Source organism: Streptomyces sp. NPDC003038, from assembly GCF_040611115.1.
Taxonomy (GTDB): domain Bacteria; phylum Actinomycetota; class Actinomycetes; order Streptomycetales; family Streptomycetaceae; genus Streptomyces.
Map to the genome: position 1 here is coordinate 140,447 of NZ_JBEXNN010000005.1, position 112,160 is coordinate 252,606.

Sequence of the window (112,160 nt, forward strand, 5' to 3'; positions counted from 1 at the left end):
GCCGAGCGCGGAGTCGACGTAGACCTCGGCTCTGTTCGATTTATGTTTCACGTGGAACAGTCGTCGGATCCCGTCGACTTCGAGGGCGACAAGCGTGCGCTCGGCGGACAGGACGCGGATGCCCGGGTGGTCCAGGAGCTCCGGCGGGCCGCTGCGGGCGGGGTGGTAGCGGACCTCGTAGGCGGTACCGGCCGCGCTGTAGCGGCGGGTCTGCGGCTGGGAGCGGACATTGCGCCAGCCGCCGAGGCGGAGGGTGAGCGGGGCGTCCGGGTCCGGGGCCGCCTCCGCGAGGGCGGCGGCGACGGCCGACAGGGTGGCGTCCGGAGCGCCCTCGGTGAGGTCGGCGAGGTGGCGGTCGTAGAAGCCGGTGTCGAGCTGTCCCGCCGTGAAGTCCGGGTGGCGCAGGGACCGTACGAGGAGCTCGCGGTTGGACGTGAGCCCGTGGATGCGTGCACCGGCCAGGGCGTGGGCGAGGACCCGTACGGCCTCGGCGCGGGTGGGGGCGTGGGCGACGACCTTGGCCAGCATGGGGTCGTAGTGGATGCCGACCGTGTCCCCGTCGGCGAAACCGGTGTCGACACGGACCGTGCCGGGGACGGCGAGGGTGTGCAGGACGCCGGTCTGCGGGCGCCAGTCCTGGGCCGGGTCCTCGGCGTAGAGGCGGGCCTCGACGGCGTGGCCCGTGGGCTCGGGAGGCGTCGGCGGCAAGGCCTCGCCCTCGGCGATGCGCAGCTGGAGGGCGACGAGGTCGAGACCGAAGACGGCTTCGGTGACGGGGTGTTCCACCTGGAGCCGGGTGTTCATCTCCAGGAAGTACGGGCGGCCGTCGGCGGCGACGAGGAACTCGACGGTGCCGGCGCCCCGGTAGGAAACGGCCCGGGCGGCGGCGACCGCCGAGGCGTGCAGGGCGGCGCGCAGGGACGCGGGGAGTCCGGGCGCCGGGGCCTCCTCGATGACCTTCTGGTGGCGCCGCTGGAGGGAGCAGTCGCGGGTGCCGAGCGCCCAGACGGTGCCGTGGGCGTCGGCCAGGATCTGCACCTCGACGTGGCGGCCGCGCTCGACGTAGGGCTCCGCGAAGACCTCGCCGTCGCCGAAGGCCGCGCGCGCCTCGGCGGAGGCGGCGTCGAACGCCTCCTTGAGACCGGCGAGGTCGCGGACCACGCGCATCCCGCGCCCGCCGCCGCCCGCGGCGGCCTTGAGCAGCAGGGGCAGATCGGCGGCGGTGGCGCGGGCCGGGTCGACGGGATCGAGGAGCGGCACACCGGCGGCGCGCATCAGTTCCTTGGCCCGGGTCTTGGAGGCCATGGCCTCGATGGCCTCGGGGGGCGGGCCGATCCAGGTCAGGCCGGCGGCCAGGACCTCTCGGGCGAAGCCCGCGTTCTCGGAGAGGAAACCGTAGCCGGGGTGGACGGCGTCGGCCCCGGCGGCGAGCGCGGCTTTGATGATCAGATCGCCGCGCAGGTAGGTGTCGGCGGGAGCCGCGCCGGGGAGGCGTACGGCCGCGTCGGCGTCCCGGACGTGCAGGGCGTGGGCGTCGGGATCGGAGTGGACGGCAACGGTGGCCAGGCCCAGGGCTCGGGCCGTGCGGAAGATCCGGACGGCGATCTCGCCGCGGTTGGCCACCAGTACGGCGGACAGGAGTGTGCGGGGCAGGGTCATGTGCGGGCTCACATCCGGAAGACGCCGAAGCCGCCGCGGGCGCCCTCGACGGGGGCGTTGTGGACGGCCGACAGGCACAGGCCGAGGATGGTGCGGGTGTCGCGCGGGTCGATGACCCCGTCGTCGTACAGCCGCCCGGACAGGAACATCGGCAGGGACTCCGACTCGATCTGCGCCTCCACGAAGGCCCTCATCCCGGCGTCGGCCTCCTCGTCGTACGCCTGCCCCTTCGCGGCGGCGGACTGCCGCGACACGATGGAGAGCACGCCGGCGAGCTGCTGGGGTCCCATGACGGCGGACTTGGCGCCGGGCCAGGCGAAGAGGAAGCGGGGCTCGAAGGCGCGGCCGCACATGCCGTAGTGGCCGGCTCCGTAGGAGGCTCCGATGAGGACGGAGAGGTGGGGGACGCGGGAGTTGGAGACCGCGTTGATCATCATCGAGCCGTGCTTGATGATGCCGCCCTGCTCGTACTCCTTGCCCACCATGTAGCCGGTGGTGTTGTGAAGGAAGAGGAGCGGGATGTCCCGCTGGTTGGCGAGCTGGATGAACTGCGCGGCCTTCTGCGACTCGGCGCTGAACAGCACGCCCTGGGCGTTGGCGAGGATGCCCACCGGGTAGCCGTGGAGCGTGGCCCAGCCGGTGACCAGGCTGGTGCCGTAGAGGGGCTTGAACTCGTCGAAGTCGGAGGCGTCGACGATGCGGGCGATGATCTCGCGAGGATCGAAGGGCGTCTTGAGGTCGGCCGGGACGATGCCGAGGAGCTCCTCGGGGTCGTACGTCGGCTCCTCGGCCCGGGGTGGATGTGGCTGCGCCCTTCGGTGGCCCAGGCGGGCCACGACGCGGCGGGCCCGGCGGATCGCGTCGGGCTCGTCGAGGGCGTAGTAGTCGGCGAGCCCGGAGGTACGGGCGTGCATGTCGGCACCGCCGAGGGACTCGTCGTCGCTCTCCTCGCCCGTGGCCATCTTGACGAGGGGCGGACCGCCGAGGAACACCTTGGAACGGTCCTTGATCATGATGGTGTGGTCGGACATGCCGGGGATGTACGCGCCTCCGGCGGTGGAGTTGCCGAAGACGACGGCGATGGTCGGGATGCCGTCGGCCGAGAGCCGGGTGATGTCGCGGAAGATCGCGCCGCCCGGGATGAAGATCTCCTTCTGGGAGGGGAGGTCGGCGCCGCCGGACTCGACGAGGCTGATGCAGGGCAGGCGGTTCTGCCGGGCGATCTCGTTGGCCCGCAGGGCCTTCTTCAGGGTCCAGGGGTTGCTGGCGCCGCCGCGGACGGTGGGGTCGTTGGCGGTGACGAGGCATTCGACGCCCTCGACCGTGCCGATGCCGGTGACCATCGAGGCGCCGACGGGGTAGTCGCTGCCCCAGGCCGCGAGCGGGGACAGCTCCAGGAAGGGGGTGTCCGGGTCGAGGAGCAGCTCGATGCGTTCGCGGGCCAGGAGTTTGCCGCGGGTGCGGTGGCGGGCGGTGTACTTCTCGCCGCCGCCTTCGAGGGCCTTGGCGTGCTCGGCGTCGAGGGCGGCGAGGCGTTCGAGGGCGGCGGCGCGGGCGGCGAGGTGGTCCGGGGCGAGGGGGTCGACGGTGGTGGCGAGGCGGGTCATGGGCGGGTCACCTCCGGTGGGGTTGCGGTCGTGGGGGCCGGCGCCGGCGCCTCGGCGGCGGGCGGAACCGGGGCCGGGCCTGGGCCCCAGGGGCGGGCCTCGACCTGGGCCGCCACAGCGGGCGGCGGAGCCGGGGCCGGGCCAGTGCCCGAGGGACGGGGCGGGGGTGGGAGGAGGTCGGCCGGGATGTCGAGGTGGCGGGCGCGCAGCCACTCGCCGAGGGCCTTGGCCTGGGGATCGAAGCGGTGGCCGGAGGCCACGCCGTCGCCGAGGATGCCGGTGACGGTGAAGTTCAGGGCGCGGAGGTTGGGCAGGACGTGCCGGACCACCGCGTGCGGCCGGGTCTCCGGGAGCAGTGCCTTGAACACGTCCACGGTGAGGACGTCCTGGAGCCAGTACCAGGCGGCGTCGGACTCGGCCCAGACTCCGACATTCGCGTCACCGCCCTTGTCCCCGCTGCGGGCCCCGACCAGTGCGCCCAAGGGGGCGCGTGTGGTGGGCCTTGCGGGGCGCTCCCCCGCCCCGCCCCTGCCCCCGGTACCCCCGTGCGGCTCCGCCGCGGGGGCCGGCTCCGCCCCGGACCGCCTCGTCTCGCGCTCCCCCGCACTCCGCCCGGGGGTGCCTCCTGGCGAGGCTGGAGGCGCGCCGGGCCCCGCCGGCGGGAACGAGTGGGTGGCGGGCCGGGCCAGTGGGGCCGGGGGCGGCGGAGGGGAAGGGGGCCGGGTGGGGGCGGTGGGCGGGGGGATCGGGAGGCGGGAGGAGTCCGGGAGGACTGCCGTGTGGGGGGCCGAGCGGGAGGGGACGGAGGCCGGGGTGAAGATTCCGTACGGCTGGGCCGGGGCGGGTGGGGAGGTGACGTGGAAGCCCGGGTAGCTGCCCAGGGCCAGTTCGATGGCCGCCGAGGTCAGGGCGCGGCCGACGGGTTCCGGGGACGGGTCGCGGACCACCAGGCGCAGGAGGGCACTGGCCGTCTCCTCCGTCGGGGCGTCCTCGTGGTCGGTGCGCGACAGGGTCCAGGCGGACTCGGCCACCCCCGCCAGGACGTCGGCCAGTTGGGCCCGGACCAGATCCGCCTTCGCCTCGATGTCCAGGCCGGGCAGGACGAAGACCACCTCGTTGCGCCAGCCGCCGATGCGGGTGATGCCGACCTTGAGGGTGGACGGCGGGGGCTCGCCCTCGACTCCCGTGATGCGCACGCGATCGGGGCCCGACTCCTCCAGGCGGATCGTGTCGAGGCGGGCGGTCACGTCCGGGCCGAGGTAGCGCACGCCCTGGGTCTCGTAGAGGAGTTGGGCGGTGACGGTGCCGGTGGTGACGGCTCCGCCCGTGCCCGGGTGCTTCGTGATCACGGATGATCCGTCCTCGGAGACCTCGGCGAGGGGGAAGCCCGGGCGGCGGACGTCGTGCGCGGTGAAGAAGGCGTAGTTGCCTCCGGTGGCCTGCGTGCCGCATTCCAGGACGTGGCCGGCGACCACCGCTCCCGCCAGCCGGTCGTAGTCGTCGGGCGCCCAGTCGAACCACCAGGCGGCCGGGCCGCTGACCAGCGCCGCGTCCGTGACCCGCCCGGTCACGACCACGTCCGCGCCCGCCCGCAGGCAGGCGGTGATCCCGGCGCCGCCGAGGTAGGCGTTGGCCGTCAGGGCATCGTCCCCGTACGGCATCAGGTCGTCGCCCTCGACGTGGGCGACGGAGACCGGGATGCCCACCTCGCCCGCCAGGGCGCGGACGGCGGCGGCGAGTCCGGCCGGGTTGAGGCCGCCCGCGTTGGCGACGATCCGTACGCCCCGCTCGTGCGCGAGCCCGAGCCCGTCCTCCAGCTGGCGCAGGAAGGTCTTGGCGTAGCCGAGGTCCGGGTTCTTCAGGCGGTCGCGGCCGAGGATCAGCATGGTCAGCTCGGCCAGGTAGTCCCCGGTCACCACGTCCAGCGGGCCGCCGGTCAGCATCTCGCGCAGGGCGCTGAAGCGGTCCCCGTAGAAGCCGGAGGCATTGCCGATGCGCAGGGGGCGGCGGCGGCCGGGCACCGGGGACCGGCTCATCGGCCGGTCTCCGCCGCCGGATTCGGCGTCGGATTCGGCGTCGGTGGCGGCTCAGGTGTCGCCTCAGGCGCCGCCTCAGGCGCCGCCTCAGGCCTCGGCGCGCGGCCCGGGCCGGCCGGGCCCGCGAAGGCCTGGGCGATGTCCAGCCAGCGGTCCGCATCGGGGCCGGTGGCGCTCAGGGCCAGGTCCGCCCGGTGGGCCCGCTGCGTCACCAGGAGGCAGAAGTCGAGCGCCGGGCCCGTGATCCGCTGCGGAGCCTGCGCGGGACCGTACGTCCATGCGTCCGCACCGTCGGGCGCGGTCAGTTCGACCCGGAACTCCTCGGCCGGGGCGGGCAGTCCGCGTACGGCGTAGGCGTAGTCGCGGGCCCGTACGCCGATCCGGGCCACGTGCCGCAGCCGCGCGGTCGGCGTGCGGCGTACGCCGAGCGCGTCGGCGACGTCCTGGCCGTGCGCCCAGGTCTCCATGAGGCGGGCGCTCGCCATCGAGGCGGCCTTCATCGGCGGCCCGTACCAGGGGAAGCGGGTGTCGGGCGAGGCCCCGGCGAGCGCCTCGTCGAGAGCGGCCCGCCCGGCGCGCCAGCGGTCCAGCAGCTCGGCGGGCGCCAGCGCCGCGCCCTCCTCCGCGCCCTCGTCGACGAAGGAGTCGGGCGCCTTCAGAGCCTCCTCGACCATGCGGCCGAAGCCGGTGGCGTCGGTGAGCGAGAGCAGCGTGGCCCGGTCGGTCCAGTGCAGGTGGGCGATCTGGTGGGCGACCGTCCAACCGGGCGCGGGGGTGGCCAGGGCCCAAGTCGGCGCGGGCAATTCCCGTACCAGGGCATCGAGTTCCTGCCCCTCCTCACGCAGATCGGCGAAGACGGAGACAGCGGACGGATCGAGCACGGTACGGCTCCCCTCTCGGCGTGAGGGGAAGAGTGGCAGCCTCCGGTAAAACAATCAAGCACGCTTGCATGGTTCAAAGGGCAGGCGGCGCGTTCCCGCCACCAGCGTCAACCATCCCTCCCGGTAAGGGATTTCACGGACCCGCTGACGGCCGCCGGTACGGGACCGCCCGGAGCACCGGACACCGAGGGGCGATTCAGGCCGTAAGCCGGAAACTCGCGATACGTCACCGATGTCCCGTCGATACTGAGTACTCGGCTGAGCATGCCGCTGAACACTCCGCTGAACATTCCACGACATTCCGCTCCGGGCCCGGACGCGGCGCGCACCACGTCCACACCCCCTGTCTCGACCACGCCGACGACGAAGAGGTTGAACCGACGTGACTCCAGCTGCCGACCGCCCCTCCACCTCCACCTCGCCCTCCGCCGCTCCCCCCTTCTCCCTCTACCCCGAGCTCGACGCGAACGCCCTCACCGCCTTCGTCACCGCCCTGGAGAGCGGCGACGTCACCGGCCTCGCCCCCGCCCGCGCCGCCGAGGTCGCCGAGGCCCGCTCCGTCGCCGTCTTCAGCCGCCTCAAGGTGACCGGCGACGGCGGGGACCTGCTCGCCGCCGCGCTCTGGCGGCACACCGGGGCCGAGCCGCGGCCGGCCATCGTGATGCCCTCGCCGTGGACCAACCTCGGCTGGCTCGCGTACGCCGTCCAGGCCACCCTCTTCGCGGCCCGCGGCTACAACGTCCTCGCCTACACGACCCGCGGCTTCGCCGGCTCCCAAGGCCAGGTCGACGTGGCGGGCCCGCTCGACGTCGCCGACGCCCGCCTGGCCCTGGATCACCTCATCGAGCGCACCGCCGGCCCGGTGACGAAGATCGGCTTCCTCGGGGACTCGTACGGCTCCGGCATCAGCCAGCTAGCGGCCGCGCACGACCCCCGCGTCGACGCCGTGGTCGCCCTCAGCAGCTGGGGCGACCTCGGGGAGGCCTTCTACGAGAACTCCACCCGCCACGTCGCGGCCGTACGGGCGCTGCTGAAAGCGGCCGAGAAGGCGCGGCTGAGCGAGCAGACCCAGGGCATCTTCGACAACGTGCTCGCCAACCGCGACATCGCGGAGACCCTGCGCTGGGCGGAGGCGCGCTCGCCCTTCACCCACATCAAGGAGCTCAACGGCCGCCAGGTGCCGGTCTTCTTCTCGCACGCCTGGCACGAGACGCTCTTCCCGGGCAACCAGACCCTGAAGATGTTCAACGAACTCACCGGTCCCAAGCGGCTCGCCTTCTCCATCGGCGACCACTCCGGCCCCGAGGCAGCCGGCATGGTGGGCCTGCCCAACCGGATCTGGACGGACGCCCACCGCTGGTTCGACCACCACCTCAAGGGGATCGACAACGGCATCGGCGCCGAGGGGCAGGTGGTCAGCGAGGTCATGTGGAGCAAGACCTTGGAACCCCGTCCCACCTGGCCCTCCCTCACGGAGGAGGTACGCCGGCTGCACCTCGCGAGCGGCGGCGAGCTGACCGAGGAGCCGGAGGCCGGCTGGACGTCGAACGTGCTGTGCGGGGTGGACACCCCGGCGACCGTCGCCGACGCGGTCGTCACCTCCGGCTACCAGGAGATCGCCGGCCGCCCGAAGATCTACCCGACCGACGACATCGACCGCACCGTCGCCGCCGTCTGGACGGCGGCCCCGGCGCAGGAGGTCACCCGGCTGCGGGGCACGCCCAGGCTCCGCGTCACCTACCGGGCCCCTAACCCGGGCTCGGCCTTCGTGGCGTACCTCCTCGACGCGGCGCCCGACGGCACGGCCCACCTCGTCACGCACGCCCCGTACACCGACCTCGACTCGCCGCCCGACAGCTTGATCAGCGCGGACATCGAACTCCAGGCCGCGGCGTACGACGTGCCGCGCGGGCACCGGCTGATGCTGGTGATCGACGCCCGCGACCCGTTCTACGGGGACGCCAACCTGCCGCGCGCCACGCTGGCCTTCACCTCGCCGGAGCCGACGCCGTCGTATCTGGACCTGCCCCTGGGATAGGGACGGGACGGGTACGCCCGCACCGGCCGGCCCCCCGTGGCCGGCCGGTGCGGGCGTACCTACCCGTCCCAGGTCCTGTCCGGGCGGACAGGCGGACAGGACCTAGTGCTGTGGACGACAGGTGAAGTCCATCGTCCAGTTGTGGAGCCAGCTCCCGCCCTCGTCCAGTGAGAAGAACTGCTCCCAGCGCGGAGACCGGGTCTGCGTCCCCGACCACACGTAGCGCACGCGCACCGCCTTCCCGTCGTGCGTGTCCTCGCCCTCGAAGACACCCCGGCCGCCCTCGAAGCGGCCGACGACGGGCGGGAAGAGGGTGCCGGTACGGCGGCTCGCCCAGGAGAGCGACCACTGCTCGCGCTCACGGTCGTACAGGCGCAGGGTGAGCCCGGCGAAGCCCTTCGTCGGGAACTCCACCTCGTCGAAGCTGGCGCCGCCGTCGAAGTGCCGGGAGGCGCACGACACCGCCGGAAACTCCTCCCACTCGCTCTCGGCGTCGAGGAAGTCGGTGCGCCAGCGGTTGGCGACGTCCCAACTGCCGACGAGGAAGTCGAAGTCGTTCATGCGGTGTGCTCCCTTGGCCGTGTGGCGATACGAGGGAACCGTAGGGGCGCCTCACTGACATCCTGTGTCAGTGAAGTCCAGCCGACTGCTCTCGATCCTCCTGCTGCTCCAGACCCGGGGGCGGATGACCGCCGCCGAGCTCGCGCAAGAGCTGGAGGTGTCCGTACGCACCGTCTACCGCGATGCGGAGGCGCTGACCGCGGCGGGCGTGCCGCTGTACGGGGACGCCGGGCACAGCGGGGGCTACCAGCTGCTCGCCGGGTACCGGACCCGGCTCACCGGGCTCAGCTCGGGTGAGGCGGAGGCGCTGTTCCTGACCGGCATGCCGGGACCGGCGGCGGAACTCGGCCTCGGCCGGGCCCTGTCGACGGCCCAGCTGAAGCTGCGCGCCGCCCTGCCCGCGGAACTGCGGGCACAGGCGGACCGGATGCGGCTGCGCTTCCACCTGGACGCGCCCGGGTGGTACGCGGAGCACGAGGAGACCCCGTACCTCGCGCAGGTCGCCGACGCGGTGTGGCGGGGGCGGGTGATCGAGATCGGCTACCGGCGGTGGAAGGAACCGCGGGAGGTGGAACGGCGCCTCGCTCCGTACGGCCTCGTCCTGAAGGCCGGGCGCTGGTACCTGGTGGCGGGCCCCGCCGGGTCGGCCGGGGCCGCCGGGGAGACCGGAGCCGCCGGGGAGACCGGAGCCGCCGGGGAGACCGGAGCCGCCGGGTCGGCCGGAGCCGCCGGGCCGCTGACGTACCGGGTGGACCAGATCCTCGGAGTCACGGAGACCACCGAGGAGTTCGAGCTGCCGGACGGCTTCGACCTGGGCGCGCACTGGCGGCGGACGCAGGCCGACTTCCATGCGCGGCTCCACCCGGAGGAGGCGGTGGTACGCCTCTCCGCGCGGGGCGCGGCCCGGCTGACGGGCGTCCAGGCCCGCGCCCTGACGGCCACCGGCACACCGGACGCCGAGCTCCCGGGATGGACGCGGGCCGTGCTGCCGATCGAGTCGGCGCAGCACGCGCAGGCCCAGTTCCTCGCCCTGGGCCCGGAGGCGGAGGTGCTGGCCCCGCCGGCCCTGCGGGCCGCCATCAGGACCGCGCTGACGGCCATGACGGCCCGCTACGCCTGAGCCCGGCCGGCCTCCCCGTTGCCACGGCCCGGGCGCCGACGGGCGAGCCGCGCTCCCCGCGGACGCTCCCCAAGACCTGGACCGCCGCCCCCGGCGTCAGGCGGGCTGCTTCCGGATCTGGGAGCGGACCGCACCCATGCTGGCCGCGATCACCAAGGCGATGGCCAGCGCGTCCAGGGCGGACAGGGCCTGGTTGAGGACGAGGAAGCCCGCGGTGGCCGCGATGGCGGGTTCGAGGCTCATCAGGATCGCGAAGGTCGGGGCGGGAAGCCGGCGCAGCGCCAGCAGCTCCAGGGTGTACGGGAGCACGGAGGACAGTACGGCCACGCCCACGCCCAGCGCGAGGGTGCTCGGGACCAGCAGGTCGGAGCCGGCTTCGACGATGCCCAGCGGGAGGGAGAGGACCGCGGCCACCGCCATCGCCAGCGCCAGGCCGTCCGCCTGCGGGAAGCGGCGGCCCGTACGCGCGCTGTACACGATGTACGCGGCCCACATCACGCCCGCTCCGAGCGCGAAGGCGGCGCCCGCCGGGTCGAGGGAGCCGAAGCCGGAACCACCGCCGTGGCCGGACAGCAGGACCACGCCGGCCAGGGCGAGCCCCGCCCAGAGCAGGTTCACCAGGCGCCGCGAGACGATCACCGACAAGGCGAGCGGTCCGAGGACCTCCAGGGTGACGGCCGGCCCGAGCGGGATCCGGTCCACGGCCTGGTAGAAGAGGCCGTTCATCCCGGCCATGGTCACGCCGAAAACGAGCACCGTGCCCCAGTCCGCGCGGGAGTAGCCCCGCACCTTCGGGCGGCACAGGAGCAGCAGCACGATCGCGGCGGCCGCGAGGCGCAGGGTGACGACGCCCGCCGCGCCCGCTCGCGGCATGATCACGACCGCGAGGGCGGCACCGAACTGCACCGAGATCCCCGCCGAGATCACCAGTGCGACGGGACCGAACCGCCCGGCCCCGAACCGCCCGGCACCGGACCGCACCGCACCGAACCGCCCCGCACCGCGCCCCTCAGTGCCGGGGATCGGAGCGGTGGACGACGCGGCGGACGGAGCGGTGGACGACGGCACGGTGGCCGAAGGAAGCGAGGTGGGCGAGGAGGGCGAGGGGGCGGTCATTTATCCAGACTAAGCGCACGTAAGGAGTGCCGATGCGTGTCCTGCCTTACACGCCGCACAGACCGTGTCTCATCCGGTGGACGCGCCACCGTTCCCCCCACCTGGAACCGATACGCTCCGCCCGTGGCTGAGATCCAGATTCCCGCTGACATCAAGCCCGCCGACGGACGCTTCGGCGCGGGCCCCTCCAAGGTGCGGACCGAGGCGCTGGACGCCCTCGCCGCCACCGGAACCTCCCTGCTCGGAACCTCACACCGCCAGGCCCCGGTCAAGAACCTGGTCGGCTCGGTGCGTCAGGGCATCCGGGACCTCTTCTCCCTTCCCGAGGGCTACGAGGTGATCCTGGGCAACGGCGGCTCCACCGCCTTCTGGGACATCGCGACCCACGGACTGATCGAGCGGAAGTCCCAGCACCTCGCCTTCGGCGAGTTCTCCTCCAAGTTCGCCACGGCCGCGAAGCTCGCGCCGTGGCTGGACGCACCGACCGTGATCTCCTCCGAGCCGGGCACGCACCCGGAGCCGCGGGCCGAGGCGGGCGTGGACGTGTACGCGTACACCCACAACGAGACCTCGACGGGTGTCGCGGCGCCGCTGAAGCGCGTCGCGGGCGCCGACGCCGGGTCCCTCGTCCTGGTGGACGCGACCTCGGGCGCCGGCGGCCTGCCGGTGGACATCACCGAGACGGACGTCTACTACTTCGCTCCGCAGAAGTCCTTCGCCTCGGACGGCGGCCTGTGGCTGGCCGCGTTCTCCCCGGCCGCCCTGGAGCGTGCGCAGCGCGTGCACGCCTCCGGCCGGCACGTCCCGGAGTTCTTCTCGCTGCCGACGGCGATCGACAACTCGCTCAAGAACCAGACGTACAACACCCCGGCGCTGGCCACCCTCTTCCTGCTGAACGAGCAGCTCCAGTGGATGAACAGCCAGGGCGGGCTGGAGTTCACGACCGGCCGTACGTCGGCCAGCGCGCGCAACCTGTACGGCTGGGCCGAGGCGTCGAAGTACGCCAGCCCGTTCGTCGTGGACGCCGACAAGCGCTCCGCCGTCATCGGCACGATCGACTTCTCGGACGACATCGACGCGGCGGCCGTCGCCAAGGTGCTGCGCGCCAACGGCATCGTGGACACGGAGCCGTACCGCAAGCTCGGCCGCAACCAGCTCCGTGTCGCGATGTTCCCGGCGATCGACCCGGCGGACGTGCAGGCGCTGACCGCGTGCATCGACTACGTGATCGGCGAGCTCTAGGACCCGGCGGACGAAGCCCCCGGCGACCTCGGGTCGCCGGGGGCTTCGCCGTCGCCTCCCCGGCCGGGAAGGCGACGGGGAAGGCGACGGGGACACGGGCGGAACGGGTGGTCCCCGCCTGATCACCCGCGGTGGCGACCTCACCGCGGACCACCACCCGGATGCCGACCCCGTGGTGTTCGCCCACCGCACGGGCAAGCGGTAGGGGGTGTACGCGATACCTTCATGGCCTAGGCAAGAAATCTTGGAGGCAGCGGCGTGAGCGTGCGAGTGACGGCGGCCGAGAGCGGCGTGGACCCCTTCGGCACGGCCCGGCTGCGACGCGGGGTGCTCGACGCCTGGGGCGCGGGCCCCGCCCGTTTCCGCGAGGACGCCAACGCCGAGGAGGACCTGGCGCTCGGCGGCTACCGGGACCGGCTCGTCGTCGAACTGGCGCAGAACGCCGCCGACGCCGCGGCCCGGGCCGGCGTGCCGGGCCGGTTGCGGCTGACGCTGCACCCGGGCGAGGGCGGGCACGGGGTACTGGCCGTCGCGAACACCGGCGCCCCGCTGGATGCGACGGGCGTGGAGTCGCTGAGCACCCTGCGCGCCTCCGCGAAGCGCGGCGACGCGACGGCCGGAGCCGCAGCGGGAGCGGGAGCGGGAGCGGGTTTTGAAGCCGGAGCGCCCGGAACCGGAGCCGGAGTCGGAGTCGGAGCAGCCTCGGGGCAGCCCGCCTGGGAGAGCGTCGGCCGCTTCGGCGTCGGCTTCGCGGCCGTCCTCGCCGTGTCCGACGAGCCCGCCGTACTGGGCCGCCACGGCGGGGTGCGCTGGTCCCTCGCCGAGGCCCGCGAGCTCGCCCGGGGCGCCGCGGTCGGCAGCCCCGGCCTCGGCGACGAACTGCGCCGCCGCGACGGCCACGTCCCGCTGCTGCGCCTGCCCCTGCCCGCCGAGGGCTCCGCGCCCGAGGGCTACGACACCGTCGTCGTGCTCCCGCTGCGCGACGCCCTCGCCGAGGACCTGGTCGAGCGGCTGCTGGCCGGCATCGACGACGCCCTGCTCCTCACCCTCCCCGGGCTGCACGAGGTCGTGGTGGACACCCCGGCCGGCGCCACCCGCACCCTGCGCCGCCACGACGAGGGCTCGTACACCGTCATCGAGGACTCCCTGACGGGGACCAAGCGCTGGCGCACCGTCCGCCACGGCGGCGCCATCGAGCGGGCGCTGCTCGCCGACCGGCCCGTCGAGGAACGGCTGCGGCCCTTCTGGTCGGTGTCCTGGGCCGTGCCCGTCGACATCGAGGGCGCCCCGCTCTACCCGGCCACCGCGCCCGTCGTGCACGCGCCGACCCCCACCGACGAGCCGCTGGGCATCCCCGCGCTGCTCATCGCGACCCTGCCGCTGGACACCACCCGCCGGCACCCCGCGCCCGGACCGCTGACCGACTTCCTCGTGGAGCGCGCGGCCGACGCGTACGCCGAACTCCTCGGCGCCTGGGACCCGGTGAGCACCGCGCTCGTGGACCTGGTGCCCGGACCGCTCGGCAAGGGCGAGCTGGACGGCGCCCTGCGCGCGGCCGTGCTGCGGCGGCTGCCCCGTACGGCCTTCCTCGCCCCCGCCGCGCCCCCCGAGCACGCCGAGGAGCGTGCCGCCCTGCGCCCCTTCGAGGCCGAGGTGGTGGAGGGCGCGGGCGCCGAGACCGTACAGGTCCTCGCCGAAGTCCTGCCCACCCTCCTCCCGGCGGGCCTGGAGCGCCGCCCCGAGCTGCGCACGCTGGGCGTCGGCCGGCTCCCGCTGGGCGATGCCATCGAGCGGATCGCCGGCATCGAACGGACCCCCGACTGGTGGCACCGCCTCTACGACAGCCTGGCCGGGGTGGACCCCGACCGGCTGTCCGGGCTGCCCGTGCCGCTGGCCGACGGCCGCACCGCCATCGGCCCCCGCCACCTGCTGCTGCCGGACGCGGACACCCCGACCGACCTGGCCCGGCTCGGCCTGAAGGTGGCCCATCCCGACGCGGCGCACCCGCTGCTGGAGAAGCTCGGAGCCCTGCCCGCCACACCGCGTGCCGTGCTGACGACCCCGCAGGTGCGGGCGGCCGTCGCGGCCTCCCTGGACGCCGGGGAGATCTGGGACGAGGACGCGCTCGACGCCGACGAGCTGGCGGATGTGGTCCTGGGCCTGGTCCGGGACGCCGATCTGGCCCCTGGTGACGAGCCCTGGCTGGGCGCGCTGGCCCTCCCGGACGAGGACGGCGAGCCGACCCCGGCGGGCGAACTGCTCCTGCCGGGATCGCCGCTCGCCTCGGTCATCCGCGAGGACGAAGTCCCGTACTGCGACGCGCGGCTGGTGGAGAAGTGGGGTGCGGGCCCGCTGACGGCCTGCGGGGTCCTGGCCGCCTTCCAGCTCGTCCGCGCCACGGACGTCGTCCTGGACCCGGACGAACTGGAGCCCCGCGAAGGGGACTTCGCCGAGCCGGACGACGTGGGCCTGCTGGACGCGGTGGACGTGTGGTGCGAAGACCTCCTCGACCAGCTGCCGCACACCCCCGTCCCGCCGGTGGCGACCGAGATCGTCGCCGTCCGCGACCTCGACCTGGTCGACGACGACTGCTGGCCGCAGGCGCTGGCCATGCTGGCGCAGCCGCCGCTGCGCGACGCGCTGACCCAGCCCGTACGCGTCCTCCTCCCGGACGGCACCACCCGGTCGGTGCGCCCCTACACCGCCTGGTGGCTGCGCGATCACCCGGTCCTCGACGGCCGCCGCCCGGCGGGCCTGCGCGCGGCGGGCGGAGACCCGCTGCTGGAGGGCCTCTACACCTCGGCGGACGCCACGGGCTTCGAGGACGAGCAGGTCCTGCGGGCCCTGGGCGTACGGACCACCGTGCGGGCCCTGCTGGACGAGCCCGGCGGCGCCGCCGAGCTCCTGGCCCGCCTCGCCGACCCGGACCGCGAGGTGACCGACCGCCAGCTGCACGGCCTGTACGGCGCCCTGGCGGACCTGGATCCCGAGCAGGTCACCCTCCCGGACGACCTGCGCGCGGTGGTGGACGGCGAGGTCCGCGTGGTGGACGCGGCCGACGCGGTCATCGCCGACGCCCCGGACCTGCTCCCCCTCACCGAGGGCCTGCCCCTGCTGCCGGTCACGCCGTTCCGCGCGGCGGACCTCGCGGAGCTGCTCCAGGTCCGCCGGCTCTCGGAGACGGTCCCGGCGGAGGTCACCACGCCGGGCGAGGAGCACGAGGTCCCGGAATCCGTGCTCCTGCTGCTCGGCCCCGCGACCCCGACCGTGTACATCGAGCACGAGGAACTGATCGCCGGCGGCACCGAACTGGACTGGCGCCGCACCCCCGACGGCACGCTCCACGCGTCCACCCTGGAGGGCGTGGCGGCGGGCCTGGCCTGGTCGGCGGGCCAGTGGCCCCGCCGCTTCGAGGTGGCGGCCCTCCTGGAGGACCCGTCCCGTACGGCGGAACTGGCCCGGGACCGCTGGTTCGACTGACAGTCCGGCAGCCGCCCCGGATACCGACGTCGCCTCGGCGGCCGGGCCAGCAGCAACGGAGCCATGCGTTCCCACAGGTCATCAGGGTCAGTGATCCATGGCAGCATCCACACCATGAGCGCCCAAAGCGACTTCAGGTGACGTTCGCGACCGGGGGCGTCGGGCCAGTCGGGCGTGGTCGTGGGCGAGGTCGCCCATGGAACGGGCGGCTTCCGCCAGGGCGTTGAGAGACTCGGCCTTGGGAACGGGCGGCTTCCGCCAGGGCGTTGAGAGACTCGGCCTCGTCGCCGGGGAAGTCGTAGCTGCGGCTCAGCTCCAGGGCATCGTGATGACGGTGCCGGGCCTCGTCATAGCGGCCCTGCTGTTGGTACAGCAGCCCGATGTTGTTCAGGACGACGATCTCGCCGATGCGCGATCCGGTCTCGCGGTGCAGCTGGAGCGCCTGGCGGTGGTGGTCGTGGGCGTCCTCGAATTGTCCCCGGCGCCCGTGGACGATGCCGAGTTCGGACAGTGATCTGGCTTCCCCGGCGCGGTCGCCGAGCTCACGATTGATGACACCGGCTAGAAATGAGCATTGTGATGATTGACGTGATCGTGGTCGGCGCAGGACCGACCGGCCTGATGCTGGCCGGCGAGCTGCGGCTGCACGGGGTGCGGGTGCTCGTGCTGGACAAGGAGGCGGAGCCGACCCGGCAGTCCCGCGCGCAGGGCCTGCATGTGCGCAGCATCGAGGTCATGGAGCAGCGTGGTCTGCTGGAGCGGTTTCTGCCGCTCGGCCGGCAGATCACGGTCGGTGGTTTCTTCGCCGGTCTCGGCAAGGCGTGGCCGGAGCAGATGGATACGGCCCATTCGTACGTCCTGGCGATCCCGCAGCAGGTCACCGAGCGTCTGCTGACCGAGCACGCCACCGAGGTCGGTACCGAGATCCGGCGCGGCTGCGAGGTGGTCGGGCTGAGCCAGGACGACCAAGGGGTGAACGTCGAGCTGGCCGACGGCAGCGAGCTGCGTGCGCGCTTCGTCGTCGGCTGTGACGGTGGGCGCAGTACGGTGCGCAAGCTGCTCGGTGTCGACTTCCCCGGTGAGCCCTCCAGGGTCGAGACGCTGCTGGGCGAGATGGAGCTGACCACACCGCCGGACGAACTGGCCGCCGTGATGGCGGAAGTCCGCAAGACCCAGCAGCGGTTCGGCACCATGCCCCTCGGGGACGGTGTGTACCGAGTCGTCGTGCCCGCCGAGGGAGTGGCCGAGGACCGTACCGCCACGCCGACCCTGGAGGAGTTCATGCAGCAGCTCCAAACGGTTGCCGGCACGGACTTCGGCGCGCACTCACCGCGCTGGCTGTCCCGCTTCGGCGACGCCACCCGGCAGGCCGAGCGCTACCGCGTCGACCGGGTGTTCCTCGCCGGCGACGCGGCGCACATCCACCCGCCGACCGGAGGGCAGGGACTCAACCTCGGCATCCAGGACGCCTTCAACCTCGGCTGGAAACTGGCCGCCGAGGTCGCCGGCTGGGCCCCGGAAGGACTGCTCGACAGCTACCACGCCGAACGGCACCCGGTCGCCGCCGACGTGCTGGACAACACCCGCGCGCAGATCCAGCTGATGTCGACCGAGCCGGGCCCCCAGTCGGTGCGCCGCCTGCTGGCGGAACTGATGGACATCGAGGAGGTGAACCGGTACCTGATCGAGAAGATCACCGCCATCGGGGTCCGCTACGACTTCGGCGAGGGCCACGAACTGCTCGGCCGACGGATGCGCGACATGCAACTGAAGCACGGTCGCCTCTACGAACGGATGCACACCGGCCGAGGTCTCCTGCTCGACCAGACCGGCCGTCTCTCGGTCGCCGGCTGGGAGGACCGGGTCCACCACGTCATCGACGTCAGCGAGGAACTCGACGTGCCCGCCGTACTACTGCGGCCCGACGGCCACGTGGCATGGGTCGGCGAGGACCAACAGGAACTCCTCGGGCGCTTGTCCGAGTGGTTCGGCACCGCAGTCGGCTGAGCACGCGGATCTGGATCGCAGAAGAGTTGTCGAAGCAGGACGTCATTGCCTAAGAGGTCCCTTACGGGCGGGGGCGGACCTTCCGCCGCCCCCGCCCGGTCATCACGCCGGGAACTTGCGGTCGACCCAGCGGAAGGTGAACTCGATCAGGGCCGCGGCGCCCGCCGCGATGCCCACGGCGATCCAGGGCATCGTGGTGCCCGCCAGCTTGAGCTGGAAGAAGTCCTGCAGCCACGGCACGACGAGGACGACGAGGAAGGCCGCTCCCATCGCGCCGACCAGACCCACCCGCCACCACGTGTAGGGGCGGGCGATGATCGCCAGGACCCACATCGAGGTCAGGAACAGCGCGAGCGTCGCGGCGCTGGTCTCCGACTTGAGGGCGTCCGCGCCGGTGTAGTGGTGTCGGGCGACCAGGTAGGTCACGAAGGTGGCCGTGGCCGCGATCACGCCGCCCGGGATCGCGTACCGCATCACCCGCTTCACGAAGTGCGGCCTGGCGCGTTCCTTGTTGGGGGCCAGGGCCAGGAAGAAGGCCGGGATGCCGATGGTGAGGGTGGACAGCAGCGTCAGGTGGCGCGGCAGGAAGGGGTACTCGACCTGCGAGCAGACCACCAGGATGGCCAGCAGCACCGAGTAGACCGTCTTCGTGAGGAAGAGGGTGGCGACGCGGGTGATGTTGCCGATGACCCGGCGCCCCTCGGCGACCACCGAGGGGAGGGTCGAGAAGCTGTTGTTGAGGAGGACGATCTGGGCGACGGCCCGGGTGGCCTCCGAGCCGGAGCCCATGCTCACGCCGATGTCCGCGTCCTTCAGCGCGAGCACGTCGTTGACGCCGTCGCCGGTCATCGCGACCGTGTGGCCCGTCGACTGCAGCGCCCCGACCATGTCCCGCTTCTGCTGCGGGGTGACGCGTCCGAAGACGGAGTTCTCTTCGAGGACCTTCGCCATGCCGGTCTGCTCGGCCGGGAGGGCGCGGGCGTCCACGGTGTTCTCCGCGCCCGGCAGCCCCAGCTTGCCCGCGACCGCGCCGACGGAGACCGCGTTGTCACCGGAGATGACCTTGGCGCTGACGTCCTGGTCTTCGAAGTAGCGCAGCGTGTCGGCGGCGTCCGGGCGCAGCCGCTGCTCCAGCACGACCAGGGCGGTCGGCCGGGCCCCGGTGGCCACGGCCGCGTCGTCCAGTTCGCGGCCGGACCTGGCCAGGAGCAGGACCCGTAGGCCCTGTTCGTTGAGGTCGTTGATCTCGTCGAGCGCCGGGTCACCGGCCGGCAGGAGCACGTCGGGGGCGCCGAGCAGCCAGGTGTTGTTCTCGCCGTCGCCCTCGCTGAAGCTGGCGCCGCTGTACTTGCGGGCGGAGGAGAACGGCAGGGACTCGGTACAGCGCCATTCCGCGCTGACGGGGTAGGCGTCGATGATCGCCTGGAGGCTGGCGTTGGGCCGCGGGTCGGACTCGCCGAGCGCGCCGAGCACCTTCTGGACGTACGCCGTGTCCGCGCCGCCGAGCGGACGGAGCTCGGTGACGTCCATGCCGCCCTCGGTGAGGGTGCCGGTCTTGTCCAGGCAGACCACGTCGACGCGGGCGAGGCCCTCGATGGCGGGGAGCTCCTGGACCAGGCACTGCTTGCGGCCGAGCCGGATGACGCCGATCGCGAAGGCCACGGAGGTGAGGAGCACGAGCCCCTCGGGGATCATCGGGACGATGCCGCCGACGGTCCGGGCGATGGAGTCCTTGAGATTGGAGTCCTTGACGATCAGCTGGCTGATGATGAGGCCGATGGAGGTCGGGATCATCATCCAGGTGACGTACTTGAGGATGGTGGAGATGCCGGAGCGCAGCTCGGAGTGGACGAGCGTGAAGCGGGAGGCCTCTTCGGCCAGCTGCGCGGCGTAGGCCTCGCGGCCGACTTTGGTGGCGGTGAAGGCGCCGCCGCCGGCGACGACGAAGGAGCCGGACATCACCTGGTCGCCGGGCTTCTTCAGGACCGGGTCGGCCTCGCCGGTGAGCAGCGACTCGTCGATCTCCAGGTTGTCGGCCTCGCCGACGGCGCCGTCGACGACGACCTTGTCGCCGGGGCCGAGTTCGATGACGTCGCCGAGGACGATCTCGGAGGTGGAGATCTCGGCCGTCCTGCCGTCGCGGCGGACGCTGGGTTTGGCCTCGCCGATGACGGCGAGGCCGTCCAGGGTCTTCTTGGCGCGCAGCTCCTGGATGATGCCGATGCCGGTGTTCGCGATGATGACGAAGCCGAAGAGGCTGTCCTGGATGGGCGCGACGAACAGCATGATCACCCAGAGCACGCCGATGATCGCGTTGAACCGGGTGAAGACGTTCGCACGGATGATCTCGGTGGTGGAGCGCGAGGAGCGTACGGGGACGTCGTTGACGTCTCCGCGGGCGACGCGTTCGGCGACTTCCGCGGTGCTCAGGCCGCCGGGCTTGAATCTGGGGGCCGGCGGCTCCACGGGGTGTACCGGGTCGAGCTCGACCCCTGCGGCGATGACGGTGCCACTGCCGGCGGCCCCGCCGGCACCCGGCTCCGGTCCATCGGATTCGATCTTCGCCCGCTGCGTCATGCATTCGACGGTAAAGGGCGCGGCTACGGTTCACCCCCCGAGTGGTACGAAGATCCGACTTCCGGATGAGGGAAATCGTCCTCGGGTCGCGCGGCGGGCGGAGTCGGGGTCCGGCTCGGGACCGGGCTCGGGGCTCGGGGCCGGCGGGTGGGCTCGGCCCGCCAGGCGCCGCCGCGCCGACGCCGTGGAGCTACGAAGCGCCGCCGCCCCGCGGGCCCGGCTCCCCGCGCTCCGCCCGCGCCGCGGAGTCCGCGTCGGCCTCCGCCTGGCGCTGGCGCTTGAGCGCCGCCTCGCGCCCCCGGACGTACCAGATGCCGATCAGTCCGAGGAATCCTCCGGCGGCACAGGTCCACACCCACCACAGCTGACCGCGATCGGCGAACCACCCGTAGAAGGGCAGCTGGACGAGGAAGAGGGCGAACCAGAGGATCGTGCCTCCGGTCACGGTCGCGACGACCGGGCCCTCCAGGGGCTCGGGCGCCTCGTGCTTCGCAGTCCATTTCGCCATGCGGCAAGTCTAGGCGTGGCGATCCGGCATCTACGCGCGGAGATGGACGCCCCTTCGTTCATGTGTTCATACTGAAACGGTGTGGGCGTGGCCCATTTTCTTCGTATAAACCACCCAATGAGGACGGTATGACCACCCCCGCCCCCGCCCCCGCGTCCACCACCCCGGAGCCTTCCCCCCGGCGCACGACCGGGCTGGATGGCTACTTCAAGATCTCCGAGCGCGGCTCGACCGTGGCCCGCGAGGTCCGCGGCGGCTTCGCGACCTTCTTCGCGATGGCATACATCATCGTGCTCAACCCGATCATCCTGGGCAGCGCGAAGGACATGTACGGCCACCAGCTCGACGGTGGCCAGCTGGTCACGGCGACCGTGCTGACGGCCGCCTTCTCCACGCTCGTCATGGGTGTCATCGGCAACGTCCCGATCGCCCTCGCCGCCGGTCTCGGCGTGAACACCGTCGTCGCCCTCCAGCTCGCGCCCCGCATGAGCTGGGCCGACGCCATGGGCATGGTGGTCCTGGCCGGCTTCGTGGTGATGCTGCTGGTCGCCACCGGCCTGCGCGAGCGGGTCATGAACGCCGTGCCCCTGGGCCTGCGCAAGGGCATCGCCATCGGCATCGGCCTCTTCATCATGCTGATCGGCCTGGTCGACTCGGGCTTCGTCTCCCGCATCCCGGACGCCGCGCACACCACGGTCCCGCTCCAGCTCGGCTCGGGCGGCCACCTGCACGGTTGGCCCGTCCTGATCTTCGTCATCGGCGTACTGCTGACCCTCGCCCTGCTGATCCGCAAGACGCCCGGCGCGATCCTGATCTCCATCGTGGTCATGACCGTCGTCGCGGTCGCCGTGCAGCTGATCGCGGAGCTGCCCGCCACGGCGTGGGGCCTCACCGTCCCCGAGTGGCCGGGCAACCCGGTCGCCGCGCCCGACTTCGGGCTGGTCGGCGAGGTCAGCCTGTTCGGCGGCTTCGGGAAGGTGGGGCTGCTGACGGGCGTCCTCTTCGTCTTCACCGTGCTGCTGTCCTGCTTCTTCGACGCCATGGGCACCATCCTCGGCGTCGGCGACGAGGCGAAGCTGATCGACAAGAGCGGCAACTTCCCCGGCATCAACCGGGTCCTGCTGGTGGACGGCCTGGCCGTCGCCTCGGGCGGCGCGACCTCGTCCTCGGCCACCACCTGCTTCGTGGAGTCCACGGCCGGAGTCGGCGAGGGCGCCCGCACGGGTCTGGCGAACGTCGTGACGGGCGGTCTCTTCGCGGTGGCGCTGTTCCTCACCCCGCTCGCCACGATGGTCCCGTCCCAGGCCGCCACTCCCGCCCTCGTGGCGGTGGGCTTCCTCATCCTGGCGGGCTCGGTGAAGGACATCGACTGGGGCGACTTCACCATCGCCGTCCCGGCCTTCCTGGCCATGGTGATGATGCCCTTCACCTACTCGATCACCAACGGCATCGGCATCGGCTTCGTGAGCTTCTGCGCGCTGCGCCTGGCGACGGGCCGGGGCCGCGATGTGCCGACGGCGATGTACGTCGTGTCGGCGGTGTTCGTCTTCGCCTACGCGATGCCGGCCCTCGGCCTCACGTAAGACCGTAGAACTTCTCCGTCTCGTCGACGGCCGCCTTGAAGCGCTCGTCGAAGTCATCGCGAATGAGCGTCCGGACCACATAGTCCTGGACGCTCATTCCGCGTTTGGCGGCATGGATCCGGAGCCTGTCGAGGAGCTCCCCGTCTATGCGCATGCTGAGCACATGTGTCCCCATGCCGAAAGACTCGGGGCAGAGGCCGCGTACGCGTGTCACTTTCCGCGCCGGACTCACCCGTACGAGTGACGGGATATAGCGGTGGTCTTTAGGGAGAGTAATGAGTTATTCTAAGGACATGCCTGACCTCACCCATGGCGGCGATGCTGCCGCCGTGAACGACCTCCGCTCCGCCGTCATGCGACTGGGCCGGCGCCTGAAGCACCAGCGCGTCGACGAGTCGCTGAGCCCGACCGAGATGTCGGTCCTCGGCACCCTCGCCCGCTGCGGCCAGGCCACCCCCGGTGAGCTGGCCCGCCGCGAGCACGTCCAGCCGCCGTCGATGACACGCATCGTCGCGCTGCTGGAGGCCAAGGGGCTGGTCAGGCTGGAGCCGCACCCCGACGACCGCCGCCAGAAGGTGGTCAGCCAGACGGAGGAAGCCGAGGCGATGCTCGAAGAGAGCCGCCGCAAGCGCAACGCCTTCCTGGCCGGGCTCGCGGCCGAGCTGACCGAGGACGAGTGGGCCAAGCTGCGCGAGGCCGCACCCGTCCTGGAAAAGCTCGCGCACCTATAGGAACGACGCCAGGAGGCGAACGCTTTTGAGTACGGGAACCGGAGCAGACTCCGCACCCGGCCACATATCCACCCCCTCTACCGCTGCAACCGCGGGTACCGCAGGCCCGGGTACCGCCCCCGCGGGCAAGAACTCGATGTTCAGTTCGCTGAAGATCCGCAACTACCGGCTCTTCGCGACGGGCCAGGTCGTCTCCAACACCGGCACCTGGATGCAGCGCATCGCCCAGGACTGGCTGGTCCTCTCCCTGACCGGCTCGGCCTCCGCCGTCGGCATCACCATCGCCCTGCAGTTCCTGCCGATGCTGATGTTCGGCCTCTACGGAGGCGTCCTCGCCGACCGGCTGCCCAAGCGGCCGCTGCTGATCGGCACCCAGAGCGCGATGGGCCTGACCGGCATCGCACTCGCCGCGCTCACCCTGGCCGGACACGTCCAGGTGTGGCACGTCTACCTCGCCGCCTTCCTGCTCGGCCTCGTCACCGTCGTGGACAACCCGGCCCGGCAGACGTTCGTCTCCGAGATGGTCGGCAAGGACCAGGTGGCCAACGCCGTCAGTCTCAACTCGGCCAACTTCCAGTCCGCGCGGCTGGTCGGCCCGGCGCTCGCCGGTGTACTGATCACCGCCGTCGGCTCCGGCTGGGCCTTCCTGCTGAACGGGCTGTCGTTCGCCGCGCCCATCGCCGGCCTGCTGATGATGCGCGTGCACGAACTGCACCCGGTCGAGCCGCGGCCCCGCGCCAAGGGCCAGCTCCGCGAAGGCCTGCGCTACGTCGCCGGCCGCCCGGAGCTGATCTGGCCGATCGCGCTCGTGGGCTTCATCGGCACCTTCGGGTTCAACTTCCCGATCTGGCTGTCGGCGTTCGTGAGCGACGTCTTCCACGGCGACGCGGGCACCTACGGGCTCTTCAACACGCTGATCGCGGCCGGCTCCCTGGCGGGCGCCCTGCTCGCGGCCCGTCGTGGGCACTCGCGCCTGCGCCTGCTGGTGGCGGCCGCCGTGCTCTTCTCGGCCCTCCTGCTCGTGACGGCGTTCGCGCCCGGCTTCTGGCTGTTCGCCGCGCTGCTCGTGCCCATCGGGATCTTCGGCCTGACGGTCAACGTCACGGCCAACTCCAGCGTCCAGATGGCGACGGACCCCGAGATGCGCGGCCGCGTCATGGCCCTGTTCATGATGGTGTTCACCGGCGGCACCCCCCTCGGTGCCCCGCTGGTGGGCTGGATCACGGACACCTACGGCGCACGGATCGGCATGGCCGCGGGCGGCGTCGTCTCCCTGGCCGCGTCCGTGACCATCGCGGTGGTCCTGGCCCGGATCGGCAACCTCCGCCTGCGGGTGGACCGCCGCGGCGTGGCCTTCGTCCCCTCCCCGCGCCGCGAGCTGGTGACGGCGGCGTGATGCGGTCGATGCCGTAAGCCCGGCGGACGCCGTCAACCGCAGGCGGCGCCGCCGGCGGCCGAGACCCCGCCGGCCGCCGAGGCGCGGAAGCCCGGAGGCCGCGCGGACAGCACTAGTCTCGCGGCATGAGACTCTTCGCCGCTGTGCTGCCGCCCACGGCAGCTGTCGCCGAACTGACCGAGGCCGTCAAGGACTTGCCCCGCGATCCCGCCCTGCGGTGGACCGGGGAGACGGGGTGGCACTTCACGCTCGCCTTCATGGGAGAGGTACGGGACGAGGTGCTGCCGGAGCTGTCCGCACGGCTGGCCCGGGCCGCCGCCCGCAGTACGCCGTTCTCGCTGCGGCTGCACGGCTCCGGCCACTTCGGGGAGCGCACCCTGTGGGTCGGCGCCGCCGGGGGCATCGACGCGATGCGGATGCTCGCCGAGCGGGCCGACGCCGCCGCCCGCCGGGCCGGCGTACCGATGGAGCAACACCGCAGGTACTCGCCCCATCTCACCCTGGCCCGGTCCCGCGGCGGGGCCGATCTGCGGCCGTACGCGGAGGGGCTCGCGGCCTTCGAGGGCACCCCCTGGCAGGTGTCCGAACTGAGCCTGGTGCGAAGCCGGTTGCCCGCGGACGGAGTCCCCGGGGAGCAGCCCCGCTACGAGGTCGTCGAAGCCTGGCCACTGGGCCACTGACCGCTCGCCCACGCCTCCCCGGACACCAGGGACACCAGGGACGGCGGCGCCGGAATCGACGCCCGCGCCGTCAGCCTCTACGAGTACGGCAAGGCTCACGGCCCCTGGCACACCACCGGCCCCGAGGTCGGCGACACCGTGATCTACGACACGGACGGCAGCGCCACCGACGGCCGCGTCGACCACGTCAGCCTCGTCGTGGCCGTCTGTGCCGACGGCAAGCGGATCCAGACCGTCGGCGGCAACGGGAGCCGACAGGTGCGGCGCGGTGGCTGGTTCAACCGGGACACCGCCTCCAGCCCCGTGGGCGCCGGCCCGGTCCTCGGCCACATCTCCCCCAAGGACTGATCCCTGGGACCACCCCGGCCGGGCCCGCCCCTCTGTACGAGGAGCGGGCCCGGCCGCGTTAGTCTCGACGGGTGGATCCCAAGACCAGAAACCGTGTCATGGCGGGTGTGCTCGCGCTGATGTTCCTCGTCGTGGCCGTGGCGGCGGCCGTCGGCCAGTAGTAGTCCCGCCGGCCCCTCCCGCCAGCCCCTCCCGCTACCAGGCGAAGGCCTCCGGCGACGGTCCCGGCCCCGGGAAGATCTCGTCCAGGCCCGCCAGGAGCTCCTCCGAGAGCTCCAGCTCCACGGCCCGCAACGCCGACGCGAGCTGCTCCGGCGTACGCGGGCCGACGATCGGGCCCGTGACCCCGGGGCGGGTCAGCAGCCAGGCCAGCGCGACCTCGCCCGGCTCCAGGCCGTGCTTGTCGAGCAGGTCCTCGTACGCCTGCACCTGCGCGCGCACCGTACTGCTGGACAGGGCGTCCGCCGAGCGGCCGGTGGCCGTGCGACCCGACTCGGCGGACTTGCGGATGGCGCCGCCCAGCAGGCCGCCGTGGAGCGGGGACCACGGGATGACCCCGAGCCCGTACGCCTCGGCGGCCGGGATGACCTCCATCTCCGCCCGCCGCTCGGCGAGGTTGTACAGGCACTGCTCGCTGACCAGTCCGAGCGTCCCGCGCCGCGCGGCCGTCTCGTTGGCCTGGGCGATCTTCCAGCCGGGGAAGTTCGAGGAGCCGGCGTAGAGGATCTTCCCCTGCTGGATCAGCACGTCGACGGCCTGCCAGATCTCCTCGAAGGGAGTCCGCCGGTCGATGTGGTGGAACTGGTAGACGTCGATGTGGTCGGTCTTCAGCCGCTTGAGACTCGCCTCGACGGCTCGCCGGATGTTCAGCGCCGACAGGCGGTCGTAGTTGGGCCACGCCTCGCCCTCGGGGGCCATGCTGCCGTAGACCTTGGTGGCGAGGACCGTCTTCTCGCGGCGGCCGCCGCCCTGGGCGAACCAGGTGCCGATGATCTCCTCGGTGCGGCCCTTGTTCTCGCCCCAGCCGTAGACGTTGGCGGTGTCGAAGAAGTTGATGCCGGCGTCGAGCGCCGCGTCCATGATGACGTGACTCTGGCCCTCCCCGGTCTGGGGGCCGAAGTTCATGGTGCCGAGTATGAGTCGGCTGACCTTGAGGCCGGTACGTCCGAGCTGCGTGTACTTCATGGGGTACTAGCCAACTGCTTGGAGTGCGCTCAAGGCAAGACCCCGTCGTAAAAGGCCCGTTACGGACCCGGCCGCGGGTGGTAGGCGCCGCCGATGCCCCAGGCCTGGTGGAGGACCGCCGCGAACTCGCCCGCCAGGCGGTGTTCGCCGGAGGCGTTGGGGTGCGTGCCGTCGTAGGTGTCGTGGTGGATCTCGTACGAGGACGGGCGCGCGGCCAGCAGGATCGGCGAGGCGGCGGTCGACAGGTCGGCCACCGCCTTCGCCAGAAGCTCGTTGAACCGAGCGACCTCGGCCGCGAAGGGCAGGTCCTCCTCGGCCCGGACGTTCGGGATCACCGGCATCAACACCATCCGGATGCCGGGGCGGGCGGCGCGGGCCGCGGCGATGAAACGGCGGGCGTTGGCGGCGGTCTCGTCGGCGCGGGTGTAGAAGCCGAGGTCGATCAGGCCGAGGGAGACGAGCAGGACGTCGGCCTCGGCGGCGCGCGCGGCCGGCCCTATGAGGGGGGCCATGTGCTGCCAGCCCTCGCCCCAGCCGGCCAGGTGGCGGCGGGCGTGGTCCGGGAAGCCGGGATCGGCGTACTCGTGGCTCGTCGGCGCGTCCGCGAAGGTGTCGTACAGCTCGCAGCGCGGGCCGACGATCTTGTAGGGGCCGCCGAAGGTCGCGTTGAGGTGCTGCCACATCCGGTAGCGCCAGGTGTAGTCGCCGGCGCGTCCGATGGTCATGGAGTCGCCGACGAACATGAAACGCATCCGGTCATCATCCCGGATGGTGCGGCGGCCGGTCCGCGGCCCCCCTGTGATGCCCGACACGCGCGGCGGCCTGGCAGGCTGGGGGGATGCGCCTGCTCCCGCCGACCGTCCTCGCCGCCGCCGTCGTCGCCGCGCTCGCCCTGCCGCCGGGTGCGGCCTTCGCGGCCGAGGCCCCCGGGGTCTCCTCCTTCACCATCGCCGATCCGCGCATCAAGGAGTCGAGCGGGCTGACGGCGAGCCGGATCCACCCGGGCGTGTACTGGACGCACAACGACAGCGACGACGGGCCGTACATCTACGCGGTGGACTCGGCGACCGGGAAGACCGTGGCCCGGGTGACGCTCACCGGGATCGGAAGGCCGCGCGACGTCGAGGCCGTCTCGCTGGGCCCGGACGGGCAGCTGTACGTCGGCGACATCGGCGACAACAAGGACGGAACCTGGGACCACGTGTGGATCTACCGGTTCCAGGAGCCCAAGGAGCTCGGCGATGTCACCGTCAAGGCCACGCAGTTCACGGTGCGGTACGCGGACGGGCCCCGGAACGCGGAGGCGCTGATGGTGCATCCGGTGACCGGCCGGGTGTACATCGCGAGCAAGAGCGAGGACAAGGGCGGGCTGTACGAGGGCCCGGCGCAGCTGTCGGCGGGCGGGCCGAACGTCTTCCGGCGGATCGCGGACCTGCCGTGGGTGACGGACGGGGCGTTCTCGCCGGACGGCGGACGCCTGGCCCTGCGCGGGTACTTCTTCGCGAAGACCTACGCCTGGAAGGACGGGCGCCCGGAGGGGGAGGGCGAGCGGGTGGACGCGCCGTGGCAGGGGCAGGCGGAGTCCGTGACGTACACGGCGGACGGCTCGGCGCTGATGTTCGGCGCGGAGGGGGCGGGCAGCCGGGTCGTCGCGGTCCCGGTGGCCCCGGCCTCCACCGGGCCCGGCGGCCCCGCCGCCCCCGGGGCCTCCGCGAAGCCGGGCTCGCCGCCGCAGCAGGAGGAGGAGGACGGCAGCTTCACGAAGGGTGCGCTGGTCCTGGCCGGGGGCATGGCGCTGGTCTTCGGCGCGAAGCGGCTGTTCCGCCGCCGCGGGAACGACTGAGCCCCCGGCAGCGGCGGCGCGCCCGGTCAGTCCCGGTCACAGCACTAGCTGTGGCCGAGGTCCTCGGCCGGGAGGTCCGAGAGCGGGACGGAGCCGCTGTCCGGGGCCGGGGCGGGCCGCAGGGGGAAGTCGTCCGAGGCCATCGAGTCGAGCACCGGCGGCGCCGGACGCGGTGGCGCCGGCATGACCGCGGCCTCCGAGTGGCCGCCGCAGCCGTACGACAGGGACACCATGTGGCCGTCCGCCGGGCTGAACTCGTTCGCGCAGACGCCGAAGGCCTGGCCGAGCGAGCCGCCGATCGCGACGAGGAAGCCGCAGGACACGCACGGGGCGGGCGCGGCCTGCGCCATCGGGGTCTTCGCGCCGAACGCCTCGTCCCAGCGGTCGGCCGCGGTGTGCAGTCCGTACCGCGACAGGACCCGGGCGCGCCGCATTCCGAGTTCCTCGGCGACGGAGGTGATGGAGCCGCGTACGGGGACGACCGCGCGGTCGGTGACGTCGGCGTCCTCCGCCTCGACCAGTTCGGCCATTTCGGGGGAGACGACCGAGTTCGGCGGCGGGGCGTCCTCGCCCGACCAGCCGGGCTCCAGGCGCAGGTCCTCGGCGTCGGTGGGCAGCAGGTCGCCGGGGCCCATGTCGCCGGGGCGCAGCCGTTCGCTCCACGGCACCCACTCGGGGGCCAGAAGGGCGTCGTCGCCGGGGAGGAGCACCGTTTCGTCGAGGGTGACGTTCTTCGCGCGGGAGGCGCGGGTCACGGTGACGGCCCAGCGCCAGCCCCGGTAGCCCGGTTCCTTGCACTCGAAGAAGTGGGTGACGACCCGGTCGCCCTCCGCCACGGCCGAGAGGTGGGCGCCCACCACGCCGGGGAAGGCGGCCTCCTCGGCCGCCGAACGGGCGAGTTCTACCGCCTCGGCGCACAGGCGGTCGGGGGTACGCGGGGTACGGCTTCGCGTCGTCGCAGCACTCACTGGTCTCGTTCTCTCCTACGCCGTCTCACGTGTGCGCCGTCCGTACTGTCGTCCACAACGACCCGTCGGTGCTGTCCGTACGTGGCGCGGGCGGAGCGGACCAGAGGGCCGCGTCGACGTCCGCACCCGACCGGACTCCGGGCGCACCTCACTGGATCCATTCTGCGGGATCGCGAAGAGGCGCGCGGCCAGGAGCAACCGCCGGTGGCGCGCTACGCACGCTACCTCCTCCGAAGCCTTGGGCCCACATGCAAGGTCCGATTCGCGGACAACGCGACGGCTCCCGGCGCCCCCGACGCGCCGGTAGGGGTCCCGACGGGCCGCGTGGGGCACTATGACCAGGTGGCACCCGTACGGTCGTCCGCCGGCGGCTCGGGACCGGCCAGGCGGGCCGGCCGAGCCCTGGGGCGTGCCCTGCACCTGCCCATCACCGGTACGGCGCGCGGGATCCGGCGCGCCACGCACGCGCACGGGGCCGGGGAGTCGGGCCTCGGCAAGCTGATCGAACTGCACGCCATCAACGGCGCCGGCGATGTGATGATCACGGTGGCGCTGGCCTCGACGGTGTTCTTCTCCGTACCCACGGACGAGGCACGCGGCCGGGTGGCCCTGTACCTGGCCATCACCATGGCCCCCTTCACCCTGCTGGCCCCCGTCATCGGACCGCTGCTGGACCGGCTGCCGCACGGGCGGCGGGCCGCGATGGCGGCCGCCATGCTGGCCCGGGCCCTGCTGGCGGTGACGATGTCGGGCGCCGTGGCGACGGGCGGACTGGAGCTCTATCCCGCCGCGCTGGGCGTCCTGGTCGCGTCCAAGGCGTACGGGGTGGTCCGCAGCGCGGTCGTGCCCCGGCTCCTGCCGCCGAGCTTCTCACTCGTCAAGGCGAACTCCCGGGTCACGCTGGCCGGACTGCTCGCCACGGGCGCGGCGGCGCCGGTGGCGGCCGGACTGCACACGATCGGCGCGGAGTGGCCGCTGTACGGCGCCTGCGCGATCTTCGTCTGCGGCACCTTCGCGGCCTTCACGCTGCCGCACAAGGTCGACGAGGCGAAGGGCGAACGCCGGGCCCGGCTCTCCACGCACGAACCGCACTCCCGGCGGCCCGGCCTGCGCACGGTGAGCCCCTCGGTGCTGTGCGGCCTGCTGGCGAACGCCTCGATGCGCGGGCTGTCCGGGTTCCTGATCTTCTTCCTGGCGTTCCTGCTGCGCGAGCATCCCCTGGCCGGGCAGAGCGCGGCGGTGTCCCTGGGCATCGTGGGCGTCTCGGCGGGCGTCGGCAACGCCTGCGGCACGGCGGTGGGCGCGTGGCTGCGGGCACGGGCGCCGGAGGCGATCATCGCGGCGGTGCTGGCGGTGACCCTCGGCGTCGCGATCCTGGCGGCGGTCGTCTTCAGCGGCGTGTTCATGGCCGTGCTCGCCGGCACGGCGGGCTTCTGCCAGGCGCTGGCGAAGCTCTCGCTGGACGCGATGATCCAGCGGGACGTTCCGGAGACCGTACGGACCTCCGCGTTCGCCCGTTCGGAGACGCTGCTCCAGGTGGCGTGGGTGCTGGGCGGCGCGATCGGCATCGCCCTGCCGCTGAACGGCGTCGTGGGCATGTCCGTCGCCGCGGCCGTGGTCGCCCTGGGCACGACGATGGCCGTCCGCGGCCTCCTCTCCTCCCCCCGCCACCACCCGAGCCCCTCCCGCCCCCGCGTGGCATAGCACCCGCCCAACGGGCGGAGCCCCGGCAGCGGCACTTCAGCCCCGCCGGCGTTTGAGGGCGCCCACATCCAGCCCCGCCGGCGTTTGAGGCGCGGGGTCCGGGGCGGAGCCCCGGCAGCGGCGCCGCACCCGACGGCGGACCCGCACCGCCCGGCACCGCACGCACCACCCGGCACCGCACCGCCCGGCACGGCACCGCACCACGCCGCGCCGCAGGCCCCGGCAGGGACCCCGTGCGGCGGCGCGGCCCACCGGCCCGATAGCCTTCGGCTCATGACCGCACCGCTTTCCTCGGGTAGGGGCCGCCGCAGCGTCGCGGCCCTCGGAGCCGTGTCCGCCGGCCTCCTCCTCCTTTCCGCCTGCGACAAGCCGACGCCCCTGGCGACCGTGACGGTCGGCACCTCGTCGGTGACCGCCGAGGCCGCCTGCCGCGACGGCGGGCAGCCGCTCTCCATGGACAAGGTCCAGGAGTGCCTCACCGAACTGAAGGACTCCAAGACCATCGAGTACGGCCGCGGCGACACCCTGCGCCTCGGCGTCGAGCCGGAGGTCGTGGAGGACGGCAAGAAGTGGCAGGCGGTCCTGGACGGCCAGCCCATCACCGAGCCCTCCGAGAACACCTACCGCAGCTTCGCGGGCGCCGACGTCTTCGCGACCGGCGGCCAGGGCGAGGCCCCCGCCTCCAAGAAGCTGGCCTTCCTCCAGCTCGGCGAGGACGGGAAGCCGCTCTCCGTCTGGACCTTCAACCTCAAGCTCAAGTAACCGGGCCGAACCGGTGCGCGTGCTCGTCGTGACCTCGGTGGCGGCGGAGGCAGACTCCGTCGTCAGTGCCCTGACCGGGCCGACCCCTCATCCGGACATTCCCGGTCCCGAGCCGCGCACCCTTCCCGGTGGTTACCCCGTCCTGCGCCGCGACCTCCCCGGCATCGCCTTCGACGTGCTCGTCGGGGGCGTCGGACCGGCGGCGGCCGCCGCCGGCACCGCCACCGCCCTGGCCCTGGCCCCCGCCCTCGGCGGCTACTCGCTGGTCGTCTGCGCGGGCATCGGCGGCGGGTTCGCGCCCGCCGCACCGCCGGGCTCCCTCGTGGTCGCCGACGCGATCGTCGCCGCCGACCTGGGGGCCGAGACGCCCGAGGGGTTCCTGGACGTACGGGCGCTGGGCTTCGGGCACAGCGTGCACCTGCCTCCCGCGGAACTCGCCGCCCGGGCCGCCGAGGCGACCGGGGCGCTGCTCGCGCCCGTGCTGACCGTGTCCACCGTCACCGGCACCGCCGCCCGGGCCGCCGAACTCGCCGCCCGGCATCCGCTCGCCGGCGCCGAGGCCATGGAGGGCTTCGGGGTCGCGGAGGCGGCCGCCGGGTACGGGCTGCCCGTACTGGAGGTCCGCGCCGTGTCCAACGCCGTGGGCCCGCGGGACCGTGCGGCCTGGCGGATCGGGGAGGCGTTCGCCGCCCTCACGGAGGGCTTCCGCGCGCTGGGGCCCGTACTCGCGAACTGGGGAGAACGCCATGAGCACCGCTGAGACCGCGCAGCCGCTGCGGATCGCCTACTCGCCCTGCCCCAACGACACCTTCGTCTTCGACGCCTGGGCGCACGGCCGCGTGCCGGGCGCGCCCGCCCTCGACGTCACCTTCGCGGACATCGACATCACCAACGGCATGGCCGAGCGGGGCGAGCTGGACGTGCTGAAGGTGTCGTACGCCGTCCTGCCCTGGGTGCTGGAGGAGTACGCGCTACTGCCCTGCGGCGGGGCGCTGGGGCGCGGCTGCGGGCCGTTGGTGCTGGTGAAGGACGACCCCGGGACGCGCGGGCCGGGGGTGGACCTGGCCGGCAAGACGGTCGCCGTGCCGAGTGAACGCTCCACCGCCTACCTGCTGTTCCGGCTGTGGGCGGCGGACGTGCTGCCGGCCGGGGTCGGCAAGGTGGTCGTGCTGCCGTTCCACGAGATCATGCCCGCCGTGCGGGACGGGCGGGTGGACGCCGGACTGGTCATCCACGAGGCCCGGTTCACCTATCAGGACTACGGGTTGCACTGCCTGGCCGACATGGGCGCGCACTGGGAGTCCACGACGGGCCTGCCGATCCCGCTCGGCGCGATCATCGCCAAGCGCTCCCTGGGCGCGGACCGGCTGCACGCGCTGGCCGAGGCCGCCCGTACGTCGGTCCGGATGGCCTGGGACGACCCGGAGGCGTCGCGCCCGTACGTGCGCGCCCACGCGCAGGAGCTCGACCCGGCCGTGGCCGACCAGCACATCGGGCTCTACGTCAACGAGTTCACCGCGGACCTCGGCGACGACGGTTACGCGGCGGTCCGCGGGCTGCTGACCCGGGCGGCGGCCGAGGGTCTGGTACCGGCCATCGCGCCCGGCGCGCTGGCCTTCCCGTAGTCCGCTCACGGCCGTGCCCCGCCGCTCTCGCGAGGGGCGGGGCACGGTCGTGGGCGGTACTCAGACGTCGAGCTGGTCGGCCACCGCGCGCAGCAGCCCGGCGATCTTCGTGCCGTGCACCTTGTCGGGGTAACGGCCGCGCTCCAGCATCGGAGTGATGTTCTCCAGCAGGGTCGTGAGGTCCTGCACGATCGAGGCGAGTTCGTCGGGCTTACGGCGCTGCGCCGCCGCGACGGACGGCGCCGGGTCCAGTACCGTCACCGAAAGTGCCTGGTCACCGCGTTGCCCGGCGACGACGCCGAACTCGACGCGCTGGCCGGGCTTGAGCGCATCGACCCCGGCAGGGAGCACCGACGAGTGGACGAAGACGTCGCCGCCGTCGTCACGGGAGAGAAAGCCGAAGCCCTTCTCACTGTTGAACCACTTGACCTTGCCGGTAGGCACGTCCGTCCTCTGTCCTTGTACTCGTCGGGTCCGGTAACCGCGCAACGGCTCCGGATAACAGCGCAGCGGGTCATGTATGACCCGCCACCTCAAGGCTAATGGTCGACGGCCGGGTGACAAGACGTTCCCCGGTCCTTCGCTGTGGCTGCTTGAGCCAGGGAACTACCCTGGTCGGGTGACGGTTACTCCTCTCCCCGACGAAGCGCGGCCCGGCGACACCCTGGTCAAGGCCGGCGGCATCGTGTTCATCGCCGGCGCCCTGGCCACGGTGGCCACGATGGCTCCGCTGTTCCTGGGCACCGACCCGTTCCCGCCGTACGCGTGGGCCGTGTGCATGCTCATGGGCGTCGGCTTCGCCATCTCCGCGGCGGGCGTGCTGCGCTCGGCCGCCGCGCAGCGCCGGGCGGCCCGGGCCTCACAGGCGTCCCAGGCGTCCCAGGCGTCACGGGCGTGAGCGCGGTCTAGGTCTGCCTAGGCGGCCTGCCCGGCGACGTACCGCGCGAGCCACTCCGGCAGCGCGGTGAGGTCCGCAAGCACCACGTCCGCGCCCGCCGCCCGCAGCTCCGGCTCCGGGCAGGGGCCCGTGGGCACCACCACCGACAGCGCGCCGGCCGTCCGGGCCCCGCGTACGTCGCCCACGTGGTCGCCGACGTAGACCTGCGCCCCGTACTCGCGCAGGGCACCCGCCTTGGCCTCCGCCCACAGCCAGCCGACGACCGCGTCCGGTTCGATGCCCAGGTGCTTCAGGTGCAGCCGGGCGTTGGGCTCGTGCTTGGCCGTGACGACGATCGCGCGGCCGCCGAGGGCCTGGACGGCCGCGATCGCCTCGCGCGCGCCGGGCATCGCGGGAGTCGGCTCGATGGCGTAGGTGGGATAGATCTCCCGGTAGCGGTCCGCCATGGCCGGGACGTCGGCTTCCGCGAACCAGTACGCGAGCTCCTCGTCCAGCGGCGGACCGAGCCGCGTGACGGCCTCGTCGGCGTCGATGTACGTGCCCGTTTCGGCCGAGAGGGCCTGGTAGGCGGCCTTGATCCCCGGGCGCGAATCGATGAGGGTCATGTCGAGGTCGAAGCCGACGGTCAGCAGCGGGGCGGCCGGCGCCGTGGCCACGGTGGGCGCGGTGGGGGCGGCGGGCGCCGTGGCCACGGTGGGGGCGGCGGGCACGGTGGGGGCGGCGGGCGCCGTGGCCACGGTGGGGGCGGCGGGCACGGTGGGTGCGGTGGGGCTCTCGGACGTCATACCGGCCATTGTGCCGAGGCGGGGCGGATCACCGGGAACGCCCCGGGGCATCACCCGCGACCCGACCACCGACCCCGGCATCCTCGGTCAGCGCCTGCGTGCCCGCCACACCAGGTACACCGCGGAGGCGATGCCCGCGCCCCGGATCACCCACGGCCACATGCCGTGCAGGGCGCCGCTCAGCTGGTCGTCGGCCAGTTCCTCGCCCCAACGGCCGTCCATGCGGCCCCACACCCACACCGCCGCCCCCGCGAGCACCGCGCCGGGCGGGCCGAAGACGGCCCACTTGCGTTCGGCGGGCCGCAGCACACGGGAGGCGTAGGGCAGGAGCCAGCCGACGGCGAGCAGCAGCCAGTAGCCGCTGACCACACCGACGACGAGGACGGCGGCGGCCAGCAGGAGCAAGGCGTTCGGCCGGGGGCGCGGCGCGGGCGCCGCCTCGGCCGCCGGTTCGGGCTCCTTCTCCGCCCGCGCCGCCTTCTTCGCGCGCCGCCGCTCGCGCAGGAAGCGTACGAGGGTCTGCGTGCGCTCCTTGGCCGCCCCGGGCGGTGGGCCCGGCGGCTCGGCGGTCTTCTCCGCCTCGGGCCCCGCCTCGAACCAATCCGGGAACTCGATGCCGCCCGCGAAGCCGTCGACCTGCGGGCCCGCGCCGTACGGGCCCGGGGTGACGCGCCACCAGTCGGGTTCGAGCCCGTCGGAGCCGCCGAGTTCGTCGAGCCCGGCCAGGTGCGGCGGCACGTTCTCCGGCTCCGCCACCGGGCGGGGCGGGGGCACGCTCTTGCGCCGCGGGCGGCCCGGGCCGCGCTGGGTGGGGACCGCCGGGGCCGGGTCCGCGGGGGCCGCCCGGGCGGGCTCCGACGCCGGTCCCGACGGGGTGGCGAGCGTGTCGAGGACCTCCTCGGGCGTGCCGATCCGCTGCAGGATCCGGCGTACGGCGGCCGGGGTCTCCGGCTCGTACTTGGCGCGCCGACGGTCGATCTCGTCCCGCAGCCCCGCCACCAGCCGCATCCGGTCGCCGGAGGACAGCTGCCTCCGCTGCGCCAAGTCCCCGACGCGGCTCAGATATTCGTAGACCAGATGGTCGCTTTCGATCCCCATGACCCGGCTCCTCCCGTACCGCCTGCCGGAAAGGTAGCGCGTGCGTCCGTGGAGCGGCCGTGGGCGCAGCGGATACCGTTGGCCGGATGGGGACCGGCCGACTGACCGGCCGACGCGACCAGGAGGCGACTGTGCCTGAGGCAAGCACTGCTGCGGGAGGCGCCGGGGGAGGCGCTGCGGGAAGCTCCGGAGGGAACGCCCCGCGTTCTCTCGCCGAGGCGCTGCGCGCCCGCGACGACGCGGCGCTCACCGCCCTGCTGCACGCGCGCCCGGACCTCGTCAGCCCGGTGCCGGGCGACATGACCCAGCTGGCCGGCCGGGCCGGGACCCGGGCCTCGGTGGTGCGGGCGCTGGAGCGCCTCGACCGGTTCACGCTCCAGACCGCGGAGGCCTTGGCGGTGGGCCCGGAGCCGTGCCCGTACCCGGTGCTGGAGTCGCTGCTGACCGGCCACCGCGGCACGGACGGCGGCGACGGCGCGGCCCGCGCCGCGCTCCCCCGGGCGCTGGGGACCCTGCGCGACCAGGCCCTGGTGTGGGGCGACGAGGACCGGCTGCGCCTGGTCCGCACGGCCCGCGAACTGCTCGCCCCGTCGCCCGGGCGGCCCTCCCCTACGGGCCTGGGGCCGACGGTCGCCGAGGCCACGGCGGGGATGTCGCCGACCCGCATCCAGGAGATCGTGGCGGCCGCCGGGCTGCCCGCCACCCACGACGCGGTCTCCGCGGTGACCGCGCTGACCGAGCTGTTCACCGACACGGACCGGATGTCCGCCCTGCTGGACGAGGCTCCGGCGGAGGTGCACCAGGTGCTGGGGCGGCTCGTGTGGGGGCCGCCGTACGGGGAGGTGACCGCGAACCCGACGCCGCCGGTGCGCTGGCTGCGCGACCGGGGTCTGCTGCTGCCCGCCACGGCGCGGACCGTCGTCCTGCCGCGCGAGGTGGCCCTGCACCTGCGCGGCGGTCTCGCGCACCGGGACACCCAGCCGGTCGCTCCGCCGGTGCTCGCGCACCGCGAGCACCGTCCACAGCTTGTGGACGCGAACGCGGCCGGGCAGGCGCTGGCCGCGCTGTCGACCGTCGAGGACCTGGTGAAGTCCTGGGAGCACGCCGGTCCGGCGGTGCTGCGGGCCGGCGGGCTCTCCGTACGGGACCTGAAGCGGGCGGCGGCGACCCTGGACACCACCGAGTCCTCGGCGGCGTTCTGGATCGAACTCGCCTACGCCGCCGGCCTGGTGGCCAGTGACGGCGAGGCGGACGAGCGGTACGCGCCCACCCCCGCCTTCGACGACTGGTGCGAGCTGCCGCCCGCCGAAAGGTGGTCGGTGCTCGTCACCGCCTGGCTGCCGGCCACCCGCACGGCCGGCCTCGCCGGCGAGCAGGACGCCAAGGGCCGCACGCTCTCCGTGCTCGGCCCGGACCTCGACCGCTCCGCCGCCCCCGAGGTGCGCCGCCGCATCCTGGAACTCCTCGCCGACCTGCCCGAAGGCGCCTCCCCCGACCCGGACACCCTCCTGGACCGGCTCGCCTGGGAGCGTCCCGTACGTGGTACGAGCGACCTGCGCGCCCGCCTCGCGCACTGGACCATGACCGAGGCGGAGGTCCTCGGCGTCACGGGCCGGGGCGCGCTGTCCGGGCCGGGCCGCGCCCTGCTCGAACACCGCGACCCGGCGCCGCTGATGGCCCCGCTGCTCCCGGAGCCCGTGGACCACGTCCTGCTCCAGGCCGACCTCACGGCGGTGGCCCCCGGGCCGCTGCGCAGGCCGCTCGGCGACACCCTGGCCGTGCTCGCGGACGTGGAGTCCAAGGGCGGGGCCACGGTGTACCGCTTCACGCCCGGCTCGGTGCGCCGGGCCCTGGACGCCGGGCACGCCGCCGCCGACCTGCACGCCTTCCTCGCGGAGCACAGCCGCACCCCGGTCCCGCAGCCGCTGGCGTACCTCATCGACGACGTGGCGCGGCGGCACGGGCATCTGCGGGTCGGCGCGGCCTCCTCGTACGTCCGCTGCGACGACGACGCGATGCTCGGCGAGATCCTGGCCGACAAGCGCTCCGCGGGGATGGGGCTGCGCCGCCTCGCGCCGACCGTGCTGGCCGCGCAGGCCGAACCGGGCGCGCTGCTCGACGGGTTGCGGGCGATGGGGTACGCGCCGGCCGCGGAGTCCCGTACCGGCGATGTCCTGGTGTCCCGGGCCCGCGCGCACCGCACCCCGCCCCGCTCGGCGCCCGTACCGGTGCCGGACGGGCCTCCGGTGCCGGACGAGACGCTGCTGGGAGCTGCCGTACGGGCGATCCGGGCGGGGGACATGGCGGCGACGGTCGTACGCAAGGAGCCCGCCCCGTCCGCTCCGCCGAGCGCGCCGGGAGGGCTTCCGCGCACGAGCGCGGCGGAGACCCTGGCGACCGTGCAGGCGGCCGCGCTGACCGGGTCGGCGGTGTGGATCGGGTACGTGAACGCCGAGGGCGCGGCGAGCCAGCGGGTCATCGCCCCGGTGCGGGTGGAGGGCGGCTTCGTCACCGGCTACGACCACACGGCGGACGAGGTACGGACGTACGCGCTGCACCGGATCACGGGGGTCGCGGAGCTGGCGGAGGACCAGGTCTAGGGCGGTGCCCCGGTGCGTTGCGGCGTGCAGGGGGCGGCGGCGCGGCGGCGTGCAGGGGGCGGCGGCGGAAAACGTCTGGCCGCGGCGGTGCGGTGTGCCCCATCCTGACGGCATGTCCGACCCGCACGCCTCGTCTCTCCCGTGGCCCCGGCGGATACGAGTGGTCGGCAAGCCTCAGGGACTCGGCGCGGTCAGGTACCGCTGGATCGTCGGTGCCAGCCATACCACGATCTCCGCCCGCGCCAGCCCCACCGCGGGCGGCATCCGCAGCACGTACCGCGTGAGCGCCAGCCCCAGCAGCTGCGACGCCATGAGTGCCGCCCGTGCCGGGACCTGCTGTGGGTCGGGGCACACCTGCCGGGCGACCGGCAGCAGCTGGTCCCGCAGGATGCCCTGCATGCGCTCCGCCCCGGCCTGGTTGGTCACGCCGACGCGCAGCAGGGCGGTGAGGACCTCGTTGTTCTCCCACATGTCGAGGAAGTGCTCGACGAGGATCCGCCCCGCGTCCTGCCGGCGGTCCGCCCCGCTCACGTCCGGCAGCCGCAGGTCGATGGCGACGGCCGCCGCGAAGAGGCCCTCCTTGTTGCGGTAGTACCGCATCACCATCGACGGATCGATGTTCGCGTCCTTGGCGATGGCGCGGATGGTGGCTCGCTCGTAGCCGTCGGTCGCGAAGCGCTCGCGGGCCGCCGCGAGGATCGCGCCGCGAGTGGCGTCGGAGCGGCGGGGGGCGCCGGAGCCGGGAACCGTGGAGGTGCTGCCGCTGCCGTTCATGCCAACAAGCGTAGGCCAACAGGCGTAGGTCAACAAGCGTTTGTCAACGGTTGTTTGCCAACGACTGTTGACAGCCTCCTCGGCGCCTCGCTATCTTCGTCAACGAGCGTTGGCCAACAACCGTTGGCGAAGATGATGGCAAGCAAGTGTTGGCACCAGGAGGCCACCATGAACGGCACCGCCACCCATCGCACCGTGATCGTCGTCGGCTCCGGCCCCACCGGCCTCCTCCTCGCCGGTGACCTCGCCACAGCCGGCGTCACCGTGACCCTCGTCGAGAAGCGGCCGCGCAAGATCAGCAACCTCTCCCGCGCCTTCGGCGTGCACGCCCGCACCCTGGAGCAGCTCGACGCCCGCGGCCTCGCCGACGAACTCCTCACCACCGGGGACACCATCACCGGCCTGCGGCTCTTCCGCCGCCTCTCCCTCGATCTGAGCACGCTGCCCTCGCGTTTCCCGTTCCTGCTCATCACCCCGCAGTACGAGGTCGAGCGGCTCCTGGAGCGGCGGGCCCGGGAGGCTGGGGTCGAGTTCGCGTACGAGAGCGAGGTGGTGGGGCTGCGGCAGGACGACGAGGGGGTCGACATCGACGTGCGCGGCGCGGACGGGGCGGTCGTCACCCGCCGGGCGGCCTATGTCGTCGGCGCCGACGGTCACCGGAGCGCCGTGCGGGAGGCGATCGGCCTGGACTTCCCCGGTGTCTCCGTCATCAAGTCGCTGATCCTGGCCGATGTCCGGCTGGCCGAGAAGCCCGAGGGCGTCCTCACCGTCAACGGCCGCGGCGACGCCTTCGCGATGATCGCCTCCTTCGGCGACGGCTGGTACCGGGTCATGGGCTGGAACCGCCGCAACGAGGTCTCCGACGACGCCCCGCTCGACCTCGACGAGGTCAAGGAGACCACCCGCCGTGCCCTGGGCACCGACTATGGCATGCACGACGCCCGCTGGCTCTCCCGTTTCCACAGTGACGAGCGCCAGGCACCGCACTACCGGGTCGGGCGGGTCTTCCTCGCCGGGGACGCCGCGCACATCCACTCCCCGGCCGGCGGGCAGGGCATGAACACCGGCCTCCAGGACGCCGCCAACCTGAGCTGGAAGCTCGCCGCGGCCGTCCAGGGCCGGGCGGCTGAAGGGCTCCTCGACAGCTACGAGGCCGAGCGCCACCCGGTCGGCAGGGCGGTGCTGCGCAGCAGTGGCGGACTGGTCCGGCTGGCCCGCGCGCGCAATCCGCTGCTGCGTGCCGCCCGCGCCCTTGTCTCCGCGTTCGTCGACATGGCCCCGCCCGTCCAGCGCAAGGCCCTGGGTCAGATCACCGGGATCGGCTACGCCTACCCCGCCCCCCGCGGCGCCCACCGCCTCACCGGCACCCGCGTCCCCGACGTCGCCCTGAAGGACGGCCGGCTCTACGAGGCGCTGCGCGGCGGCCGGTTCGTGGTGATCACGCCCGGGACGTACGAAGGCCCCCGTGTCCGTGAGGGGTGGCTGACCGTGGAGCGCTGGGCGGGCGACCGCCGGACGACCGTCCTGGTACGGCCCGACGGATACGTGGCCTGGGCGGCGGAGGGTGCTGACGCGGCGGGGATCGAGGAGGCGGTGGCCCGGTATCTGGGCTAGGCCCTCTCGGCCGGTTCATCCCGGCGTCGCGGGGTCAAGGCGGTCGAGAGGCGCCGCACTTCACGGCCGGGCGAGGCCCTGGACGGCCTCGGCCGCTCCGCCGAGGTCGACGCCCGCCTCGCCGGCCGTGCGGGTTCGCCGTCTCGGCGATCACGCGCGCGTTCTTCGATCGCCGGTGGCCGGTCAGGTGGCTCCTGGAGCACTGCGGCTCGAAGGGGTTCGCGGAGCTGAAGGCAATTCCTCGCCCGCCGCCGGGCCGAGCGGCCGGACGGTGGTGGTGGACATGCCGCGCTGGGTGCCGCCGTGGAAGTTCCGGAAGAGGTAGGGCTACGCACGGGCGGCCAGGGCGAGCAGCTCGTCCACCGGCCACTGGTCGTAGACGTGCTCGCCGTACTTGCGCGCCACCACCCGTCCGTCGGAGGCGATCAGGAAGTCGGCGGGCAGCCCGAGGCGCCCGCCGCGCGGGTGCCGGTCCGGCAGCCGCTCCCGGCCGCGCGCCACGGTCACCGCCGACCGGGCCACCGCGCGCAGCACCGGCCCCCAGGCGCGCGGATCCAGCAGGGCGCGCGGGGCGGACTCGACGCCGAACTCGCGGTAGAGCCGCCGGTCGGGGTCGGCGATCACCGCGAAGGGCAGGTCGCCGATGTGCGGGCGCAGTTCCTCGGCCGGGGAGTGGAAGACCACGACCTCCCGTATCCCGGCGGCCTCGATCTCCGCATGGCGCCGGACCACCGAACGCAGGTGGAGATTGCAGACGGGGCAGCCGGCGAAGCGCCGGAACTGGAGGTGGGTCAGCCGCCCTGGATCGGGGACGGCGGCCGCGCCTCCCGACGCGGTCACGAGGAGTCGGGCGGAGACAACAGAACCGGCATCGAACACGGGGTCCCCCGTCGTAAGCGGTGTGGGCAGCGCAAGGCGACGCGACTGCTTAGGTGTATGCCGTACACCTACCAGCGTAGGCGTATGGCGTACGCTGTCAACCGTCATGCCCCGCCCCCGCTCGCTCACCCCGGACCAACTGGCCGCCGCAGCCCTCGTCGTGATCGACCGCCAAGGGCTCGCCGCCCTGTCCATGCGCGCCGTCGCCGCCGAGATCGGCATCAGCACCATGGCCCTGTACCGGTACGTCCGGGACCGCGAGGAGCTCGAAGCCCTCGTCGTCGAGCTCGTCCTCAGCGCGGCGGACAGCACCCCTCCCCCGGCCGCCGCCCCCTGGCGCGAGCGGATCACCGTCCTGGTGGACCGGCTGCGCGCCGCGGTCGCAGCACACCCTGCCGTCCTTCCCCTGACCCTCACCCACCGCCACCGCTCCCCGAGCGTGCTGCGCTGGTCCGAGACGGTGCTCGGGGTGCTCACCGGCGCCGGGATCGAGGCCGAGGACCGCGTCGTCGCCCTGCGCGCCCTGCTCGCGTACGTGATCGGCGCGATCCAGCAGGAACACCTCGGGCCCCTCGAAGGCGCCGGCACCGCCGCCATCGCCGCGCTCCCGGCGGAGCAGTACCCGTACATGAGCGAGACCGCGCGCGGAGCCCGCTCGCTCACCCGGGACCGGGAGTTCCACGGCGGCCTCGACCTGCTGCTGGGCGGACTGGGCCGGTAGCCCGGCAGGCCCCGCGCCCCGGCCCCGCCCGCCCCGCCCCGCTCGCTCCCCTTATCCGCTCCCCTCATCCGCCCACCAGAACCGGTTACCGCTGCGCGGACTCGCACTCCGCGATGGCCGCCCGGCACGCCTTCACGAACCTGCTGAAGTCCGCGTTGCGCGTCTCGCCCCGCCGCGTGGCGCTGCTCGCGTCGCCGAAGAAGCTGTCCCGCAGCTCCCGGGTGAGCTCCAGCTGCGCGCCGCCCGCACCGTGCAGGGTCCGGTTGCAGATGTTCCGCTCGTCGTTGCCGTTCACCGCGGTGGTGCCGGGGAAGATCTGGAAGCCCGCGCCCCGCAGGTGCCGGTCCAGCGCGCCCCGAAGAATCTCGCTCCGCCCGCCGACGATGACGCCCCGCCGGTCCGCGAGGTCCGGCCGGGTCGCCTCCGGATAGGCGTCGTCCCAGGTGCATCCGTGCAGGCTGACCGTGTTGCGGCTGCCCGCCACCATCGACTCCGCGACCGGGTCGTCGCAGTGGATGGAGGTCACGTGCAGCTCGCTGTTCGGCGGCTTCGGCGTCCCGTCGGGGTTCGTGCCCTTCGTGCGCAGCCCCTCGAACATCCAGAAGTCGTACACCGGCTCGCCCGGGAACATGATCCGCGGGAAGGGGACCGGACTGCCGTCCGGCGCCGTCGGCTTCGGATGCGGGTCGTAGCCGGCGATCCCCAGGCACAGCTCGCTCGTACCGGGCTCGATCCCGCCGCCGTGGATGGCGAGGACCGTCGTCAGGCCATAGGGGTGGGCCTCGCTCTTGGAGAGGTCGGTCATCTCGTGCCGCTTGTAGCGGCGGGCGAAGTCGTACCCCTCGCCGTCCGTCTCCTCCGGCGAGGCCAGGAACTCCTGGTACATGGCGGTGTTCGACGGGTACTTGTCGTTCGCCGACCCCGCGTACGCCGTTCCGGCCGACAGCCCGCTCAGCACCGGCGCCCCCGCCGCGGCGGCGACCAGACCCGTCAGCAGCGTACGGCGACTGGCACCCGGCACGCCCCGCATGCCCCGCACGTCCCGCACACCCCTCATATCCCTCATATCCCGATGCTCGTGCCCGGCCATGCGACCCCCCTCGTTCAAGATCTTTGAAGTACCGGGCGCCAGTCTCACACCCGGCCTCCGCCCGGCGCGCGGCGCGGTCCCGAGCGTCTGGTACCCACCCACCGGGGGCGTACGGCACACTGGAGGTTTGGCCTGAGAGAAACGGGGCGCCGCGCGTGAATGGTCCACTGATCGTCCAGAGCGACAAAACCCTCCTGCTGGAGGTCGACCACGAGCTCGCCGGAGCCGCGCGGCGCGCCATCGCCCCCTTCGCCGAGCTGGAGCGGGCTCCCGAGCACATCCACACCTACCGCATCACCCCGCTCGGCCTGTGGAACGCCCGGGCCGCCGGGCACGACGCCGAGCAGGTCGTCGACGCGCTCGTCGAGTTCTCCCGCTACCCGGTTCCGCACGCGCTGCTCGTCGACGTCGCCGAGACCATGGCGCGCTACGGCCGCCTCACCCTCTCCAAGCACCCCGTGCACGGGCTGGTCCTGACCAGCACCGACCGGCCCGTCCTGGAGGAGATCCTGCGGTCCAAGCGGGTCACCCCGCTCGTCGGAGCGCGGCTCGACCCCGACACCGTGGTCGTGCACCCCTCCGAGCGCGGGCAGATCAAGCAGACGCTGCTCAAGCTGGGCTGGCCGGCCGAGGACCTCGCCGGGTACGTGGACGGCGAGGCGCACCAGATCGACCTGGCCGAGGACGGCTGGGCGCTGCGGCCGTACCAGCAGCAGGCCGTCGAGGGCTTCTGGCACGGCGGCTCCGGTGTGGTCGTACTGCCCTGTGGCGCCGGCAAGACGCTGGTCGGCGCCGGAGCCATGGCGATGGCCAAGGCGACCACGCTGATCCTGGTCACGAACACCGTCTCGGCCCGCCAGTGGAAGCACGAGCTGGTCAAGCGGACCTCGCTGACGGAGGAGGAGATCGGCGAGTACTCCGGCACCCGCAAGGAGATCCGGCCCGTCACGATCGCCACGTACCAGGTCCTGACGACGAAGCGGAAGGGTGTCTACCCGCACCTGGAGCTCTTCGACTCCCGCGACTGGGGCCTGATCGTCTACGACGAGGTACACCTGCTGCCCGCGCCGGTCTTCAAGTTCACCGCCGACCTCCAGGCGCGGCGCCGGCTCGGCCTGACCGCGACGCTGGTGCGCGAGGACGGCCGCGAGTCGGACGTCTTCTCGCTCATCGGGCCGAAGCGGTTCGACGCGCCGTGGAAGGAGATCGAGGCGCAGGGCTACATCGCGCCCGCCGACTGCGTCGAGGTCCGCGTCAATCTCACCGAGACGGAGCGGCTCGCGTACGCGACCGCCGAGACGGAGGAGAAGTACCGGTACTGCGCGACCACCGCGACCAAGCGGAAGGTCGCCGAGGCGCTCGTCGCCAAGCACCGGGGCGAGCAGACCCTCGTCATCGGGCAGTACATCGACCAGCTCGACGAACTCGGCGAGCACCTGGACGCCCCCGTCATCAAGGGCGAGACCTCCAACGCGCAGCGCGAGAAGCTCTTCAACGCCTTCCGGGAGGGCGAGATCAGCGTGCTGGTCGTCTCGAAGGTCGCGAACTTCTCCATCGACCTGCCCGAGGCCACGGTCGCCATCCAGGTCTCCGGCACCTTCGGCTCCCGCCAGGAGGAGGCCCAGCGCCTGGGCCGCGTGCTGCGGCCGAAGGCGGACGGCCACGAGGCGCGGTTCTACTCGGTCGTCGCACGCGACACGATCGACCAGGACTTCGCGGCACACCGTCAGCGCTTCCTCGCGGAGCAGGGCTACGCCTACCGGATCATGGACGCCGACGAGCTCCTGACGAACGACTGACCGCCAGGTCCCCGAGGACGCGGGTGCCCTCCGGCGGGAGGGGATGCCGCGGGGCCAAAGCGGCGTGATCGCGCGGGCTTACGGGACCGGCGGGGCCGGCCGGTGGGCGCACCGCGGCGAGCAGGGCCGTGAGCAGCGGGACGCACCAGACCCACAGGTGCGGCCAGCTCTCCAGCAGCGCCCGGGCGGTGGCGGGCAGGTGCCGGGCCCAGTAGACGGCCGAGGCCTGCGGGAGGACCAGCAGGCCCAGCAGCGCCGTACCGGTGAAGGCGGCCAGCGCCGTCAGCCCGGCCCGGGCGCGGCCGGTCAGCAGCAGGTACGGGATGAAGGCCACCGCGACCGGGGAGATCCCGGCGGCGGTGCCCAGCGCAAAGCCCTTGCCGAGCGCCGCGCCGGGCCGGCCGAGGTCCCACAGGACCAGGCACGCCAGGGCCAGGTTGATCTGGCCGGGCAACGGCGCCTGGAACAGGGGCTCCAGCCACAGCCCGGCGATGGTGGCGGCCAGGACGGGCCGGGGCCGCGCCCGCAGCCCGGCGAGACGGCAGGACAGCAGGACCAGCAGGGCGAACAGCCCGGCATCGCCGAGGACGAGGACGGCTTTCAGCGCGCCGGTCGGCAGCCAGGCGGCCGGCGTGAAGAGGATCGCCGCGAACGGCGGATACGCGGCGGACGGGCGCCACTCGGCGGCGGCCAGACCGTGGACGAGGGCATCGGCCACCGGGATGCGCAAGGCGACGCAGAGGACGCCGAGCGCGAGCAGCGAGCCCGTGACCAGCACGCCGGCGAGGGGCGACGGCGAGCGGCGGCTGGGGTCGGGGCTCCGGGTCACGCGCGTGACCCTAGTGGATCATCCCCCCGGCCCCACCGAATCAAGCCACGCCCTACGCCCCCACACCGCCTGAACGGCCCCCACCCCCACCCGACCCGCCGACCCGTGGCGCGACCCAGCAGTCCGGCGATGCGGCGTTCCCGCATTCCGATGGCCCAGCGTTCCGGTGCTCCAGCAGTCCGGCGATGCGGCGTTCCGGCGGCCCAGCGTTCCGGCGATGCGGCGTTCGGGCGTTCCAGCGGCTCAGCGCTCCGACGGCCCAGCGGCCCGGCGGTCCGGCGGCGGTCAGCAGCGTATGACGCCCGCGTCCTCGCCGTATTCGCCCAGGACGACGACGCTCACCGCGGCCGCGGCGAAGACCTTCGCGGCGCGCAGGATGCTGCCGAGGCTGTGGCGGGGGCGGAAGTCGGAGGTGGCGGTGGCGCCGCTCGGGCGGCCGCCCTGGATCGGGGTGAAGGTTGCGGTGCTCATGAATCCATGGTGCGTTTCCGCGCCGCCGCGCACATCGCTCTGGGGACGGAATCCCGGGGCCCCCCGCATCCTCCTCGCGACCCATGCCGCCCCCTAGTGGCCCTCCCTCAGGTCTGACACTCCCCCGTACGACACCCGTCCGGAGGTCCCGGCCCCCAGCGCTTCCGGCACCCCAAAACCATTCGCGCCGCCCCGCCGCGATGGCTAGAATCTCCGCTCTTGCCCGCCTCCCGCCGCGTCATCGGGGAGAGCCGCCCGCCGGACAGAAACCGGCGGGCATCTGTTCCGTACCGATCACCGCAGACGCTCACGCAGCTCCGCGATCCGCAGCTGGAGGCAGTTCCGTGCCCGCGCACGCCCCCGAGTCCGACACCCCGCCCACCGCCGTTCCCGCACGCGCGGCCACCGCGACCGCGACCGCGACGGAGACCGTGCCCGCGACCGCGGCCGGCCCCCTGGCCCGCGAGCGCGCGCACCTCGCCGCCTCCCGCTCCGCGCTCCGCGCCATGCGCGCGGACGTCGAGGCCCTCGACATCCGCGACGTCACCGCGAATTGGGTCAACGCGATCGTCCTGCAGGCCCAGATCGACGACCGCATCAAGGCGCTCGCCGACCTCGCCCACACGCCCCTCTTCTTCGGCCGCCTCGACTACCTGCACGCACCCGGCGCGAAACTCGCCGAGGGCGCGGGCGGCGAGCAGTTCTACATCGGCCGCCGCCACGTCCACGACGCCGACGGCGACCCGATGGTCATCGACTGGCGCGCGCCCGTCTCCCAACCCTTCTACCGCGCCTCCAAGACCGACCCGCAGGACGTCTCCCTGCGCCGCCGCTTCGGCTACACCGGCGGCGAACTCACGGCGTACGAGGACGAGCACCTGTCCGACCCGGACCCGTCCGGGCCCACGGCCGCCGCCACCGTCAGCAAGCTGCTCCAGCAGGAGATCGAGCGCCCGCGCGTCGGCCCCATGCGGGACATCGTCGCGACGATCCAGCCCGAGCAGGACGAGATCGTCCGCTCCGGCCTGTCCGGTTCCGTCTGCGTCCAGGGCGGCCCCGGCACCGGGAAGACGGCGGTCGGCCTGCACCGCGTCGCGTACCTGCTGTACGCCCACCGCGACCGCCTGGCCCGCACCGGCACGCTGGTCATCGGGCCGAACCGTTCCTTCCTGCACTACATCGAGCAGGTCCTCCCCGCCCTCGGCGAGCTGGAGGTCAAGCAGGCCACCGTCGACGACCTGGTCGCCCGCGACGGCCTGGAGGTACGCGGCTCCGACGCGGCCGAGACCGCCGTCGTCAAGGGCGACGCCCGGATGGCGGAGGTCCTGAACCGCGCGGTCCGCTCGCACGTCACCCTGCCCACCGAGGTGCTGATGGTGGTCCGCGGATCGCGCCGCTGGCGCGTGCCGGCGTACGAGCTGTGCGAGATGGTCGAGGAGTTGCGCAGCCGCGACATCCGCTACGGCGCGGCCCGCGACGCACTCCCGCAGCGGATCTCGCACGCGGTGCTCGTACGGATGGAGCAGGCGGGCGAGGCGCCGGACGACCGCGTCCAGGACGCGGTGGCGCGCAACGCGGCGGTGAAGGCGGCGGTGAAGGAGATCTGGCCGCCGGTGGAACCGGCGAAGCTGGTGCTGCGGCTGCTGTCGGACCCGGAGTTCCTCGCTGCGCACGCGCAGGGCGTCCTCACGGCCGACGAGCAGAAGCTCCTCCTGTGGCCGAAGCCGTACCGGAGCGTGAAGTCGGCGAAGTGGTCGGCGGCGGACCTGGTCCTGATCGACGAGGCGGCGGATCTGGTGGAGCGGACGTCTTCGCTGGGCCATGTCGTGCTCGACGAGGCGCAGGACCTCTCGCCGATGCAGTACCGGGCGGTGGGCCGGCGCTGCACGACGGGTTCGGCGACGGTACTCGGCGACCTCGCCCAGGGCACGACCCCGTGGGCGACGCGCAGTTGGGACGAGGCGCTGACCCACCTCGGCAAGCCGCAGGCGGTGCTGGAGGAGCTGACGGCGGGCTTCCGCGTGCCGCGCGAGGTGATCGCGTATGCCTCCCGCCTGCTGCCCTCGATCTCACCGGGCCTGGCCCCGGTCTCCTCGGTCCGTGAGGCGCCGGGCTCCCTGCGGATCACACGGACCGGGGAGCCGTCGGAGCTGACGGCGACGGTGATCGAGGCCTGCCGCGCCTCCCTGGAGCAGGAGGGATCGGTCGGCCTGATCGCGGCGGACGCCCGTGTTCCGGCCCTGGCGGAGGCCCTGCGGGCGGCGGACCTTCCGTATCTGTCGCCGGGCGAGGAGACCACGGCGCGCTCGCGGCTGACGCTGGTGCCGGCGTCGCTGGCGAAGGGTCTGGAGTACGACTACGTGGTTCTGGACGAGCCCGCGGCGATCGTGGACGGCGAACCGGACGAACGGACCGGCCTGCGGCGGCTGTACGTGTGCCTCACCCGCGCCGTCTCGGGCCTGACCCTCCTCCACGCGGCCCCCCTCCCGGCGGCCTTGACCTGACCCCGCCGGTGCGCGTGCCTCTGCCCGGAGCCGGCCCGGTCCTGACGCCGGCCCCACAGCGGGACCGGCGGACCCGGCCGGCGGGCGGAAAAGCGGAGGTTCAGGACAGCGCCGTCCGCCACTGCGCCACCGCCGCCGCCGACACCGGCCGGCCCCATCCGTCGGGCCGCGCCGCGCCGCCGATGTGGAAGGCGTCGATGCCGCCCGCGCGCAGCACCGGCAGGTGCGACAGGGCCAGCCCGCCGCCGACGAGGATCCGCGGCCCGTAGCCCGGCTCGCCGCCGCGCGCCGCCTCCGCCAGCAGCACCGGCAGGCCGGCGTCGACCCCCGCCGCCGCGCCCGCCGTCAGGTACGTGTCCAGCCCGGGCAGCTCCGTGAGCGCCTTGCGCAGCTGGTCCCGGTCCGCCGCGCGGTCGATCGCCCGGTGGAAGGTCCAGCGGCAGCCGTCGAGCTCGGCCAGGATCGCCTCCACGGCGGCCAGGTCGGGGCTGCCGTCGGGGTTCAGGAAGCCGAGGACGAACTCCTGCGCCCCCTCGGCCCGCAGCGCCCGCGCCTCCGCGACGAGCGCGGCGACGTCGCCCGCCGCGAAGCCGTCCGTCGTGCGGAGCATCACGCGCAGCGGGATGTCGACGGCCGCCCTGATCGCCGCGAAGGTCTCGCGCGGCGGGGTGAGCCCGTCGGCGGCCATCTCGGTGACCAGTTCGAGTCGGTCCGCCCCACCGGCCTGGGCCGCGATCGCGTCCTGCGCGTCGAGGGCGATCACCTCCAGGAGCGCACGGTTGCTCATTCGATCCCATCCTTCGGAAAGCTGCTCGTGTGACCCGCGCCGGGGCAGCCCGCCGGGGGCGGTCGGCCGGCGGGCGAGTCCGGGCCAGTACGGAAAATAGGTCTAGTCCAATATCCAGAGTACGGGCCCGCCCCCGCGCTTCACCAGCACCAGCACCCTCACCATCACGCCACCCCCACAATGTGCGCATGGACTCAGGCACCCCGCACACCGACACCCAGGCCGGCACCGGCGACCGGGCCGCGGCCGGCACCGCAGCCCTCCACGCCCGGTGGCTGGCGACGGCCTCCGCCGCCGGGGCCCCCGCCGACCGCGATCCCGCCCCCTACGCCGAGCGGCTCCTCGCCGCCTGGTCGGAGCCGCAGCGCCGGTACCACACCACCGCGCACCTGGCCGACGTACTCGCACGGATCGACGTACTGGCGCCGCACGCCGCGGATCCCGCCGCCGTACAGCTCGCCGCCTGGTTCCACGACGCCGTCTACCGCCCCGACCGCTCCGAGAACGAGGAGCGCAGCGCCGCCCTGGCCGAGCGCGCCCTCGCCGAGCTCGGCGTCGACGCCGCCCGCACCGCCGAGGTCGCCCGGCTGGTCCGCCTCACCGTCACCCACGACCCCGCACCCGGCGACACCAACGGCGAGGTGCTCTGCGACGCGGACCTCGCCGTACTGGCGGGCGCCCCGGACGCGTACGACGCGTACGTCGCCGCCGTCCGCGCCGAGTACGCCTTCGTCCCGGACGACGCCTTCCGCACCGGCCGCGCCGCCGTACTCCGCCAGTTGCTCGGCCTGCCGCGGCTCTTCCGTACGCCCTACGGCAGCGAGCGGTGGGAGGCCCCGGCCCGCGCGAACCTCGCCGCGGAGCTCGCCGCCCTCACGTCACGACCCTGATGCCGCACGGGCGGCCGGGGACGCACCCGATGTCACGGCCCCCGATGTCATCCGGCTGACATACGGCGCAGGACGGTGCCGGGAATGCGATCCCCTCCGCCACGGTTGATCAGTGGCATGCCCGCAGCCGCCGCACGCCCCCGCATGCCCGTCGCCGTGTACATCCTCGGCCTGTCCGTCTTCGCCCTCGGCACCAGCGAATTCATGCTCTCCGGGCTGCTGCCACCCATCGCCGACGACATGGGCGTCACCATCCCGCAGGCGGGCCTGCTGATCTCCGCCTTCGCGATCGGCATGGTCGTCGGCGCACCGCTGCTGGCCGTGGCCACCCTGCGCCTGCCGCGCCGCACCACCCTCATCTCCCTGATCTCCCTCTTCGGCCTCGGACAGGTCGCGGGCGCGCTGGCTCCCTCGTACGAGCTCCTCTTCGCTTCCCGCGTCATCTCCGCCCTCGCCTGCGCGGGCTTCTGGGCCGTCGGCGCGGCCGTCGCCATCGCCATGGTCGAGCAGAACCAGCGGGCCCGCGCCATGGCCGTCATGATCGGCGGCCTGTCCATCGCCAACGTCCTCGGCGTCCCCGCCGGCGCCTTCCTCGGCGAGCACCTGGGCTGGCGCTCGGCGTTCTGGTCGGTCGGCGCCGCCTCCGCCATCGCCCTCATCGGCATCCTGGCGCTGATCCGGAAGATCCCGCTGCCCGCCGAGAAGCCCAGCCTCGGCCGCGAGCTGCGCATCTACCGCGACCGCCAGGTGTGGTTGTCCATCGTCATCACGGCGCTGGCCGCGGGCGGCGTCTTCTGCGCCTTCAGCTATCTGTCGCCGCTGCTCACGGACGTGGCGGGGCTGGACTCGCACTGGGTCCCCTGGATCCTCGGCCTCTTCGGCATCGGCGCGCTGGCCGGCACCACCCTCGGCGGCCGGGTCGCCGACGCGCACCTGTTCGGCGTGATGATCTGGGGCATCACCGCCTCGACCGTCTTCCTGGCCGCGCTCGCCCTGCTGGCCCCGGTCCAGATCGCGGCGATCGCCCTCTCCTTCCTCATCGGCTTCTCGGCCTTCTTCACCGCCCCCGCGCTCAACGCCCGCATGTTCAACGTCGCGGGCGCCGCCCCCACCCTGGCCGGAGCCACCACCACGGCCGCGTTCAACCTCGGCAACACGGGCGGCCCCTGGCTCGGCGGCGCCGTCATCGACGCCGGCCTCGGCTTCTCCGCCACCGCCTGGGCGGGCGCCGCCATGACCGTCACCGCGATCGCCCTCGCCGTCGTCGCCTTCCGCCTGGACCGCCGTACGCCGCCGCGCGCGACCCGCGTGGTCACCTCCGGCTCGGCCACCCGGGCGACGGCGGCCCTGGACGCGGCGCCCGCGGACCGGGCCGCCCGCGCGTAACCCGGAAGGACGCGGGGCCAGGCCCGGAACAGCCTCGGCGGCCTCGGCTACGCCGGGCGCCCCTTCGGACGGCGCAGGCCGGCCCCGCTCAGGCGGCGGACGAGTTCCTTGCTGCCGATCTCCACCGCGCCCGCGGCGACCGCGGCCGCGTACCGGTACGAGGGCACGTCGTAGTGGTCCCGCTCGAAGGCCCTGGGCGGGCAGCCGATGGCCGCAGCGAAGGCGTGCAGCTCCTCGTACGAGACGTCGCTGACCAGGTGCGACCACATGCGGCCATGACCCGGCCAGGTGGGCGGGTCGATGTACACCGTCACCGGCGGCTCACCGGCCCACACGGAAGACGGGGCCCAGGCCGCCGACCGAGGCCACCTTCACTCCCGCCTCCGAACACACCCAGTGCGGGTCCGGCCCCAGTTCCGGCTCCACCTCCAGCGCGTGCGGTTCGCCGTGGGTACAGACCGGGCACAGCGGCCAGCGCCCGTACTTCTCCAGCAGCGCGTCCTGTACGTCCTGGGCGACCAGTCCGGCCAGGTTGTCCACTCCCTCCGGCCACTGCTCCACCCACCACCGGCGGTGCGTGACCGAGTCCTCGACGAGGGAGACGACATCGGCATCGGCGACCTGGCCGGCGGCGAGGTCGGCGAGAACGAGGGCGCGGGCGACGTGCAGCGCCTGCTCGAGGGGGATCGCGTGGTCCATGCGGCCATTGTGAACCAGCTCGGGCCGAGTGGCGACGGTCGTTTCTTCCCCCTATGGCGCCTTGACGCCCCCACGGGCTGAAAATAGGTTTCACGCGTGAGCATGAACGCGAAGGAAACTTCCAGCGGCTCGGGCGCTCAGTCCCCCGCCCCCACGTCCCCCACAGCCCTCCCGCCCCAGCCGGCCGCTCCGGGCCTCCCGGCCACGCGGGCGACTCCGGCCACCCAGGCGACCGCGGCCACGCAGACCTCCCCTGACACCCCGCCCGTCCAGGCCGCCCCTGACACCCCGCTCGCGCAGACCTCCCCGGCCTCCCCGCCGGCGCATGCGCTCCGCGCCCGGATCCGCAGCCTCGGCCCCTCCATGACCCGCTCCATGCAGGCCGTCGCCGAAGCCGTCGCCTCCGACCCGGCCGGCTGCGCCCAGCTCACCGTCTCCGCCCTCGCCGCACACACCGGCACCAGCGAAGCCACCGTCGTGCGCACCGCCCGCCTCCTCGGCTACCCGGGCTACCGCGACCTGCGCCTCGCGCTCGCCGCCCTCGCCGCCCAACAGGAATCCGGCGCCGCCCCCGCCGTCACCGTCGACATAGCCGTCGACGACCCGATCGCGGAGGTCGTCGCCAAACTGGCCCACGAGGAGGCGCAGACCCTCGCCGACACCGCCGCCGGACTCGACCTGACCCAGTTGGCCGCCGCCGTCACCGCCCTCGCGACGGCCCGCCGGATCGACATCTACGGCGTCGGCGCGTCCGGCCTCGTCGGCCAGGACCTCGCCCAGAAGCTGCTCCGCATCGGTCTCGTCGCCCACGCCCACAGCGATCCCCACCTGGCCGTCACCAACGCCGTCCAGCTGCGCCCCGGCGACGTGGCCGTCGCGATCACCCACTCGGGCTCCACGGGCGACGTGATCGAACCCCTCCGTACCGCCTTCGAACGCGGCGCCACCACCGTCGCCCTCACCGGCCGCGCCAACAGCCCGGTCGCCCACTACGCCGACCTGGTCCTGGCCACCTCCGCCCCCCGCGAGACCCAGCTGCGCCCCGCCGCCATGTCCAGCCGGACCAGCCAGCTCCTCGTCGTCGACTGCCTGTTCGTCGGCGTGGCGCAGCAGACGTACGAGACGGCCGCGCCCGCCCTCGCCGCCTCCTACGAGGCCCTCGCCCCCCGCCACCACATCCCCGTACCGACCGGCAGCAAGCGCAGCACCACCGGCACCACCGGCACCACCCGCTAGGAGCACGCCACCCATGACCGCGTACGCCGACCTGCGCGCCCAGCTGGAGACGCTGACCACCGAGGCCTTCCGTCCCGAACTGGCCGAGATCGACCAGCTGCCCACCCTCGACATCGCCCGCACCATGAACGCCGAGGACGCCACCGTCCCGGCCTCCGTCGCCGGCCAGCTGCCGCGGATCGCCGCCGCGATCGACGCGATCGCGCCGCGGATGGCCCGCGGCGGACGGCTGGTCTACGCGGGCGCCGGCACGGCCGGCCGGATGGGGGTCCTCGACGCCAGCGAGTGCCCGCCCACCTTCAACACCGACCCGTCCGAGGTCGTCGGCCTGATCGCGGGCGGCCCCTCCGCCATGGTCAAGGCCGTCGAAGGCGCCGAGGACTCCAAGGAGCTGGCCGCCCAGGACCTCACCGCGCTCGCGCTGACCGCCGACGACACGGTCGTCGGCATCTCCGCCTCCGGCCGCACCCCGTACGCGATCGGCGCCGTCGAGTTCGCCCGTACGCGCGGCGCGCTCACCGTCGGGCTCTCCTGCAACGCCGGCTCCGCACTCGCCGCCGCCGCCGAACACGGCATCGAGGTCGTCGTCGGGCCCGAGCTGCTCACCGGTTCCACCCGGCTGAAGGCCGGCACCGCGCAGAAGCTGGTCCTCAACCTCATCTCGACGATCACGATGATCCGGCTCGGGAAGACGTACGGAAACCTGATGGTCGACATGCGCTCCTCCAACGAGAAGCTGCGCGCCCGCGCCCGCCGCATCGTGGCGCTGGCCACCGGCGCACCCGACGAGGAGATCGAGGCCGCCCTGACCGCCACCGGCGGCGAGGTCAAGCACGCCGTCCTGGTCATCCTCGGCGGCGTCGACGGCCCGAAGGCGGCCGAACTGCTCGCCGCCTCGCAGGGCCACCTCCGCGCGGCCCTCACCCTCGCCCTCGCGGACGCCCAGCCCCGCACCGTCTGACCACCCGGCCCCGACAGCAAGGCGACAACCACCATGCCCACGGACAAGAACCGCGCCACGGCCGCCGCGATCCTCCCCCTGGTCGGCGGCCCGGACAACATCACCTCGATCGCGCACTGCATGACGCGCCTGCGCATCGGGCTGCGGGACCGCGGCCTGGTCCGGGAGGAGGCGCTGCGGGCCGTCCCCGGCGTCATGGGCGTGGTCGAGGACGACACCTACCAGATCGTGCTGGGGCCGGGCACCGTGGCCCGGGTGACCCCGGAGTTCGAGGCGCTCGTTCAGGAGGGCCGCTCGGCGGCGGCCGACCGGCCCGTCACGGCGGAGGAACTCAAGGCGCAGGGCGCGGCGATGAAGGAGGCTCAGAAGGCGAAGAACTCCACGCCCTTCAAAATGTTCCTGCGCCGCATCGCGAACATCTTCGTGCCGCTGATCCCGGCGCTGATCGGCTGCGGCATCATCGCGGGCCTGGGCGGCGTCCTCACCAACACGGGCTGGCTGCCGGGGGTCGTGCCCGCGCTCACCGCGATGGCCTCCGGCTTCATGTCACTGATCGCCGTCTTCGTCGGCTACAACACGGCCAAGGAGTTCGGGGGCACGGCCATCCTCGGCGGCGCGGTCGCCGCGATCATCGTCTTCCCGGGCGTCGCCAAGATCGACGCCTTCGGCCAGCAGCTCTCCCCGGGCCAGGGCGGCGTACTGGGCGCCCTGGCGGCCGCCCTGCTCGCCGTCCACGTGGAGAAGTGGTGCCGCCGCTGGGTACCGGAGACCTTGGACGTACTGGTCACCCCGACCCTGACCGTTCTCGTCTCCGGCCTGGCCACGCTCTTCGGCCTGATGTTCCTCGCCGGCGAGGTCTCCACCGCCATCGGCGCCTTCGCCAACTGGCTCCTCGCCACCGGCGGCGCCTTCGCCGGCCTGGTTCTGGGCGGCCTCTTCCTCCCGCTGGTGATGCTGGGCCTGCACCAGGCCCTGATCCCCCTCCACACCACCCTGATCGGCCAGTCCGGCTACACCGTGCTGCTGCCCATCCTCGCCATGGCGGGCGCGGGCCAGGTCGGCGCCGCCATCGCCGTCTACTACCGCCTCCCCCGCAACGGCTCGCTCCGCGCCACCATCAAGTCCGCCCTCCCGGCCGGATTCCTCGGCGTAGGGGAACCGCTGATCTACGGCGTCTCCCTCCCCTTGGGCCGCCCCTTCGTCACCGCGTGCATCGGCGGCGCGGCCGGCGGCGCCTTCGTCGGCCTCTGCCACCAGCTCGGCGTCGCCTTCGGCTCCACCGCCATCGGCCCCTCCGGCTGGGCCCTCTTCCCGCTGCTGGACGGCACGTCGGGCATGGGCCTCACCCTCGCGATCTACGCGGGCGGCCTGGCGGTGGGCTACCTGGTGGGCTTCGCCGCCACCTACTTCTTCGGCTTCACGCACCGGATGCTGACCGACCTGAACACCGACCCGGCCCCGGCCGCCGCCTCCTCCGGCCCGGGCACGACAAAGGAACCGGCCCTGTCCCCCTGAGTCCCAACCCCACCCCGTCCGGCCCCGCGCGGCGGCCCCGCACCCGCTCAGCCCGCCCGCGGAGTTGCCTCCGCCTTCGGTTCCGCGCAGCGGGCCCCGCATGATGGGGCCATGATCGACGCCATACCTCCCGTCGTCCCGGCCGGCCGGATGCGCGCCCTCCCCCAGCCGGTGTTTCCCCTGGGCCACGTGCGTCTGCGCCCCTGGGAACCGTACGACGCACCCGTGCTGGTGGAGTCCTGCCTCGACCCGCAGATCCGGCACTGGAACCGCCCGGACCGCCTCACCCTGGCCGAGGCCGAGGACCGGATCTCGCGCTGGCACGCCCGCTGGCAGGCGGAGGAGGCCGCGATCTGGGCCATCGCCCCGGCGGCCTCCGGCCCGGCCGTGGGCCTGATCGGACTGGCCGACCTCGATCTGCGCGGCGGCAGCGGCGAGTTCCTGTACTGGCTCCTGCCCGCGGGACGTGGCAGCGGCGTCATGGCGAAGGCCACGGACCGCATCAGCCGCTGGGCCTTCGACGACCTGGGCCTGCACCGCCTGCGCATCACGCAATCCGTCGCCAACCCGGCCTCCTGCGCCATCGCGACGAAGGCCGGCTTCCCGCTGGAGGGCACCCTGCGCGGCGCCCTCCTCCACGCGGACGGCTGGCACGACGAACACCTCCACGCCCGCCTGCGTACCGACTGACGTCAGCACCTCCTGGCGTGGGTCACTCCATCGCATTAACCTCCCGCATTTGATTCGCTGCGGAGAGTCATATGCCACGAGGGTATGCCCATGTACTCATTTGCCCCCATCTCCGCGTACGGCTGACGGCGGTGGCATCGTAAGTAGCATAGGTGGCATGAGCGAGCCCACCCAGAAGTACTCCATCTCGATGCCCCGCGACGTCGCCGAAGCCGCCCGCGCCCGCAGCGGCCCCTCCGGCCTGTCCGCCTACGTCACGGCCGCCGTGGCCCGCCAGATCGAGCGGGACAACCTGAACGAGCTCATCGCCGCAGCCGAGGCCGAGATCGGCCCGATCACCCAAGAAGAGATCCAAGCCAAGGCCGACATCCTCCTGGGCACGCGCCAGGAACAACCGAACACCAGCGAGAGCGAGTCACAGGCCGCATGACTTCACCCTCTGTCACCCCTGCGGGCACGCTCGTCCTCGACAGCGAGGGACTCGCCAAGTACGTCCTGCGAGACCGGGAGGTCGTCGGATGGCTGGCGGCCGCCGGCGCCCGGGACTTCCGCGTGATCACGAGCACGGCAACGCTGGTCGAGGTGATGCACCCCCGCATCAATCAGGCGGCGCTCGCCTGGGCGCTGTCCCGCATCGTCATCGAGCCCGTCACCGAAGAGGTGGCCCGGCGCGCCTCGGCTCTCCTCCGCGAGGCGGGCCTGCACGGGCACAAGTACGCCATCGACGCGATGCTCGCCGCGACGGCGCTCGCGGCGCCCGGCCCCGTCACCGTCCTCACCTCCGACCCGGCGGACCTGACCGCACTCTGCGGTAAGCGCCTCACCGCCGTGAAGGTCTGACCAGGGCCGCGCCCACCGGGGCTCGGGCTCCACGCATGGGACCGAACGCCTCGTCCGCCGTACCGGCATCCTCGATCCTCGTCCCTCCGGCGCGGCCCCGGACCGGCCGCACATGACCTGCCGACGGACTCGACCGGGCCGCCTTCGTCACCAGCCCCTGACCGGGTCCACTCGAAGCCCAGCCGGCCCGGCCGCTCCGCCGTCAGGGCCCCTCCACCGCCGGCGGCCCCGCGGGCCTCGGCACCCTGCCGGACTGGCCGCGCCGGTACACCTGGAGCCGCGACACCTCGTACGACATCTCCGTGACCCCCGGCTCCGGCGCCGGATGGTACCGCCCGGCCGACACCGACAGGTTGACGATGAGGTACGCGTGCCAGGCGCGGCCCACACCCCTGCCGTCGCTGTACACCCTGGCGCCGTTGACCCACCACACGACCGAGTTCTTCCCGAACTCGACCTTCAGGTCGACCCAGGCTCCGGGCCGCACCGACGGGTCGCGGTGCTCGTGGTGCCCCCTCCGGACGTGGTTGGTCAGCTCCAGCAGATCCGGGTTGTCCGGGTGGTACTCGAAGACGTCGATTTCCTGGCCACCGTCCCGCCAGGTCCAGATCGCGGGCCACGCCCCGATCTCCACCGGCAGTTTGACGCGTGCCTCCAGCACGTCACCGGTGCGCGCCATGAAGCCCTCGTCGCTGCCCTCGGTGGTGAGCAGCCCGGCGTTCCAGTTGCCGTCGGAGCGCCGCGTCGCGCGGAAGACGCCGCTTCGGCTGTAGGCGGGATCGGAGACGAGGTGGTCGAGCTTGTTGTCGCCCGGGTTGACCGGGCCGCCGTCGGGATAGGCCCACGAGCGGCCGGCGACCCACTGGGTGAGGGAGGCGAAGTCGGCGGTGAAGACGGGGGCGCTGCGCGGCGCGAAGAGCGCCGTGTCACCGCCCCTGGGGGCGAGGCGGGGCGTCAGGCGCCGCAGCCAGCCCAGTTTTTCGGGGTCCATGGCGGGTTTCTGCCCTTAACCGGACGCAAACATACCGCAATTCTCGCGGTGCGTGATGGTATGGATGCACTCAGCTATCGAGGGCGCGCGCCGCCTCGATGAAGGCGCGGATGAGCTCCGGTGACTTCACTCCGCGCTCCCGCTCGACCCCGCTGGAGACGTCCACACCCCAGGCCCCGGTGGTCCGGGTGGCTTCCCGGACGTTGGCGGGGGTCAGCCCGCCCGCCAGCAGCCACCGGCCCTTCGGCGCCGTGAACTCCTCGGAGCCCCAGTTCCACGGCTTGCCCGACCCCGGGTCGGGGGCGTCGAGCAGCAGCAGGTCCTCGCCCAGCTCGCCGCAGCGTTCGACGTGCTCGGCCGTGGCGCGGATCAGCGTCCGGCCAGGCCCGCGCAGCTCCTCGTAGTACTCGGCCCCCTCGTCCCCGTGGAGCTGTACGGCGCGCACGCCGCTCTCATCGGCCAGGCGGCGCACCTCCCCGACGGCCTGCCCCCGGAACACCCCGACGGTGAGGACCCCGTCCGGCACCAGCGCGGCGAGTGCGCGCGCGGTGGCGGCGTCGACGGTACGCGGGCTGCCGGGGGCGAAGACGAACCCGACGGCGTCGGCGCCGGACTCGACGGCCACCTCCACGTCGCGCGCGGTCCGCAACCCGCAGATCTTGATAAACGGTTGGGTCATACGCATCAGTCAACCCCACAATGGCCCGATGGACGAGAACGGGGTGGAGATCACCACAGGCGGGCAGGATTCCGAGCTCGACACCCGGCTGGGCAAGGAGCTGGACGCCTTCAACAAGGCGGCGACGGCCGGGCACGACCAATCTGAGTTCACCGTACGGATCACGGAGGCCGACGGCTCGCTCGTGGCCGGCCTGAGCGGCTGGAGCTGGGGCGACCGGGCGGGCATCGAGCTGACCTGGGTGCGCGAGGACAGCCGCGGCGGGGGCTGGGGAGCGAAGCTGCTGGCCGCGGCCGAGGACGAGGGCCGCCGCCGGGGCTGCCGCACGATCATGGTCTCCTCCTTCACCTTCCAGGCGCCGGCCTTCTACGCCCGCCACGGCTACGAGGAGACGGCCCGCGTGCCCGGCTTCCCGGGCGGCCACGAGGACGTGTACTTCCTCAAGCAGCTCTGAGGACCGCTCGACCGGTCCGGCGAAAACGCCCGAGGGCGGCACCCCCGCGGGGGTGCCGCCCTCGTTCGAGAACAGCCGATCAACCAGAGGCCGGAGCCAGGGGCCGATCAGAAGTCCATGTCACCGCCCGGCATCCCGCCCGGCGCGCCGGCGCCGGCCTTCTCGGGCTTGTCGGCGATGACGGCCTCGGTCGTGAGGAACAGCGCGGCGATCGACGCGGCGTTCTGCAGCGCGGAGCGCGTGACCTTCGCCGGGTCGATGATGCCCTCGGCGATCATGTCGACGTACTCGCCGGTCGCGGCGTTCAGGCCCCAGCCGACGGTCAGGTTGCGGACCTTCTCCACGACGACGCCGCCTTCGAGGCCACCGTTGACGGCGATCTGCTTGAGCGGAGCCTCCAGGGCGAGCTTCACGGCGTTGGCGCCGGTCGCCTCGTCACCCGACAGGTCGAGCTTCTCGAAGACCGAGGAGGCCTGGAGCAGGGCCACGCCACCACCGGCGACGATGCCCTCTTCGACGGCCGCCTTCGCGTTGCGAACGGCGTCCTCGATGCGGTGCTTGCGCTCCTTGAGCTCCACCTCGGTCGCGGCGCCGGCCTTGATGACGGCCACGCCGCCGGCCAGCTTCGCGAGGCGCTCCTGGAGCTTCTCGCGGTCGTAGTCCGAGTCGGAGTTCTCGATCTCGGCACGGATCTGGTTCACCCGACCGGCGACCTGGTCGCTGTCACCGGCACCGTCGACGATGGTGGTCTCGTCCTTGGTGATGACGACCTTGCGGGCGCGGCCCAGCAGGTCGAGACCGGCGTTCTCCAGCTTGAGGCCGACCTCCTCGGAGATGACGGTGCCACCGGTGAGGATGGCGATGTCGCCGAGCATGGCCTTGCGGCGGTCACCGAAGCCCGGAGCCTTGACGGCGACGGACTTGAAGGTGCCGCGGATCTTGTTGACGACCAGGGTCGAGAGGGCCTCGCCCTCGACGTCCTCGGCGATGATCAGCAGCGGCTTGCCGGACTGCATGACCTTCTCCAGAAGCGGCAGCAGGTCCTTGACCGAGCCGATCTTGGAGTTGACGATCAGGATGTACGGGTCGTCGAGCGACGACTCCATGCGCTCCATGTCGGTGGCGAAGTACGCCGAGATGTAGCCCTTGTCGAAGCGCATACCCTCGGTGAGTTCCAGCTCCAGACCGAAGGTCTGGGACTCCTCGACGGTGATGACGCCTTCCTTGCCGACCTTGTCCATGGCCTCGGCGATGAGCTCGCCGATCTGGGTGTCGGCAGCGGAGATGGAGGCCGTGGAAGCGATCTGCTCCTTGGTCTCGACATCCTTCGCCTGGGCAAGCAGGGCGGCGGAGACGGCCTCGACGGCCTTCTCGATACCACGCTTGAGGGCCATCGGGTTGGCGCCGGCGGCCACGTTGCGCAGGCCCTCGCGAACGAGTGCCTGGGCCAGCACGGTGGCGGTGGTCGTACCGTCGCCGGCGACGTCGTCCGTCTTCTTGGCGACTTCCTTGACCAGCTCGGCGCCGATCTTCTCGTACGGGTCCTCGAGCTCGATCTCCTTGGCGATGGAGACGCCGTCGTTGGTGATCGTGGGGGCGCCCCACTTCTTCTCAAGGACGACGTTGCGACCCTTGGGGCCAAGGGTGACCTTGACGGCGTCGGCGAGCTGGTTCATCCCACGCTCGAGACCGCGCCGGGCCTCCTCGTTGAACGCAATGATCTTGGCCATCTGAAGTGGTCCTCCCGGACAGGGGTGGATTGCTCCGGACCGCGCCCGCGCCCGCGACGGACGGCCTGCGTGCCCGGCGGTTCCTTCCCGCCGGACCCTGCGGGCCTCACCGACCCGGTCCTCGTTTTAGTAGCACTCTCACCTGGAGAGTGCTAACGCCAATGATTAGCACTCGACCCCCGCGAGTGCAAGCGGCTTCGGGCAACGCGCGGCGAAGAAGCAGGCGGGACACGGGCCGACCGGGCACGACGCGCGAGGGGCCCGCATCCCGTGTCCAGGATGTGGGCCCCTCGTGTGTACGACGTGGGTACGTGTACGTGTGTACGCGTCGGCGGTCGAGCGCGCCGGGCTAGCCGAGTGCGAGCTTGACCATGTCCGCCTGCGGACCCTTCTGGCCCTGCGAGATCTCGAACTCGACCCGCTGACCCTCTTCAAGGGTGCGGTACCCGTCCATCTGGATGGCGCTGTAGTGGACGAACACATCCGCACCACCGTCGACCGCGATGAAGCCGTAGCCCTTCTCCGCGTTGAACCACTTGACGGTGCCCTGAGCCATGCCTAACTCCCCTATTACTGGCCCTTGCGCAGGAACGCACTTCGCGCTCCCGGGTCAGAACTTGCGCCGGAACGCGTCGACCGAGGCTGAATGTATCCGCGTCGGTGCTGTCTGCAACAGGTCAATCCGACGAGAATTCTGGACACGGGGAAACATTGAAATAGAGTGAAAATTTGCCATATTCCAGGGCAACTCGGGCCCGGCATATCTCGCCAAAGCCTCATACCGCACTTGCACATTGACCCGATGTCGACCCTGACGCGGCCCGCTCATATGCGGCGGGCAAGAACAGCGGAGGGGACTTCCCCAACTCTACCGCGCCCAATCAAGCAGAATTGCCCCCTCCGTTTATAGCGGAGGGGGCAATTACGGTTTTCGCGTGCCAGCTGACCGGATCAGCCGCCGGCGACGGCGGGGATGATCGAGACGCCCGCGCCGTCCGGGGTCGCCGTCTGCAGTCCACCCTCGAAGCGCACGTCGTCGTCGTTGACGTACACGTTGACGAAGCGGCGCAGCTTCCCCTGGTCGTCCAGGACGCGCGCGGCGATGCCCGGGTGGCTCTGCTCCAGGGACTGGATGACCTCGGCGAGGGTCGCGCCCTCGGCCGGGACCTCGGCCTTGCCGCCGGTGTAGGTGCGCAGGATGGTGGGGATGCGGACGTTGACGCTCATGGCGCTACTGCCTTTCCGGTGTACAGGAGGAGGGTCAGGCCAGCCCGGCGGCGCGGAACGCGTCCAGGCTCGGGCGGATGGTGGCGCTCTGGCCGCTGTCCGCGGCCACCGCCTCCAGGGTCTTGAGGCCGTCACCCGTGTTCAGGATCACGGTGGTCAGCGCCGGGTCGAGCTGCCCGTTCTCGACGAGCTTCTTCGTCACGCCGACGGTCACGCCGCCCGCGGTCTCGGCGAAGATGCCCTCGGTCTGCGCGAGGATCTTGATGGCCTCGACGACCTGCTCGTCGTTGACGTCCTCGACGTAGCCGCCGGTGCGGCGGGCGATGTCCAGGACGTACGGGCCGTCCGCCGGGTTGCCGATCGCCAGCGACTTGGCGATGGTGTTCGGCTTCTGCGGGCGGACCACGTCGTGACCGGCCTTGAAGGCGGTCGACACCGGGGAGCAGCCCTCGGCCTGGGCGCCGAAGATCTTGTACGGCTTGTCCTCGACGAGGCCGAGCTTGACGAGCTCCTGCAGACCCTTGTCGATCTTCGTCAGCTGCGAGCCAGACGCGATGGGGATCACGATCTGGTCGGGCAGCTGCCAGCCGAGCTGCTCGCAGATCTCGTACGCGAGGGTCTTGGAGCCCTCGCCGTAGTACGGGCGCAGGTTGACGTTGACGAAGCCCCAGCCCTCGCCCAGCGGGTCCCCGATGAGCTCGGAGCAGAAGCGGTTGACGTCGTCGTAATTGCCCTCGATGCCCACGAGGTCGCCGCCGTACACACCGGCCATGACGACCTTGCCCTGCTCCAGGTCGTGCGGGATGAACACGCAGGAGCGGAAACCGGCCCGGGCGGCCGCGGCGCCGACGGCGCCGGCCAGGTTGCCGGTGGAGGAGCAGGACAGGGTGGTGAAGCCGAAGGCGCGGGCGGCCTCGACCGCGATGGCCACGACGCGGTCCTTGAAGGAGTGCGTCGGGTTGCCGGAGTCGTCCTTGACGTAGAGCTTGCCGGTGAAGCCGAGCTCCTTGGCCAGATTGGCCGCGTCCACGAGCTTGGTGAAGCCGGGGTTCAGGCTCGGCTTGGAGGCCACGTCCGCGGGGACGGGCAGCAGCGGTGCGTAACGCCAGATGTTGTCGGGGCCGGCCTCGATCGCGGCGCGCAGGGCTTCCGGGTCGCCGGTCGGCAGGTCGTAGGCGACTTCCAGCGGCCCGAAACACTCGGAGCAGGCGAAAATGGGGCCGAGCTCGAAGCGGGTGGCGCACTCCCGGCAGGAAAGGCCGGTGGCGGGTCCGAGGTCAACAGAGGTGGAATCAGTCTGTGCAGCCATGATGGCGAGGCCCTTTCTCCTCATCTTCCCCATGGCGCACTTCGCCATGAGACGGAATTGGCACCTTCCCTAGCCGGGGACCTCGCTGCTGGCACTGATGTGCGTGATCGCGAGAACCGACTGGAGGGTTGCCGGGGCTTCAACGGGCCGTGTCCCTCTGCCCCTCTGGATGAGCGGTATGGCACCGGGCGACGCGCTCTATGGCGCACCCGGGCATTTGTGCGCGAGGACCCCCGGCATGCGGTGGTCCTTCGCGTTGTTCAAGACTGTAACCGAAGGCCCGGGCGGTTGAGACAGCCGTCCGAACCGCGAGATGGATCACATATCGACCCAAACCAGGGAGTGCTGAGAGTGCTGGAAGAGGTGGAGCGCTGGCTGGCCGACCGCTCCTGGTCCGCCGCCGACCGACCGCTCGCCCAGCTGCTCGACCGGAAACGGGCGGCGGGCACCACGGTCAGCGTGGTGCTGCCGGCGCTCGACGAGGAAGCGACGGTCGGCGCCATAGTCGAGGTGATACGGCGTGAGCTGATGGAGGGACTTCCGGTCCCCCTGGTCGACGAGCTGATCGTCATCGACTCGGGTTCCGCCGACCGGACCGCGGAGCGGGCCGCCGCGGCCGGCGCCCGGGTGGTGCACCGCGACGAGATCCTTCCGCGCATCCCGGCCCTGCCCGGCAAGGGCGAGGTGCTGTGGCGTTCGCTGCTGGTCACCACCGGCGACATCGTCTGCTTCGTCGACGCCGACCTGCGGGACTTCTCGGCCGCCTTCGTCTCCGGAATCGTGGGCCCGCTGCTGACCGAGCCGGACGTGCAGTTCGTCAAGGCCATGTACGACCGCCCCCTCGACACGGAATTCGACGGGCTCGCCTCCGGCAAGACCCCCGGCCAGGGCGGCCGGGTCACGGAGCTGGTGGCCCGCCCGCTGCTCAACCTGCACTGGCCGCGGCTGGCGGGGTTCGTGCAGCCGCTGGGCGGCGAGTACGCCGTACGCCGCTCCCTGCTGGAGCGGCTGCCGTTCCCCGTCGGGTACGGCGTCGAGCTGGGCCTGCTGGTGGACGCGCTGCACACGGTCGGGCTGGACGCGCTGGCCCAGGTGGATGTCGGCGTACGGCTCCACCGCCATCAGGACGGGCAGGCACTGGGCCGGATGGCCGCGGCGATCTACCGGACCGCGCAGCTGCGACTGTCGCGCGGGCACCTCGTACGGCCGGAGCTGACGCAGTTCGAGCGGGGACCGGACGGGTTCGTGCCGCGGACGTACCCGGTGGACACCGAGGAGCGCCCGCCGATGCTCGGCGTCACCGAGTACGCGCGGCGCCGGGTGGCCTGACCCGGGACACCCCGTGCCCCTCGGAGGTGGCCGGGGACGTTTGAGCGGGAGCGACCCGGGCTAGGTTGGCCGCATGGCTTCTCAGGTACTCGTTGCAGCGAATCGCGGCCCGCTCTCTTACGCTCTCGCCGCCGACGACACGCTCAGTGCCCGGCGCGGCGGGGGCGGTCTGGTCTCGGGCCTCTCCACGGCCCTCGCGGAGCAGCCCGATGCGGTGTGGATCTGCGCGGCGCTCTCGGAAGCGGACCGTGAGGCGGTCCGCCGGGGCACCGCCGAGCCGGGCGTCCGGATGCTGGACATCGATCCCACCGTTTACGACGACGCGTACAACGGCATCGCCAACTCCGTGCTCTGGTTCACCCACCACCACCTGTACGAGATCCCGCGCGAGCCGGCCTTCGACGCGGCGTTCCGGCGGCAGTGGGAGTCGTACGTCGCCTACAACCAGGCCTTCGCGGAGGCCTTGGCGCAGGAGGCGGGCGACGGGGCCTGCGTGCTGGTGCAGGACTACCACCTGGCGCTGGTGCCGGGTGCGCTGCGCGAGCTGCGGCCGGACCTGCGGATCTCCCACTTCACGCACACGCCGTGGGCGTCCCGCGAGTTCCTGCACATGCTGCCCGACGACATCCGGCGGCAGCTGGTGTGGGGGATGCTCGGGGCGGACCGGCTGGGCTTCCACACGTGGGAGTGGGCGGCCAACTTCATCACCGGCGCGAACATGGACGACGCGAGCGGCGTGGCGGAGGGGTCCCTCCCGGCCGGGGACGCGGAGCGCGGGGTGTGGCACCGCAGGATGAAGGCGGACGGGAGCGGGTACGCGGAACGCCGGTTCACCGAGGTGACCGAATACCCGCTCGGCGTGGAGGCGGACGAGCTGCGCGCGCTGGCGCACCGGCCGGAGGTCGACGAGAAGCTCGCGGAACTGCGGGCGGAGGTCGGGGACCGCAAGACGATCGTCCGGGTGGACCGCACGGAGCTGTCGAAGAACATCCTGCGGGGACTGCGGGCGTACCGGGAGCTGCTGACCACGCACCCCGAGTGGCGCGGCAGGGTGGTGCACCTGGCCTCCGCGTACCCGTCCCGGCAGGACCTGGCGGTGTACCGGGCGTACACGGAGTCGGTGCGGGAGCTGGCGCGGGAGATCAACGCGGAGTTCGGCACGGAGGACTGGCAGCCGGTGCTGGTGTCGGTGAAGGACGACTTCACGCGCTCGCTCGCGGCGTACCGGATGGCCGACGTGGCCCTGGTGAACCCGGTGCGGGACGGGATGAACCTGGTGGCCAAGGAGATCCCGGTGGTGTCGGAGGCGGGGTGCGCGCTGGTGCTGTCCACCGGGGCGGGGGCGTACGGGGAACTGCGCGAGGACGCGCTGACGGTGAACCCGTACGACGTCACGGAGACGGCGCAGGCGCTGCACGCGGCGCTGTCCATGCCGGAGCCGGAGCGGGCGGAGCGCACGAAGCGCCTGGCCGCGGCGGCGACGGCCCTGCCGCCGGCACGGTGGTTCGCGGCCCAGCTGTCCGACCTCGGCGCGCCCACGTCACCCTGAGCGACCCCGAGCCCCGCGGGACCGCCCCGCGGGGCTCGGGGCTGGGCCCCGGCCCCTCAGCGGCAGCGGCAGCGGCAGCGGCAGCGGCAGCGGCAGCGGCAGCGGAGCCTGAGGCGCCGCCCGGGGCGCGGTCCTCGGCCGCGGCGCGGCTTGAGGCGCGGCCCCGGGAGCGGCGGCGGCGCTCGTTCAGGCGCGCAGCGCAGCGGCAAGGGCCGCCAGGAGGCGCACCACCTCCGCCGGGCCGTCCACGATGAGGTCCGCGCGGGCGGCCAGCTCCGGAACCTCCGCGGAGCCACTGCACACCAGCAGCCCCGGCAGTCCCTCCGCCCGCCGTTTCTCCACGGCCGAAAACGCCGCGAGGTCGCCCAGGTCGTCCCCCGCGTACAGGACCGCCTCGGCCTCCCGCTCCGCCAGGAACTCCGTCAGGGCGACGCCCTTGTCCATGCCCGGCGGCCTCAGCTCCAGCACCGCCCGGCCCGGCTCGACCATCAGCCCGTGGCGCGCGGCCAGCTCGGCGAGAGGTGCGCGCAGCGCGGCGAAGGCGGCTTCGGGGTCGGCGGCGCGGCGCGTGTGCACGGCCAGTGCCCGGCCCTTCTCCTCGATCCACGTGCCCCGCCAGGCCCCGATCGCGTCGAGGAATCCCGGCAGCTCCGCCCGTACGGCCGCCACACCGGGGTGTTCGGCGGGCGCGTGGACGATTCCGGTGACGGCGTCCCACCGCTCGGCCCCGTAGTGGCCGAGGACGACGAGGTGTTCCAGTCCGGGGACTCCGGCGAAGCCCCCGTAGCGGACGGCCACGCCGGCCGGCCGGCCGGTGACCACGGCCACGGAGGCCACTTCGGGGGCCAGCGCGGCCAGGGCGGTTACGGCTCCCGTGTGGGCGCGCGCCTGGTCGGGGTCCGGGACGATGTCGGCGAGGGTGCCGTCGAAGTCGAGGCCGATCACGGATCGGCGGGGTGTTCGGAGGAGGGCTTCGAGGCCCTCGCGCCCGGCTGCGGTGACGGGCGTCGGCAAGTCGTGCGGGTGGCTCCCCATACGGACGACCCTAACGGCCCCGCCGGGCGACGGCTATGGCGCAGGCCACCCCCGGCGGCGGCCGGCGGCTGTCACCGCCGGGCACGCTGGGCCTCGCGGATCCGCCGCAGCCGGTTCACCGTGCCCGGCGCGTGGGCCAGGGCACGCGGGTCGTCCATGAGCGCGTTGAGCAGTTGGTAGTAGCGGACCGGGGGCATCCCCAGTCCTTCGCGGATGGCCCGCTCCTTGGCCCCGGGCCCGGGCCAGGTGCGGGCCTCGTACGCGAGCACCGCGGCCTCCGTGGCCGTCAACTGCCCCTCGTCCGTCATACCGCCAGATTAACGCCGCCCACCGACACGGGCCCGGCGCGGCCATCCCGGCCCACCTACCCGGGCCACCCCGCCCGGCCACCCGGCCCGGCCCCCGGCCCAGCCGGCCCGGCTCCGCGCCGCTCAGCTCGGATCCGCCGCCCGCGCCGCCGTCGCGATCTCCTCCAGCACCTTCGCCGGCTGTCCGCCCGGCTGCACGGTCTTGCCGATGTTCTGCTTGATGTTCTCGCTCACGCCCGCCCAGGACTTCTTGCCGACGGGGTACAGCCGGGCGCTCGGCAGCGCCGCCAGGAAGGTCTTCAGCTGCGGCGCGGCGCCGCCCGCGCCGCCCGCACCGGCCTCCATCGCCCGGTAACCGCTGGTCGTGGCGGGCAGCAGGTCGTACATGGTCGTGAAGGCCGTCACGTTCTTCGGCTCGTACAGGTAGTCCAGGAACTTCCCGGACTCCGTCTTGTGCCCGTTCTTGAAGGCCATCACCCAGTCCGCGACGCCCATCGCCGAGTGGTCGGTCCCGTCGGCCGTCGGCATGGTGACCATGCCGAACTTCACTCCCTTGGCACCGGCCTGCTTCAGCAGCGTCGGGTGCCCGTTGAGCATGCCGACCTCGCCCCGCGTGAAGGCTTCGAAGGCGGCCTGCCGGTCCAGCTTGCCCGGCTCGACCGGTCCGGTCAGCCCCTGGCCGACCATCTTGTCGCGCAGGAACTCCAGCGTCTTGACGTTCTCGACGGAGTCGATGGAGTACGCCTCTTCGTCGTCGGTGTAGCCGCCACCGCCCGAGAGCATCCACATCATCGTCTCGGCCTGCGCCTCCTCACGGCCCAGCGGCAGCGCGAAGGGTGTCGGCACGCCCGCGCCCTTGAGCTTCTTCGCGGCGGCTTCCAGCTCCGCCCAGCTCTTGGGCTGCCAGCCGTTCTTGGCGTCCTTGGGGAGGACGCCCGCGTCGCCCAGCAGCTTCTCGTTGTAGAAGAGCAGCCGCGTGCTGGCCACGAAGGGCAGCCCGTACTGGATCCGCCCGACCTTGCCCGCGTCCGCGAGCGGCCCGAGGAAGTCGGCCTCGGTTTTCACGGAGAGCAGCTCGGCCGCGGTGTAGAGCTTGCCGGCGGCCGCGTAGTCGGCGTAGGCGCCGATCTGCGCGATGTCGGGCGCCTTGCCGGCCTTGACCATCTCGGCGACCTTGGCGTCGACCTCCGACCAGGAGTAGACGCTCACCTCGACCTTGATCCCGGGGTGGTTCTTCTGGAAGCCGTCGGCGAGGCCCTTCCAGTAGACCGTCGAGGAGTTCTGCGGATTGTCCCCGTAGTCGGCCGCCACGACCCGCAGGGTCACCTCGTTGTCCTCGGTGAGTCCGCCGAGGGCTCCGCAGCCCGTCAGCGTCACGGCTGTCAGGCACAGTGCGGCGCCGGACGCGGCCAGGCTCAGGTAACGGCCCTTCACAGTTCTCGTTCCACCCCTTGTTGTACGTACGATCCACGTAAGGTCTACACCACTTTGGCGGCTCGTTCACCTCGGGATCCGTTCGGGATCCGCTCCGTGTCCGGTTCGTATCCGGAGCGGGGTCCCGATTTTGTATGGCCACTCAACAATCCCTCTCAATGGACTAGACCTTTGCCCGCCGAGCACGCGAGACTGTTCCTGTGAAACCCGTGAAACACGTCATCGCCCTCGATGTGGGCGGCACCGGGATGAAGGCCGCCCTCGTCGCCGCCGACGGCACCCTGCTCCACGAGGCGCGCCGCGCCACCGGACGCGAGCGGGGCCCCGAAGCCGTCGTCGAGACGATCCTGGCCTTCGCCGCCGAGCTCCTCGTCCTGGGCCGCGAGCGCTTCGGTGAAGCCGCCTCGGCCGCCGGCGTCGCCGTCCCCGGCATCGTCGACGCCTCGAACGGGATCGCCGTCTACGCGGCGAACCTCGGCTGGCGCGACGTCCCGATGCGCGACCTGCTCAGCGGACGCCTCGGCTCCCTCCCGGTCGCCCTGGGCCACGACGTCCGCACGGGCGGACTCGCCGAGGGCCGCATCGGCGCCGGCCGGGGCGCCGACCGCTTCCTCTTCGTCCCGCTCGGCACCGGCATCGCCGGAGCCATCGGCATCGGTGGCCGCATCGAGGCCGGCGCCCACGGCTACGCGGGCGAGATCGGCCACATCGTGGTCCGCCCCGGCGGCCCCGCGTGCGGCTGCGGCCAGCGCGGCTGCCTGGAGACCCTCGCCTCCGCCTCCGCCGTCAGCCGCGCCTGGGCGGCCGCCGCCGGGGACCCCGGGGCGGACGCCGCCGACTGCGCCGCGGCCGTCGCGTCGGGCGACCCCCGCGCCCGGAAGGTGTGGCTGGAGGCGGTCGGCGCACTCGCCGACGGGCTGGTCACCGCCATCACCCTGCTGGACCCGCGCACGCTGATCATCGGTGGCGGGCTGGCCGAGGCGGGAGAGACCTTGTTCACACCCCTACGGGCGGCCGTGGAGGAGCGCGTGACGTTCCAGCGGCTGCCCCACATCGTTCCGGCGGCCCTCGGGGACACCGCCGGATGCCTGGGCGCAGGGCTGCTCGCCTGGGACCTACTCGCCACGGAGGTACCTGCCTGATGTCCGGAAGCGCGCACAGCACTGTTCTCTCCGGCGCCAGGGTGGTGCTGCCCACCGGAACCGTGGCCAACGGCCGCGTCATCGTCGACGGCCGGCGCATCGCCGGCAGCGCCCACGAGGGCGCGCACGTCGTCGACCTGTCCGGGCACTGGATCGTCCCCGGCTTCGTGGACATGCACAATCACGGCGGCGGCGGCGCCTCCTTCACCTCCGGCACCGCCGAGGAGGTCCTCCAGGGCGTACGCACGCACCGCGCGCATGGGACCACCACCCTGATCGCCTCCACCGTCACCGGCGACCTGGACGAGCTGGCCCGGCGCGCCGGGCTGCTCGCCGAACTGACCCAGCAGGGCGAGATCGCGGGGATCCACTTCGAGGGGCCGTTCATCTCCCCCTGCCGCAAGGGCGCGCACAAGGAGGACCTGCTGCGCGACCCGGATCCGGCCGAGGTCCGCAAGCTGGTCGACGCCGCCCACGGCGCCGCCCGCATGTTCACCCTCGCCACCGAGCTGCCGGGCGGCCTGGACTCCGTACGGCTCCTGACCGAGCACGGCGTCATCGCCGCGATCGGCCACACGGACGCCACGTACGAGCAGACGCGCGCCGCCATCGACGCGGGCGCCACCGTGGCCACCCACCTCTTCAACGCGATGCCCGGCCTGGCCCACCGCGAGCCGGGCCCGATCGCCGCGCTGCTGGAGGACGAGCGGATCACCGTCGAGCTGATCAACGACGGCACCCACCTGCACCCGGCGGCGCTGGAGCTGGCCTTCCACCACGCGGGCGCGCACCGCGTGGCGCTGATCACCGACGCCATGGACGCGGCCGGCTTCGGCGACGGGACCTACCACCTCGGCCTGCTGGAGGTCGAGGTCAAGCAGGGCGTGGCCCGGCTCGTCGAGGGCGGCTCGATCGCCGGTTCCACCCTCACCCTGGACACCGCCTTCAAGCGTTCGGTCACCCTCGACAAGCTGCCGGTGGAGTCCGTGGTCCAGGCGATCTCCGCCAACCCGGCCAAGCTGATCGGCCTGTACGACGAGATCGGCTCGCTGGAGCCGGGCAAGTACGCGGACCTGGTCGTCCTCGACGCCGAGTTCGACGTCAGGGGCGTCATGCGCCGCGGCGAATGGGTCGTCAGCCCCGCCGCTGTCACGGCCGCCTGACGGCCAAGCGGCTGTACGTGACGAAGCGGTCGGCCCAGGACACTGGGCCGGCCGCGCTGCGTTTGGCATGATCCCGGCAGCAAGAGACCGGGGGTGCCCATGATCCTGACCGTGACGCTCAACACCGCGCTCGACGTCACCTACCGCGTGCCGCGGCTGCTCCCGCACGCCTCGCACCGGGTCACCGGCGTCACCGAACGCCCCGGCGGCAAGGGGATCAACGTCGCCCGCGTGCTGGCCGCGCTCGGCCACGAGGTGACGGCGACGGGCTTCGCGGGCGGCCCGGTCGGCTCCGTCGTACGGGACCTGCTGGCGCGGTCCCCCGGGGTGGTGGACGCCCTGGTCCCCTGTGCGGGCACCACCCGCCGCACCCTGGCCGTCGCCGACGAGGCCTCGGGCGACACCACGCAGTTCAACGAGCCGGGCCCGCTGATCACCACTGCGGAATGGACGCGGTTCCTCTCCCGGTACGAGGCCCTGGTGGCCGGCGCCCGCGCGGTGGCCCTGTGCGGCAGCCTCCCGCCGGGCGTGCCGGTGGGCGCGTACGCCGTGCTCGTACGGTCGGCCCGCGCGGCCGGGGTCCCCGTCCTCCTGGACACCAGCGGCGAGGCCCTGCGCCGCGGGATCGCCGCCCGGCCCGAGATGATCAAGCCGAACGCCGCCGAGCTGGCCGAGCTCACCGGCTCCCGCGACCCGCTCCCCGCCACCCGCGACGCCCGCCGCCGGGGCGCCCACGCCGTGGTCACCTCACTCGGCCCGGACGGGCTGCTGGCCGCCACCGCCGAGGGCACCTGGCAGGCGGCCCCGCCGCGCGCCCTGTCCGGCAACCCCACCGGAGCCGGGGACTCCGCCGTCGCCGGACTCCTGTCCGCCCTCACGGAGGGCCTGGACTGGCCGGACCGCCTGATCCGCGCGGTCGCCCTCTCGGCGGCCACGGTCCGCGCCGCTGCGGCGGGAGAGTTCGACCCCCGCACCTACGACGAGGTACGGGGGTCGGTGAAGGTGACGGCGAGCTAGCCCGTTGCACTACCAGGGCCTGGCGGTGGGTTGGCTCAGCCCTGTTCCAGCCAGAGCTGGTCGAGGTTGACCTCGCACTGGTTGCCGGCCTCGCACGAGATCCTGATCGTGTTCGAGCCCTGCTTGAGCTGGACGATCGAGTACGTGTTGGTCCAGCCCTTGGCCCAGTCGCCCTCGGCGGCCTTCGAGAAGTTCTTCATGTTGATCGGCCGGGTCTGCGCCTCGCCGTTGACGGTCAGCGTGGTGCTGGCATCCTTGCCGGGCACCCCGTAGGTCATCTTCAGCTTGTACGAGCCCGCCTTGGGGACGTCGAGGGTCCAGGTCGCCGCCGCGCCGACCGCGCTCAGACCGCCCACGTACTGGCCACCGGCGCTCTTCGCACCCGGCACCGTGTTCTGCAAGACGGCACCGCCCGTGAGGGACATGCCGGCCCCCGCGAAGTCCGCCTTCGGCAGCTGGACCTCCGGCGGCTTCGGGGAGCCGCTCGGGGGCGGGCTGGACTGGGTCTGCGGGGGCGCCGACTGGTTCTGGCCGCCGTTCGCGGAGTCGCCGCCCTTGTCCTCGCCCTTGCCGCCGAAGGCCAGCGCCGCACCGATCCCGATCACGACCGCGGCGACCACCGCGACGGCCGCGATGAGCATGCCCTTGCGGCTGGACCCGCCGCCACCGCCGTGGCTCGGCGGCACGATCTGCTGGGTGTACGACTGCGGGGACTGCTGCTGCGGCGGGACACCGTAGCCGCCCGCCTGGATCGCCTCGGGGGACTGGTACTGCGCCTGGTAGGGCGGCTGCTGCTGCGGAACCGGGCCGCGCTGGCCGCCGTACGTCCGCTCACCGACCGTACGCACCTGGTTGTACGAGGTACGGGGGACGCCGGGCTGCGCGCCGGGCTGACCACCGCCCGTCGGACCGGGGTAGCCATATCCACCGCCCGGAGGCGGGGTGGCTCCGGCGGCCTGGCCGTCCGCGTAGAGATAGCCGAACGGATCGTCGTCCTCGGGCTTGCTCGCCCCACCGTGCGGGCCGTTGTTCGCGGGCGTCGTCATCGCAGGTCACTCCTTTCGACCCACGGGAGCCTACCCCGAACACATGCGCCCCCGGACGGCCGATCAGCTCAGCCGGCCCGGCGGTGCGCCTTGGAGCGGGACCTTTTCTCGATATACATGCGCTGGTCGGCGGAGCGCAACACCTCGTCCGCCGACATGCCGCAACTCGCCCAGCCGATGCCGAAACTGGCCCCGACGCGCACCGCGCGGCCGTCCACGCGGATCGGCGGGATGATCGCGTTGCGCAGCCGGACCGCGAGGTCGGCGGCGTCCGCCGCACCCAGCCCGTCGGCCAGGACGACGAATTCGTCACCACCCAGCCGAGCGACGGTGTCACCGTCCCTGACGCCGGTCGTCAGGCGCCGGGCCACCTCGATCAGGACCGCGTCACCGGTGTGGTGGCCGAAGCGGTCGTTGATCGACTTGAAGCCGTCGAGGTCGCAGAAGAGCACCGCGAGCCCCTTGGTCCCGTCGTCGATCTCCGTCGAGGGCGCCACCGTGTGCACGTGGTGGTCGTACGGCCCGTCCGCCTGAGCGGGCACCGCTCCGGGGTACTCGAAGGAGTCGGACCCCGCGAATCGGTTCGCGCCGTCGGGCTGAAAGCCGTGCTCACCGGCACCACCCGCCTCGGCCCGCACCTCGTGTCCCGCGTAGTCCCCGTAGCCCGGGTAACCGGGGTAACCCGCCTGGACCGGCTGACCGGTATGGCCCGGCGGCCCGGAATACCCCTGCTGCCCAGCATGGCCCGGCTGCTGCACCACCTGCCCCGCCTGGCCCTCGTAGGCCGCGTCCAGGGCCTCCACCGCGGTGGCGCGTACGGACTGCGGTCTGCGGCACAGCCGCGCGCCCAGCCGGGACCGCAGCTCGGCGCTGTTGGGGAGGCCGGTCAGCGAGTCGTGGCTGGCCCGGTGCGCGAGCTGGAGCTCGTGGCGCTTGCGCTCCTCGATGTCCTCGACGTGCGTCAGCAGGAACCGCGGCCCGTCGGCGGCGTCCGCGACCACGGAATTGCGCAGCGAGACCCATACATACGTGCCGTCGCGGCGGCCGAGGCGCAGCTCGGCGCGGCCGCCCTCGGCCGAGGTGCGCAGCAGGGTGCCGATGTCCTCGGGGTGGACCAGGTCGGAGAAGGAGTAGCGGCGCAGGACGGAGGCCGGGCGGCCGAGCAGCCGGCACAGCGCGTCGTTGGTCCGCAGGAGCCGGCCGTGCTGGTCCCCGCCCATCTCGGCGATGGCCATGCCGCTGGGCGCGTACTCGAAGGCCTGCCGGAACGACTCCTCACTGGCACGCAGCGCCTGCTGCTCGCGTTCCAGCCGGACCAGGGCGCGCTGCATGTTCGCGCGGAGCCTGGCATTGCTGATCGCAATCGCCGCCTGGAAGGCGTACATCTGGAGCGCTTCGCGCCCCCACGCGCCGGGTCGGCGCCCGTTTCGCGGCCTGTCCACCGAGATGACGCCCAGAAGTTCCCCGCCGGACGCGTGCATCGGGGCGTAGAGGCGGTCCTCGGGGTGCCACTCGTCCTCGAACCGCGGTTCGGGGCCTTCGGTGTGCCACTGGGGGACGTCGTCCTCCATGAGGACCCAGCCCTCGGTGTGCGGGATGAAGCGCAGCCCGTCCCAGTTCTCACCCATCGTCAGGCGGCGTTCCCAGGAGGGGCGGGAGCCGACGCGGCCGGTGATGAGGGCCTCGGCCGCGGGGTCGCCGGCGAAGGCGGCGACGACGAGATCACCGTCGGGGCGTACGAGGTTGACACAGGCGAGTTCGTAGCCGAGGCCCACGACGATGCCGTCCACGACGGTCTGCAGAGTGTCCGCCAGGCTCCTGGCCGTGTTGAGTTCGGCCACCACCTGGTGCAGCTGCCGCAGGGTCGCAAGACGGACGTACGGCTCCGACTCGGTCTCCATTGCTCGCTCTCCCCGAGACCTCGACAGCAACTCCAGGTGTGTCATCGGCGTTTCGTTGCGGTGTCCCGTCCACTGAATCACAGTGAGCTGTGCGGCAGGTACACAGGGTCAACAAATCTTGGCCTGTGTGACTTAAGTCACATGAGATGAATAACGGTACTCACCAGCCCCGCGAGACCTGGGAGCGCTCCCGGCCCTTTCCGGGGGCAAACGATAAGCGTGGCCTAGGTCCAGGGGTGGGGCGCGACTCGGACCAGCGCCCGATGTGCCCCCGCGGCCCGCGAGATTAGCGTTTCAGCGTGCCCGAGACGACCCCCGTAACCCACGCCCTCCACCGCACCCCCCATCCTGAGGGGGTGAGCAACGACGAGTTCCTGGCCGCGATGTCCCGGCTGGCGGCGGGCGTGTGCCTGATCACCGCACACGAGACGCCCCTGACGGCCGACGGCCCGCGCGGCGAGGACGCCGGCATGACGGCGACCGCCTTCATGTCCGTGTCCCTGGACCCGCCGCTGGTCGTGGTGAGCCTGCGCGAGGGCTCCCGGATGGACGACCTGCTCGCGGAGCAGCCGCTGTGGGGCGTTTCGATCCTCGCCGACCACCAGGTGCAGGTGGCGAGCCGCTTCTCGATGAAGGGCCGCATCAGCGACCGCCTGCTCTTCGCGGACCTCCCGTACGTCCGCGGCGAGGTCTCCGGCGCACCGCTGCTGACGGGCGCCCTCGCCACCCTCGAATGCCGTACGGAGAACCGCGTCGCGGCGGGCGATCACACCCTGGTCGTCGGCCGCGTACTGACGACCGCGCTGCCGGCCCCGGACGCACCGCCCCTGACGTACTTCCGGGGCCGGTACCGGCACCTGGGCCTGTAGGGCCGCGCGGGGGCGGCTGCGGAGATCGGGCGGGGGCCGGAGGGTGCGGGTTCCTGCGGGCGGGAGGGGCTCGGAGGGTGCGGGTTCCCGCGTGCGGGAGGCCTGCGGATCCGGGGGGGGCGGGTTCCCGCGTGCGGCAGGCCTGCGGATCCGGCCCGGCGGGCGGGGGCTACCAGTCCCGGCCGGTACGGCCCCGCTTGGTCTCGGCCCGGGCCTTCTTCTCCCGCAGCCGGCGCTCATTGATCCCCCGCGGGATCTTCGTCGCCCGACGCGGCTTCGGCGGCGGCGCCGTCGCCTCCGCGAGCAGCGAGGCCAGCCGGACCAGCGCCATCTCCCGGTTGCGGAACTGCGACCGGTGCTCGGAGGCCCGTACCGTCACCACCCCGTCCACCAGCCGGGTGGCGAGCCGCTCCAGCGCCCGCGCCTTCCACACCTCCGGCAGCGCGTTCGACGCCGCGAGGTCGAACAGCAGCTCCACCCGCGAGTCCGAGGTGTTCACGTGCTGCCCGCCCGGCCCGGAGGACCGCGAGAAACGCCAGGCGAGCTCGCCCTCGGGGAGCACGACCGAACCACGGATGACATAGGGACCAGGCATGCCTCTATGATCCGCTCCCGCCCCGACCTCGTCACCCGCATTTCACGCGGGAACCCGAGTGGCCCCTCCTCGCGTTAGACAATCAGCGGTAACTTGACCGCATCTCGTGGTCAGTACGTGCATGTTGTATGGGAAAGGGACATTCCGATGGCAGTAAGCCTGTCCAAGGGCGGCAACGTCTCGCTCACGAAGGAGGCCCCCGGCCTCACCGCCGTCACGGTCGGCCTCGGCTGGGACGTCCGTACGACGACCGGTGTCGACTTCGACCTCGACGCGTCCGCCATCGCGGTCAACCCGACGGGCAAGGTCGTCTCCGACGGACACTTCGTCTTCTTCAACAACAAGTCCACCCCGGACCAGACCATCGTCCACACCGGTGACAACCGCACCGGCGAGGGCGCGGGCGACGACGAGGCCATCAACGTCAACCTCGCCGGCCTGCCGGCCGACGTCGACAAGATCGTCTTCCCGGTCTCCATCTACGACGCCGAGGCCCGCAGCCAGAACTTCGGCCAGGTCCGCAACGCGTACATCCGCGTCGTGAACCAGGCGGGCGGCGGCGAGATCGCCCGCTACGACCTCTCCGAGGACGCGGCGACCGAGACCGCCATGGTCTTCGGCGAGCTCTACCGCAGCGGCGCCGAGTGGAAGTTCCGCGCGGTCGGCCAGGGCTACGCCTCCGGCCTCACCGGCATCGCCCAGGACTTCGGCGTCAACGTCTAAGTCAGGCTCTGGATCCACCTGTGGATCTGGCTCCGACTCCGACTCCAGCTCCGGCTCCGGCTCTGAGCTCCGGGGTCTGGTGAGTTCGGAGCGCCCCACCGGCGAAAACGGTGGTGAAGTCCCCTCCCGGCCGTCCGGGGAGGGGGCTTCGCTACCGTTCACCAGGTGATTCTCCAACCGCTCGTCCCCGTGGACGGCAACCTGCCCGGTCCGGTCCTCACCGAGATCGCCGCCCTCTACGCGACGAACCACGCGTTCTTCGAACTCAGCGGCGACTTCCCCGCCCCGGACCGCATCACCGTCGAGCAGGTCGCGGCCGCCCTCGCCGACGAGCTCGCCCTGGACGGCGCCGAGGTCCTCCTCGCCCGTTCCGCAGGCCGGCTCGTCGGCCTGGCCACCACCCTGGCCCACCACCCCGACCCGGCCTCCGGCGACCCCGACCCGTGGATCGGCCTGCTGCTCATCGACGCGACCGCGCACCGCGAGGGATACGGCCGGACCATGGCCCGCCTGGTCGAGGACCGGTTCCACGCCGCCGGACGGACGGGCGTACGCCTCGCCGTACTGGACGCCAACCCCGAGGCCCTGGCCTTCTGGCACTCCCAGGGCTATGCCGCCCTGCGCCACGCGGAGGACCGGGAGCGGGGCCGTCCGTGCACGGTGCTGCGCAAGACGCTCGAAGCAGCGCGGGCCGGTTAGCCGTAAGCCGAGAGCCGTGAGCCGAGAGCCCGGGCCTACGGGGCGGGCTTCGGGCGGCCCTGCCCGTACAGCCAGCCGTCCCAGACCTTCTTCAGGTCGTGCCCCGTCTTCTGGTCCGCGTAGGCGGTGAAGTCGGCCGTGGCGGCATTGCCGTGCCGGTGCTCGGCGGCCCAGCCGCGGAGCAGGGCGAAGAACCTGTCGTCGCCCACCTCCTGGCGGATCCGGTGCAGCACCATCGCACCGCGGAAGTAGACCGGATTCCCCGAGATGTGCTCGGGCCCGGGCGGCGCGGCGGGCGGGAAGGCGTCCCAGTCCGAGCCGGCGTTCGCGTCGACCTGGGTGTCACCCTCCAGGAACGCGTCGAACCTCTCCTGCGCGGTGGTCCCGCCGTGATCCTCGGCCCACAGCCACTCGGCGTACGTCGCGAAGCCCTCGTTGAGCCACATGTCCTTCCAGGACTTCGGCGACACCGAGTTGCCGAACCACTGGTGGGCGAGCTCGTGCAGCACGAGCTCCTCGTCGGGCGCGCCGGAGAAGACGGGCCTGGTCTGCGTCTCCAGCGCGTAGGGCAGGGTGCCGGCGGGCAGGACGATCGCGCCCGCCGTGCTGAAGGGGTACGGGCCGAACCTGCCGCTGCCCCACTCCACCATCTCCGGCAGCCGCGCGAGCGGACCCGCGCTCCCCGCCGCCTCGCCGGGTGCCACGGCGTTGTAGACCGGGATCCCCGATCCGGCGGTCCGTCCCGTCGTCACCCGGTACTCGCCGACGGCGGCGGTGGCCAGGTAGCTCGCCATCGGCTCCCGGCTGTGCCACGCGAACTCGGTCTGCCCGCCGTCCACTTCGGTACGCGAGCGCAACTCCCCGTTGGAGACGGCCTCGTAGCCGGACGGGACGGTGAGCGTGATGTCGTAGGCGGCCTTGTCGCTCGGGTGGTGGTTGCCGGGGAACCAGGCCATGGACCCGACCGGCTCGCCGACGCCGACCGCGCCGTCCTCGGTGGTGATCCAGCCCTCCTTGGAACCGTCCGCATCGGTGACAGTCCTGGGCCTGCCGCCGTATTCGACCTCCGTACGGAAGACCTCGCCCTTCTTCAGGTCCCCGGCCGGACGCACGGTCAGCTCGTTGCCGGAGCGGTTGTAGCGGGCCCCCGCCCCCTGCACCGTCACCCCCTCGACGCGCAGGCCGGTGAGGTCGAGGTTGAAGGAACTGAGCGTCTGCTCGGCGCGGGCGGTGATGACGGCCGTGCCGTTCAGCTCCCCGTCCGCGGGGTCGTAGGCGAGGTCCAGCTCGTAGTGGTCGACCTGGTAGCCCCCGTTGCCGGCCTTCGGGAAGTAGGGGTCGCGCAGCCCCGCCGCACCCGGCCGCCCCTGCACCGAGCCGCCCGTACACGCCGTGGTGACGGCGAGCAGGGCGGCAACGGCGGGGACGGCGAGGCGGTTGAGCACGCGGTGTTCCACGCGCTCGATCCTAAGCGGGGGTACGGGCCTGCCCGCCGGGATCAGTTGGCCAGCGCGTCGACGCCCGCCTTGGCGAACTTCTCGTCCAGGTCACCGCTCGGCGCGCCGGCGACACCGACGCCGGCGACCGGGGCGCCGTTGGCCTGCACCGGGGTGCCGCCGCCGAGGAAGAGGGTGCCCGGGATGTCCTTCAGGTTCGGGGTCTGGGCGAGGCGGCCCGCGAGCACCGAGGTCGGGGCGTTCCAGGACACGGCGGTGTAGGCCTTGCGCTGCGCCGACTCGTAGGACTGCGGACCGGCGCCGTCGCCGCGCAGGGTGACGATCGTGTTGCCGTTGCGGTCCACGACCGCGACCGTCACCTTCTGGTTCTCCTTCTCGGCGGCCTGGAGCGCGGCCTGGGCGGCCCGGGTGGCGGCGTCGACGGTGAGGTGGGTCGAGGTGGTGAAGTTCTTGTCGTCCGCCTTCTTCGCGGCGACCGCGGGGGCGGCGGCCGGGGCGGGGCTGGCGCTGGCGCTGACGGCGCCGAAGGTCCCGGCGCCGAGCGCGACGGCGAGGGCGGTACCGGTGAGAACGCGGGTGCGGGTGTTCATCTCTGCTCCTGAGTACGGTGGCGGCATCGGGACGGTCCGGCCGGGCCGGCTCCTCCACTGCTCCAAGCCTGTGCCCGGACCCCCGGCCGACTGGTCCCCGTACCGGCTCGCCCCGGCCAGCGCAGCGGTTGACCCCGGGGTCATCCGATCGGCCGATGCGCCTGCCGTTCCCCACCGGCTTGGCTGACCCCCACCCCACCCCACCCCACCCCACCCCGCCCCGCAGCCCCACAGGACCGCCGACCCAAGCCCCGACCGGCGGGCGCGCACCCACCACGACACCGCCCCGCGCCCCCGCCCCAGGAACCCCGCCCCGCGCCGCAGGCACACGGCAGGATGGGGGTACGTACCACCCACTCCAGGAGCACCCCGTGAGCCATCCCCCGCGGCTGCACCCGTCGACCGATCCCGACACCCGCGCCCTGGCCACCGTCATGCACACGGCGTTCTTCCTGCTCCTGGGCGCCTCGGTGGCCCGCTTCCTCCTCCGGCACCCCGGCGAACCCCGCACCCCGTGGGTCATCGCCCTGAGCATCGCCCTGGCCCTGCTGTACGTCCTCGGCCCCGCCGTGGGCGCCCGGCAGCCCCGCCCCACGCAGCGGCCCGGCACGACGGGCCGGCCGCGCCCCCCGGCGGCGGCGCAGCCCACCGGCCGACTTGTCTGGCTCGGCCTGATCGTCGCCACCTGGGTGGTGCTGGTCGTCCTCGCGCCGAGCTTCGCCTGGTGCGCGGTCCCCCTCTTCTTCACCGCCCTGCGCACCCTCCCCGCACGCGCCGCGATCGTCCTCGTCGCCCTGCTCACCGCCTTCGTCGTGACGGCCCAGCTCCAGCTCGCCACCGCCTTCGACCCGAACCTCCTGCTGGCCCCGCCCGCCGTCGCGGCCCTCGCCACGGCCGTCTTCGTCCACATGGAACGCCAGGCGCAGGCCCAGCAGTCGCTGATCGACGACCTGATCCGGACGCGCCGGGAGCTGGCCGCCACCGAGCGCCGCGAAGGCACCCTCGCCGAACGGCAACGGCTGTCCATGGAGATCCACGACACCCTCGCCCAGAACCTGTCCAGCCAGCGGATGCTGCTCCAGGCGGCGGACCGTACCTGGGACACCGACCCGGAGACCGCCCGCGCGCACGTCCGTACCGCCACCGGCATCGCCGCACGCGGCCTCGCCGAGGCGCGACGGCTCGTACACGACCTGGCGCCGCCGGAACTCGCCGACGGTGCCGGTCTCGCCGACGCCCTGCGCGCCCTGGACGCCGGCCCGGACATCGACGTCCGCTTCCACCTCGAAGGCACCCCCGCCCCGCTTCCGGACCGCATCCAGTCGGCCCTGCTGCGCATAGCGCAGGGCGCGCTGGCCAACGTCCGCGAACACTCCGGCGCCCGTACGGCCGCCCTCACCCTGAGCTTCCTGGGCGACCAGGTGGTCCTGGACATCGCCGACGACGGCCACGGCTTCCCCGAGCCCCGTCCCGGCTCCGCCACGACCAACGGCACCGGAACCGGAACGCGAACCGGCACCGGCACCGAAACCGGAACCGGAATCGGAATCGGCGCCCCGGCTTCCGCCGCCGACCCGAACCGCGGCCACGGCCTGCCGGCGATGCGCGCCCGCGTCCGCCAGCTCGGCGGCACCCTGACCATCGAATCAACGCCGGGCGAGGGCACAGTCCTCTCCGCGGCCATCCCCCTGGAGCCCACCGGATGACGACGATCCTCCTCTGCGACGACCACATCGTCGTCCGCGCCGGACTCCTGGCGCTGCTCGGCAGCGAGCCGGACATCGAAGTCCTCGGCGAGGCGGGCAGCGGCGAGGAGGCGGTGGCCCTGGCGGCCAAACTCCGGCCCGACGTGGTCCTGATGGACCTCCAGCTCGGCGAGGGCATCGACGGCGTCGAGGCAACCCGCCGCATCACGGCCCTTCCCGACCCCCCGCACGTCCTGGTCCTCACCACGTACGACACCGACGCGGACATCACCCGGGCGATCGGCGCGGGCGCGACGGGCTACCTCCTCAAGGCGGAACGTCCGGAGGAGCTCTTCGCCGCCATCCACTCGGCCGCCCAGGGCCGCACCACCCTCTCCCCACCGGTGGCCACCCGCGTGATGGCCCAGATGCGCGGCACGCGCCCCACCCTGACCGACCGCGAACTGGACATCCTCGGCCAGCTGGCCCGCGGCCTCGGCAACCGCGACATCGCCCGCGCCCTCTTCATCAGCGAAGCCACGGTCAAGACCCACCTGGGCCGCATCTACGACAAACTCGGCGTCGACACCCGCGCGGGCGCGGTCTCGGTCGCCAAGGAACAACGCCTCCTCCCCTGACCCCGCGCCGGGCCGAACCACGGAGTCCGGGGGAGACCGAGCGCGGACGGCCTACCACCCCGGCGCCCCCCGACCCCGTCAACCCCCGCCGAATCCCGGCCGGACTAGCCCACACCCCGGCACCGGCACCGCACCGCGCCCGGACCTCCAGCCACCCCGGCGCCCCGGCCCCCGATCAACCCCCGCCGAATGCCGGCCGGGCCGTTCCACCCCGGCACCGACACCACCCCACGCCCCGAACCTCCAGCCGCCCCGGCCGCCCGGCCCCGATCAACCCCCGCCGAATCCCGGCCGGACCGGCCCACACCCCACCGGCACCCGCCCCCCCGGCCGCCCGCGCCGCACCCACCGCCCCAGCCGTGACACCATCGGGTACGTGCTCGACATCGGCTACTCCCTCTCCCGGCGCTTCCCCGACCCCCCGCAGACCGACTACCGCTCCGCGGACGTCCACACCCTGCGCCACGACCTGTTCTGCGGGGACGTCTACCTCGCCGACACCCACGCCGACCGGGAAGTGTCCACAGCCTGGGGATGGGTGCCCGTACTGGACTTCGCCTGGGCGCTCTGCGACATCGTCGAGCAGCTCGACCAGGACCCCCGCCGCAGCCGATCCTCCAACCGCCAGTACGCCGAACTCGACTTCACCGAGTCCCCGGACCGCATGCTCTTCGAGCGTCGCTTCGGCTGGGTCGACGTCGAGGCCGACTGGATGCCCGCCGAGGAGGCCCCGCTGACCTTCAGCCACCGCCTGCTGCGCCGCGAGGCCCGCGATTTCCTGCACGACCTCATCGCCGACCTCATCGACATGCACGACGGCCTCGCCGACAACCCGGTGATCTGGACGCTCCAGGCCCGCTTCCCCCGCGTCCCGGCTTAGGCCCAGCTCCCCTCCCGGCGGGCCCGCGCCCCCTCGGTTCCCGCGGGGAGACGCCCTCGGGAACCCCACCTGCCCGTACCGCGTGCACCGCGCTCAACCGGCCCGATCCGAAAGGAACGGTCCAGCCCCCTGCGGGGTAGCCCCCTGAACAACGGGCCGTGCACCCCGACAGGCGACACCTCACGGACGGCCGACCGCGTCCCGGCCAACGCGGGCACCCACCGGCTCACGGACGGCCGACGCGTCCCGGCCAGCCCGCACCCACCGGCCCCGGCCGGCCCGGCGGCGGGCGGGGGAACCCACGGCAGGGGCTCCCGCTCCCCGCCCCCCGCCCCCCCCCGTGCCCCGGCGCCCCGGCGCCCCGGCTACGCCACCACCCGCACGCCCAGCTGCGCCGCCAGCGCCGGCGCCAGGTCGAACAGCTGCCCCGGGCTGATCACCGCCCCGGCCAGCGCATCCACCCCGCGCGCGATGCCCAGCTCCGCGGCCGCCCGTAGATCCACATCCACCATCCGGACCCCGCTGAAGTCCGCCCCCCTCAGCACGCAGTCCCGGAACTCCACCCGCTCCAGCACCGCACCCCCGAAGTCCGGCTCCACCAGCACGCATCCCTCGAAGACCACGTCCTTGAGCCGCGACTTCCGCAGGTTCAGATAGTCGATCTTGCCTCCGCGTACCCACACCCGCTCCAGCACCGCCCCGTGCAGCTGCACCCCGCCCAGCCGGGCGTCCACCAGCTCCACGTCCCGCAGCGACGCCCGGGACAGGTCGGTCCCCACCCCCCGGACCCCTTCCAGCACCGAGTCCAGGAACCGGGCCTTCGCCAGCCCCGTCTCATCCAGCGCGCAACGCCGCAGCGCGCAGTCCATGAACCGCGCCCCCGCACCCTCCTGCCCCACCAGGTCCAAGTCCGCGAACTCCAACCCGTCGTAGTCCCCGTCCGGCTCCAGCCCACCGCCCTCCCACACCGCGAGCTCCGGCAACCGCACGTCCGGCCGCCGCGCCGCCTTCACCGTCTCCTGCTGCTGCCGCCCTTTTCGCACCATTGCCCCATCCTGGCCCACAGCACTGACATGCCCCCTCTTGACCTCAAGTCCACTTCAGGTCACAGGCTGACCGCATGCGCGCCATCCGACTCCGCGCCTTCGGGCCCGCCGAGAACCTCTCCTACGAGCACACCCCCGACCCCGAACCGGCCCCCGGCCAGGTCCGCATCGCCGTCACCGCCGCCGGCGTCCCTCCTCGACACCACGCTGCGCCAGGGCATCCAGGGACCCGCACCGGCCCTCCCCGAACTCCCGGCCGTCCCGGGCCGCGAGGTCGCCGGCACCGTCGACGCCCTCGGACCCGGCACCGACCCCGCCTGGCTCGGCCGCCAGGCCGTCGTCCACCTCGGCTTCGCCTCCGGCGGCTACGCCGAGTACGCCATCGCCGACGCCGACCGCCTCCACCCCGTACCGCCCGGCCTCGAACCCGCCGAGGCGGTCGCCATGATCGGCACCGGCCGCACCACGCTCGGCATCCTCCAGTTCGCCGACCTCGGCCCGCAGTCCATCGCCCTCGTCCCCGCCGCCGCGGGGGGCATCGGCACCCTCCTCGTCCAGTACGCGACCCGCGCCGGCGCCACCGTCATCGCCCTCGCCGGCGGCCCCGCCAAGACCGCCCGGGCCGCCGCCAACGGCGCCCACCTCGCCCTCGACTACACCGTCCCCGACTGGCCCGACGCCGTACGCGCCCACCTCGACGCCCTCGGCCGGCCCGGCGCCACCGTCCTCTTCGACTCCGTCGGCGGCGCCACCGCCCGCGCCGCCCTCGACCTGCTCGCCCCCGGCGCGCGGCACCTCGTCTTCGGCTGGTCCGGCGGCCCCCTCGACCTCACCGACGCCGAACGCGCCGTCCTCATCGCCCGCTCCATCACCACCCGGAGCGTCCTCGGCCCGGCCATGCTCCAGCGCGTCGGCGCCCCCGACCCGCTGCACGTTCTGGAGACCCGCGCCCTCGCCGAAGCGGCCACCGGCCGCCTCCGCCCGGCCCTGACACGCTTCCCCCTCGCCGAAGCCGCCGCCGCCCACCACGCCCTGGAAACCCGCGCCACCACCGGCAAGGTCGTCCTGGAACCGTAGGAGCCCCCTCCGCGAACCAGGCCCCGGCCGCCCCACCTGACACCCCTAGGACCCCCCAGAAGAGTTCGTTCGGCCCCTCCGAACCACCGCTAACCGCCTTTCGGCTCACCGTTCGTCGCAACCAACTTGGCCCCCGTTCCTTCGCAAGCGCCGGGGAGCTGGGGGCCTTTTGCGTCGGTCCCGAGAATCATTGCGAATCACGCAGGACAGAGCGGCTGCACCCGTCCCATGCTGGTCGGAACTTGTCCGCTGGTGGGAGGGAACGGCAATGGCACGGCGACTCCGGTTCATCGGTACCAACTCCGGCAACGACGGTTGCCCGACCCTGTACGAGGACCTGGACTCCGGGGAGGTCCTGGTACAGGGCGACGCCGTGACCGACCCCCACGACGTGGCGCAGCTTCGGAACGTCAAGGATGGGGAGGGGTTCGTGGTCGTCCCGCGCGTGCTCCTGGCCGACTTCGCGCCCAGGGACGTGGAGAGGACGCCTGTGCTGATCAGCTTCGAGGAGTTCGCCGGGATGTTCCGGACCTTCGAGCACACGGCCTGGCGACTGGAGACCCGGCGTCGCTATCAGTCCGACGAGGAGACCGAAACGTACCGGCGGTTCGTCCGGGGCGAGGAAGCCGGCTGGGACCTGAACGACCCCTGGTGCGTGTCCCGGCGGGAACAGTCCGCCTTGGGCAAGCGCTTCGAGCGGGTCCGGATCGCTGACAATCCGCCCACCCCCGGCCAGCGCTACCTGCTCGACAACGCCCGCCGCAACAGCGCGGTGGGCGAGGACATCCGCAACCTGTGGCGCTCCGAAGCCGAACGGCTGCAACTCCCCGACGACGACTTCTGGCTCTTCGATTCCAGGGTCATCGCCCGGCTCCACTTCGATGACGACGACCGGATGACCGGCGTCGAACTGGTCACAGATCCTGTGGAGGTCACCCGCGCCTGCCAGGTCCGGGACGCCGCGTGGCATCACGCCGTTCCGTACGAGACTTTCGCGGACCAGGTGCCGTCCGCCGAGTGAGCACCGACTTCCAACAGGCGAGAGTTGCCCTCGGTGCGCGGCTGCGTGAGCTGCGCATCGATCGGCGGCTCACGGGCCGTCAGTTAGCGGTCCTGCTCGGCTGGCCCCAGTCCAAGATCAGCAAGTTGGAGACCGGCCGCCAGACCGCGACGGCGGACGATCTACTGGCGTGGGCGGACGGCACCGGTCATCCGGAGGCGGCGGAGGAGCTGATCACCCGGCTCCGGAGCCTGGAGTCCCGTTCCCGCGCATGGCGCAGACAGCTTGCCGCGGGCCACAAGCCCGTTCAGGACACGCTGACGGCCGAGTACGAACGCACGACGACGTTTCACGTCTGGCAGGGCTCCACGGTCGTGGGAATGCTCCAGACCGCCGAGTACGCCCGCCACGTCTTCACCCGCTATGCCGACCTTCACCAGTCCGTACGCGACACCGAGGAAGCCGTACGGGCCCGCGTGAAACGCCAGGAGATGCTGTACGAGCCGGGGCGCACGTTCCACATCGTGATGTGGGAGGCAGCGCTCCGGGCTCTCGTATGCCCTCCTCCCGTGCTGGCCGCCCAGCTGGACCGCCTGACGGGGGTCCTCGGGCTGGACACCGTCTCCCTGGGCATCGTCCCCTTCGGCGCGTCCCTCAAGATCCCCCCGGACAACGGGTTCTGGCTGTACGACGACCGCCTGGTGATCGCGGAGGACTGGCACGCGGAACTCTGGCTGGACGACGCGGACAGTGTCAGCGTCTACCGGAAGGTGTGGCAGTCCCTCTCCGATTCCGCGGTCTACGGTGCGGACGCCCACCGTGTGATTGCCCGCGCCAGGCGTGCTCTCGACACTGTCTGAGAATCCACCGGAAGATCGCGGACCGGTCCGAGAATCCCGGCGAATCGACCCCCACGGGGCCGGGCGCCCGGCCCTAGCGTCCCTCTCATGGACAGCTCGCACGAACTGGAGACAGTGACCCCGAGGACGGTCGTGGAATCGCTGCGCGAATCGCTGATGGCCGCCGCTGGAATCGTTCTCCCCTCACTGGGCATCGACCCGACACCGCCCCGGCCCGGGGCTGGTGAGGCTGGGCAGTGTCCGCCCCGACGTCGCCATGAAGCTGGCGCAGGTCGTGAGGTGGGGCAATCCATGACCACCCGCGACCGCCAAGGGAGCAGTGCGGAACCCGGCTGGGTGCGGTTCGAGGGCCCGGACCTGAGTCCCGCCAACGCCTTGAAATGGCGCCCGTGCGAGTGCGGCCGACCGGTCTGCCCTGAGTACCGCCCGGCCACATGCAGCCCCCAGGGGTTGACCGCCAAGGTGACCGAAACGAACCAGCGGAGTCAGGGGACGGCGCGGTGAGCACCCCACCGGAACCGCCGCCAGAGTCCTGGGACGACATAGCGGCCCAGCTCCATGACCTGCGGGAACGAGGCGAATGGGCCGCCCAGCTCTCGTGCCACCTGACTCCGGGGAATCCCCTTCTGGAGTTCCTGGCGGAGGCCGGAGAACGGCAGATGCAGGCCCGGCCAGAGGGTGCTCCCAGGGCCCTCACTCCAGGGTCCGACTGGCCCCAACCGACAGACTCCGCCCCGGTGGCCGGTCCACCGTTCAACCGGGGCGGCTCATGGCACCACTCATCCACCACGAGAAGGAGCAGATTCATGGGCGGACAGCACGGCGGAGGCACCGGCTCGGGGCAGGGCGGGAGCCAGCAGGACGACGGCCAGTCGGGCGCCGGGCACGGCGGAGGCGGCTCGGAAGGCCAGGACTCCGGGCACAGCGACACGAAGGGCAGCGGAACCAAGTGACCGAGCGCGCCACGACGGAGGCCAGCCCCCAAGGTCTGGCCTCCCGGCTCACGGATGCCGGGGCCCTGACCTCCGACTGGCTCCCCGCCTACCAGGTGGTGCCCAGGGAGGCGTTCGTCCCCGATGTGATCTGGCCCGGAGTCGGCCAGAGTGACGGCGGACCGGTGGCAAGCATCGACCGCCAGACCAACCCGGAGACGTGGTTCCGCGCGGTCTACTCGGATACGTCCCTGACCACCCAATGGGACGACGGAAACCACACGGGACCCGGCCGTGGCAGCGTCCCGACATGCAGCAACTCCCAGCCCTCCATGGTGTTCTCCATGCTGGCGGCCCTGGACGTCCAGCCGGACTCCAAGCTCCTGGAGGTGGGGACCGGCACGGGCTGGAACGCGGCTCTGCTGTCCGAACGGGTCGGGTCGGAGAACGTGGTCACCGTCGAGTTCGACCCGGAGAGCGCGGCCAGCGCCCTCGCTCGGCTGGATGCTGCGGGCTATAACCCGATGGCCGTCGTCGGGGACGGCTCCCAGGGCTGGCCGGCGTGCGCCCCGTACGACCGGGTCCTGATCACTGCCTCCCTCCGGGAGATCCCGACCGAGATCGTTCGGCAGACCCGGCCCGGCGGGATCATCGTCTCCCCGTACGCGACGGAGTACGGCGGGGAGGCCGTTGTCCGCCTCACCGTCCAGCGGGACGGAAGCGCGTCCGGCCCGTTCGTCGGCTCCTCCGCCTTCATGCGCCTCCGGCAGCAGCGCGCCTACCGCACGCACGTGAAGGAGTACCTGGGTGGGAAGCCCTGGCCCGCCGATGGCCGCCGGACGGTCACTTCCCTGTCCCCGGAGGACGTGGCCGGCTGGCTCCCCATGTTCGCCATAGGGCTCCAGACACAAGGGATGTTCCCGTACCCGGAGCGGTACGACGACGGGAGTTACACCCTGTGGCTCCGGGACACCCAGGTCACCTCTTGGGCGTCGGTGGACTTCGTCCCCGGCGGGGAGGAGTTCGCGGTCTACCAGTCCGGACCACGGGACCTCTGGGGCGAGGTCAGAGCGGCCTACGCCTGGTGGAACGACCAGGACCGTCCGGCGTTCGAGCGGTTCGGCCTCACTGTGAGCCCCGACGGCACCCCCTGGGCCTGGCTCGACTCCCCGGAGCACCCGGTCCCGGCCGTCGGATAGCCGGACCCAGCCCCCGCCGGGCGCCGCCTTCCCGCGGGCCCGGGCGGGCCCGCTGGCTACTGCTCCCCGGCCAGCTTGCGGAGCGCGTCGTCCGTCAGGCGGTTCACGGTCCACCCGTCCATTGGCACCGCTCCGACCGATCGATAGAAGTCGATGGCAGGCAGATTCCAGTCGAGCACCGACCACTCCAGCCGCTCGTACCCCCGCTCCACGCACATCCGCGCCAGCTCCGTCAGCAGCGCCTTCCCGTACCCGCCGCCGCGCACGCCCGGCCGTACGTACAGGTCCTCCAGGTAAATGCCGTGTACCCCGCGCCACGTCGAGAAGTTGAGGAACCAGATCGAGAAGCCGACGACCTCCCCGTCCGGCGTCTGCGCGATGTGCGCGAACGCCGCCGGCCGCTCCCCGAACAGCGCCTCACGCAGCTGCTCCTCGGTGGCACGCGCCTCATGCGGCGCCTTCTCGTACTCCGCGAGCTCGCGAATCATCGCGCGGATGACGGGGACATCGGTGACTTCAGCGCTACGGATCATGTCCGCAGCCTAAATCGCCCTCAGACCACCGAAGATCAGCGCCGATCACCGCTTCAGCAGCAGTTCCGCCACGGCCCACTGCTCCTCCCCCGTCTCCACCTCCCCGTCCTCCGCGTCCTCCGCGTCCTCGACGTCCCACAGGCAGTTCTGCAGCACCCGCCCGAGCGTCCACGCCCGCGCCCGCTCCCGATCCAGCCCCAGCACCTCCGTCAGCAGGTCGAACCGCCATCGCACCTCGTCCACACGGAAGTTGTTGACGAGCGCCGGCAGCAGCTCGAAGCCCGGATCGCCGCCCAGCGGCTTCGGATCGATCGCCAGCCACGGCTCCCGCCCACCCGCGAGCACGTTGTCGTAGTGCAGATCCCAGTGCAGCAGCCGGTCCCCCGGCTCCCCGGCGACCTCCGCCACCGCCGCCGCGCAGTCCCGCAACAGCCCCCGCGTCCGCCCGTCCGCCAACCGCCCCAGCGCATCCGGCACGGCGTCCAGCATCTCGGCGGCTATGTCCCCCAGCCCGCGCATCCCCGGCGGAGCCGCCACCGACGTCAGCCGCGCCAGCAGCTCGGCGATCACCCGCACCGCCTGCCGGGAGTCCCGCTGCGCCAGCACCGACAGGTGCCGCCCCTCATCGAGCCGCTCCAGCAACAGCGTGCCCGTGCCCTCATCGTGCTCCAGCAGCCGTACGCAGCCCTCCCCACCCCACGCGCGCAGCGCCGCCGGCTCCCCCGCGCTCTCCTCGTCCATCAGCTGCATCTTCAGCGCGGCCGCGCTCCCGTCGGCCCGCTCCACCGGCAGGACCAGAGCCGACCACCCGTGCATCCCCGGCCCGGTCCGCCGCAGCTCCCACCGCTCCAGGAACTCCGCCGCCCGCGCCGGCAGCGCCGCGATGAACTCCCGTCCCTCCTCTCCGTTGTTCTCGACCTGTGCCTCGACCAGCCCCTCGGGAATCTCGATGTCGACCATGCTCCGAGGCTAGGACGCGCGAGGACGACCGCGCCTCCCCCACGTGGGGGAACCCGCGGGTGAACCTCGCGACCACCGACCACCGACCACCGACCACCGACCACCGACTACGGACCACCGACCACCGACTACGGACCACCGACCACCGACCACGGACCGACGCGCCACCGGCATCCCCCGCGCCCCGCTCACACCGGTCATCCGGCCTACGAACAGGCAGCGACGCGCGACGGATCGCCCCTGGACACCCCTCCGGAACGCCGTGTACCAACTCCCCCATGACGATCAACGGCGGCATTTCCTTCTGGTACGCGACGGACACGGCGAACGCGACGGGCCCCACCGCCACGCCCCCACCACCCCGCGCACCCCTCACCGCCGACGCCACCGCGGACGTCGTCATCGTCGGCGGCGGCTACACCGGCCTGTGGACGGCGTACTACCTCAAGCGGTCCGCCCCCGACCTGCGCGTCACCGTCCTGGAGCAGAAGTTCTGCGGCTACGGAGCCTCCGGCCGCAACGGCGGCTGGCTCTACAACGGAGTCGCCGGCCGCGACCGCTACGCCAAGCTCCACGGCCACCAGGCGGCACTCCGCCTCCAGCACGCCATGAACGACACCGTCACCGAGGTCATCGACGTGGCGGCCAAAGAAGGAATCGACGCCGACATCCACCGCGGCGGTGTCCTCGAAGTCGCCCGGACCCCCGCCCAGCTCACCCGCCTCAAGGCCTTCCACGCGGCCGAAACGGCCTTCGGCGAGACGGACCGCGAGTTCTACGACGCCACCACCACCCGCGCCCGCATCGACATCGCCGACGCCGTCGGCTCCAGCTGGAGCCCTCACGGCGCCCGCATCCACCCCCTGAAGCTGGTCAAGGGCCTGGCCGCCGCCGCCGAACGCCTCGGCGTGGTCATCCACGAGTCCACACCCGTCACCGAGATCGCCCCGCGCAGGGCCGTCACCCCGTACGGCACGGTCCGCGCCCCCTACGTCCTGCGCTGCACGGAGGGCTTCACCGCCGCCCTCAAGGGCCAGAAGCGCTCGTGGCTCCCCATGAACTCCTCGATGATCGTAACCGCCCCGATCCCGCCGGAGACCTGGTCGCGCCTGGGCTGGTCGGGCAAGGAGGTCCTGGGGGACATGGCCCACGCCTACATGTACGCCCAGCGCACCGCGGACGACCGCATCGCGATCGGCGGCCGCGGCGTCCCCTACCGCTTCGGCTCCCGCACGGACCACGACGGCCGCACCCAGCCCGCGACGATCGAGAGCCTCACCGCGCTGCTGACCTCCTTCTTCCCCCAGCTGGCGGGCACGGAGATCGCCCACGCCTGGTCCGGCGTCCTCGGCGTCCCCCGCGACTGGTGCGCCACCGTCACCCTGGACCGCACCACGGGACTGGGCTGGGCCGGCGGCTACGTCGGCTCCGGCGTCGCCACCGCCAACCTGGCCGCCCGCACGCTCCGCGACCTGGTCCAGCAGGACGCCACCGAGCTGACCGCCCTCCCCTGGGTCGGCCACCGCGTGCGCCGCTGGGAGCCGGAACCTTTCCGCTGGCTCGGCGTCCAGGCCCTCTACGCCGCCTACCGCGAGGCGGACCGCCGCGAATCCACCACCCACCGCCCGACGACGGCCCCCCTGGCCCGCCTGGCCGACCGCATCTCGGGCCGCCACTGAACGGCCCCGGGCACGCCAAAGAGCCCGGACACGCCGAAGAGCCCGGACACGCCGAGAAGCCCGGACATGCCGAAGGCCCCGGACCTCACGGTCCGGGGCCTTCCGGCGCGGAGCCCCCTGTCGGGTTCGAACCGACGACCCCCGCTTTACAAGAGCGGCGCTCTGGCCAACTGAGCTAAGGAGGCATACCCGTGCAGTGTACCCAGGGCCGGACCGCCCGTCTGTCGAAAATCTCACGCCCGTGTCCGCCGCGGGCTACTGACAGGAGCCGCGCGCCGGGGTAGCGTCGGGCGGAAGTCCACTCAGTGGACTAGACCCATTTTTTCCTTCCACTCGGATCGTCCGGCACGTTCCTGCCGGTAGAAGGGATCCACCACCATGGCTTCTGTCACTTTCGACAAGGCGACCCGGCTGTACCCCGGCGGCGACAAGCCCGCCGTCGACGAGCTGGAGCTGCACATCGAGGACGGCGAGTTCCTCGTCCTCGTCGGCCCGTCCGGCTGCGGCAAGTCCACCTCCCTGCGCATGCTCGCCGGCCTGGAGGACGTCAACGGCGGTTCCATCCGCATCGGTGACCGCGACGTGACGCACCTGCCGCCCAAGGACCGGGACATCGCGATGGTGTTCCAGAACTACGCGCTCTACCCGCACATGTCCGTCGCCGACAACATGGGCTTCGCGCTCAAGATCGCCGGCGAGGACAAGGCCACCATTCGCAAGAAGGTGGAGGACGCGGCGAAGATGCTGGACCTCACCCAGTACCTCGACCGCAAGCCGAAGGCGCTCTCCGGCGGCCAGCGCCAGCGCGTCGCCATGGGGCGCGCCATCGTGCGCAAGCCGCAGGTGTTCCTGATGGACGAGCCGCTGTCGAACCTCGACGCCAAGCTGCGCGTCTCGACCCGTACGCAGATCGCGGCCCTCCAGCGGGACCTCGGCATCACCACCGTCTACGTCACCCACGACCAGGTCGAGGCCATGACCATGGGCGACCGCGTGGCCGTGCTGAAGGACGGGCTGCTCCAGCAGGTCGACACCCCGCGCAACATGTACGACCGCCCCGCGAACCTCTTCGTCGCCGGCTTCATCGGCTCGCCCGCCATGAACCTGGTCGAGGTCCCGATCACCGACGGCGGCGTGAAGTTCGGCGACAGCGTCGTGCCGGTTTCGCGCGAGGCGCTGTCCGCCGCCGCCGACGCGGGCGACCGTACCGTCACCGTCGGCGTCCGCCCGGAGCACTTCGACATCGGCGACACCGGCGGTCTGACCATCATCGTGAACGTCGTCGAGGAGCTCGGCGCCGACGGGTACGTCTACGGCTCCACCTCCGCCGCCGACGGCTCGCAGGACCTCGTGGTCCGCGTCAACGGCCGCCAGGTGCCGGAGAAGGGCTCGACGCTGCACGTGGTGCCGCGGGCCGACGAGATCCACGTGTTCTCGACTTCCTCCGGTGAGCGGCTCTCCGGCTGACCGCCACCTCGCCGCCCGCGCACGGCCCGAAGGGACGTCCCGTCAAGGGGCGTCCCTTTCGCGGTCGTTACCCCGGCAGAACGGGCCATTCGGCCCCGCCCGTCAACCCCCGATTCGAAAAGCCACGTCGAACCATCCCTCGTCAGGGTGACTAAATGTCGCCAAATCTTCACCGAGCGCTACTCTCGCCCTCGTGACCCATACTGCCCGCCGTATCGGCCGTTCCCTCGCCCTGGTCCTGCCCGTCGTCCTGGTCCTGTCCGGGACGCTCGCGGTCACCATGGTCCCCTGGGCGGACAATTCCTCCTCCCAGATCCTGACCGCCTCCGCCGAGGACGTCTCCGTCCCCGCGAAGCCCCGCGCCACCCACGAGGTGCTGCGCGACAAGCTGCTCAGCGAGTTGCAGCAGGGGCAGGCGCCGGGTGATGTCCTGACCCGTCTCCAGCAGGAGGTGGACCGGCGGCCGTCGCTCGCCGAACACTGCGTGGGGATCGCGCGGGCGCTGGGACGGGCCGCCGTCGACGTCTACGGACCGACGAAGGCCCAGTCCTTCGCCCGCCCCGTCTGCGACACCTCGTACGCGGCCGGCGTCGCCTCCATGGGCTGACACGGCGCGTCGCCCCTCCACGGGCTGACACGGCCGAGTCGCTCTTCGCCGGAGCCCGGGCCTCCCTACTCTGGCCACCATGACCGACGCCGACCCCGTACATGCCGCATCCCCGGCACGTCCCGCATCCTCCGTACGCCCCGCACCCCGATCCGCTCATTCCGCAGCCGCGTTCCCCACCACCAGCCCCACCCAGGCGGTCGTCCTGGCGGGCGGCCAGGGGTCGCGGCTGCGGCCGTACACGGACGACCGTCCGAAGCCGATGGTCGAGATCCCGGGGACGGGGCTGCCCATCATCGGGCACCAGCTGGCCTGGCTGGCCTCCGAGGGGGTCACCGATGCCGTGGTCTCCTGCGGGCATCTCGCCGGGGTGCTCCAGGAGTGGCTCGCCCAGGCCTCGTTGCCGCTCCGCGTGACCACCGTGGTCGAGGAGGAGCCGCTGGGGCGCGGAGGCGGTCTCAAGTACGCCGCCCGTCACCTCCCGCACCCCGATCAGGCCTGGTTCGCGACGAACGGCGACGTCTGGACCCGCTTCTCGCTGCGGGAGATGGCCGCTTTCCACACCGAGCGCGGGGCGGTCGCGACCCTGGCCCTGGCCCGGCCGCGGATCCCCTGGGGGGTGGTGGAGACCAACGAGTACGGGCAGGTGCTGGACTTCATCGAAGCCCCGCCGTCGCCTTATCTGATCAACGCCGGCGTGTATGTCTTCGGGCCCGAATTCGCCGCGCTGCTCCCCGACTTGGGCGACCACGAGCGCACGACCTTCCCGCGCCTGGCCCGGGAACGCCGCCTGGCGGGCTTCCCGCTGCCGCAGGGGGCCTACTGGCGGGCGATCGACACCGCGAAGGACCTCACCGAGGCGGCCAGGGAGTTGGCGGCGCAGACGGGCTCCTGAGGCCTTTCGGACGGGAGTACGGCCCCAGCGGCAACGGCCTCGGGGGCCACGCGGGTACGGCACGTACGACACGGCGAGCGCCGCACGCGGAAGCACGGGGAAGCACGGGGAAGCACGGGAAGCACGGGGAGGCACCCCGCAGCACCACTCGTACGATGCTTCGCGCGCCCGGCACACGCGGAGGGGCCCGGCACGCTCGCACGCGCCGGGCCCCGATGTCCGTCCAGCGGATCCGTCGGCGTCAGCCGAGGAGCCCTCCGACCAGGCCGGGCTGCTTCGTCGGGGTGGAGCCCCCGCTGCCGCCGCCCGAGCCGCTCCCCGTGCTGGAGCTCGGCGGCCTCTGCGTGGCCGACTGCCGGGGCGTGCTGCGCGGGGTCTGCGTACCGGTGGTGCGCGTCGCGCTCGGCGACCCGGAGGTCCCGGCGGTCTCCCGCGCGGGTCCGGCCGTCGCCCCGCGTCCGGACTTCGCGGCCGGTTCGGAGGGAGAGACCGAGGGCTGCGCCGTCCTGGACGGCTGCGGCGAGGGTTGCTGCCGGGCCGGCGTCTGCGGGAGCGGCTGCCCCGGCAGGTAGTTGCTGGGCGCCCGTCCCGGTCCGGGCACGGTGACCACGGTGGTGGAGCGGACGGCTCCGCCGAGGAGCGAGCCGATGAGCAGGGTGAGCCCGCACACGACGGCGGCCATGACGGCCCCGCGGCGCAGTACGCGCCGCCGCAGCCGCCAGATCTCGGAGCGCGGTCCGAGGGTGCGCCAGGCCTCGCCGGCGAGCCGCCCGTCGAGGGAGTAGACCGGCGCGCCCGCGATGATCAGCGGGCTCCAGGCGGCGAGGTAGATGATGTCGGGCGCGTCGTAGGCGGGGACGGTCTTCCAGCTCACCGTCATCAGCAGCGCGGCGGACAGCAGGGCCCCGAAGGAGGCGGCGAACCGCTGCCACAGGCCGAACACCGTCAGCACGCCCACGATGACCTGGAGGAACGCCACGCTGAGCCCGGCGCCGACCGGGTGCGCCAGCGCGAAGTCGCGCAGCGGCTCGGCGAGCGCCCACGGGTGCAGGGTGTGCAGCCAGGTGACCATGGAGCCGCGTTCGCCGCCGTCGAAGTAGACGGGGTCGCACAGCTTGCCCATGCCGGCGTAGATGGAGATGAAGCCGAGGAAGACGCGCAGCGGGAGCAGCACGACGCCGAGGTTCATCCGGCGGCCGGGGTAGTACGAGGCCTGGCCCCGCGCGTCGGAGCCGCCGCGCCGGGAGTCCTCCGGGTCGCCCGGCCCGCCTCCGTAGGGGGCGTCGTGGGGCAGGTCCCGTACGGCGGCCAGGGTGCGGGTCTCGTCCGGGTCCCCGTAGGTGCGCTGGCCGATGACGGTCGGCGTGGCGAGGGTGTTGTCGGCGAGGTCCTGGGCCAGGTCGATGCGCGGGATGACCTGGGTGGCTCCGCCGTCGTACTCGTCGTGGCCGCGCCCTGACTCCCGTACGGCCTGGAGCAGTCCGCCCATGGCCGACGCGTCGCCGGAGTCCCCCTTTCCGCTCCAGACGACGGGAGCCCGGCGGCGCGTCGCTCCGGCGGCCACGGCGCCGCCGAGGACGGGCGCGCGGCCGGGGGCGTGCGCGGGCTTGGAACGCGCGCTCGGGCTCGGTGCGAGCCGCACGCGGAAGCTGGCGTGGTTGACGATGACCTGTGCGGGATCGCACGGCACCTTGACCATGCTCAGCGCGGGCTGGTCGTCGAACCCTGACGTTCTGGTGTCCACACTCATCTAACCGAGTGATCAGTGTTTAGGACACTGCCTTGACATCAGAGATCTGTCCGAGACCCGTCAAGATCAAGCCACCCCGCCCATAAGGGGCGGGGTGACACGCTCACGGGTCACTTTCCGTGAGCCAAGTGGATCAAGCGCGCCCGCGGTCGGCACGCCGGCGGGCGGCTTCGTAGAGCACGACACCCGCGGCGACACCGGCGTTGAGCGACTCCGCGCCACCCGGCATGGGGATGCGGACGAGGTAGTCGCAGTTCTCGCCGACGAGGCGGCCGAGGCCCTTGCCCTCGGAGCCGACGACGATGACGACCGGGCCGCCGAGCGCCTCCAGGTCGTTGACCGTGTGCGTCCCCTCGGCGGCGAGGCCGACGATGGTGATGCCGGCCTTCTTGTACTCCTGGAGGGCGCGGGTCAGGTTGGTCACGCGGGAGACCGGGGTGCGGGCGGCGGTGCCGGCCGAGCTCTTCCAGGCACCGGCGGTCATGCCGGCGGCGCGGCGCTCGGGGATGACCACGCCGTGGCCGCCGAAGGCGGAGACGGAACGGACGATCGCGCCGAGGTTGCGCGGGTCGGTGACCCCGTCGAGGGCGACGATCAGCGGGTCGTCACCGTCGTCGTACGCGGCGGCGGTGAGCTCCTCCGGGTGCGCGTACTCGTACGGCGGGACCTGGAGGACCATGCCCTGGTGGTTGAGCCCGTTGGTCATCCGGTCGAGCTCGGGGCGCGGGGCTTCCATCAGGTTGATGTTGCCGCGCTCGGCCGCGAGCTGGAGGGCCTCACGGACGCGCTCGTCGTTGTCGATGAACTGCTGGACGTAGAGCGTGGTGGCCGGGACCCCGTCGCGCAGCGCCTCGAAGACCGGGTTGCGGCCGACGACCATCTCACTGGTGCCCTTGGGGCCGCCGCGGCGCGGGGCCGGGCGCCGCTTGGCGGCCTGCTTGGCCATGGCGTTCGTGATGCGGTTCTTCTTGTGGCCCTTGCGCTCGGACGCGGGGGGCGTGGGGCCCCTGCCCTCCAGGCCCTTGCGCCGCTGGCCACCGCTGCCGACCGTCGCGCCCTTCTTGTTGGACGTGCGACGGTTCCTGCGCTGGCTGTTCCCGGCCATGACTTCTACCTGTTTTCGTTGGTGCTGCGGTATGTACGTATGAAGAGTGTGCCGCCCGGAACGCCGGGCAGCACACCGTGCTCACCTGGCCGGGCCGATCCGCCTGGGCTCGGCTGCCGGGCTCAGCGGGGGCCGAGCGACCAGCGCGGGCCCGCCGGGCTGTCCTCGATGACCAGCCCGGACTGCTGGAGCTGGTCACGGATGGCATCGGCGGTCGCCCAGTCCTTGCGGGCCCTCGCGGACTCGCGCTGCTCCAGGACCAGCCGTACGAGCGTGTCGACGGCGCCGTGCAGGTCCTCACCGCGGTCCGCTTCACCGGCCCAGTGCGGGTCGAGCGGGTCCAGGCCGAGCACGCCCAGCATGGCGCGTACCTCGGACAGGCGCGCGATGGCCGCGTCCTTGTCGTCGGCGGCCAGCGCGCTGTTGCCCTGCCGGACCGTGGTGTGGACGATGGCGAGCGCCTGCGGGACGCCCAGGTCGTCGTCCATGGCCTCGGCGAAGGCCGGCGGGACCTCGGCGGCGGGGGGGACGGGCTTGCCCGCCTTCTCGGTGACCCGCTGGACGAAGCCCTCGATCCGCGCGAAGGCGGACTCCGCCTCGCGCAGGGCCTCCTCGCTGTACTCGATCATCGACCGGTAGTGCGGGGTGCCGAGGTAGTAGCGCAGGACGATCGGACGCCACTGCTTGACCATCTCGGAGACGAGCACCGAATTGCCGAGCGACTTGGACATCTTCTCGCCGGACATGGTGACCCAAGCGTTGTGGACCCAGAACGACGCGAACGCGTCGCCGAAGGCCTTGGCCTGGGCGATCTCGTTCTCGTGGTGCGGGAAGATCAGGTCGAGGCCGCCGCCGTGGATGTCGAAGGCCTCGCCCAGGTACTTGTGCGCCATGGCGGAGCATTCGAGGTGCCAGCCGGGCCGCCCGCGGCCCCACGGGCTCTCCCAGTCGGGCTCGCCGGGCTTGGAGGCCTTCCACATGGCGAAGTCGCGGGGGTCGCGCTTGCCGGTGATGCCCGCCTCGGCGGGCTGCTGGAGGTTGTCGAGCTCCTGGTTGGAGAGCTTGAGGTAGCCGGGGTACGAGCGCACGTCGAAGTAGACGCTGCCGTCGGCCTCGTAGGCGTGGCCGCGCTCGATGAGGCCGCGCATCATCTCGACCATCTCGGTGATGTGGCCGGTGGCGCGGGGCTCGTAGGTGGGCGGGAGGCAGCCGAGGGCGGCGTAACCGTCGTTGAAGGCGCGCTCGTTCTCGTAGCCGATGGACCACCACGGGCGGCGCTGCTCGCCGGACTTCGCGATGATCTTGTCGTCGATGTCCGTGACGTTGCGGATGAAGGTGACGTCGTAGCCCCGGTACTCGAACCAGCGGCGCATCATGTCGAAGTTGAGGCCCGACCGGATGTGCCCGATGTGCGGGGCGGCCTGCACGGTGGCGCCACAGAGGTAGATCGAGACGCAGCCCGCGGTGAGCGGGGTGAAATCACGGATCTGCCGGGCGCTGGTGTCGTACAGGCGAATAGTCACGGCATCCAGGGTAGTGCGCCTGTAGCAGTGCCCCGCGACCCTTTCGGGACGCGGGGCCTGTTTGTTGCCGAAGCGGTGTCGCCGCTACGTCGTAGCCGGGCCGTTTTCGTCGGCGTTCATCCGGTACAGCAGGGCCGTGGCGATGGCGGCGAGGCCTTCGGCGCGGCCGGTGAGGCCCAGGCCGTCGGTGGTGGTGCCGGAGACGGAGACGGGGGCGCCCGCGGCGGCGGCGAGCGCCTTCTGCGCCTCTTCGCGCCGCTTGCCGATCTTCGGGCGTACGCCGATCACCTGGATGGCGATGTTGCCGATCTCGAAGCCCTCGGCCCGGACGATACGGGCCGCCTCCGCCAGGAGGGTGACACCGGCGGCGCCTGACCACTCGGGGCGGGAGGTGCCGAAGTGCGCGCCGAGGTCGCCGACGCCGGCGGCGGAGAAGAGGGCGTCACAGGCGGCGTGCGCGGCGACGTCGCCGTCGGAGTGTCCGGCGAGACCGTCCTCGCCCTCCCACAGCAGGCCGGCGCACCACAGCTCGCGGCCCGGCTCGAAGGCGTGCACGTCGGTGCCGATGCCGACGAGCGGAAGAAGGAGGGGCGGCCCGACGCGACCGGCTTCCGTTCCTGACGGACATGCGGAAGCCGCGGAAGCTGCGGAAGCTGCGGAAGCTCCTGACCCTGCTGACCCTGCGGAGCTAGTAGGCATCGGTGGCCCTCCTGCGGGCGAGTACGGCCTCCGCCAGGATCAGGTCGAGCGGGCGGGTGACCTTGAAGGCCTCTTCGTGGCCGGGAACCACCATGACGGTGATGCCGAGCCGTTCCACCATTCCGGCGTCGTCGGTGGCGCCCTCGCCGTTGACGGCGATCTCCTCGTGCGCGCGCAGGAGGGTGGCGAGGTCGAATCCCTGCGGGGTCTGGACGGCCCGCAGCCGGGACCGCTCCGGGGTGGCGACGACCGGTTCCGGCTCGCCGGGCCTGCCGGGCTCGACCTCCTTGACGGTGTCGGCCAGCGGCATGGCGGGCACCACGGCGGGGGATCCGTCCCGGACGGCCTCGACCACCGAGTCCACGGTGTCGACGGGGACCAGGGGGCGGGCCGCGTCGTGGACGAGTACGGAGGTGATGTGCCCGGGGAGCGCGTCGAGGCCGGCGCGTACGGACTCCTGGCGGGTCTCCCCGCCGGGGACGACCATGATCTCGGTGCGGTCGGGCAGCGCGTGCTCGTCCAGGAGGTGGCGCACCTCGGCGGCGCCGTCGGGCGGCGCGACGACGACCACGAGACCGACCGCGCGGGAGCGGGCCATCGCGCGGACGGCGTGGATCAGCATCGGGGTGCCGCCGATGGACCGCAGTGCCTTGGGAGCTCCGGGGCCGAGGCGGACCCCGCGGCCGGCGGCCGGGATGACCGCGGCGGTGTGGTGGGGGCGCGGGACGCCCTCGGGGCGCGATTCGTCAGACATCGTCAAGCTCCGGGTTGCGCAGCCAGGTTTGTGGCTTCGGCCGACATGGGTATGGCCTGAAGGGTGCCGGGTACGACGTCCTCGCCCCTTCCGTGACGACCGGTCGAGCCGGCTGCCCGGACCCGGCACGCCAGTGAAGTGATGGCAGTGAAGTAATGGGTACAGAAGGCATGGGTACAGACATGCCGCAGCGCCCGGCAACAGCCCTCTCGTGGAGGAGAGGGCGTGTCATCGGGCACCGCGGCACAACTGTGAAGGTTCGTTGCGTCAGGACGCGAGAACCTCGTCGAGGAGGGCCTCGGCCTTGTCCTCGTTCGTGTTTTCAGCGAGCGCGAGCTCGCTCACCAGGATCTGGCGCGCCTTCGCGAGCATGCGCTTCTCACCCGCGGAGAGCCCACGCTCACGCTCACGACGCCACAGGTCACGCACGACTTCGGCGACCTTGATGACATCGCCAGAAGCGAGCTTTTCCAGATTTGCCTTGTAGCGCCGGGACCAGTTCGTCGGCTCTTCTGCGTACGGTGCGCGGAGCACCTCGAAGACCCGGTCCAGCCCGTCCTGGCCGACTACGTCGCGAACGCCGACGAACTCCGCATTGTCCGCAGGCACACGAACCGTCAGGTCGCCCTGGGCGACCTTGAGCACCAAGTAGGTCTTGTCCACGCCTTTGATCTGGCGAGTCTCAATGGCCTCGATCAGCGCGGCCCCGTGATGGGGATAGACCACGGTGTCGCCAACCTTGAACGTCATGTGACAGGTACCCCTTCCGTGGCTATCCAGGGTAACACGAGAACCGACCGTTATGAATGGCGTTTTCGCAGGTCAGGGCACATCTCGGGGCTTGACAACAGCAACAGGAACGTGCTGCGGAGAGCTTCCGGAAGAGGGTATTCGCAGGTCGGGGGCGCTGTACGGACCGGGCGAAAGGGCCACGCTACACCCGCCCGACACCCCGACCGAAGTGACGTACGTCCCGGTTTGCCGGTTTCGAAGTCGGGAAACCGAACTACTCCGTTCGACTGGCGAGCGCCCGGACGGGGTCCGTTCCGGCCCAATCGGGAATTGATCACGAAGCGACGTTCGAAGGAATCCGGCAATTGATCACCGGACGGGCCGGCCCGCGATATGCGGGTGGCACGTGATCGGCGAGCGGAATGGTGATCCCGGACGCACGGGGCGTGCGCGGGCCGGTACGGCCCCACCGGCGCCGCGCCGCGGGGCGGACCGGGGTGCGGGGCGGACCGCGGTGCCGCGCCGGCCTCAGGGCGGGCGGCGCCCTGCGGAGGGTCGGGTGCGGGGGCGGGGCGGCGGCTCGGTAACCTAAGCCCGCTGACACACCCTTAGAACGGCTCCACCTCGCCGTTCCGAGAGCCCACCCGCCCCTTCCGTTCGTCCAAGGAGTTGCCGCCGCCGTGAGCCGCAGCCTTCGACGCGGCGCCCTCGCCGCCACCGCCGTCGTGTTCTCGATCGCCTCGCTCTCCGCGTGCGGTGCGGGCAACGACGCGGAAACCCTCCGGATCAAGCCGGACAACGCCGCCGTCACCAAGGGCGAGATCAAGGTCCAGAACGCGCTGGTGATCACCCCGGGCGAGAAGGACAAGAAGGGCCCCGCCGCCGTCTCCGCGACGCTCTTCAACTCCGGCACCAAGGCGCAGACCCTCGACGGCATCACCCTCCCGGGTGGCAAGTCCAAGGTCGTGCTGAAGGGCGCGGAGGGCGCGGGCAAGGTCACCGTGCCGGCCGGCGGCTCCGTGGTGATCGGTGGCAAGGGCAACCCCTCCGCCGTGATCGAGGGCGGCCGCGACGCCGTCGAGGACGGCAACGTGCAGAAGGTCGTCTTCCAGCTCAGCAGCACGGGTGACGTCGAGCTGGAGGCCTTCGTGGTCCCGGCCACCGGCATGTACGCGGGCTACGGCCCGACCGTGGCCCCGGCCGCCGGCCCCGCCCCCTCCGGCAGCGCCGCGGGCGCGCCGTCGGGCAGCCCGTCCGGCTCGCCCGCGGGTGCGGTGTCCGGTTCTCCGTCCGGCAGCCCGGCCGGGGCTCCCTCGGGCAGCGCCTCCGGTTCCCCCTCGGGTGCCGCCTCGCACGGCGCGGGCCACTGAGACCCGAAGCCGCGTAGACCCACGGGAAGGGCCCCCGACCGCTGATGCGGCCGCGGGCCCTTCTCTCGTGCCGCCGAAGGGTGCGGGCCTACGGCTCGAACTTGTAGCCGAGGCCGCGGACCGTGACCAGGTAGCGCGGCGCGCCCGGGTCGGGCTCGATCTTGGCGCGCAGGCGTTTGACGTGCACGTCGAGGGTCTTGGTGTCACCGACGTAGTCGGCGCCCCAGACGCGGTCGATCAGCTGCATACGGGTCAGCACGCGGCCCGCGTTGCGCAGCAGCATCTCCAGCAGGTCGAACTCCTTGAGCGGGAGGTCCACCTTGCCGCCGTCGACGGTCACCACGTGCCGGTCGACGTCCATCCGTACGGGTCCTGCCTCCAGCGCCGCCGGAGTGACCTCCTCCGGCTCACCGCGGCGGCGCAGGACCGCGCGGATGCGGGCGACCAGTTCCCGCGAGGAGAAGGGTTTCGTCACGTAGTCGTCGGCTCCTATCTCCAGCCCGACGACCTTGTCGATCTCGCTGTCCTTGGCGGTCACCATGATGACGGGGACATTGGAACGGCCGCGCAGCTGCCGGCAGACCTCGGTGCCGGGCAGACCGGGGAGCATCAGGTCGAGGAGGACGAGGTCGGCGCCATTGCGCTCGAACTCGTCGAGCCCGTCGGGCCCGGTCGCGGCGATCGCGACCTCGAAGCCCTCCTTGCGGAGCATGTAGGACAGGGCGTCGCTGAAGGATTCCTCATCCTCGACGACGAGCACTCGGGTCACGGAAGGACCTCCGGGGCAGGGGTGGCTGGTTCTGGTTCAGTGAGGGGTCGGGTGGGTGCGGGGCCCTGCGCCGGGGCCGGCGCGGCTGCTTCGGGAAGTCGCAGGGTGAAGGTGGAACCCTGGCCCTCCGAACTCCAGACCGACACCTCCCCGCCGTGTGAGGCCGCCACGTGCTTCACGATCGCGAGGCCGAGGCCCGTTCCCCCCGTGGCACGGGAGCGGGCCGGGTCCACGCGGTAGAAGCGCTCGAAGATGCGCTCACGGTCCTTTTCCGGGATGCCGATGCCCTGGTCGGTCACGGCTATCTCGATCAAGTGTCCCCCGGGTGCCGCCACCCTGCGCCCGGCTATGCCGACGCGGGTGCGGGCCGGACTGTAGTTGACGGCGTTCTCGACCAGATTTCCGAGGGCGGCCGCGAGCTGTCCGCGATTGCCCCAGACACGCAGGTCGGCGGTGCCGCCCGCGGCCATGGTGATCTGCTTGGAGGAGGCCGTGTGGCGGCAGCGGTCGATGGCCTCGGCGACCAGCGTGTCCACGCGCACGGGCTCCGCGTCCTCCAGCGGGTTGTCGTTCTGGACCCGGGAGAGGTCGATGAGCTCCTGGACGAGGTTGATCAGCCGGGTGGACTCGATCTGCATGCGGCCCGCGAACCGGGTGACCGCCTCGGGGTCGTCCGAAGCGTCCATGACAGCCTCGGAGAGCAGGGAGATCGCTCCCACCGGCGTCTTCAGCTCGTGCGACACATTGGCCACGAAGTCGCGCCGTACGGCCTCGATGCGACGGGCCTCGGTGAGGTCCTCGACCAGGAGGAGCACGAGGCGGGAGCCGAGCGGCGCGACGCGCGCCGAGACCGCCAGGGCCTCTCCGCGGCCCGTGCCGCGCCGGGGCAGGTCCAGCTCGACCTGGCGTATCTCCCCGTCGCGGCGGGTGTCGCGGGCCATGTGCAGCATGGGCTCCACGGCCAGCCTGCCGCCGCGGACCAGGCCCAGGGCGTACGCCGCCGAGCTGGCCTTGACCACCGCGTCACCCTCGTCCAGTACGACGGCGGAGGAGCGCAGGACGGAGAGGACGGTGTCCACGCCGGGCGGGAGCACCGCGTTGATGTCGGGGCGCATGGAGCTCCGGGTGGGGCGGGCCTGGTCGCGCTCGCTCCAGCGGAACGCCAGCATGGCGATGACACCGGTGCAAAGACCGGCAATCGCTGCAGCTGCGGCGACCGCCGCGTTCACGTCCATGCACCCAGGTTAAGCAGGCACGACGACACTTCCACAGCCGTTCGGGTGGCACCTCGAACAGTCGTCGCCCAGAGTTCACCGTGACGACGGGGTTGATTCACTTGAGATGCCGGAGTCGGACGCGTTTGCGGCTCAACGTGTCAACGTAGGGCAAGAGGCCGCCCCCGGCCCCCGGGCAGCAGGCGCTCCGGGCAGTAGGCGAGTAGGCGAGAGAGGGACATCATGCGGGACGCGTACCACGAGGAACTGGACTCGATCGGAGAAAGCCTGGTCGAGATGGCCCGGCTGGTCGGTTCCGCGATCGGGCGGGCCACGACGTCCATGCTCGACGCCGACCTGAAGCTCGCCGAGAGCGTCATCGCCGCGGACCAGAAGGTAGACGACCTCCAGCACGACCTGGAGGCCCGCGCCATCGCGCTGCTGGCCCGCCAGCAGCCGGTCGCCACCGATCTGCGCATCGTCGTGACCTCGCTGCGGATGAGCGCCGACCTGGAGCGCAGCGGTGACCTGGCCCAGCACGTGGCGAAGCTCGCCCGGCTGCGTTTCCCGGCGACGGCGGTGCCGCGGGACCTGCACACCACCATCCTGGAGATGGGGCAGCTGGCGCAGCGCCTGATGGCGAAGGCGGCCGAGGTCATCATCACCAAGGACGTCGACCTGGCGCTCCAGCTGGAACACGACGACGACGAGATGGACCAGCTGCACCGCACGCTGTTCCAGCACCTGATGGACGACCGCTGGCAGCACGGCATCGAGACCGCGGTGGACGTGACCCTGCTGGGCCGGTACTACGAGCGCTTCGCGGACCACGCGGTGTCGGTGGCCAAGCGCGTGGTCTACCTGGTGACGGGCGAGCACGCGGACGAGCTCCAGCCGCCGCCGCCGGTCGAGGGCGCCTGAACACCTGACGTCCGAGCCCCAGTGCGCCGTTGACGCGCCGGTGCCGGTGGGCATGAATGAGTCGAGGGCGGTCCGTCGTGCGAAGTCCCGTACGCCGCCCGCGAGGAGGAACCATGCCCGATTCCCCCGTCCCCATCACACCGGAGCAGGAGCAGCCGCCCCGGCCGGAGCCCCTGCGCCTCCCGCTGCTCGCGGCCTGCGGCTGCGGCTCGGGCTGCGGCTGTGGCTGCCAGTCCGGCGCCCCCTGCCAGTGCGGCGGCTGACCCGGCCCGCGCCCGGCCCGACGTACGCGAGGAGCCCCGTCCGAATCCCTCGGACGGGGCCCCTTCGCGTTCACACCGGCGTTCACGCCCGGCGAGCGGTTACTTCTTCTTGCCCTGGTTCTTGACGGCCTCGATGGCGGCCGCGGCGGCGGCCGGGTCGAGGTAGGTGCCGCCCGGGTTGAGGGGCTTGAAGTCGGCGTCCAGCTCGTAGGCGAGCGGGATGCCGGTCGGGATGTTCAGGCCCGCGATGTCGGCGTCGGAGATGCCGTCCAGGTGCTTGACCAGGGCGCGCAGCGAGTTGCCGTGGGCGGCGACCAGGACGGTGCGGCCGGCCAGCAGGTCCGGGACGATGGCGTCGTACCAGTACGGCAGCATGCGGACGACGACGTCCTTGAGGCACTCGGTCCGGGGGCGCAGCTCCGGCGGGATCGTCGCGTAGCGCGCGTCCTCGGACTGCGAGAACTCCGTACCGTCCTCAAGGGCCGGCGGCGGGGTGTCGTACGACCGGCGCCACAGCATGAACTGCTCCTCGCCGAACTCGGCGAGGGTCTGGGCCTTGTCCTTGCCCTGGAGGGCGCCGTAGTGGCGCTCGTTCAGGCGCCAGGAGCGGTGGACCGGGATCCAGTGACGGTCGGCGGCCTCGAGCGCCATCTGCGCGGTGCGGATCGCGCGCTTCTGGAGCGAGGTGTGCACGACCTCGGGGAGCAGGCCGGCGTCCTTGAGCAGCTCACCGCCGCGGATCGCCTCCTTCTCACCCTTCTCGTTGAGGTTGACGTCCACCCAGCCGGTGAACAGGTTCTTGGCGTTCCACTCGCTCTCGCCGTGGCGGAGGAGGATCAGCTTGTACGGTGCGTCGGCCATGCGTACGAGCCTAATGGACGCCCCGGGGCCCTCGCGCGCGGTGTAGGGGCGGCGCCGATTGACGGTGCGCGTCAATCGGATGGCGCGGGGGAGGCGTCCGCCCGTAATGTGCGGGAAGCGATTGAGACGCTTACACCCCGGGGGGATTCCTTATGTCCGTTGCCAGTCTGAGACGGGTCGCCCGGGAGAGCGTGTCGGGTCTGCCGCGGGCGTTCTGGTGGCTCTGGCTGAGCACGCTCGTCAACCGGCTCGGGGCCTTCGTCGCCACCTTCATGACCCTGTACCTGACCATCGACCGGGGCTACTCGGCCTCCTTCGCGGGACTCGTCGTCGCCCTGCACGGGCTCGGCGGCGTGATCTCCTCGCTCGTCGCGGGCGTGATGACCGACCGGCTGGGGCGGCGGCCCACGCTCATGGCGGCCCAGGCGTCGACGGCCCTTTCGGTGGCGCTGCTGGGGTTCATGGAGCACCCGGCCGCGATCGCGGCGGTGGCGCTGCTGGTCGGTATGACCTCCAACGCGTCCCGGCCGGCCGTGCAGGCGATGATGGCCGACATCGTCCGCCCGGAGGACCGGGTCCGGGCCTTCGCGCTGAACTACTGGGCGATCAACCTCGGCTTCGCCGTCTCCGCGATGGTCGCCGGCTTCGTCGCCGAGTACAGCTACCTGGCCGGCTTCCTGGGCGAGGCGGCGCTGACCCTGGTCTGCGCGGTCCTCGTGTACGTCAAGCTGCCCGAGTCGCGGCCCGAGAAGGGCGACGCCGCCTCGGTGGCCGCGGAGGCGGAGGTCGGACTGGGCACGGTGCTGCGCGACGGGCACTTCATGGGGGTCGTCGGGCTGTCGTTCCTGATCTCGCTGATCTTCATGCAGGGGTCGTTCGGCCTGCCGCTGGCGATGGGCGCCGCCGGCTTCTCCACCGGCGACTACGGCCTGGTCATCGCCGTGAACGGGGTGATGATCGTGCTGCTGCAGATCCCTGTCACACGGTTCATCGAGCACCGGGACCCGCAGAAGCTGCTGGTGGTCTCGGCTCTGCTCGCGGGCTACGGCTTCGGAATCACGGCCTTCGGCGGTTCCCTCGGGCTCCTCGCGCTGTCCGTGTGCGTGTGGACGCTGGCCGAGATCATCAACTCGCCGACCCAGATGAGCCTGGTCGTCCGGCTGTCGCCGCTGCACGGGCGCGGGCGCTACCAGGGCATGTACACGATGTCGTGGGCGGTCGCCTCGCTGGTGGCGCCGCTGCTGGCCGGGACGGCGATCGACCGCTTCGGCGCGGAGTGGCTGTGGGGGACGACGGCGGTCCTGGGGACGGTCGCGGGCCTGGGCTACTGGCTGCTCATGCGGAACCTGCCGGAGGCGTCGGTGGTCGCTGCCGCGGAGCCGCGCGCCGAACCGGACGGCGGACCGCCCTTCCCGCCGGACTCCGGTGCGGGCTCCGAGCCGAGGGCCGCGGCAACGGCCGAACCGAAGGCCGAAGCGGCGCCGGCGCCGGGGGCTCTGGCGGTCACGGCTCCTGCTGCCGGTCCCGGTCCCGGGGTGCCCGCGGCGTAGCGCGGCTCGGCGGCCGGCCGACTGGCCGGCCGGGGCCTGCCGGGTCAGGACGGCTGCGTCAGGTGCTTGAACGCGTCGAGGTTGTAGGTCGGTTCGCCGCGCGAGACGCGCCAGTCGTACTCGCGCCGGATCGCGCTCGCGAAACCCAGCTCCAGCAGGGTGTTGAAGGCGCCGTCCGCCGCCTCCAGGACCGTGCCGAGCAGCCGGTCCAGCTCCTCCGGGGTGACGACCGACAGCGGGAGGCGGCCCGTCAGGTAGATGTCGCCGAGGCCGTCCACCGCGTAGCTCAGCCCGTACAGCTTGAGGTTGCGCTCCAGCAGCCAGCGGTGGACGGCCGCCTCGTTCTCGTCGGGATGCCGGATCACGAAGGCGTTGACCGAAAGCGAGTGGCGGCCGACCCGGAGCGAGCACGTGGTCCTCAGCTTGCGGGTGCCGGGGAGCTGGACGACGTACGCGCCCGGATCGGGGCTCTCCCAGCTCAGCTCGGCGCCGGTGAGGGCGCTCTCGATGATCGCGCAGGGGTCAGCGTCAGCGTCAGCCATGGTGGGAGCGTACGCGACGGCGGTGATCATGCATCGCCGCCGTGTACACGTCGGCCGTGCCGCTCGCCGCGGTGTCCCAGCCGAAGAACTGCGCGTGCCGCGCGGCCTCGCGGCCCATCCGGTCCGCGAGCCCGGGCTCGTCCACGAAGCGCCGCAGCTCGCGCGCGTAGTCCACCGGGTCGTGCCCGGGTACGAGGATCCCCGTGACGCCGTCGTTGACGGCGACGGGCAGGCCGCCCACCTCCGCGGCCAGGACCGGGGTGCCGGCGGCCTGGGCCTCGATCGCGACGAGCCCGAAGGACTCGCTGTACGAGGGCATCACCAGCACGGACGCCGCCCGGAACCAGTCGGCGAGCCGGTCCTGGCCCACCGGCGGGTGGAAGTGCACGAGGTCGGCGATGCCGAGCCTCGCGGCGAGTTTCTGCAGGCCCTCCGGCTTGGCGAGGCCGCTGCCGCTGGGGCCGCCGACGACGGGGACGAAGAGGCGGCGCCGCAGCGAGGGGTCCCGGTCGACGAGCTCGGCGACGGCGCGCAGCAGGATGTCGGGGGCTTTGAGGGGCTGGATCCGCCCGGCGAAGAGCGGGATGACGGCGTGCTGCGGCAAGCCCAGGCGGGCGCGGGCGGCGGCCCGGCCGTCGCCCACGGTGAAGCGGTCGAGGTTCACGCCGGGGTGGACGAC

The 112,160-nt window shown here is 72.6% G+C and carries 105 protein-coding genes, 1 tRNA gene, 1 pseudogene and 1 riboswitch (2 of these 108 running past the window's edge); of the genes and pseudogenes, 54 read left to right on the forward strand and 53 right to left on the reverse strand.

What is annotated here, in order from left to right; translation table 11 throughout:
• The 4 genes in view from ABZX75_RS08845 to ABZX75_RS08860 are tightly spaced (at most 8 nt apart) and all read right to left on the reverse strand, a layout consistent with a single transcriptional unit that may run on beyond the window.
• On the reverse strand, window positions 1–1,659 hold the 5' portion of the coding sequence (locus ABZX75_RS08845; protein ID WP_355409323.1) for a biotin carboxylase N-terminal domain-containing protein. Its footprint begins 297 nt before the window's first position; only the first 1,659 of its 1,956 coding nucleotides appear in the window; its start codon is at window positions 1,657–1,659; its stop codon lies off the left edge, out of view.
• Between the two features lie 8 nt (window positions 1,660–1,667).
• Complete coding sequence (locus ABZX75_RS08850; RefSeq protein ID WP_355409325.1) at window positions 1,668–3,266, reverse strand: carboxyl transferase domain-containing protein; 1,599 nt, start codon at window positions 3,264–3,266, stop codon at window positions 1,668–1,670.
• Window positions 3,263–5,302 (reverse strand): acyclic terpene utilization AtuA family protein, encoded by a 2,040-nt coding sequence (locus ABZX75_RS08855; protein ID WP_355409327.1) that lies wholly within the window; start codon window positions 5,300–5,302, stop codon window positions 3,263–3,265. Before ABZX75_RS08855 ends, ABZX75_RS08850 begins: the two co-directional genes overlap by 4 nt.
• Window positions 5,299–6,183: a TIGR03084 family metal-binding protein gene (locus ABZX75_RS08860; RefSeq protein ID WP_355409329.1), complete on the reverse strand. Its 885-nt coding sequence runs from the start codon at window positions 6,181–6,183 to the stop codon at window positions 5,299–5,301. Before ABZX75_RS08860 ends, ABZX75_RS08855 begins: the two co-directional genes overlap by 4 nt.
• A 382-nt stretch (window positions 6,184–6,565) precedes the next feature.
• Between ABZX75_RS08860 and ABZX75_RS08865 the strand changes: the two genes are divergently transcribed.
• The gene (locus ABZX75_RS08865; protein ID WP_355409331.1) at window positions 6,566–8,221 is read left to right on the forward strand and encodes a CocE/NonD family hydrolase; all 1,656 of its coding nucleotides are present in this window, start codon (window positions 6,566–6,568) and stop codon (window positions 8,219–8,221) included.
• Window positions 8,222–8,323: 102 nt separating this feature from the next.
• Here ABZX75_RS08865 and ABZX75_RS08870 read toward each other — a convergent pair whose 3' ends face one another.
• Window positions 8,324–8,782, reverse strand: a complete 459-nt coding sequence (locus tag ABZX75_RS08870) for a hypothetical protein (RefSeq protein ID WP_355409333.1) — start codon at window positions 8,780–8,782, stop codon at window positions 8,324–8,326.
• Between the two features lie 70 nt (window positions 8,783–8,852).
• On the opposite strand from ABZX75_RS08870, the gene ABZX75_RS08875 reads away from it, so the two are divergent.
• Window positions 8,853–9,902 carry a WYL domain-containing protein gene (locus ABZX75_RS08875; protein ID WP_355409335.1) on the forward strand — a complete coding sequence of 350 codons (1,050 nt, stop codon included), beginning with the start codon at window positions 8,853–8,855 and terminating at the stop codon, window positions 9,900–9,902.
• A 96-nt stretch (window positions 9,903–9,998) separates the two neighbouring features.
• On the opposite strand, the gene ABZX75_RS08880 is transcribed toward ABZX75_RS08875, so the two are convergent.
• Complete coding sequence (locus ABZX75_RS08880; protein WP_355409337.1) at window positions 9,999–11,018, reverse strand: EamA family transporter; 1,020 nt, start codon at window positions 11,016–11,018, stop codon at window positions 9,999–10,001.
• A gap of 123 nt (window positions 11,019–11,141) precedes the next feature.
• Between ABZX75_RS08880 and serC the strand changes: the two genes are divergently transcribed.
• Together serC and ABZX75_RS08890 are read left to right on the forward strand one after the other, a co-directional pair.
• Entirely contained in the window at window positions 11,142–12,260 is a 1,119-nt protein-coding gene (gene serC / locus ABZX75_RS08885) for a phosphoserine transaminase (RefSeq protein ID WP_355409339.1), read from the forward strand.
• A gap of 258 nt (window positions 12,261–12,518) precedes the next feature.
• A complete protein-coding gene (locus ABZX75_RS08890; RefSeq protein WP_355409341.1) occupies window positions 12,519–15,740 on the forward strand; it encodes a molecular chaperone Hsp90 in 3,222 nt (1,073 codons plus the stop codon).
• Window positions 15,741–15,873: 133 nt separating this feature from the next.
• Here ABZX75_RS08890 and ABZX75_RS08895 read toward each other — a convergent pair whose 3' ends face one another.
• Window positions 15,874–16,347: a tetratricopeptide repeat protein gene (locus tag ABZX75_RS08895; RefSeq protein WP_355409599.1), complete on the reverse strand. Its 474-nt coding sequence runs from the start codon at window positions 16,345–16,347 to the stop codon at window positions 15,874–15,876.
• Between ABZX75_RS08895 and rox the strand changes: the two genes are divergently transcribed.
• Window positions 16,320–17,747 carry a rifampin monooxygenase gene (gene rox, locus ABZX75_RS08900; protein WP_355409343.1) on the forward strand — a complete coding sequence of 476 codons (1,428 nt, stop codon included), beginning with the start codon at window positions 16,320–16,322 and terminating at the stop codon, window positions 17,745–17,747. The genes ABZX75_RS08895 and rox overlap by 28 nt on opposite strands.
• A gap of 102 nt (window positions 17,748–17,849) precedes the next feature.
• Here the strand turns inward: rox and ABZX75_RS08905 are convergent, their stop codons facing one another.
• Together ABZX75_RS08905 and ABZX75_RS08910 are read right to left on the reverse strand one after the other, a co-directional pair.
• On the reverse strand, window positions 17,850–20,324 hold the full coding sequence (locus ABZX75_RS08905; protein ID WP_355409345.1) for a cation-translocating P-type ATPase: 2,475 nt from the start codon (window positions 20,322–20,324) through the stop codon (window positions 17,850–17,852).
• A 190-nt stretch (window positions 20,325–20,514) separates the two neighbouring features.
• On the reverse strand, window positions 20,515–20,832 hold the full coding sequence (locus ABZX75_RS08910) for a DUF2530 domain-containing protein (RefSeq protein ID WP_355409347.1): 318 nt from the start codon (window positions 20,830–20,832) through the stop codon (window positions 20,515–20,517).
• A gap of 128 nt (window positions 20,833–20,960) precedes the next feature.
• On the opposite strand from ABZX75_RS08910, the gene ABZX75_RS08915 reads away from it, so the two are divergent.
• The gene (locus ABZX75_RS08915) at window positions 20,961–22,415 is read left to right on the forward strand and encodes an NCS2 family permease (protein WP_355409349.1); all 1,455 of its coding nucleotides are present in this window, start codon (window positions 20,961–20,963) and stop codon (window positions 22,413–22,415) included.
• On the opposite strand, the gene ABZX75_RS08920 is transcribed toward ABZX75_RS08915, so the two are convergent.
• Entirely contained in the window at window positions 22,408–22,590 is a 183-nt protein-coding gene (locus tag ABZX75_RS08920) for a hypothetical protein (protein ID WP_030010567.1), read from the reverse strand. The genes ABZX75_RS08915 and ABZX75_RS08920 overlap by 8 nt on opposite strands.
• Window positions 22,591–22,708: 118 nt before the next feature.
• Here ABZX75_RS08920 and ABZX75_RS08925 point away from each other — a divergent pair, with 118 nt between their 5' ends.
• The 4 genes from ABZX75_RS08925 (at window position 22,709) to ABZX75_RS08940 (ending at window position 25,570) form a co-directional block, all read left to right on the forward strand.
• The gene (locus ABZX75_RS08925; RefSeq protein ID WP_355409352.1) at window positions 22,709–23,146 is read left to right on the forward strand and encodes a MarR family transcriptional regulator; all 438 of its coding nucleotides are present in this window, start codon (window positions 22,709–22,711) and stop codon (window positions 23,144–23,146) included.
• 136 nt (window positions 23,147–23,282) lie between these two features.
• Window positions 23,283–24,542: an MFS transporter gene (locus ABZX75_RS08930; RefSeq protein WP_355409354.1), complete on the forward strand. Its 1,260-nt coding sequence runs from the start codon at window positions 23,283–23,285 to the stop codon at window positions 24,540–24,542.
• 125 nt (window positions 24,543–24,667) lie between these two features.
• Window positions 24,668–25,222, forward strand: a complete 555-nt coding sequence (thpR, locus tag ABZX75_RS08935) for an RNA 2',3'-cyclic phosphodiesterase (protein WP_355409356.1) — start codon at window positions 24,668–24,670, stop codon at window positions 25,220–25,222.
• Window positions 25,223–25,276: 54 nt separating this feature from the next.
• Window positions 25,277–25,570 (forward strand): CHAP domain-containing protein, encoded by a 294-nt coding sequence (locus tag ABZX75_RS08940; RefSeq protein ID WP_355409600.1) that lies wholly within the window; start codon window positions 25,277–25,279, stop codon window positions 25,568–25,570.
• Between the two features lie 195 nt (window positions 25,571–25,765).
• Here the strand turns inward: ABZX75_RS08940 and ABZX75_RS08945 are convergent, their stop codons facing one another.
• Window positions 25,766–26,755, reverse strand: a complete 990-nt coding sequence (locus tag ABZX75_RS08945) for an aldo/keto reductase (protein ID WP_355409358.1) — start codon at window positions 26,753–26,755, stop codon at window positions 25,766–25,768.
• 59 nt (window positions 26,756–26,814) lie between these two features.
• On the reverse strand, window positions 26,815–27,507 hold the full coding sequence (locus tag ABZX75_RS08950; RefSeq protein WP_355409360.1) for a GDSL-type esterase/lipase family protein: 693 nt from the start codon (window positions 27,505–27,507) through the stop codon (window positions 26,815–26,817).
• An 86-nt stretch (window positions 27,508–27,593) separates the two neighbouring features.
• Between ABZX75_RS08950 and ABZX75_RS08955 the strand changes: the two genes are divergently transcribed.
• Window positions 27,594–28,598 (forward strand): WD40 repeat domain-containing protein, encoded by a 1,005-nt coding sequence (locus tag ABZX75_RS08955; RefSeq protein ID WP_355409362.1) that lies wholly within the window; start codon window positions 27,594–27,596, stop codon window positions 28,596–28,598.
• Between the two features lie 44 nt (window positions 28,599–28,642).
• On the opposite strand, the gene ABZX75_RS08960 is transcribed toward ABZX75_RS08955, so the two are convergent.
• Window positions 28,643–29,566 (reverse strand): DUF3027 domain-containing protein, encoded by a 924-nt coding sequence (locus ABZX75_RS08960; RefSeq protein ID WP_355409364.1) that lies wholly within the window; start codon window positions 29,564–29,566, stop codon window positions 28,643–28,645.
• 342 nt (window positions 29,567–29,908) lie between these two features.
• On the opposite strand from ABZX75_RS08960, the gene ABZX75_RS08965 reads away from it, so the two are divergent.
• The 4 genes from ABZX75_RS08965 (at window position 29,909) to ABZX75_RS08980 (ending at window position 33,657) form a co-directional block, all read left to right on the forward strand.
• Complete coding sequence (locus tag ABZX75_RS08965; protein ID WP_355409366.1) at window positions 29,909–31,270, forward strand: MFS transporter; 1,362 nt, start codon at window positions 29,909–29,911, stop codon at window positions 31,268–31,270.
• A 273-nt stretch (window positions 31,271–31,543) separates the two neighbouring features.
• Entirely contained in the window at window positions 31,544–32,032 is a 489-nt protein-coding gene (locus tag ABZX75_RS08970) for a DUF2771 domain-containing protein (RefSeq protein WP_355409368.1), read from the forward strand.
• Window positions 32,033–32,045: 13 nt separating this feature from the next.
• Entirely contained in the window at window positions 32,046–32,792 is a 747-nt protein-coding gene (locus tag ABZX75_RS08975) for a futalosine hydrolase (protein ID WP_355409370.1), read from the forward strand.
• Window positions 32,779–33,657 carry a 1,4-dihydroxy-6-naphthoate synthase gene (locus tag ABZX75_RS08980; RefSeq protein ID WP_355409372.1) on the forward strand — a complete coding sequence of 293 codons (879 nt, stop codon included), beginning with the start codon at window positions 32,779–32,781 and terminating at the stop codon, window positions 33,655–33,657. Before ABZX75_RS08975 ends, ABZX75_RS08980 begins: the two co-directional genes overlap by 14 nt.
• Window positions 33,658–33,717: 60 nt before the next feature.
• On the opposite strand, the gene ABZX75_RS08985 is transcribed toward ABZX75_RS08980, so the two are convergent.
• On the reverse strand, window positions 33,718–34,101 hold the full coding sequence (locus ABZX75_RS08985) for a cold-shock protein (protein WP_030012939.1): 384 nt from the start codon (window positions 34,099–34,101) through the stop codon (window positions 33,718–33,720).
• A gap of 175 nt (window positions 34,102–34,276) precedes the next feature.
• On the opposite strand from ABZX75_RS08985, the gene ABZX75_RS08990 reads away from it, so the two are divergent.
• Window positions 34,277–34,555, forward strand: a complete 279-nt coding sequence (locus ABZX75_RS08990) for a hypothetical protein (RefSeq protein ID WP_355409374.1) — start codon at window positions 34,277–34,279, stop codon at window positions 34,553–34,555.
• 17 nt (window positions 34,556–34,572) lie between these two features.
• Here the strand turns inward: ABZX75_RS08990 and ABZX75_RS08995 are convergent, their stop codons facing one another.
• Both ABZX75_RS08995 and ABZX75_RS09000 read right to left on the reverse strand, forming a co-directional pair.
• On the reverse strand, window positions 34,573–35,340 hold the full coding sequence (locus ABZX75_RS08995) for an HAD family hydrolase (protein ID WP_355409376.1): 768 nt from the start codon (window positions 35,338–35,340) through the stop codon (window positions 34,573–34,575).
• Window positions 35,341–35,427: 87 nt separating this feature from the next.
• On the reverse strand, window positions 35,428–36,438 hold the full coding sequence (locus ABZX75_RS09000) for a hypothetical protein (RefSeq protein WP_355409378.1): 1,011 nt from the start codon (window positions 36,436–36,438) through the stop codon (window positions 35,428–35,430).
• Window positions 36,439–36,524: 86 nt separating this feature from the next.
• On the opposite strand from ABZX75_RS09000, the gene ABZX75_RS09005 reads away from it, so the two are divergent.
• Window positions 36,525–39,038 (forward strand): helicase C-terminal domain-containing protein, encoded by a 2,514-nt coding sequence (locus tag ABZX75_RS09005; protein ID WP_355409380.1) that lies wholly within the window; start codon window positions 36,525–36,527, stop codon window positions 39,036–39,038.
• Between the two features lie 174 nt (window positions 39,039–39,212).
• Here the strand turns inward: ABZX75_RS09005 and ABZX75_RS09010 are convergent, their stop codons facing one another.
• Window positions 39,213–39,812, reverse strand: coding sequence for a TetR family transcriptional regulator (locus ABZX75_RS09010; protein WP_355409382.1), 600 nt, complete (start codon window positions 39,810–39,812; stop codon window positions 39,213–39,215).
• 168 nt (window positions 39,813–39,980) lie between these two features.
• On the opposite strand from ABZX75_RS09010, the gene ABZX75_RS09015 reads away from it, so the two are divergent.
• Entirely contained in the window at window positions 39,981–41,426 is a 1,446-nt protein-coding gene (locus ABZX75_RS09015; RefSeq protein ID WP_355409386.1) for an FAD-dependent monooxygenase, read from the forward strand.
• Window positions 41,427–41,753: 327 nt separating this feature from the next.
• On the opposite strand, the gene ABZX75_RS09020 is transcribed toward ABZX75_RS09015, so the two are convergent.
• Window positions 41,754–42,266 (reverse strand): peroxiredoxin-like family protein, encoded by a 513-nt coding sequence (locus ABZX75_RS09020; protein ID WP_355409388.1) that lies wholly within the window; start codon window positions 42,264–42,266, stop codon window positions 41,754–41,756.
• Between the two features lie 145 nt (window positions 42,267–42,411).
• On the opposite strand from ABZX75_RS09020, the gene ABZX75_RS09025 reads away from it, so the two are divergent.
• Window positions 42,412–43,026 carry a TetR/AcrR family transcriptional regulator gene (locus ABZX75_RS09025; protein WP_355409390.1) on the forward strand — a complete coding sequence of 205 codons (615 nt, stop codon included), beginning with the start codon at window positions 42,412–42,414 and terminating at the stop codon, window positions 43,024–43,026.
• Window positions 43,027–43,111: 85 nt separating this feature from the next.
• Here the strand turns inward: ABZX75_RS09025 and ABZX75_RS09030 are convergent, their stop codons facing one another.
• On the reverse strand, window positions 43,112–44,092 hold the full coding sequence (locus ABZX75_RS09030; protein ID WP_355409392.1) for a poly-gamma-glutamate hydrolase family protein: 981 nt from the start codon (window positions 44,090–44,092) through the stop codon (window positions 43,112–43,114).
• 179 nt (window positions 44,093–44,271) lie between these two features.
• Between ABZX75_RS09030 and ABZX75_RS09035 the strand changes: the two genes are divergently transcribed.
• On the forward strand, window positions 44,272–45,915 hold the full coding sequence (locus tag ABZX75_RS09035; RefSeq protein ID WP_355409394.1) for a DNA repair helicase XPB: 1,644 nt from the start codon (window positions 44,272–44,274) through the stop codon (window positions 45,913–45,915).
• On the opposite strand, the gene ABZX75_RS09040 is transcribed toward ABZX75_RS09035, so the two are convergent.
• Together ABZX75_RS09040 and ABZX75_RS09045 are read right to left on the reverse strand one after the other, a co-directional pair.
• Entirely contained in the window at window positions 45,881–46,744 is an 864-nt protein-coding gene (locus ABZX75_RS09040) for a glycosyltransferase family 87 protein (RefSeq protein ID WP_355409396.1), read from the reverse strand. The genes ABZX75_RS09035 and ABZX75_RS09040 overlap by 35 nt on opposite strands.
• Window positions 46,745–47,029: 285 nt before the next feature.
• Window positions 47,030–47,215 (reverse strand): hypothetical protein, encoded by a 186-nt coding sequence (locus ABZX75_RS09045; RefSeq protein WP_355409398.1) that lies wholly within the window; start codon window positions 47,213–47,215, stop codon window positions 47,030–47,032.
• Window positions 47,216–47,721: 506 nt separating this feature from the next.
• Between ABZX75_RS09045 and ABZX75_RS09050 the strand changes: the two genes are divergently transcribed.
• The gene (locus ABZX75_RS09050; protein ID WP_355409601.1) at window positions 47,722–49,719 is read left to right on the forward strand and encodes an AAA family ATPase; all 1,998 of its coding nucleotides are present in this window, start codon (window positions 47,722–47,724) and stop codon (window positions 49,717–49,719) included.
• Window positions 49,720–49,819: 100 nt separating this feature from the next.
• On the opposite strand, the gene ABZX75_RS09055 is transcribed toward ABZX75_RS09050, so the two are convergent.
• Window positions 49,820–50,506 carry a copper homeostasis protein CutC gene (locus tag ABZX75_RS09055; RefSeq protein WP_355409400.1) on the reverse strand — a complete coding sequence of 229 codons (687 nt, stop codon included), beginning with the start codon at window positions 50,504–50,506 and terminating at the stop codon, window positions 49,820–49,822.
• A gap of 188 nt (window positions 50,507–50,694) precedes the next feature.
• Here ABZX75_RS09055 and ABZX75_RS09060 point away from each other — a divergent pair, with 188 nt between their 5' ends.
• Both ABZX75_RS09060 and ABZX75_RS09065 read left to right on the forward strand, forming a co-directional pair.
• Entirely contained in the window at window positions 50,695–51,396 is a 702-nt protein-coding gene (locus ABZX75_RS09060) for a hypothetical protein (RefSeq protein ID WP_355409402.1), read from the forward strand.
• 144 nt (window positions 51,397–51,540) lie between these two features.
• A complete protein-coding gene (locus tag ABZX75_RS09065) occupies window positions 51,541–52,782 on the forward strand; it encodes a Cmx/CmrA family chloramphenicol efflux MFS transporter (protein ID WP_355409602.1) in 1,242 nt (413 codons plus the stop codon).
• A 47-nt stretch (window positions 52,783–52,829) separates the two neighbouring features.
• Here ABZX75_RS09065 and ABZX75_RS09070 read toward each other — a convergent pair whose 3' ends face one another.
• Together ABZX75_RS09070 and ABZX75_RS09075 are read right to left on the reverse strand one after the other, a co-directional pair.
• Window positions 52,830–53,096, reverse strand: a complete 267-nt coding sequence (locus ABZX75_RS09070) for a DUF4031 domain-containing protein (RefSeq protein ID WP_355409404.1) — start codon at window positions 53,094–53,096, stop codon at window positions 52,830–52,832.
• Between the two features lie 7 nt (window positions 53,097–53,103).
• Window positions 53,104–53,481 (reverse strand): hypothetical protein, encoded by a 378-nt coding sequence (locus ABZX75_RS09075; protein WP_355409406.1) that lies wholly within the window; start codon window positions 53,479–53,481, stop codon window positions 53,104–53,106.
• A 96-nt stretch (window positions 53,482–53,577) separates the two neighbouring features.
• Between ABZX75_RS09075 and ABZX75_RS09080 the strand changes: the two genes are divergently transcribed.
• The 6 genes from ABZX75_RS09080 (at window position 53,578) to ABZX75_RS09105 (ending at window position 58,723) form a co-directional block, all read left to right on the forward strand.
• The gene (locus ABZX75_RS09080; RefSeq protein WP_355409408.1) at window positions 53,578–54,717 is read left to right on the forward strand and encodes an SIS domain-containing protein; all 1,140 of its coding nucleotides are present in this window, start codon (window positions 53,578–53,580) and stop codon (window positions 54,715–54,717) included.
• A gap of 13 nt (window positions 54,718–54,730) precedes the next feature.
• Window positions 54,731–55,678 carry an N-acetylmuramic acid 6-phosphate etherase gene (gene murQ / locus ABZX75_RS09085; RefSeq protein ID WP_355409410.1) on the forward strand — a complete coding sequence of 316 codons (948 nt, stop codon included), beginning with the start codon at window positions 54,731–54,733 and terminating at the stop codon, window positions 55,676–55,678.
• A gap of 33 nt (window positions 55,679–55,711) precedes the next feature.
• Window positions 55,712–57,193: a PTS transporter subunit EIIC gene (locus ABZX75_RS09090; RefSeq protein WP_355409412.1), complete on the forward strand. Its 1,482-nt coding sequence runs from the start codon at window positions 55,712–55,714 to the stop codon at window positions 57,191–57,193.
• A gap of 111 nt (window positions 57,194–57,304) precedes the next feature.
• Window positions 57,305–57,883: a GNAT family N-acetyltransferase gene (locus ABZX75_RS09095; RefSeq protein WP_355409414.1), complete on the forward strand. Its 579-nt coding sequence runs from the start codon at window positions 57,305–57,307 to the stop codon at window positions 57,881–57,883.
• Between the two features lie 157 nt (window positions 57,884–58,040).
• Window positions 58,041–58,313: a CopG family transcriptional regulator gene (locus ABZX75_RS09100; protein ID WP_355409416.1), complete on the forward strand. Its 273-nt coding sequence runs from the start codon at window positions 58,041–58,043 to the stop codon at window positions 58,311–58,313.
• A complete protein-coding gene (locus ABZX75_RS09105) occupies window positions 58,310–58,723 on the forward strand; it encodes a PIN domain-containing protein (RefSeq protein WP_355409418.1) in 414 nt (137 codons plus the stop codon). The genes ABZX75_RS09100 and ABZX75_RS09105 overlap by 4 nt, the downstream gene beginning before the upstream one ends.
• 202 nt (window positions 58,724–58,925) lie before the next feature.
• Here ABZX75_RS09105 and ABZX75_RS09110 read toward each other — a convergent pair whose 3' ends face one another.
• Entirely contained in the window at window positions 58,926–59,714 is a 789-nt protein-coding gene (locus ABZX75_RS09110) for a beta-glucanase (RefSeq protein WP_355409420.1), read from the reverse strand.
• Window positions 59,715–59,784: 70 nt separating this feature from the next.
• Window positions 59,785–60,393, reverse strand: coding sequence for a phosphoribosylanthranilate isomerase (locus tag ABZX75_RS09115; protein WP_355409422.1), 609 nt, complete (start codon window positions 60,391–60,393; stop codon window positions 59,785–59,787).
• A 28-nt stretch (window positions 60,394–60,421) separates the two neighbouring features.
• On the opposite strand from ABZX75_RS09115, the gene ABZX75_RS09120 reads away from it, so the two are divergent.
• A complete protein-coding gene (locus tag ABZX75_RS09120; protein ID WP_355409423.1) occupies window positions 60,422–60,847 on the forward strand; it encodes a GNAT family N-acetyltransferase in 426 nt (141 codons plus the stop codon).
• A gap of 107 nt (window positions 60,848–60,954) precedes the next feature.
• On the opposite strand, the gene groL is transcribed toward ABZX75_RS09120, so the two are convergent.
• The 4 genes from groL to thrC form a co-directional block, all read right to left on the reverse strand.
• The gene (gene groL, locus ABZX75_RS09125; RefSeq protein WP_355409425.1) at window positions 60,955–62,577 is read right to left on the reverse strand and encodes a chaperonin GroEL; all 1,623 of its coding nucleotides are present in this window, start codon (window positions 62,575–62,577) and stop codon (window positions 60,955–60,957) included.
• Window positions 62,578–62,926: 349 nt separating this feature from the next.
• Window positions 62,927–63,133 (reverse strand): cold-shock protein, encoded by a 207-nt coding sequence (locus tag ABZX75_RS09130; RefSeq protein ID WP_030009783.1) that lies wholly within the window; start codon window positions 63,131–63,133, stop codon window positions 62,927–62,929.
• Between the two features lie 395 nt (window positions 63,134–63,528).
• Window positions 63,529–63,804: a MoaD/ThiS family protein gene (locus tag ABZX75_RS09135; RefSeq protein ID WP_355409428.1), complete on the reverse strand. Its 276-nt coding sequence runs from the start codon at window positions 63,802–63,804 to the stop codon at window positions 63,529–63,531.
• Window positions 63,805–63,838: 34 nt separating this feature from the next.
• On the reverse strand, window positions 63,839–65,137 hold the full coding sequence (gene thrC / locus ABZX75_RS09140) for a threonine synthase (protein ID WP_355409430.1): 1,299 nt from the start codon (window positions 65,135–65,137) through the stop codon (window positions 63,839–63,841).
• A riboswitch (SAM riboswitch) is annotated at window positions 65,131–65,289 on the reverse strand. Its footprint overlaps the gene before it by 7 nt.
• 175 nt (window positions 65,290–65,464) lie before the next feature.
• Between thrC and ABZX75_RS09145 the strand changes: the two genes are divergently transcribed.
• The gene (locus ABZX75_RS09145) at window positions 65,465–66,442 is read left to right on the forward strand and encodes a glucosyl-3-phosphoglycerate synthase (RefSeq protein ID WP_355409432.1); all 978 of its coding nucleotides are present in this window, start codon (window positions 65,465–65,467) and stop codon (window positions 66,440–66,442) included.
• 73 nt (window positions 66,443–66,515) lie between these two features.
• A complete protein-coding gene (locus ABZX75_RS09150) occupies window positions 66,516–67,991 on the forward strand; it encodes a trehalose-6-phosphate synthase (RefSeq protein ID WP_355409434.1) in 1,476 nt (491 codons plus the stop codon).
• A gap of 186 nt (window positions 67,992–68,177) precedes the next feature.
• Here the strand turns inward: ABZX75_RS09150 and otsB are convergent, their stop codons facing one another.
• The 3 genes from otsB to ABZX75_RS09165 form a co-directional block, all read right to left on the reverse strand.
• Window positions 68,178–69,026, reverse strand: coding sequence for a trehalose-phosphatase (otsB, locus tag ABZX75_RS09155; protein WP_355409436.1), 849 nt, complete (start codon window positions 69,024–69,026; stop codon window positions 68,178–68,180).
• 71 nt (window positions 69,027–69,097) lie between these two features.
• Window positions 69,098–69,334 (reverse strand): DUF3263 domain-containing protein, encoded by a 237-nt coding sequence (locus ABZX75_RS09160; protein ID WP_355409438.1) that lies wholly within the window; start codon window positions 69,332–69,334, stop codon window positions 69,098–69,100.
• Window positions 69,335–69,457: 123 nt separating this feature from the next.
• Window positions 69,458–70,768 (reverse strand): extracellular solute-binding protein, encoded by a 1,311-nt coding sequence (locus ABZX75_RS09165; RefSeq protein ID WP_355409440.1) that lies wholly within the window; start codon window positions 70,766–70,768, stop codon window positions 69,458–69,460.
• 209 nt (window positions 70,769–70,977) lie between these two features.
• On the opposite strand from ABZX75_RS09165, the gene ABZX75_RS09170 reads away from it, so the two are divergent.
• The 3 genes from ABZX75_RS09170 (at window position 70,978) to ABZX75_RS09180 (ending at window position 74,090) form a co-directional block, all read left to right on the forward strand.
• Entirely contained in the window at window positions 70,978–71,910 is a 933-nt protein-coding gene (locus tag ABZX75_RS09170; RefSeq protein ID WP_355409603.1) for an ROK family protein, read from the forward strand.
• A complete protein-coding gene (gene nagA / locus ABZX75_RS09175) occupies window positions 71,910–73,073 on the forward strand; it encodes an N-acetylglucosamine-6-phosphate deacetylase (protein WP_355409442.1) in 1,164 nt (387 codons plus the stop codon). Before ABZX75_RS09170 ends, nagA begins: the two co-directional genes overlap by 1 nt.
• Before the next feature lie 99 nt (window positions 73,074–73,172).
• Window positions 73,173–74,090, forward strand: a complete 918-nt coding sequence (locus ABZX75_RS09180) for a 1-phosphofructokinase family hexose kinase (RefSeq protein WP_355409444.1) — start codon at window positions 73,173–73,175, stop codon at window positions 74,088–74,090.
• A 35-nt stretch (window positions 74,091–74,125) separates the two neighbouring features.
• Here the strand turns inward: ABZX75_RS09180 and ABZX75_RS09185 are convergent, their stop codons facing one another.
• Together ABZX75_RS09185 and cdgB are read right to left on the reverse strand one after the other, a co-directional pair.
• Entirely contained in the window at window positions 74,126–75,136 is a 1,011-nt protein-coding gene (locus ABZX75_RS09185; protein ID WP_355409446.1) for a CBM35 domain-containing protein, read from the reverse strand.
• Between the two features lie 68 nt (window positions 75,137–75,204).
• A complete protein-coding gene (gene cdgB / locus ABZX75_RS09190; RefSeq protein WP_355409448.1) occupies window positions 75,205–77,037 on the reverse strand; it encodes a diguanylate cyclase CdgB in 1,833 nt (610 codons plus the stop codon).
• Window positions 77,038–77,336: 299 nt separating this feature from the next.
• Here cdgB and ABZX75_RS09195 point away from each other — a divergent pair, with 299 nt between their 5' ends.
• On the forward strand, window positions 77,337–77,906 hold the full coding sequence (locus ABZX75_RS09195) for a flavin reductase family protein (protein ID WP_355409450.1): 570 nt from the start codon (window positions 77,337–77,339) through the stop codon (window positions 77,904–77,906).
• A 169-nt stretch (window positions 77,907–78,075) separates the two neighbouring features.
• On the opposite strand, the gene arfB is transcribed toward ABZX75_RS09195, so the two are convergent.
• Complete coding sequence (gene arfB / locus ABZX75_RS09200) at window positions 78,076–78,501, reverse strand: alternative ribosome rescue aminoacyl-tRNA hydrolase ArfB (protein WP_355409452.1); 426 nt, start codon at window positions 78,499–78,501, stop codon at window positions 78,076–78,078.
• Between the two features lie 147 nt (window positions 78,502–78,648).
• Between arfB and ABZX75_RS09205 the strand changes: the two genes are divergently transcribed.
• Window positions 78,649–79,224, forward strand: coding sequence for a TerD family protein (locus ABZX75_RS09205; RefSeq protein ID WP_355409454.1), 576 nt, complete (start codon window positions 78,649–78,651; stop codon window positions 79,222–79,224).
• Between the two features lie 165 nt (window positions 79,225–79,389).
• On the forward strand, window positions 79,390–79,923 hold the full coding sequence (locus ABZX75_RS09210) for a GNAT family N-acetyltransferase (RefSeq protein ID WP_355409456.1): 534 nt from the start codon (window positions 79,390–79,392) through the stop codon (window positions 79,921–79,923).
• Window positions 79,924–79,958: 35 nt separating this feature from the next.
• Here the strand turns inward: ABZX75_RS09210 and ABZX75_RS09215 are convergent, their stop codons facing one another.
• Together ABZX75_RS09215 and ABZX75_RS09220 are read right to left on the reverse strand one after the other, a co-directional pair.
• Window positions 79,959–81,380 carry a M1 family metallopeptidase gene (locus ABZX75_RS09215; RefSeq protein WP_355409458.1) on the reverse strand — a complete coding sequence of 474 codons (1,422 nt, stop codon included), beginning with the start codon at window positions 81,378–81,380 and terminating at the stop codon, window positions 79,959–79,961.
• 41 nt (window positions 81,381–81,421) lie between these two features.
• Window positions 81,422–81,970, reverse strand: a complete 549-nt coding sequence (locus ABZX75_RS09220; RefSeq protein ID WP_355409460.1) for a heme-binding protein — start codon at window positions 81,968–81,970, stop codon at window positions 81,422–81,424.
• A gap of 434 nt (window positions 81,971–82,404) precedes the next feature.
• On the opposite strand from ABZX75_RS09220, the gene ABZX75_RS09225 reads away from it, so the two are divergent.
• The 3 genes from ABZX75_RS09225 to ABZX75_RS09235 all read left to right on the forward strand — a co-directional run bounded on the left by ABZX75_RS09225 (window position 82,405) and on the right by ABZX75_RS09235 (window position 85,173).
• Window positions 82,405–83,676: a sensor histidine kinase gene (locus tag ABZX75_RS09225; RefSeq protein WP_355409604.1), complete on the forward strand. Its 1,272-nt coding sequence runs from the start codon at window positions 82,405–82,407 to the stop codon at window positions 83,674–83,676.
• The gene (locus tag ABZX75_RS09230; protein WP_355409462.1) at window positions 83,673–84,293 is read left to right on the forward strand and encodes a response regulator transcription factor; all 621 of its coding nucleotides are present in this window, start codon (window positions 83,673–83,675) and stop codon (window positions 84,291–84,293) included. Before ABZX75_RS09225 ends, ABZX75_RS09230 begins: the two co-directional genes overlap by 4 nt.
• Window positions 84,294–84,669: 376 nt before the next feature.
• Window positions 84,670–85,173, forward strand: a complete 504-nt coding sequence (locus ABZX75_RS09235; protein ID WP_355409464.1) for a hypothetical protein — start codon at window positions 84,670–84,672, stop codon at window positions 85,171–85,173.
• Between the two features lie 365 nt (window positions 85,174–85,538).
• On the opposite strand, the gene ABZX75_RS09240 is transcribed toward ABZX75_RS09235, so the two are convergent.
• Window positions 85,539–86,219 (reverse strand): pentapeptide repeat-containing protein, encoded by a 681-nt coding sequence (locus ABZX75_RS09240; RefSeq protein WP_355409466.1) that lies wholly within the window; start codon window positions 86,217–86,219, stop codon window positions 85,539–85,541.
• Between the two features lie 74 nt (window positions 86,220–86,293).
• On the opposite strand from ABZX75_RS09240, the pseudogene ABZX75_RS09245 reads away from it, so the two are divergent.
• The 5 genes and pseudogenes from ABZX75_RS09245 to ABZX75_RS09265 all read left to right on the forward strand — a co-directional run bounded on the left by ABZX75_RS09245 (window position 86,294) and on the right by ABZX75_RS09265 (window position 91,287).
• A pseudogene (locus ABZX75_RS09245) lies at window positions 86,294–87,296 on the forward strand (zinc-binding dehydrogenase).
• 268 nt (window positions 87,297–87,564) lie between these two features.
• On the forward strand, window positions 87,565–88,317 hold the full coding sequence (locus ABZX75_RS09250) for a DUF6879 family protein (protein WP_355409468.1): 753 nt from the start codon (window positions 87,565–87,567) through the stop codon (window positions 88,315–88,317).
• A complete protein-coding gene (locus ABZX75_RS09255; RefSeq protein ID WP_355409470.1) occupies window positions 88,314–89,156 on the forward strand; it encodes a helix-turn-helix transcriptional regulator in 843 nt (280 codons plus the stop codon). Before ABZX75_RS09250 ends, ABZX75_RS09255 begins: the two co-directional genes overlap by 4 nt.
• 806 nt (window positions 89,157–89,962) lie before the next feature.
• The gene (locus ABZX75_RS09260; RefSeq protein WP_190344470.1) at window positions 89,963–90,109 is read left to right on the forward strand and encodes a hypothetical protein; all 147 of its coding nucleotides are present in this window, start codon (window positions 89,963–89,965) and stop codon (window positions 90,107–90,109) included.
• A complete protein-coding gene (locus ABZX75_RS09265) occupies window positions 90,106–91,287 on the forward strand; it encodes a methyltransferase domain-containing protein (RefSeq protein ID WP_355409472.1) in 1,182 nt (393 codons plus the stop codon). The genes ABZX75_RS09260 and ABZX75_RS09265 overlap by 4 nt, the downstream gene beginning before the upstream one ends.
• Before the next feature lie 56 nt (window positions 91,288–91,343).
• On the opposite strand, the gene ABZX75_RS09270 is transcribed toward ABZX75_RS09265, so the two are convergent.
• Together ABZX75_RS09270 and ABZX75_RS09275 are read right to left on the reverse strand one after the other, a co-directional pair.
• Window positions 91,344–91,820 (reverse strand): GNAT family N-acetyltransferase, encoded by a 477-nt coding sequence (locus ABZX75_RS09270; RefSeq protein ID WP_355409474.1) that lies wholly within the window; start codon window positions 91,818–91,820, stop codon window positions 91,344–91,346.
• A 45-nt stretch (window positions 91,821–91,865) separates the two neighbouring features.
• Window positions 91,866–92,780, reverse strand: a complete 915-nt coding sequence (locus ABZX75_RS09275) for an aminoglycoside phosphotransferase family protein (RefSeq protein ID WP_355409476.1) — start codon at window positions 92,778–92,780, stop codon at window positions 91,866–91,868.
• A gap of 278 nt (window positions 92,781–93,058) precedes the next feature.
• Here ABZX75_RS09275 and ABZX75_RS09280 point away from each other — a divergent pair, with 278 nt between their 5' ends.
• Window positions 93,059–94,459: an FAD-dependent oxidoreductase gene (locus ABZX75_RS09280; protein WP_355409478.1), complete on the forward strand. Its 1,401-nt coding sequence runs from the start codon at window positions 93,059–93,061 to the stop codon at window positions 94,457–94,459.
• A gap of 111 nt (window positions 94,460–94,570) precedes the next feature.
• Here ABZX75_RS09280 and ABZX75_RS09285 read toward each other — a convergent pair.
• Window positions 94,571–94,644: transfer RNA gene (locus ABZX75_RS09285), tRNA-Thr, on the reverse strand.
• 193 nt (window positions 94,645–94,837) lie between these two features.
• Between ABZX75_RS09285 and ugpC the strand changes: the two genes are divergently transcribed.
• The 3 genes from ugpC to ABZX75_RS09300 all read left to right on the forward strand — a co-directional run bounded on the left by ugpC (window position 94,838) and on the right by ABZX75_RS09300 (window position 97,428).
• Window positions 94,838–95,926 (forward strand): sn-glycerol-3-phosphate ABC transporter ATP-binding protein UgpC, encoded by a 1,089-nt coding sequence (gene ugpC, locus ABZX75_RS09290; RefSeq protein ID WP_355409480.1) that lies wholly within the window; start codon window positions 94,838–94,840, stop codon window positions 95,924–95,926.
• Window positions 95,927–96,119: 193 nt separating this feature from the next.
• Window positions 96,120–96,533: a hypothetical protein gene (locus ABZX75_RS09295; RefSeq protein WP_355409482.1), complete on the forward strand. Its 414-nt coding sequence runs from the start codon at window positions 96,120–96,122 to the stop codon at window positions 96,531–96,533.
• A gap of 79 nt (window positions 96,534–96,612) precedes the next feature.
• Window positions 96,613–97,428 (forward strand): nucleotidyltransferase family protein, encoded by an 816-nt coding sequence (locus ABZX75_RS09300; RefSeq protein ID WP_355409484.1) that lies wholly within the window; start codon window positions 96,613–96,615, stop codon window positions 97,426–97,428.
• A 241-nt stretch (window positions 97,429–97,669) separates the two neighbouring features.
• On the opposite strand, the gene ABZX75_RS09305 is transcribed toward ABZX75_RS09300, so the two are convergent.
• The 6 genes from ABZX75_RS09305 to ABZX75_RS09330 form a co-directional block, all read right to left on the reverse strand.
• Window positions 97,670–99,178, reverse strand: coding sequence for a DoxX family membrane protein (locus ABZX75_RS09305; RefSeq protein WP_355409486.1), 1,509 nt, complete (start codon window positions 99,176–99,178; stop codon window positions 97,670–97,672).
• Window positions 99,179–99,311: 133 nt separating this feature from the next.
• Entirely contained in the window at window positions 99,312–100,283 is a 972-nt protein-coding gene (gene rlmB, locus ABZX75_RS09310; protein WP_355409488.1) for a 23S rRNA (guanosine(2251)-2'-O)-methyltransferase RlmB, read from the reverse strand.
• A gap of 122 nt (window positions 100,284–100,405) precedes the next feature.
• Window positions 100,406–101,806: a cysteine--tRNA ligase gene (gene cysS / locus ABZX75_RS09315; RefSeq protein ID WP_355409490.1), complete on the reverse strand. Its 1,401-nt coding sequence runs from the start codon at window positions 101,804–101,806 to the stop codon at window positions 100,406–100,408.
• 84 nt (window positions 101,807–101,890) lie between these two features.
• On the reverse strand, window positions 101,891–102,373 hold the full coding sequence (gene ispF / locus ABZX75_RS09320) for a 2-C-methyl-D-erythritol 2,4-cyclodiphosphate synthase (protein WP_355409605.1): 483 nt from the start codon (window positions 102,371–102,373) through the stop codon (window positions 101,891–101,893).
• Between the two features lie 121 nt (window positions 102,374–102,494).
• Complete coding sequence (ispD, locus tag ABZX75_RS09325) at window positions 102,495–103,259, reverse strand: 2-C-methyl-D-erythritol 4-phosphate cytidylyltransferase (RefSeq protein ID WP_355409492.1); 765 nt, start codon at window positions 103,257–103,259, stop codon at window positions 102,495–102,497.
• A 267-nt stretch (window positions 103,260–103,526) separates the two neighbouring features.
• A complete protein-coding gene (locus ABZX75_RS09330; RefSeq protein ID WP_003953493.1) occupies window positions 103,527–104,009 on the reverse strand; it encodes a CarD family transcriptional regulator in 483 nt (160 codons plus the stop codon).
• 662 nt (window positions 104,010–104,671) lie between these two features.
• On the opposite strand from ABZX75_RS09330, the gene ABZX75_RS09335 reads away from it, so the two are divergent.
• Window positions 104,672–105,361, forward strand: a complete 690-nt coding sequence (locus tag ABZX75_RS09335; protein ID WP_355409494.1) for a DUF461 domain-containing protein — start codon at window positions 104,672–104,674, stop codon at window positions 105,359–105,361.
• 88 nt (window positions 105,362–105,449) lie between these two features.
• Here the strand turns inward: ABZX75_RS09335 and ABZX75_RS09340 are convergent, their stop codons facing one another.
• On the reverse strand, window positions 105,450–106,130 hold the full coding sequence (locus tag ABZX75_RS09340; protein WP_355409496.1) for a response regulator transcription factor: 681 nt from the start codon (window positions 106,128–106,130) through the stop codon (window positions 105,450–105,452).
• Window positions 106,127–107,365 (reverse strand): ATP-binding protein, encoded by a 1,239-nt coding sequence (locus ABZX75_RS09345; RefSeq protein ID WP_355409498.1) that lies wholly within the window; start codon window positions 107,363–107,365, stop codon window positions 106,127–106,129. Before ABZX75_RS09345 ends, ABZX75_RS09340 begins: the two co-directional genes overlap by 4 nt.
• 222 nt (window positions 107,366–107,587) lie before the next feature.
• Here ABZX75_RS09345 and phoU point away from each other — a divergent pair, with 222 nt between their 5' ends.
• On the forward strand, window positions 107,588–108,265 hold the full coding sequence (gene phoU, locus ABZX75_RS09350; RefSeq protein ID WP_355409500.1) for a phosphate signaling complex protein PhoU: 678 nt from the start codon (window positions 107,588–107,590) through the stop codon (window positions 108,263–108,265).
• 113 nt (window positions 108,266–108,378) lie between these two features.
• On the forward strand, window positions 108,379–108,528 hold the full coding sequence (locus tag ABZX75_RS09355; RefSeq protein ID WP_167344738.1) for a hypothetical protein: 150 nt from the start codon (window positions 108,379–108,381) through the stop codon (window positions 108,526–108,528).
• 99 nt (window positions 108,529–108,627) lie between these two features.
• On the opposite strand, the gene ABZX75_RS09360 is transcribed toward ABZX75_RS09355, so the two are convergent.
• Window positions 108,628–109,389 carry a phosphoglyceromutase gene (locus ABZX75_RS09360; RefSeq protein ID WP_355409502.1) on the reverse strand — a complete coding sequence of 254 codons (762 nt, stop codon included), beginning with the start codon at window positions 109,387–109,389 and terminating at the stop codon, window positions 108,628–108,630.
• Between the two features lie 152 nt (window positions 109,390–109,541).
• On the opposite strand from ABZX75_RS09360, the gene ABZX75_RS09365 reads away from it, so the two are divergent.
• Window positions 109,542–110,939, forward strand: a complete 1,398-nt coding sequence (locus ABZX75_RS09365) for an MFS transporter (protein ID WP_355409504.1) — start codon at window positions 109,542–109,544, stop codon at window positions 110,937–110,939.
• Window positions 110,940–110,983: 44 nt separating this feature from the next.
• Here the strand turns inward: ABZX75_RS09365 and ABZX75_RS09370 are convergent, their stop codons facing one another.
• Entirely contained in the window at window positions 110,984–111,481 is a 498-nt protein-coding gene (locus tag ABZX75_RS09370) for a YbjN domain-containing protein (RefSeq protein ID WP_355409506.1), read from the reverse strand.
• On the reverse strand, window positions 111,474–112,160 hold the 3' portion of the coding sequence (mshA, locus tag ABZX75_RS09375; protein ID WP_355409606.1) for a D-inositol-3-phosphate glycosyltransferase. Its footprint extends 651 nt past the window's final position; only the last 687 of its 1,338 coding nucleotides appear in the window; its start codon lies beyond the right edge, outside the window; its stop codon occupies window positions 111,474–111,476. The genes ABZX75_RS09370 and mshA overlap by 8 nt, the downstream gene beginning before the upstream one ends.

Coding starts and splice junctions, on each gene's coding strand:
- ABZX75_RS09250 (WP_355409468.1), top strand. CDS start 87,565: ATGGCACGGCGACTCCGGTTCATCGGTACCAACTCCGGCAACGACGGT.
- ABZX75_RS09180 (WP_355409444.1), top strand. CDS start 73,173: ATGATCCTGACCGTGACGCTCAACACCGCGCTCGACGTCACCTACCGC.
- ABZX75_RS08855 (WP_355409327.1), bottom strand. CDS start 5,302: ATGAGCCGGTCCCCGGTGCCCGGCCGCCGCCGCCCCCTGCGCATCGGC.
- ABZX75_RS08920 (WP_030010567.1), bottom strand. CDS start 22,590: ATGGGGACACATGTGCTCAGCATGCGCATAGACGGGGAGCTCCTCGAC.
- ABZX75_RS09095 (WP_355409414.1), top strand. CDS start 57,305: ATGATCGACGCCATACCTCCCGTCGTCCCGGCCGGCCGGATGCGCGCC.
- ABZX75_RS09100 (WP_355409416.1), top strand. CDS start 58,041: ATGAGCGAGCCCACCCAGAAGTACTCCATCTCGATGCCCCGCGACGTC.
- ABZX75_RS09055 (WP_355409400.1), bottom strand. CDS start 50,506: ATGAGCAACCGTGCGCTCCTGGAGGTGATCGCCCTCGACGCGCAGGAC.
- ABZX75_RS09015 (WP_355409386.1), top strand. CDS start 39,981: ATGAACGGCACCGCCACCCATCGCACCGTGATCGTCGTCGGCTCCGGC.
- ABZX75_RS09025 (WP_355409390.1), top strand. CDS start 42,412: ATGCCCCGCCCCCGCTCGCTCACCCCGGACCAACTGGCCGCCGCAGCC.
- ugpC (WP_355409480.1), top strand. CDS start 94,838: ATGGCTTCTGTCACTTTCGACAAGGCGACCCGGCTGTACCCCGGCGGC.
- ispD (WP_355409492.1), bottom strand. CDS start 103,259: ATGTCTGACGAATCGCGCCCCGAGGGCGTCCCGCGCCCCCACCACACC.
- ABZX75_RS08950 (WP_355409360.1), bottom strand. CDS start 27,507: ATGCGTTTCATGTTCGTCGGCGACTCCATGACCATCGGACGCGCCGGC.
- ABZX75_RS08980 (WP_355409372.1), top strand. CDS start 32,779: ATGAGCACCGCTGAGACCGCGCAGCCGCTGCGGATCGCCTACTCGCCC.
- ABZX75_RS09240 (WP_355409466.1), bottom strand. CDS start 86,219: ATGGTGCGAAAAGGGCGGCAGCAGCAGGAGACGGTGAAGGCGGCGCGG.
- arfB (WP_355409452.1), bottom strand. CDS start 78,501: ATGCCTGGTCCCTATGTCATCCGTGGTTCGGTCGTGCTCCCCGAGGGC.
- ABZX75_RS08850 (WP_355409325.1), bottom strand. CDS start 3,266: ATGACCCGCCTCGCCACCACCGTCGACCCCCTCGCCCCGGACCACCTC.
- ABZX75_RS09345 (WP_355409498.1), bottom strand. CDS start 107,365: ATGGACGTGAACGCGGCGGTCGCCGCAGCTGCAGCGATTGCCGGTCTT.
- ABZX75_RS09120 (WP_355409423.1), top strand. CDS start 60,422: ATGGACGAGAACGGGGTGGAGATCACCACAGGCGGGCAGGATTCCGAG.
- ABZX75_RS09300 (WP_355409484.1), top strand. CDS start 96,613: ATGACCGACGCCGACCCCGTACATGCCGCATCCCCGGCACGTCCCGCA.
- ABZX75_RS09030 (WP_355409392.1), bottom strand. CDS start 44,092: ATGAGGGATATGAGGGGTGTGCGGGACGTGCGGGGCATGCGGGGCGTG.
- ABZX75_RS09060 (WP_355409402.1), top strand. CDS start 50,695: ATGGACTCAGGCACCCCGCACACCGACACCCAGGCCGGCACCGGCGAC.
- rox (WP_355409343.1), top strand. CDS start 16,320: ATGATTGACGTGATCGTGGTCGGCGCAGGACCGACCGGCCTGATGCTG.
- ABZX75_RS09150 (WP_355409434.1), top strand. CDS start 66,516: ATGGCTTCTCAGGTACTCGTTGCAGCGAATCGCGGCCCGCTCTCTTAC.
- ABZX75_RS08880 (WP_355409337.1), bottom strand. CDS start 11,018: ATGACCGCCCCCTCGCCCTCCTCGCCCACCTCGCTTCCTTCGGCCACC.
- ABZX75_RS09270 (WP_355409474.1), bottom strand. CDS start 91,820: ATGATCCGTAGCGCTGAAGTCACCGATGTCCCCGTCATCCGCGCGATG.
- ABZX75_RS09370 (WP_355409506.1), bottom strand. CDS start 111,481: ATGGCTGACGCTGACGCTGACCCCTGCGCGATCATCGAGAGCGCCCTC.
- ABZX75_RS09130 (WP_030009783.1), bottom strand. CDS start 63,133: ATGGCTCAGGGCACCGTCAAGTGGTTCAACGCGGAGAAGGGCTACGGC.
- groL (WP_355409425.1), bottom strand. CDS start 62,577: ATGGCCAAGATCATTGCGTTCAACGAGGAGGCCCGGCGCGGTCTCGAG.
- ABZX75_RS08915 (WP_355409349.1), top strand. CDS start 20,961: ATGACCACCCCCGCCCCCGCCCCCGCGTCCACCACCCCGGAGCCTTCC.
- ABZX75_RS09065 (WP_355409602.1), top strand. CDS start 51,541: ATGCCCGTCGCCGTGTACATCCTCGGCCTGTCCGTCTTCGCCCTCGGC.
- ABZX75_RS09205 (WP_355409454.1), top strand. CDS start 78,649: ATGGCAGTAAGCCTGTCCAAGGGCGGCAACGTCTCGCTCACGAAGGAG.
- ABZX75_RS09050 (WP_355409601.1), top strand. CDS start 47,722: ATGCGCGCGGACGTCGAGGCCCTCGACATCCGCGACGTCACCGCGAAT.
- ABZX75_RS09260 (WP_190344470.1), top strand. CDS start 89,963: ATGGGCGGACAGCACGGCGGAGGCACCGGCTCGGGGCAGGGCGGGAGC.
- ABZX75_RS09360 (WP_355409502.1), bottom strand. CDS start 109,389: ATGGCCGACGCACCGTACAAGCTGATCCTCCTCCGCCACGGCGAGAGC.
- ABZX75_RS09225 (WP_355409604.1), top strand. CDS start 82,405: ATGCACACGGCGTTCTTCCTGCTCCTGGGCGCCTCGGTGGCCCGCTTC.
- ABZX75_RS09365 (WP_355409504.1), top strand. CDS start 109,542: ATGTCCGTTGCCAGTCTGAGACGGGTCGCCCGGGAGAGCGTGTCGGGT.
- nagA (WP_355409442.1), top strand. CDS start 71,910: ATGTCCGGAAGCGCGCACAGCACTGTTCTCTCCGGCGCCAGGGTGGTG.
- thpR (WP_355409356.1), top strand. CDS start 24,668: ATGAGACTCTTCGCCGCTGTGCTGCCGCCCACGGCAGCTGTCGCCGAA.
- ABZX75_RS08925 (WP_355409352.1), top strand. CDS start 22,709: ATGCCTGACCTCACCCATGGCGGCGATGCTGCCGCCGTGAACGACCTC.
- ABZX75_RS09275 (WP_355409476.1), bottom strand. CDS start 92,780: ATGGTCGACATCGAGATTCCCGAGGGGCTGGTCGAGGCACAGGTCGAG.
- ABZX75_RS09045 (WP_355409398.1), bottom strand. CDS start 47,215: ATGAGCACCGCAACCTTCACCCCGATCCAGGGCGGCCGCCCGAGCGGC.
- murQ (WP_355409410.1), top strand. CDS start 54,731: ATGACCGCGTACGCCGACCTGCGCGCCCAGCTGGAGACGCTGACCACC.
- cdgB (WP_355409448.1), bottom strand. CDS start 77,037: ATGGAGACCGAGTCGGAGCCGTACGTCCGTCTTGCGACCCTGCGGCAG.
- ABZX75_RS08970 (WP_355409368.1), top strand. CDS start 31,544: ATGACCGCACCGCTTTCCTCGGGTAGGGGCCGCCGCAGCGTCGCGGCC.
- ABZX75_RS09220 (WP_355409460.1), bottom strand. CDS start 81,970: ATGAACACCCGCACCCGCGTTCTCACCGGTACCGCCCTCGCCGTCGCG.
- ABZX75_RS08955 (WP_355409362.1), top strand. CDS start 27,594: ATGCGCCTGCTCCCGCCGACCGTCCTCGCCGCCGCCGTCGTCGCCGCG.
- ABZX75_RS08910 (WP_355409347.1), bottom strand. CDS start 20,832: ATGGCGAAATGGACTGCGAAGCACGAGGCGCCCGAGCCCCTGGAGGGC.
- ABZX75_RS08870 (WP_355409333.1), bottom strand. CDS start 8,782: ATGAACGACTTCGACTTCCTCGTCGGCAGTTGGGACGTCGCCAACCGC.
- otsB (WP_355409436.1), bottom strand. CDS start 69,026: ATGGGGAGCCACCCGCACGACTTGCCGACGCCCGTCACCGCAGCCGGG.
- ABZX75_RS09185 (WP_355409446.1), bottom strand. CDS start 75,136: ATGACGACGCCCGCGAACAACGGCCCGCACGGTGGGGCGAGCAAGCCC.
- ABZX75_RS08905 (WP_355409345.1), bottom strand. CDS start 20,324: ATGACGCAGCGGGCGAAGATCGAATCCGATGGACCGGAGCCGGGTGCC.
- ABZX75_RS09280 (WP_355409478.1), top strand. CDS start 93,059: ATGACGATCAACGGCGGCATTTCCTTCTGGTACGCGACGGACACGGCG.
- ABZX75_RS09115 (WP_355409422.1), bottom strand. CDS start 60,393: ATGACCCAACCGTTTATCAAGATCTGCGGGTTGCGGACCGCGCGCGAC.
- ABZX75_RS09075 (WP_355409406.1), bottom strand. CDS start 53,481: ATGGACCACGCGATCCCCCTCGAGCAGGCGCTGCACGTCGCCCGCGCC.
- ABZX75_RS08995 (WP_355409376.1), bottom strand. CDS start 35,340: ATGACGTCCGAGAGCCCCACCGCACCCACCGTGCCCGCCGCCCCCACC.
- ABZX75_RS08930 (WP_355409354.1), top strand. CDS start 23,283: ATGTTCAGTTCGCTGAAGATCCGCAACTACCGGCTCTTCGCGACGGGC.
- rlmB (WP_355409488.1), bottom strand. CDS start 100,283: ATGGCCGGGAACAGCCAGCGCAGGAACCGTCGCACGTCCAACAAGAAG.
- phoU (WP_355409500.1), top strand. CDS start 107,588: ATGCGGGACGCGTACCACGAGGAACTGGACTCGATCGGAGAAAGCCTG.
- ABZX75_RS09355 (WP_167344738.1), top strand. CDS start 108,379: ATGCCCGATTCCCCCGTCCCCATCACACCGGAGCAGGAGCAGCCGCCC.
- ABZX75_RS09305 (WP_355409486.1), bottom strand. CDS start 99,178: ATGAGTGTGGACACCAGAACGTCAGGGTTCGACGACCAGCCCGCGCTG.
- thrC (WP_355409430.1), bottom strand. CDS start 65,137: ATGAGGAGAAAGGGCCTCGCCATCATGGCTGCACAGACTGATTCCACC.
- ABZX75_RS09000 (WP_355409378.1), bottom strand. CDS start 36,438: ATGGGGATCGAAAGCGACCATCTGGTCTACGAATATCTGAGCCGCGTC.
- ABZX75_RS08945 (WP_355409358.1), bottom strand. CDS start 26,755: ATGAAGTACACGCAGCTCGGACGTACCGGCCTCAAGGTCAGCCGACTC.
- ABZX75_RS09330 (WP_003953493.1), bottom strand. CDS start 104,009: ATGACGTTCAAGGTTGGCGACACCGTGGTCTATCCCCATCACGGGGCC.
- ABZX75_RS09090 (WP_355409412.1), top strand. CDS start 55,712: ATGCCCACGGACAAGAACCGCGCCACGGCCGCCGCGATCCTCCCCCTG.
- ABZX75_RS09105 (WP_355409418.1), top strand. CDS start 58,310: ATGACTTCACCCTCTGTCACCCCTGCGGGCACGCTCGTCCTCGACAGC.
- ABZX75_RS09110 (WP_355409420.1), bottom strand. CDS start 59,714: ATGGACCCCGAAAAACTGGGCTGGCTGCGGCGCCTGACGCCCCGCCTC.
- ABZX75_RS09010 (WP_355409382.1), bottom strand. CDS start 39,812: ATGAACGGCAGCGGCAGCACCTCCACGGTTCCCGGCTCCGGCGCCCCC.
- ABZX75_RS09005 (WP_355409380.1), top strand. CDS start 36,525: ATGGGGACCGGCCGACTGACCGGCCGACGCGACCAGGAGGCGACTGTG.
- ABZX75_RS09135 (WP_355409428.1), bottom strand. CDS start 63,804: ATGAGCGTCAACGTCCGCATCCCCACCATCCTGCGCACCTACACCGGC.
- ABZX75_RS09160 (WP_355409438.1), bottom strand. CDS start 69,334: ATGACGGACGAGGGGCAGTTGACGGCCACGGAGGCCGCGGTGCTCGCG.
- ABZX75_RS09230 (WP_355409462.1), top strand. CDS start 83,673: ATGACGACGATCCTCCTCTGCGACGACCACATCGTCGTCCGCGCCGGA.